97 protein-coding genes, 2 tRNA genes and 1 pseudogene (1 of these 100 only partly in view) are annotated in these 115,343 nt (G+C 51.6%); 16 read left to right on the forward strand and 84 right to left on the reverse strand.

Annotated elements, in window-relative coordinates:
• The 4 genes in view from I2H39_RS18275 to I2H39_RS18290 are tightly spaced (at most 57 nt apart) and all read left to right on the forward strand, a layout consistent with a single transcriptional unit that may run on beyond the window.
• Positions 1–480: the final stretch of an extracellular solute-binding protein gene (locus tag I2H39_RS18275; protein ID WP_195627232.1), read on the forward strand. The gene continues 852 nt to the left of window position 1, outside the view; the window shows 480 of its 1,332 coding nt (coding positions 853–1,332); its start codon lies off the left edge, out of view; it ends in the stop codon at positions 478–480.
• A gap of 15 nt (positions 481–495) precedes the next feature.
• Entirely contained in the window at positions 496–1,386 is an 891-nt protein-coding gene (locus I2H39_RS18280; RefSeq protein ID WP_138309598.1) for a sugar ABC transporter permease, read from the forward strand.
• Positions 1,386–2,231: a carbohydrate ABC transporter permease gene (locus I2H39_RS18285; RefSeq protein ID WP_138309599.1), complete on the forward strand. Its 846-nt coding sequence runs from the start codon at positions 1,386–1,388 to the stop codon at positions 2,229–2,231. Before I2H39_RS18280 ends, I2H39_RS18285 begins: the two co-directional genes overlap by 1 nt.
• A gap of 57 nt (positions 2,232–2,288) precedes the next feature.
• Positions 2,289–3,350, forward strand: a complete 1,062-nt coding sequence (locus I2H39_RS18290; RefSeq protein WP_195627294.1) for an alcohol dehydrogenase catalytic domain-containing protein — start codon at positions 2,289–2,291, stop codon at positions 3,348–3,350.
• Positions 3,351–3,611: 261 nt separating this feature from the next.
• Here I2H39_RS18290 and I2H39_RS18295 read toward each other — a convergent pair whose 3' ends face one another.
• Entirely contained in the window at positions 3,612–4,019 is a 408-nt protein-coding gene (locus I2H39_RS18295; protein ID WP_024725878.1) for a HEPN domain-containing protein, read from the reverse strand.
• Positions 4,009–4,311: a nucleotidyltransferase domain-containing protein gene (locus I2H39_RS18300; RefSeq protein WP_330640747.1), complete on the reverse strand. Its 303-nt coding sequence runs from the start codon at positions 4,309–4,311 to the stop codon at positions 4,009–4,011. The genes I2H39_RS18295 and I2H39_RS18300 overlap by 11 nt, the downstream gene beginning before the upstream one ends.
• A gap of 1,004 nt (positions 4,312–5,315) precedes the next feature.
• Between I2H39_RS18300 and I2H39_RS18305 the strand changes: the two genes are divergently transcribed.
• Entirely contained in the window at positions 5,316–5,489 is a 174-nt protein-coding gene (locus I2H39_RS18305) for a helix-turn-helix domain-containing protein (protein ID WP_024725899.1), read from the forward strand.
• A 277-nt stretch (positions 5,490–5,766) separates the two neighbouring features.
• On the opposite strand, the gene I2H39_RS18310 is transcribed toward I2H39_RS18305, so the two are convergent.
• The 6 genes from I2H39_RS18310 to speB all read right to left on the reverse strand — a co-directional run bounded on the left by I2H39_RS18310 (position 5,767) and on the right by speB (position 12,600).
• Complete coding sequence (locus I2H39_RS18310; protein ID WP_002567924.1) at positions 5,767–6,219, reverse strand: NUDIX domain-containing protein; 453 nt, start codon at positions 6,217–6,219, stop codon at positions 5,767–5,769.
• 175 nt (positions 6,220–6,394) lie between these two features.
• Positions 6,395–8,812: a molybdopterin cofactor-binding domain-containing protein gene (locus I2H39_RS18315; RefSeq protein WP_195627234.1), complete on the reverse strand. Its 2,418-nt coding sequence runs from the start codon at positions 8,810–8,812 to the stop codon at positions 6,395–6,397.
• A 4-nt stretch (positions 8,813–8,816) separates the two neighbouring features.
• Positions 8,817–9,275, reverse strand: coding sequence for a (2Fe-2S)-binding protein (locus I2H39_RS18320; RefSeq protein WP_138309601.1), 459 nt, complete (start codon positions 9,273–9,275; stop codon positions 8,817–8,819).
• The gene (locus I2H39_RS18325) at positions 9,272–10,066 is read right to left on the reverse strand and encodes an FAD binding domain-containing protein (protein WP_195627235.1); all 795 of its coding nucleotides are present in this window, start codon (positions 10,064–10,066) and stop codon (positions 9,272–9,274) included. The genes I2H39_RS18320 and I2H39_RS18325 overlap by 4 nt, the downstream gene beginning before the upstream one ends.
• Before the next feature lie 106 nt (positions 10,067–10,172).
• Positions 10,173–11,609 (reverse strand): YjiH family protein, encoded by a 1,437-nt coding sequence (locus I2H39_RS18330; protein WP_195627236.1) that lies wholly within the window; start codon positions 11,607–11,609, stop codon positions 10,173–10,175.
• A 25-nt stretch (positions 11,610–11,634) separates the two neighbouring features.
• Positions 11,635–12,600, reverse strand: coding sequence for an agmatinase (gene speB / locus I2H39_RS18335; protein WP_347563846.1), 966 nt, complete (start codon positions 12,598–12,600; stop codon positions 11,635–11,637).
• Between the two features lie 196 nt (positions 12,601–12,796).
• Between speB and I2H39_RS18340 the strand changes: the two genes are divergently transcribed.
• Positions 12,797–13,711 (forward strand): LysR family transcriptional regulator, encoded by a 915-nt coding sequence (locus I2H39_RS18340; protein ID WP_195627237.1) that lies wholly within the window; start codon positions 12,797–12,799, stop codon positions 13,709–13,711.
• On the opposite strand, the gene I2H39_RS18345 is transcribed toward I2H39_RS18340, so the two are convergent.
• From I2H39_RS18345 to ruvA, 6 genes are all read right to left on the reverse strand, one after another.
• A complete protein-coding gene (locus tag I2H39_RS18345) occupies positions 13,696–15,153 on the reverse strand; it encodes a penicillin-binding transpeptidase domain-containing protein (RefSeq protein WP_195627238.1) in 1,458 nt (485 codons plus the stop codon). The genes I2H39_RS18340 and I2H39_RS18345 overlap by 16 nt on opposite strands.
• The gene (locus I2H39_RS18350; RefSeq protein ID WP_138309607.1) at positions 15,150–16,505 is read right to left on the reverse strand and encodes an FtsW/RodA/SpoVE family cell cycle protein; all 1,356 of its coding nucleotides are present in this window, start codon (positions 16,503–16,505) and stop codon (positions 15,150–15,152) included. Before I2H39_RS18350 ends, I2H39_RS18345 begins: the two co-directional genes overlap by 4 nt.
• 5 nt (positions 16,506–16,510) lie before the next feature.
• Positions 16,511–19,003 (reverse strand): DUF3656 domain-containing protein, encoded by a 2,493-nt coding sequence (locus I2H39_RS18355; RefSeq protein ID WP_195627239.1) that lies wholly within the window; start codon positions 19,001–19,003, stop codon positions 16,511–16,513.
• Between the two features lie 69 nt (positions 19,004–19,072).
• Positions 19,073–19,930 carry a cell division protein ZapA gene (gene zapA, locus I2H39_RS18360; RefSeq protein WP_195627240.1) on the reverse strand — a complete coding sequence of 286 codons (858 nt, stop codon included), beginning with the start codon at positions 19,928–19,930 and terminating at the stop codon, positions 19,073–19,075.
• A 294-nt stretch (positions 19,931–20,224) separates the two neighbouring features.
• Complete coding sequence (gene ruvB, locus I2H39_RS18365) at positions 20,225–21,232, reverse strand: Holliday junction branch migration DNA helicase RuvB (protein ID WP_138309610.1); 1,008 nt, start codon at positions 21,230–21,232, stop codon at positions 20,225–20,227.
• A gap of 77 nt (positions 21,233–21,309) precedes the next feature.
• Positions 21,310–21,939 (reverse strand): Holliday junction branch migration protein RuvA, encoded by a 630-nt coding sequence (gene ruvA, locus I2H39_RS18370; protein WP_195627241.1) that lies wholly within the window; start codon positions 21,937–21,939, stop codon positions 21,310–21,312.
• 217 nt (positions 21,940–22,156) lie between these two features.
• Between ruvA and I2H39_RS18375 the strand changes: the two genes are divergently transcribed.
• Positions 22,157–23,263: a ribonuclease H-like domain-containing protein gene (locus I2H39_RS18375; protein ID WP_195627242.1), complete on the forward strand. Its 1,107-nt coding sequence runs from the start codon at positions 22,157–22,159 to the stop codon at positions 23,261–23,263.
• 130 nt (positions 23,264–23,393) lie between these two features.
• Here the strand turns inward: I2H39_RS18375 and I2H39_RS18380 are convergent, their stop codons facing one another.
• The 11 genes from I2H39_RS18380 to I2H39_RS18430 form a co-directional block, all read right to left on the reverse strand.
• Entirely contained in the window at positions 23,394–24,959 is a 1,566-nt protein-coding gene (locus I2H39_RS18380; protein WP_195627243.1) for a M56 family metallopeptidase, read from the reverse strand.
• Positions 24,956–25,327 (reverse strand): BlaI/MecI/CopY family transcriptional regulator, encoded by a 372-nt coding sequence (locus I2H39_RS18385; RefSeq protein ID WP_138309614.1) that lies wholly within the window; start codon positions 25,325–25,327, stop codon positions 24,956–24,958. The genes I2H39_RS18380 and I2H39_RS18385 overlap by 4 nt, the downstream gene beginning before the upstream one ends.
• 191 nt (positions 25,328–25,518) lie before the next feature.
• Entirely contained in the window at positions 25,519–26,403 is an 885-nt protein-coding gene (locus I2H39_RS18390; RefSeq protein ID WP_195627244.1) for a site-specific tyrosine recombinase, read from the reverse strand.
• Between the two features lie 229 nt (positions 26,404–26,632).
• Positions 26,633–28,030: a triacylglycerol lipase gene (locus tag I2H39_RS18395; protein ID WP_138309616.1), complete on the reverse strand. Its 1,398-nt coding sequence runs from the start codon at positions 28,028–28,030 to the stop codon at positions 26,633–26,635.
• A gap of 118 nt (positions 28,031–28,148) precedes the next feature.
• Positions 28,149–28,691 (reverse strand): hypothetical protein, encoded by a 543-nt coding sequence (locus I2H39_RS18400; protein WP_195627245.1) that lies wholly within the window; start codon positions 28,689–28,691, stop codon positions 28,149–28,151.
• 92 nt (positions 28,692–28,783) lie between these two features.
• Positions 28,784–29,374 (reverse strand): NUDIX hydrolase, encoded by a 591-nt coding sequence (locus I2H39_RS18405; protein ID WP_138309618.1) that lies wholly within the window; start codon positions 29,372–29,374, stop codon positions 28,784–28,786.
• A gap of 39 nt (positions 29,375–29,413) precedes the next feature.
• Positions 29,414–30,211: a pyrroline-5-carboxylate reductase gene (gene proC, locus I2H39_RS18410; RefSeq protein ID WP_195627246.1), complete on the reverse strand. Its 798-nt coding sequence runs from the start codon at positions 30,209–30,211 to the stop codon at positions 29,414–29,416.
• A 106-nt stretch (positions 30,212–30,317) separates the two neighbouring features.
• Positions 30,318–31,586 carry a diaminopimelate decarboxylase gene (locus I2H39_RS18415; RefSeq protein WP_138309620.1) on the reverse strand — a complete coding sequence of 423 codons (1,269 nt, stop codon included), beginning with the start codon at positions 31,584–31,586 and terminating at the stop codon, positions 30,318–30,320.
• A 96-nt stretch (positions 31,587–31,682) separates the two neighbouring features.
• Positions 31,683–33,119, reverse strand: coding sequence for a pyruvate kinase (gene pyk, locus I2H39_RS18420; protein ID WP_138309621.1), 1,437 nt, complete (start codon positions 33,117–33,119; stop codon positions 31,683–31,685).
• 66 nt (positions 33,120–33,185) lie between these two features.
• Positions 33,186–34,016, reverse strand: coding sequence for a hypothetical protein (locus I2H39_RS18425; RefSeq protein WP_138309622.1), 831 nt, complete (start codon positions 34,014–34,016; stop codon positions 33,186–33,188).
• Between the two features lie 35 nt (positions 34,017–34,051).
• Positions 34,052–34,993, reverse strand: a complete 942-nt coding sequence (locus tag I2H39_RS18430) for a magnesium transporter CorA family protein (RefSeq protein WP_138309623.1) — start codon at positions 34,991–34,993, stop codon at positions 34,052–34,054.
• 423 nt (positions 34,994–35,416) lie between these two features.
• On the opposite strand from I2H39_RS18430, the pseudogene I2H39_RS18435 reads away from it, so the two are divergent.
• Positions 35,417–39,748: pseudogene (locus I2H39_RS18435) on the forward strand (acyl-CoA dehydratase activase-related protein); the annotation flags it as partial.
• 117 nt (positions 39,749–39,865) lie between these two features.
• Here I2H39_RS18435 and ade read toward each other — a convergent pair.
• The 3 genes from ade to I2H39_RS18450 are packed head-to-tail and all read right to left on the reverse strand — an operon-like array spanning position 39,866 to position 44,263.
• On the reverse strand, positions 39,866–41,644 hold the full coding sequence (gene ade / locus I2H39_RS18440; RefSeq protein WP_138309628.1) for an adenine deaminase: 1,779 nt from the start codon (positions 41,642–41,644) through the stop codon (positions 39,866–39,868).
• 34 nt (positions 41,645–41,678) lie between these two features.
• On the reverse strand, positions 41,679–43,010 hold the full coding sequence (locus I2H39_RS18445; protein WP_138309629.1) for an NCS2 family permease: 1,332 nt from the start codon (positions 43,008–43,010) through the stop codon (positions 41,679–41,681).
• Between the two features lie 14 nt (positions 43,011–43,024).
• The gene (locus tag I2H39_RS18450) at positions 43,025–44,263 is read right to left on the reverse strand and encodes a Zn-dependent hydrolase (RefSeq protein WP_195627248.1); all 1,239 of its coding nucleotides are present in this window, start codon (positions 44,261–44,263) and stop codon (positions 43,025–43,027) included.
• 215 nt (positions 44,264–44,478) lie between these two features.
• Here I2H39_RS18450 and I2H39_RS18455 point away from each other — a divergent pair, with 215 nt between their 5' ends.
• Positions 44,479–45,807 (forward strand): glycoside hydrolase family 3 N-terminal domain-containing protein, encoded by a 1,329-nt coding sequence (locus tag I2H39_RS18455; protein WP_195627249.1) that lies wholly within the window; start codon positions 44,479–44,481, stop codon positions 45,805–45,807.
• 116 nt (positions 45,808–45,923) lie between these two features.
• Here I2H39_RS18455 and I2H39_RS18460 read toward each other — a convergent pair whose 3' ends face one another.
• The 14 genes from I2H39_RS18460 to I2H39_RS18525 form a co-directional block, all read right to left on the reverse strand.
• Positions 45,924–46,565, reverse strand: a complete 642-nt coding sequence (locus I2H39_RS18460; RefSeq protein ID WP_138309632.1) for an RpiB/LacA/LacB family sugar-phosphate isomerase — start codon at positions 46,563–46,565, stop codon at positions 45,924–45,926.
• A gap of 94 nt (positions 46,566–46,659) precedes the next feature.
• Complete coding sequence (locus I2H39_RS18465) at positions 46,660–48,561, reverse strand: sigma 54-interacting transcriptional regulator (protein WP_195627250.1); 1,902 nt, start codon at positions 48,559–48,561, stop codon at positions 46,660–46,662.
• Positions 48,562–48,702: 141 nt separating this feature from the next.
• Positions 48,703–49,662 (reverse strand): D-2-hydroxyacid dehydrogenase, encoded by a 960-nt coding sequence (locus I2H39_RS18470; protein WP_138309634.1) that lies wholly within the window; start codon positions 49,660–49,662, stop codon positions 48,703–48,705.
• Positions 49,663–49,754: 92 nt separating this feature from the next.
• Positions 49,755–50,657 carry a TIM barrel protein gene (locus tag I2H39_RS18475; protein ID WP_195627251.1) on the reverse strand — a complete coding sequence of 301 codons (903 nt, stop codon included), beginning with the start codon at positions 50,655–50,657 and terminating at the stop codon, positions 49,755–49,757.
• Positions 50,658–50,766: 109 nt separating this feature from the next.
• Positions 50,767–51,678: a TIM barrel protein gene (locus tag I2H39_RS18480; protein WP_138309636.1), complete on the reverse strand. Its 912-nt coding sequence runs from the start codon at positions 51,676–51,678 to the stop codon at positions 50,767–50,769.
• 31 nt (positions 51,679–51,709) lie between these two features.
• Positions 51,710–52,645, reverse strand: a complete 936-nt coding sequence (locus tag I2H39_RS18485) for a transketolase C-terminal domain-containing protein (protein WP_138309637.1) — start codon at positions 52,643–52,645, stop codon at positions 51,710–51,712.
• Positions 52,645–53,472 (reverse strand): transketolase, encoded by an 828-nt coding sequence (locus I2H39_RS18490; protein WP_138309638.1) that lies wholly within the window; start codon positions 53,470–53,472, stop codon positions 52,645–52,647. Before I2H39_RS18490 ends, I2H39_RS18485 begins: the two co-directional genes overlap by 1 nt.
• A 2-nt stretch (positions 53,473–53,474) precedes the next feature.
• Complete coding sequence (locus I2H39_RS18495) at positions 53,475–54,134, reverse strand: aspartate/glutamate racemase family protein (protein WP_138309639.1); 660 nt, start codon at positions 54,132–54,134, stop codon at positions 53,475–53,477.
• 66 nt (positions 54,135–54,200) lie between these two features.
• A complete protein-coding gene (locus I2H39_RS18500) occupies positions 54,201–55,037 on the reverse strand; it encodes a sugar phosphate isomerase/epimerase family protein (protein ID WP_195627252.1) in 837 nt (278 codons plus the stop codon).
• 192 nt (positions 55,038–55,229) lie between these two features.
• Positions 55,230–55,955: a FadR/GntR family transcriptional regulator gene (locus I2H39_RS18505; RefSeq protein WP_195627253.1), complete on the reverse strand. Its 726-nt coding sequence runs from the start codon at positions 55,953–55,955 to the stop codon at positions 55,230–55,232.
• A gap of 74 nt (positions 55,956–56,029) precedes the next feature.
• Complete coding sequence (locus I2H39_RS18510; RefSeq protein ID WP_195627254.1) at positions 56,030–56,989, reverse strand: NAD(P)-dependent oxidoreductase; 960 nt, start codon at positions 56,987–56,989, stop codon at positions 56,030–56,032.
• 4 nt (positions 56,990–56,993) lie between these two features.
• Positions 56,994–58,478 (reverse strand): tripartite tricarboxylate transporter permease, encoded by a 1,485-nt coding sequence (locus tag I2H39_RS18515; protein WP_195627255.1) that lies wholly within the window; start codon positions 58,476–58,478, stop codon positions 56,994–56,996.
• Between the two features lie 16 nt (positions 58,479–58,494).
• On the reverse strand, positions 58,495–58,947 hold the full coding sequence (locus I2H39_RS18520) for a tripartite tricarboxylate transporter TctB family protein (RefSeq protein ID WP_195627256.1): 453 nt from the start codon (positions 58,945–58,947) through the stop codon (positions 58,495–58,497).
• Positions 58,948–59,001: 54 nt separating this feature from the next.
• Positions 59,002–60,117, reverse strand: a complete 1,116-nt coding sequence (locus tag I2H39_RS18525) for a tripartite tricarboxylate transporter substrate binding protein (RefSeq protein WP_195627257.1) — start codon at positions 60,115–60,117, stop codon at positions 59,002–59,004.
• Between the two features lie 334 nt (positions 60,118–60,451).
• Between I2H39_RS18525 and I2H39_RS18530 the strand changes: the two genes are divergently transcribed.
• Entirely contained in the window at positions 60,452–61,396 is a 945-nt protein-coding gene (locus I2H39_RS18530; protein ID WP_195627258.1) for a TIM barrel protein, read from the forward strand.
• Positions 61,397–62,158: 762 nt separating this feature from the next.
• Here the strand turns inward: I2H39_RS18530 and I2H39_RS18535 are convergent.
• The 5 genes from I2H39_RS18535 to I2H39_RS18555 form a co-directional block, all read right to left on the reverse strand.
• Positions 62,159–63,151 (reverse strand): tripartite tricarboxylate transporter substrate-binding protein, encoded by a 993-nt coding sequence (locus tag I2H39_RS18535; RefSeq protein ID WP_138309641.1) that lies wholly within the window; start codon positions 63,149–63,151, stop codon positions 62,159–62,161.
• Between the two features lie 187 nt (positions 63,152–63,338).
• The gene (locus I2H39_RS18540; protein WP_138309642.1) at positions 63,339–64,844 is read right to left on the reverse strand and encodes a tripartite tricarboxylate transporter permease; all 1,506 of its coding nucleotides are present in this window, start codon (positions 64,842–64,844) and stop codon (positions 63,339–63,341) included.
• Between the two features lie 15 nt (positions 64,845–64,859).
• Positions 64,860–65,309 carry a tripartite tricarboxylate transporter TctB family protein gene (locus I2H39_RS18545; protein ID WP_138309643.1) on the reverse strand — a complete coding sequence of 150 codons (450 nt, stop codon included), beginning with the start codon at positions 65,307–65,309 and terminating at the stop codon, positions 64,860–64,862.
• Positions 65,310–65,327: 18 nt separating this feature from the next.
• A complete protein-coding gene (locus I2H39_RS18550) occupies positions 65,328–66,332 on the reverse strand; it encodes a 4-hydroxythreonine-4-phosphate dehydrogenase PdxA (RefSeq protein ID WP_195627259.1) in 1,005 nt (334 codons plus the stop codon).
• Positions 66,333–66,621: 289 nt separating this feature from the next.
• Positions 66,622–68,613, reverse strand: coding sequence for a sigma 54-interacting transcriptional regulator (locus tag I2H39_RS18555; protein ID WP_195627260.1), 1,992 nt, complete (start codon positions 68,611–68,613; stop codon positions 66,622–66,624).
• A gap of 339 nt (positions 68,614–68,952) precedes the next feature.
• Between I2H39_RS18555 and I2H39_RS18560 the strand changes: the two genes are divergently transcribed.
• Together I2H39_RS18560 and I2H39_RS18565 are read left to right on the forward strand one after the other, a co-directional pair.
• Positions 68,953–69,975 (forward strand): 2-keto-3-deoxygluconate permease, encoded by a 1,023-nt coding sequence (locus I2H39_RS18560; protein ID WP_195627261.1) that lies wholly within the window; start codon positions 68,953–68,955, stop codon positions 69,973–69,975.
• Positions 69,976–70,014: 39 nt separating this feature from the next.
• Positions 70,015–71,196 (forward strand): amidohydrolase family protein, encoded by a 1,182-nt coding sequence (locus I2H39_RS18565; RefSeq protein ID WP_195627262.1) that lies wholly within the window; start codon positions 70,015–70,017, stop codon positions 71,194–71,196.
• 138 nt (positions 71,197–71,334) lie between these two features.
• On the opposite strand, the gene I2H39_RS18570 is transcribed toward I2H39_RS18565, so the two are convergent.
• The 4 genes from I2H39_RS18570 to glyA form a co-directional block, all read right to left on the reverse strand.
• On the reverse strand, positions 71,335–72,225 hold the full coding sequence (locus tag I2H39_RS18570; protein WP_195627263.1) for an Rpn family recombination-promoting nuclease/putative transposase: 891 nt from the start codon (positions 72,223–72,225) through the stop codon (positions 71,335–71,337).
• Positions 72,226–72,565: 340 nt separating this feature from the next.
• A complete protein-coding gene (locus tag I2H39_RS18575; protein WP_138309649.1) occupies positions 72,566–73,711 on the reverse strand; it encodes a glycerate kinase in 1,146 nt (381 codons plus the stop codon).
• Positions 73,712–73,874: 163 nt separating this feature from the next.
• Positions 73,875–75,080, reverse strand: a complete 1,206-nt coding sequence (locus I2H39_RS18580; protein WP_330640742.1) for a sugar diacid recognition domain-containing protein — start codon at positions 75,078–75,080, stop codon at positions 73,875–73,877.
• Between the two features lie 96 nt (positions 75,081–75,176).
• A complete protein-coding gene (gene glyA, locus I2H39_RS18585; RefSeq protein ID WP_138309651.1) occupies positions 75,177–76,424 on the reverse strand; it encodes a serine hydroxymethyltransferase in 1,248 nt (415 codons plus the stop codon).
• Between the two features lie 270 nt (positions 76,425–76,694).
• Between glyA and I2H39_RS18590 the strand changes: the two genes are divergently transcribed.
• On the forward strand, positions 76,695–77,045 hold the full coding sequence (locus I2H39_RS18590) for a hypothetical protein (RefSeq protein ID WP_138309652.1): 351 nt from the start codon (positions 76,695–76,697) through the stop codon (positions 77,043–77,045).
• 71 nt (positions 77,046–77,116) lie between these two features.
• Here the strand turns inward: I2H39_RS18590 and recJ are convergent, their stop codons facing one another.
• Together recJ and brnQ are read right to left on the reverse strand one after the other, a co-directional pair.
• Positions 77,117–78,865 carry a single-stranded-DNA-specific exonuclease RecJ gene (gene recJ / locus I2H39_RS18595; protein WP_195627264.1) on the reverse strand — a complete coding sequence of 583 codons (1,749 nt, stop codon included), beginning with the start codon at positions 78,863–78,865 and terminating at the stop codon, positions 77,117–77,119.
• A 48-nt stretch (positions 78,866–78,913) separates the two neighbouring features.
• Positions 78,914–80,272 (reverse strand): branched-chain amino acid transport system II carrier protein, encoded by a 1,359-nt coding sequence (gene brnQ / locus I2H39_RS18600; RefSeq protein WP_138309654.1) that lies wholly within the window; start codon positions 80,270–80,272, stop codon positions 78,914–78,916.
• Between the two features lie 225 nt (positions 80,273–80,497).
• Here brnQ and I2H39_RS18605 point away from each other — a divergent pair.
• Positions 80,498–80,571, forward strand: a tRNA-Arg gene (locus I2H39_RS18605).
• 294 nt (positions 80,572–80,865) lie between these two features.
• Complete coding sequence (locus I2H39_RS18610; RefSeq protein WP_195627265.1) at positions 80,866–81,207, forward strand: sporulation initiation factor Spo0A C-terminal domain-containing protein; 342 nt, start codon at positions 80,866–80,868, stop codon at positions 81,205–81,207.
• Between the two features lie 123 nt (positions 81,208–81,330).
• Here the strand turns inward: I2H39_RS18610 and I2H39_RS18615 are convergent, their stop codons facing one another.
• The 13 genes from I2H39_RS18615 to I2H39_RS18675 form a co-directional block, all read right to left on the reverse strand.
• The gene (locus tag I2H39_RS18615) at positions 81,331–81,642 is read right to left on the reverse strand and encodes a hypothetical protein (RefSeq protein WP_138309655.1); all 312 of its coding nucleotides are present in this window, start codon (positions 81,640–81,642) and stop codon (positions 81,331–81,333) included.
• Positions 81,643–81,803: 161 nt separating this feature from the next.
• Entirely contained in the window at positions 81,804–83,075 is a 1,272-nt protein-coding gene (locus I2H39_RS18620) for a dicarboxylate/amino acid:cation symporter (RefSeq protein ID WP_138309656.1), read from the reverse strand.
• A complete protein-coding gene (gene rfbD / locus I2H39_RS18625) occupies positions 83,065–83,955 on the reverse strand; it encodes a dTDP-4-dehydrorhamnose reductase (protein WP_195627266.1) in 891 nt (296 codons plus the stop codon). Before rfbD ends, I2H39_RS18620 begins: the two co-directional genes overlap by 11 nt.
• 178 nt (positions 83,956–84,133) lie before the next feature.
• The gene (locus tag I2H39_RS18630) at positions 84,134–85,036 is read right to left on the reverse strand and encodes an acetamidase/formamidase family protein (protein WP_227146459.1); all 903 of its coding nucleotides are present in this window, start codon (positions 85,034–85,036) and stop codon (positions 84,134–84,136) included.
• Positions 85,026–85,637 (reverse strand): (p)ppGpp synthetase, encoded by a 612-nt coding sequence (locus tag I2H39_RS18635; RefSeq protein ID WP_195627267.1) that lies wholly within the window; start codon positions 85,635–85,637, stop codon positions 85,026–85,028. Before I2H39_RS18635 ends, I2H39_RS18630 begins: the two co-directional genes overlap by 11 nt.
• 144 nt (positions 85,638–85,781) lie before the next feature.
• A complete protein-coding gene (locus I2H39_RS18640; RefSeq protein WP_227146456.1) occupies positions 85,782–86,540 on the reverse strand; it encodes a gamma-glutamyl-gamma-aminobutyrate hydrolase family protein in 759 nt (252 codons plus the stop codon).
• Position 86,541: 1 nt separating this feature from the next.
• Positions 86,542–87,630 carry a M20/M25/M40 family metallo-hydrolase gene (locus tag I2H39_RS18645; protein WP_195627268.1) on the reverse strand — a complete coding sequence of 363 codons (1,089 nt, stop codon included), beginning with the start codon at positions 87,628–87,630 and terminating at the stop codon, positions 86,542–86,544.
• 29 nt (positions 87,631–87,659) lie between these two features.
• Positions 87,660–88,460, reverse strand: coding sequence for a M55 family metallopeptidase (locus I2H39_RS18650; RefSeq protein WP_138309660.1), 801 nt, complete (start codon positions 88,458–88,460; stop codon positions 87,660–87,662).
• Positions 88,457–89,449, reverse strand: a complete 993-nt coding sequence (locus I2H39_RS18655) for a dipeptide ABC transporter ATP-binding protein (RefSeq protein WP_138309722.1) — start codon at positions 89,447–89,449, stop codon at positions 88,457–88,459. The genes I2H39_RS18650 and I2H39_RS18655 overlap by 4 nt, the downstream gene beginning before the upstream one ends.
• Complete coding sequence (locus tag I2H39_RS18660) at positions 89,449–90,444, reverse strand: ABC transporter ATP-binding protein (RefSeq protein ID WP_138309661.1); 996 nt, start codon at positions 90,442–90,444, stop codon at positions 89,449–89,451. The genes I2H39_RS18655 and I2H39_RS18660 overlap by 1 nt, the downstream gene beginning before the upstream one ends.
• Positions 90,445–90,455: 11 nt before the next feature.
• Positions 90,456–91,334 (reverse strand): ABC transporter permease subunit, encoded by an 879-nt coding sequence (locus I2H39_RS18665; protein WP_195627269.1) that lies wholly within the window; start codon positions 91,332–91,334, stop codon positions 90,456–90,458.
• Between the two features lie 16 nt (positions 91,335–91,350).
• Positions 91,351–92,271, reverse strand: a complete 921-nt coding sequence (locus tag I2H39_RS18670; protein ID WP_138309663.1) for an ABC transporter permease subunit — start codon at positions 92,269–92,271, stop codon at positions 91,351–91,353.
• A gap of 133 nt (positions 92,272–92,404) precedes the next feature.
• The gene (locus I2H39_RS18675; RefSeq protein ID WP_138309664.1) at positions 92,405–94,087 is read right to left on the reverse strand and encodes a glutathione ABC transporter substrate-binding protein; all 1,683 of its coding nucleotides are present in this window, start codon (positions 94,085–94,087) and stop codon (positions 92,405–92,407) included.
• Between the two features lie 237 nt (positions 94,088–94,324).
• Between I2H39_RS18675 and I2H39_RS18680 the strand changes: the two genes are divergently transcribed.
• Positions 94,325–96,382 (forward strand): sigma 54-interacting transcriptional regulator, encoded by a 2,058-nt coding sequence (locus I2H39_RS18680; RefSeq protein ID WP_195627270.1) that lies wholly within the window; start codon positions 94,325–94,327, stop codon positions 96,380–96,382.
• Here the strand turns inward: I2H39_RS18680 and I2H39_RS18685 are convergent.
• The 18 genes from I2H39_RS18685 to I2H39_RS18770 all read right to left on the reverse strand — a co-directional run bounded on the left by I2H39_RS18685 (position 96,379) and on the right by I2H39_RS18770 (position 115,182).
• A complete protein-coding gene (locus I2H39_RS18685; protein ID WP_195627271.1) occupies positions 96,379–97,446 on the reverse strand; it encodes a P1 family peptidase in 1,068 nt (355 codons plus the stop codon). The two genes, I2H39_RS18680 and I2H39_RS18685, sit on opposite strands and share 4 nt — an antisense overlap.
• Positions 97,447–97,573: 127 nt before the next feature.
• Positions 97,574–97,645: transfer RNA gene (locus I2H39_RS18690), tRNA-Gln, on the reverse strand.
• A 127-nt stretch (positions 97,646–97,772) separates the two neighbouring features.
• Positions 97,773–99,146, reverse strand: a complete 1,374-nt coding sequence (locus tag I2H39_RS18695) for an MATE family efflux transporter (protein WP_195627272.1) — start codon at positions 99,144–99,146, stop codon at positions 97,773–97,775.
• An 11-nt stretch (positions 99,147–99,157) separates the two neighbouring features.
• A complete protein-coding gene (gene pduL, locus I2H39_RS18700) occupies positions 99,158–99,796 on the reverse strand; it encodes a phosphate propanoyltransferase (protein WP_138309668.1) in 639 nt (212 codons plus the stop codon).
• 20 nt (positions 99,797–99,816) lie between these two features.
• The gene (locus I2H39_RS18705) at positions 99,817–100,578 is read right to left on the reverse strand and encodes an MBL fold metallo-hydrolase (protein WP_138309669.1); all 762 of its coding nucleotides are present in this window, start codon (positions 100,576–100,578) and stop codon (positions 99,817–99,819) included.
• Positions 100,578–100,925, reverse strand: coding sequence for a hypothetical protein (locus I2H39_RS18710; protein ID WP_138309670.1), 348 nt, complete (start codon positions 100,923–100,925; stop codon positions 100,578–100,580). The genes I2H39_RS18705 and I2H39_RS18710 overlap by 1 nt, the downstream gene beginning before the upstream one ends.
• A gap of 21 nt (positions 100,926–100,946) precedes the next feature.
• The gene (gene lpdA, locus I2H39_RS18715; RefSeq protein WP_227146453.1) at positions 100,947–102,353 is read right to left on the reverse strand and encodes a dihydrolipoyl dehydrogenase; all 1,407 of its coding nucleotides are present in this window, start codon (positions 102,351–102,353) and stop codon (positions 100,947–100,949) included.
• A gap of 30 nt (positions 102,354–102,383) precedes the next feature.
• The gene (locus I2H39_RS18720) at positions 102,384–103,391 is read right to left on the reverse strand and encodes a dihydrofolate reductase family protein (RefSeq protein WP_195627273.1); all 1,008 of its coding nucleotides are present in this window, start codon (positions 103,389–103,391) and stop codon (positions 102,384–102,386) included.
• Between the two features lie 10 nt (positions 103,392–103,401).
• Positions 103,402–104,802, reverse strand: a complete 1,401-nt coding sequence (locus I2H39_RS18725) for an amidohydrolase (RefSeq protein ID WP_138309673.1) — start codon at positions 104,800–104,802, stop codon at positions 103,402–103,404.
• Between the two features lie 53 nt (positions 104,803–104,855).
• Entirely contained in the window at positions 104,856–106,190 is a 1,335-nt protein-coding gene (locus I2H39_RS18730; protein ID WP_195627274.1) for a dihydrolipoamide acetyltransferase family protein, read from the reverse strand.
• Between the two features lie 34 nt (positions 106,191–106,224).
• Positions 106,225–107,202, reverse strand: a complete 978-nt coding sequence (locus tag I2H39_RS18735) for an alpha-ketoacid dehydrogenase subunit beta (protein WP_138309675.1) — start codon at positions 107,200–107,202, stop codon at positions 106,225–106,227.
• Positions 107,202–108,185, reverse strand: coding sequence for a thiamine pyrophosphate-dependent dehydrogenase E1 component subunit alpha (locus tag I2H39_RS18740; protein ID WP_138309676.1), 984 nt, complete (start codon positions 108,183–108,185; stop codon positions 107,202–107,204). Before I2H39_RS18740 ends, I2H39_RS18735 begins: the two co-directional genes overlap by 1 nt.
• 43 nt (positions 108,186–108,228) lie before the next feature.
• The gene (gene mch / locus I2H39_RS18745; RefSeq protein WP_195627275.1) at positions 108,229–109,188 is read right to left on the reverse strand and encodes a methenyltetrahydromethanopterin cyclohydrolase; all 960 of its coding nucleotides are present in this window, start codon (positions 109,186–109,188) and stop codon (positions 108,229–108,231) included.
• 29 nt (positions 109,189–109,217) lie between these two features.
• On the reverse strand, positions 109,218–109,946 hold the full coding sequence (locus tag I2H39_RS18750) for an SDR family NAD(P)-dependent oxidoreductase (RefSeq protein ID WP_195627276.1): 729 nt from the start codon (positions 109,944–109,946) through the stop codon (positions 109,218–109,220).
• Entirely contained in the window at positions 109,943–112,225 is a 2,283-nt protein-coding gene (locus tag I2H39_RS18755; protein WP_195627277.1) for a molybdopterin cofactor-binding domain-containing protein, read from the reverse strand. Before I2H39_RS18755 ends, I2H39_RS18750 begins: the two co-directional genes overlap by 4 nt.
• A complete protein-coding gene (locus tag I2H39_RS18760) occupies positions 112,226–112,726 on the reverse strand; it encodes a (2Fe-2S)-binding protein (protein WP_138309680.1) in 501 nt (166 codons plus the stop codon). It abuts the gene before it with no gap.
• A gap of 18 nt (positions 112,727–112,744) precedes the next feature.
• Complete coding sequence (locus I2H39_RS18765) at positions 112,745–113,743, reverse strand: lipoate--protein ligase (protein ID WP_195627278.1); 999 nt, start codon at positions 113,741–113,743, stop codon at positions 112,745–112,747.
• Between the two features lie 107 nt (positions 113,744–113,850).
• Positions 113,851–115,182, reverse strand: a complete 1,332-nt coding sequence (locus I2H39_RS18770; protein WP_138309682.1) for a solute carrier family 23 protein — start codon at positions 115,180–115,182, stop codon at positions 113,851–113,853.
• Positions 115,183–115,343: the final 161 nt, after the last annotated feature.

A 115,343-nucleotide genomic window follows, 5' to 3' on the forward strand; every position in this document is an offset into this window, starting at 1 on the left:
TTTTCCTGGTCAAATGCCTTTTCTTCCCTGCAGAATGCAGCCGGGGACAATCTGGAAGTGGGGATTACCACCTGGCCCGCAGACAATCCTCAGGCAGCGAATTACTTAAAGCCAGGCATGTTCTTCTCCATTACCGTTGATGGAAAGAATCCTGATGAGGCTGCCAAATTCTTAAATTACTGGAACAATGACATAGAAGCCAATAAAATTCTTCTGGGAGAGCGTGGAATTCCTGTGTCTTCCGTTGTATCCGAACAAATTTCAGGCTTGATGGACAAGTCCAGCCAGCAGGTAATTGATTTTGTATACAATGTAGTGGAGCCCAACTCCTCCCTGATTGACCCTCCATCTCCGGAAGGTTCCGCAGAGGTGATTCAGGCAGTGAACCAACTGGTGGAAAAGGTGGGGTATCAGGAACTGACCGCAGCCGACGCTGCGAAGGAGCTCTACAACATTGGAAATGGGGCGCTGTCAAAGTAATAGAAAGGAGCGGCCATGAAATTAAAGGCGCATTTAAATAAAGAGAGTACGGCAGGGGTGATTTTCACCCTGCCGTTCATCCTGGGGTTTCTATTGTTCATGGTGGTTCCCATGGGAATCTCCCTGTACTATTCCTTCTGTGATTACAATATCCTGTCACCGCCTAAGTTTGTGGGATTAAAAAACCATCTGGCGGTCTTAACCGATGAGACATTTTACAAGGCCATTGGAGTTACCTTCTATTATGCACTGGTTTCCGTTCCTTTGAGGCTGATTTTTGCGCTTTTGGTTGCCATGATTTTGTTAAAGAGCACAAAAGCTACCGGGTTCTACCGGGCGGCTTACTATCTGCCCTCCATCATCGGCGGTTCCGTAGCGGTATCCATCCTGTGGAAGCGGATGTTTGCCATGGACGGCGTCGTAAACAGCCTGCTTTCCCTTTTTGGAATCCACTCAGAACTCTCCTGGCTGGGAGATACGAGAACCGCCATATGGGTGCTGATTCTCCTGGCTGTGTGGCAGTTTGGTTCCTCCATGCTGATTTTCCTGTCCTCTCTAAAGCAGATTCCGGTCACTCTTTATGAGGCGGCCAGAGTGGACGGCGCCGGAAAGCTCAGGCAGTTTAAGGATATTACCCTGCCCTTGCTGACACCTACCATCTTTTTTAATCTTGTGATGCAGATGATTAACGGTTTTCTGGCATTTACCCAGTCCTACATCATTACGCAGGGACGGCCCATGAATTCCACCCTGTTTTATACGGTTTACATGTACCAGCAGTCCTTTGAGTTTTATAACACGGGTTACGGAGCCATGCTGGCCTGGATTATGCTTGCCATTGTGGGTATGATTACCCTGGTCCTGTTTGCCACAAAGAAGTTCTGGGTATATGAGGGAGGCTTTTGATGAAAACAACACGAAAAATAAGCACTGTAATATATCATGTTCTTGTATTAGGCTTTGGGCTTATGATGATTTACCCCCTGATTTGGATGGTCATGAGTTCCTTTAAGGAGACAAACACCATTTTCGCCACAGCTGGGTCCCTGATTCCGGAGAAATTCACATTGCAGAATTACATCAATGGCTGGAAGGGCTTTGCCAAGATTAGTTTCGGGGTGTTCTTCAAAAATTCTTTGTTTATCTCCATCGTTGCAACCATAGGCACCGTCATTTCCTCGGCTCTCGTGGCCTACGGCTTTGCCCGCTGTGAATTCAAGGGGAAAAAGCTCCTGTTCAGCGCCATGCTGATATCCATGATGCTGCCGGCCCAGGTACTCATGATTCCCCAGTATCTGTGGTATCAGAAGCTGGGCTGGGTGGGAAGCTACCTTCCTCTCATTGTTCCGTATTTTTTCGCCATCCAGGGATTTTTTGTGTACCTGATGATTAATTTTATTGATGGAATCCCCAGAGAACTGGACGAGGCAGCCAAAATCGACGGATGCTCCTATTACACGATATTTTCAAAGATAATCCTTCCTCTCATATCACCGGCTCTGATTACCGCGGGCATTTTCTCCTTTATGTGGAGATGGGATGACTTTTTATCCGCCCTGCTCTATGTAAATGAGTCGGCAAAATATCCGGTGTCGCTGGCTCTTAAGCTCTTCTGCGACCCAGGCTCATCCTCGGACTACGGAGCCATGTTTGCAATGGCATTCCTGTCAGTGCTTCCGGCGGTAATCATGTTCATTTTCTTCCAGAAATACTTAGTGGAGGGAATAGCAACCTCCGGCTTGAAGGGATAAATGGAACCGTGATAATAAACTAATTCATAGAAAGGTCAGAAAATAAAAATGGAAAAGATGAAGAAAATGTCAGCAGTAGTGACTTATGCACCTGGCGATAACCGTTATGAGGAGTATCCGGTCCCGGAGCTTTCCGACGGCGAGATTCTCCTGAAGGTCAGGGGATGCGGTATCTGTGCCGGGGATTTGAAGGCATATCACGGCGGAATCCGGGTATGGGGCACCTCAGAGGCAGACCGTTATATTGAAACCCCCTGCATTCCGGGACATGAGTTCTACGGTGAGGTGGTGGAAACAAAGGGAGATGTGGGAGACTTTCAGGCAGGTGACATCATTTGCGCAGAACAGGTGGTTCCCTGCAATGAATGCTATTTCTGCAAAAACGGAACCTACTGGATGTGTACAAGATCGGCTGTATTTGGTTTTAAGGAATACGCAAACGGCGGATTTGCAGAATATGTAAAGCTTCCAAAAACCAGCCTGAAACATAAGCTCCCGAAGACCTTTACAAAGGAACAGTCCGTGTTGGTGGAGCCCATTGCCTGCGGTATGCATGCACTGGAGCAGGCCGACATCAAAAATGATGACGTTGTGGTGATTTCCGGCTTAGGCGCCATCGGCGTATCCATGTGCAACCTGGCGAACTTAAAGCTTCCGAAGCTGGTCATTGGCCTGGAAATCAGGGATGAGCGTGCCGAGATGGCAAAGGCTTACGGGGCGGATATTGTGCTGAATCCCACGGCATGCAACATGGCCGAGGAAATCATGAAGCTGACCGACGGGCTGGGCTGCAGTGTCTATGTGGAAGCCTCCGGCAGCCCTAGGAGCGCTGCCCAGGGATTAGCCGTGCTCTGCAATCACGGCCGCTATGTCCAGATGGGTGTGCTTTCTGATTTGGTAAGCGCTGACTGGAATACCATCGGAGACGGCAAGGAGTTAACCATCATCGGTTCCCATCTGTCCGCCAACGTATATCCGGCTGTCATCCGCGGAATCGAAAAGGGGTTGATTAAGACGGACGGCCTGATATCACACTGCTATAAGCTGGCCGACTGGAAGAAGGCTTATGAGACCGCGGAACGTAATCCCCAGGCAGTTAAGGTTATGCTGGAACCATAATAGGCTTATTCTTTTGGAAAAGGACATTGTCAAAAGGGCGTCCTGCCCTCGCAGAACGCCCTCGTATACGTACATATTTACTTAAAAACACTTCTTGCTTTACCTTATATTAAAGGTATTTTATACTGTCCCGCTATGTTTTACTACTTACTAAGAACCGCATAATTACGTTGTTTACAGCTTATAGCATATTACATTTTATTACCCTTTCCTCCACAATTGGAGTCAAATTGGAGTCAAATTGGAGTCAGAAAGAATCCGCTATTTTCCAAAGGAAGACACATACTGCTCCACTGCGTTCAATAATAACTCGGCAGTGTCAATTTGTTCCTGGGCTTCTTCAACGGAAGCGATATAGAACTCGTCATAATCACTGGCGTGACGAATCTCCTGGGCCCTGCCAATCCTGCGGCCGAGTTGTCTGGAAAATTTTTCTGTCTTGACATATTCTTTATTAAAATATGCAATTGTGTCCTTATGCCTCTTAAAAGCAATCTGCTCCAAAGCTAATACTGCTGTAATCGAATGATAGATTGAATAATATGCTCTGTTATTAGCTGCTCTGAAATGCTTACCGATAAAATCATCTTTTGCAGTTGCCAAATCCTCTTTTGCAACTGTAAGACGGTGAAGAGCAAGGTCCCTGGGATTACCACTATTAGGCAACATACAATTCGACCCCCTCATTTTTCACATTCTTATAAAAAGGGTCAGCCGGAAGCCAGTACTGGAAATGATTTATATTTTTTACAATCGGCATAATCATAATGTCATGGTCCAGATTAAAATCAAAGGTTATATCAGAAACCATACGCCCTTTCTGTTTTATGGTATCCTCCGTTGAATCCACCAGAATCATAATATCTATATCTGAGGATTCGGTATAATCTCCCCTTGCATAGGAACCATACAAAATAACAGCCTTTAATTCACTCCCATATATCTCATGTATTCTATTCACATACTGAATAAGCACATCTTGGGTCTGGCTTTGCAAAATACCACCTCTTCTCTGTTTTTTAGGGATATATCACAACTGTATCTCTTTTCATTATATCCGATTGATGGATACCTTACAACATTTTCCGGAATCTAAACAGAAAAATATCAACTGATTCTCAATCTTCCTTCAAGAGCCTCCATTGTAACCTCTATATCCTTCCTTGAATAATGGTTATATACACTGTTGCGATTGCTATGGCATACATCGGCGTTTTACTATCCCCCAAGGCGCGCCGAATATTTGACCGGTCAGAGTCATATATAGTATAGCCGCACAGATGGATTCCTTCCACTATGCACGCTTCTATATCCTGTTCCTCAGGCAGTACCTGATTAAAAAGCCGAATTCCCTGACCTGCAGATGTATAAAATAGTTCACTAAGACAGCCTCTGATACTGATTTCTTTTCCCACCAATTTAAGCCCATAATGAGGCCTGCGTTTCAGACTCAAATCATATACTCAACAGTAACAAATTTATCCTCATGCAGGTAACTAAGCATCTGCTCCATTTGATAGTCCAGTCTCATCCATTTCCTCCTTTCACCTTAAATCATCAATCCAACATTGCTGCAGCCTGTTTTGTTGATAAGGCCAGTATAGCATTCCCTTGATTCCAGTTCAATTTCTGGTTTTTCCTATTTAGATTTGGAAAAAAGTTCACGGAACTCACTCACCACTACCCACAAAAAATTATAGAGTAACTTAGAAAATAAAATACAGAACCAATTCTAGACATCACAAATCTCCGTGGCCATCTCTTAAGTCAGCTATAGAGAGATTTTACTACTATCAAGTACGTATTATTTTGTCGAATATAACACCAAATCAGCTCCCCTGAATGTCAATACCATGGATTCCATCATCCAAAGTGTATAACATTTTCAGTGTTAGTTGACACGTAAAATCGTTAATAGATAATTAAAAACCTATAACATATTAATAAAAAATTCAGGAGGTTTTCATGGAAATACAAGAAGAATATTATTCGATTAATGAGATTTGCAGAAATTTTAAAATCAGCCAATCTACCGTATATAAGATGATTAAGGATAAAAAAATTCATGCCATTAAATTAGGCCGGTGTTGGAAAATTCCTAAAAAAGAATTTCTCCAAATGTTATATGAGCACTTCTAATTACATTTTTCTAAATACGTTTCAGCAGTAATCCCTTATCTGTCTGAACGAATTAAAACTACTAATGCTATAAAACTACTAGCTAACTTTTCATATATCTGCCTGGAAATAAAAAGCTATCCCAGAGATACCAGCTGATGCTTCAACCTCTCAGACACGATAACATGGATATTGACTCATAAATAAAATTATCACCTTTTCATGTCAATTGGAGTCAAATTGGAGTCAAAAGGGCGTCCTGCCCTCGCAGAACGCCCTCGTATACGTACATATTTACTTAAAAATACTTCTTGCTTCCCCAAAGATTACTTTTCTTCAAATCCAGATACTCATTATAGGCCTTTTCCAGTATCTGCTTTTCATTGGAAAACTTCAGCAGATGGTATGCCTCGTAGAATTTATAATACCCGGAATCCAGAAAGTATTCTTCCCGCTGTGGTTTGCTGTAATAGCTGTCGGCCATCATCAGATACCAGTGTACATCCTTTTCCACCACATCCTGCGGGGTATTAAAGGAGTATTGGCTCTTGCCGATATACTTGATAATGGATGCACTGACACCAGTCTCCTCCTTCACTTCACGGAGGGCCGTCTCTTTATACTCTTCGCCAGCTTCTACTGTTCCCTTAGGCAAAACCCATCCCTCATACTTGTTCTTGTAATTCTTATAAAGGACGAGGATTTTCCCTCGAAATATAACCACACCGCCGCAGCTCGTTGCCTCAATCATTGCAATTCCTCCTGGTGTTGGTGTGAACCTGACGCGCCTGTACCGGATGCGTCCTGCATGTGCAGCACGGCATTTATTGTCCCGGTTACGCAATCATAACTGGTCTTAGTATACAACTTTTGGAAAGGATATGCAAGGCTTATCTGCTATTTCAGGGCTGGCAGGTATTGGATTGTTACAGTCCGTTCATTCCCTTAAACACTTTCTCCGCAGTTATGGGCAGTTCCCGTATCCTCACGCCCACTGCATTGTAAACCGCATTGGCAATGGCCGGGGACGGCGTGTTGATAACCACCTCGCCGATGGATTTTGCGCCAAAGGGACCTGTGGGCTCAAAACTGCTCTCAAACTCCACCTGGACCCTGCCCACATCCAGACGGCTGGGCACCTTGTACTGCATGAAGGAATTCTCATGGACCTTTCCGTTCTTTGAATAGCTTACATCCTCGTACAGGGCCATGCCGATTCCCTGGACCAGTCCACCCTCTGTCTGAACCCTTGCCAGGTTCTCATTGAGAGGGGTTCCGCAGTCCACTGCGGCAGCAAATCTGATTAACTCCACCTGGCCGGTTTCCAAATCCACCTCCACCTCGGCAGCTCCTGCCATAAAGGGCGGCGGGGATATGGGGGAGGAATGGGACTGGGTCACCTGAAGGGCATCCTCGTTGGCGCACTGCACCCTGTTTGCCAGGTCCTTTATGGTGATTTCCTTTGCAGCGCCGTCTTCCCCGCAGGACAGCTTATATACCCGCCTTCCGTCAAACTCCAGCTCCTCCTCATCTGCCTCCAGGTATTTGGCTGCCTTGCGGATAATCTTTTCCTTCAGAGCTTCACATGCCTTGACCACCGCTGTTCCGGTGAGGTAGGCGGTGCTGGAGGCATAGGAACCGGAATCATAAGGAGAAATGTCCGTATCAGCCCCAAATACCACAATATCATCCAGTTTACAGCCCAGACACTCGGCTGCCACCTGGGCCAGGGTGGTATCACAGCCTGTTCCCATATCGGCCGCACCGATAATCAGGCTGTAAAAACCGTCGTCATTTATCTTGATGGTAGCGCCCGCCACATCCACTCCGGATATGGAGGAACCCTGCATGGCCATGGCCAGTCCCACGCCCCGTACCTTTGAACCGCTCACCTGGCGTCTGGGGTATTTCTCATCCCAGCCTATCATGTTCCTGACCCTGGCAACGCACCGGTCCAGGGCACAGCTGGCCGCTGTCTCGCCGTAATAGGCCGGCATAACATCGCCCTCCCTGACCATGTTAAGCTCCCTGAATTTCACCGGGTCCATACCCAGCTCAGCTGCCAGCTCGCTGACCGCTGATTCCACGGCAAAAATTCCCTGGGTAGCCCCGTACCCGCGGTAAGCACCGGCCGACATCCGGTTGGTGTAGACCACGTCATAGCTGAACCGGAATGCCTCAGGCGTGTGATACAGCGGAATGGACTTGTGGCCGGACAGGCCAACGGTGGTTGGTCCGTGTTCCCCATAGGCCCCTGTGTTGGACAATGTATAGACATCCATGGCCTTCAGGATGCCGCTGCTGTCACATCCCAGCTTTACCCGTACCTCCATCTCATGGCGGGGCGAGGATGCAATCTGGGACTCATAACGGCTGTAAATGATTTTGGCTGGCTTTCCTGTTATCCAGGTCACAATGGCCGGATATACCTCTGCCACAACGGTCTGTTTTGCCCCGAAACCGCCTCCGATTCTGGGCTTGATAACGCGAATCCTGGATTTGGGTATATCCAGGGCATGGGCCAGGATTCTTCTTGTATGAAACGGAATCTGGGTGGAAGCCACCACGTTCAGCCTTCCGTACACATCCAGGTGGGTGTACGCCCGGAAGGTCTCCATCATGGCCTGCTGGTTGGCCTTGGTGTGGTACACCCGCTCTATTACATGGCTGCAGCCTGCAAACGCCTGTTCCAGGTCCCCGTGTCCCTCTGCGCCGGATGCACAGAGATTGCGTTTGTTGTCCGCGCCCACATCACAGAGGCATTTCCAGTCCTCCTCCGGATGCACCAGTATCGTTGCGTCCTTGGCGTCATGCATATCCAGTACCGGCTCCAGCACTTCATATTTTACACGTATGAGACGCATGGCATGGTCCACCGCAGCCTCATCCCTGCCTGCCACAATTGCCACTGCATCTCCTGCAAAACGCAGCCTGCGGTCCAGTATGAGCCGGTCATAGGGACTGGGCTCCGGATAGGTCTGCCCCGCCATGGTAAAACGGTTCCGGGGCACGTCCTTCCATGTAAGGATACACTCGATGCCCGGTGTCTTGGCGGCCACGCCGCAGTCTATCTCCTTAACCAGTGCATGGGCATGGGGGCTTCTCAGTACCTTCACCACCAGACAGTCCTTTAAAGCCAAATCGTCCGTGAACACCGGCTTGCCTGTCACCAGAGCCCTGGCATCCTTCTTGATGAAGGGGGCGCCTACCACACGGTAATTCCTTCCGGCATATGTACCGTCCGTGCTGCCGCAAGTATTGCCTGCACTGCTGCATGTGCTGCCCCATGCACCGCATGTATGGCCCCATGTCCTGTCGGATGTCTTATCGTCTGTATATCCCATCTGCTCACACCTCCTGTTTTGATTCCAGATATTTCTTAACAGCCCGCAGCTGGGACATATATCCGCTGCAGCGGCACAGGTTACCGGCCAGATACTCCTTGATGGCCTCTTCATCCGGGTTTTTAAGCTCCCGCTCCATGGCCAGCACATTCATGATAAAGCCAGGGCTGCAGAATCCGCACTGCTCCCCGCCTTCCGCTGCCAGGAACATGCCGAACTCCTCCGCCTCTTTCTGGAGTCCTTCCAAGGTGGTGACATGGCGGCCGTCCGCCCTCACAGCCAGGGTGGAACATGACAGCACCGGCTTTCCGTCCATCCATACGGTGCACAGGCCGCAGTTGGCTGTCTCGCAGCCCCGCTTCACGCTGTAGCAGCCCAGATTTCTCAGCAGGTCCAGTAAAATATCGTCCGGCTCTGCCTCTGCCTGTACATTTTTACCATTTAACCGAAACTCTATATTCATGCTCTGCTTACACTCCTTCCCGTCAGTCTCTCCATAAGGCGTCTTGTATACACAGCAGCCAGCTGGCGGCGGTATTGCCCGCTTGCCCTTGTATTGCTGCCGTAGGTAAAGGAATCGGCCGCCTCCCCGGCAAGCTGCGCCAGGCTGTCGTATCCGTCATCCTTGATTTTCACTACCCGTGCCCTTCCGGGTCTGGCACCCACTGCCACATACCAGTCATTGCCCCACCGCGATACACAGCAGGCAATCACCGGAAAATCCGTTTCCGAATTCCTCTGGGTGGTGTAGGCTGCCTTTCTTCCGTCTTTCTTTATGATAATACGCACCAGGATATCCCTGTCATCCCGGCGCACAGGCCGCTGGGCAAACTCTTCCAGGGGAACCACTCCCCCGTGATAAAGCTCCACATATGTATCCAGTGCCATCAGGCAGGTCAGAATGTCGGAAAAGCCAAAACGGCTGTATATGCTGCCTCCCACCGTGGCCAGGTTGCGCATCTGGACACCCACGATATGGCGTGTGCATTCCTTGAAAATGCCCCCGAAATACTGGCCAAGCCCCTGGTCTGTCTCCAGCTGGCGCAGGGTGCACATGGCTCCAATCCTGAATTCTTCCTTGGTTTCCTCGATTTTATCAAGTCCCAGGCCGGACAGGTCCACGATGGTACGCTTGGTCACATTGGTCATTTTAAGCCACACCATGCCTCCCACAACCAGGCTGCTGCGCTTCTGGCATAATTCATATGCCTCGGACAGACTGTCCACTTTTACATAATCCTCTGCTCGGAACACGTAGATTCTCCTCTCTTCTCAAACGCGCGAATACACGCCTTAAAATAAAACAAACAGGGAGATTATAACATGAAATCTCCCTGTTTTCTACAAATAGCGTTATTCTTTAAAATAATAGGTGCATGAACAGTGCACTGATTGGTATTGCCACGATGGTCCGCTCAAAGAAACAGATAATCAGTTCCTTCAGTGATACGGGTATCTTGGTAGAAAGCATGACCACAATGGTTTCAGAGAAGAAGATAATCTGTACCATGGATACGGTGACCACCATGTATCTGGCTCCCACGGCCAGGGTACCGACCTTATCGGCAATCATCAGCACAGGCAGAAACATTTCCGCGATTCCGACCGGAAGGGACGGTGCAATCTCAGCCGCGTTCGGTACCTGTAAAAGGACCAGAAGAGGTTCAAATAATTTGCCAATCCAGTTAAATACCGGTGTGTAGGTGGCGATAAGCATTGCTATGATTCCAACGGCTGTCAGCAGTGAAATCACCTTTGGCAGCACATAACAGCTGTCCAGAAGACTGGACCGTATTTCCTTAAAAAGATTGGGTGCAGTGGCTGCTTTCTTGACTGCCCTGGATGCGCCTGTCTTAAGCACAGCCCTGGCCGGCACACGTTCCGCCTCAATCTCCTCCTTTGTCTGCTGATGACCGTCTGTAAACACAGAGGCTTTGCGGGACAGGGGAGGAATCCTGGCCATGAAAAAGCTGACCAGAAGTGTTATCAGAAGCGCTATGAAATATATGGGCAGAAAATATTCCGAAAGGTCCGCTGTCTCAATTACCTTATAGGCAAATCCCACGCTGACCGCACTGAATCCCGTGGCGATAAGAGCTGCTTCCTTTTTCGTATAAATTCCCCTCTGGTAAAGCTTGCTGGTAATCAGCACCCCTACCGAGGCAGAGCTGACAAAGGACGCAATGGCGTTGACAGCGCTCCGGCCGGGAATCTTAAACACAGGCCGCATCAACGGCTCCATCAGGCTGCCGATAAAATCCACGATTCCGTAATTCAGCAGAAAGGGCATGAATACGGCGCTGACCGGAATAATCCAGGCCACGTCCATGGCAATGGAGTATACGGTTTCCCCTATGCCGGGACTGACGATGGCCTCCGGGCCCCCAAAGGACGGAAACGTGTAGTGCAGTACCAGAATCAGGGCAAATATACTTCCCAGCATATAAAACAGCGGATGCAGCACCGAATCCTCCTGATAATACCGGTAAACAGCTGAATTCCTGTTTTTACAGAAATACTTCCCGTATACGCTGGCCAGGCCGTTGCCCATGATGATAAGTCCGCCCATCCACATCCCTGCAAGGCCCAGGCCAGCCTTGATGTTCTTATATATGATGCCGAATGTGACATCTGTACTTCCCTTTACCGTAACCGGGACAAAAAAGATGATGACTGCAATCAAGGTGAAAATAACTGCTTTTACTATCCCGCTCTTCCACTGATTCCGGGTAAGCACCAGTGCGTCTAATACCGAGTTGTCATTCAGGTTCCCGTTCACATTATTGTCATTTTCCATGCCTTATCCTCCATTGCAGCTGCCGCTATTTCTCTTTTTTCTTCACTGCCAGGATAGACAGGTATTCAAATACAATGTTGGCTGCCAGATAAGCGGTTATCTCACCGTGGTCATATGCGGGCAGCACCTCCACAAGGTCAAATCCCACAAAGTTCAGGTCCTTGATTTTGCGTACCAGCTCCAGGGCTTCCAGGGAAGTAAAGCCTCCCACCTCCGGCGTGCCGGTTCCCGGCGCATAGGCGGGGTCCACAAAATCAATGTCAAAGGTCAGGAAGCAGGGCTTATCTCCCACCCGCTCCAGTATGGTCTTAATCAGTGTCTCCAGTCCCATCTCCCTTACCTTGTGGGCAGGAATTAGTTTCATTCCAAGCTCCGCCGCCATCTTATGCTCATCCGGGTCATACAGGGAGCCGCGCATTCCCACCTGGATGGAATGGGACGCATCAATGAGATTTTCTTCCAAAGCCCTGCGGAACGGTGTGCCGTGGTTATATTTCTGTCCAAATACCTCGTCGCATAAATCGGAATGGGAGTCAAAATGTACCAGGGCAACGGGACCGTACTTTTTTGCAACCGCACGAAGCTCTGCCAGTGTGATGGAGTGGTCGCCTCCCAGTACGATGGGACATGCATTTTCCTTCAGAATGTTGGCAACCCCTTCCTCAATTGCCTGGTAGGTGGGATGGATATAACCGGGAGTAACATTGAAATCGCCTATGTCTCCGCCCTTTAATCCGTCCATGATGTTTACCTGCATGATTACATTGTTGGGCTTCATCATGGCTGAAATATTTCTGATTGCATTTGGACCAAAGCGTGAACCGGAACGGAAGGAGCTGGCCGTGTCAAAGGGCGCGCCTGCAATGGCGAAATCAAGGCCCTCTGCGGAGTCCACTTTCTGCATTCTCATAAATGTTCCCATATTACAAAATCTTGGTGAAGATAAGGCACTTGCTGGCTGTTTAATTTCTGACATTATGTAATCCTCCATATTATTTAACTGTATTCAATTTGATTCGTGCGCACTTTTGGTTCTACTGGACTTATTGTCGGCAATTTTTCCGTTAACAACAGCATACCATCCGCAAGGCCATCTGTGTTATATTAATACTTGATATGTTATATGGAAAATCATATAATTAGATAGGGACTATATAAGACTGGCAAGTACGACAGAGGGGTTATCTATGGATATCAAATACTTTGAATATGTAATTCAAATTGTGGAATGCGGTTCTATTAATAAGGCTGCCCAGAACCTGCAGATGCTGCAGCCAAACTTAAGCGTATGCATCAAGAACCTGGAGCAGGAGCTGGGATTTCCCATCTTCTGCCGGCAGCACAGCGGCATACGCCTCACCAATGAGGGGGAGCTGTTCCTTAAATCAGCCAAAAAGATTGCCACTGAACTGGAGACTATCCACAATATTCCGTCCATGTTCAGCCACAAGGACAACCTTTCCATTTCCTGCACCTATTCATTTGACTTCATGAATCATTTTCTTAAATTCAAGAAAAAGAAACCGCCCACTGCCTGCGAGGATTCATTTAAGGAAACAGGCCTTATCCAGACCATACGGGACGTGGTGGAGCAGCGGTACCGCATGTCCTTGTTCTACTGCTTTGACACGGTCAGCGACACCTACTATGCCCTTGCCAAAAAGCATAATCTGAAGCTGATTCCCATTGCCCGCAACCGTCCCCTGATTCTTCTGGCATCAAAAAAGAATCCCCTTTCACGAAAGAAGGAGATTCCTTTTGACAGCATAACTGATTATAAATTCATCATGTATGAAAATTTCAAATTTGATGAATGGCTGAAGATACTGAATTTTAAAAATGACAATACTATCCTATATGTGTTTGACCGGGGCGGCCTCATCGATGCCATCCGCCAGAGCCGGTATGTCACCGTGATGATGAAACGCTTTACCGATACATACAGCGAGGACTGTGTGGAGATTCCCATTGTGGACGCTCCCTTTGGCATGAACGCCTACTGCCTGCATCACGCCTCCTACACCATGAATCCCCGGGAAAAACAGTTCATCCGGGAGCTAAAGGAGCTGTTTGCTGAAAACCCGGCTCACCGGCCCATATAAATATCAAAGAGCTGTCTGGCTATGGGGGCAGCCGCCTTTCCGCCGCTGCCTCCCTCCTCCACCAGAACCGTCACCACAAGGCGGGGAGCTTCCGCCGGCGCAAAACCGGTGAACCATGCGTGGGTTTCTTTTCCTGTCTCAAACTCCGCGGACCCTGTCTTGGCCGCCACTGTATAGGCATCTGTGCGCACAGCCGAACCAGTTCCCCCGGTAACAACGGCCCGCATAAGCTCTGCAAGCCCTGCTGCTTCCTCTGCGCTCATAAGGTTTCCGTATGCAGCAGGCATGAACTTCTTTATGGTTTCATCCCCTGCGCTGACAACAGAGTCCAGGAAATAAGGCTTCATCAGTGTGCCGCCGTTGGCAATGGCAGCTGTGAGCATTGCATTGTGCAGAGGCGTCATCTGGGTGGTGCCCTGCCCGATGGAGGTCTGCAGGATTTCCCATGTGCCGGCTCCTGGTTTCATGTTATAGGCGCTCTCCTTATAGGGAATCCCGCTTAAGGGCAGGGAACCGTTAAAGAGAAGCTCCCCTGCCGTGGTGTTCCATTTTCCCAGGTCCATCTCAAGGCCCAGGCTGGCAAATGCACCATTGCAGGAATTGGCAAAGGCCTGGGTGAAATCCTGATGGCCATGGGCCGTGCCGTGATAGCATTTAATCCTGTATTCCCCGTTCTCATACACGCCGCCGCAGTCAAACTGGTAATTCTTATAATCCGCGGGGTGTTCCCGCATATATTCCAGTGCAGTCACTATCTTAAAGGTGGAGCCAGGGGGGTAGAGCCCCTGGGTGGCCCGGTTTAAGAGCTGGCCCTCCTTATTATCCTCCGCAGTCAGAGCATCCCAGTCCCCCTGCAGGCTGTTGGGGTCATAGCCGGGTTTGGACACCATGGCCAGTATCTTGCCGGTATCCGGCTCCATGGCAATGACCACGCCCTTCCTGGCCCCCAGCGCGGCATAGGCCGCCTGCTGGAGTTCCGTATCCAGGGTGGTGTATACATCGTCTCCCGGATTTTTATTGCCGGTCAGTTCGTTTCCCACCTGCTCCGCCAGATTTACATGGGAAGTCAGCAGGTAGAAATTAGCCAGGGCCTCGATGCCTGTCTTGCCTTTGGTGGAATAGCCCACCGCATGGTCGAACATATCTCCGAAGGGATATATCCTTGTCTCGTTTCCCTCCCCGTCTGTCTGGGTCAGGGCCAGCACCGTGCCGTCCGAGGCCAGAATCCGGCCCCGCACAATACGGTCTGAAAAGCTGTCCAGCCTTGCATTGTAGGAGTTGTTGATTACCTCCTCGCTCTTCACCTGGAGGAAATACCCCAGATAGGCTGCCAGCCCCAGGAACAGGGCCACCACCACATAGGTGATGCCCAGGATGTTCCGGTTGGATTTCGGGTTGGCCTTTGAGGACGGCTTTGGGCCGGTATCTTCCTTCCGAATCATGGCATTACCTCCTCTCCGGTTTCTTCCTCATCGTTGCGCTTCAGGATATAGAGTCCCTGGATAATACCGAACAAAAGGAAGGTTCCCAGAATGGAGCTTCCGCCGTAGCTCACAAAGGGCAGGGTTACTCCTGTGGATGGTATGAACTTGGTCACGCCGCCAACTGTCAGGAATACCTGCACAATATACTCCACTCCCAGGCCAAATGCAATCAGCTTATAGAACACAGCCTGCATCCTGGCTGCAATCATCATGAACTGGATAAAACAGCCCAGGCAGATAAGAAGCACGCAGATGGCAAAAATGGCTCCCATTTCCTCTGACACTGCTGAAAATATGAAATCCTTCTCCACCACCGGTATCTTTCCAGGCATACCCTGGCAGAGCCCCATTCCAAACCATCCCCCTGTGCCTATGGCAAACAGGGACTGGGTAATCTGGTATCCTTTGTTCTCTATATCGGCCCAGGGATTGCTCCAGGCAGCCACCCTGCGGCGTACATGGTCAAACAGCTGGTAGGCTGCCAGGGCTGCCCCTGTCCCCAGTGCGCTTCCTGTTATCAGGTAAATCCAGCTGCCCGTGGCAACGAACAGCATCAGCAGGTATGTGACAAAGAAAATCAGGGCGCTTCCCAAATCCTTTGACAGCACCAGTACCAGCACATGGGCTCCTGCCACAGCCGTTGTCTTGATTATGGTCTTAAAATCCGTGGACTGATAGAACATGGACGCGACGAAAAATACAAAGGTCAGCTTCACAAATTCCGAAGGCTGGATGGAAACACCTGCTATGGTAAGGGACAGCTGGGCCCCGAAGCTCTCATTGCCTGCAGCCCAAACCACCAGAAGAATGAGCAGCCCTGCCCCTGCATAGACCCACTGAAGTTTGTAAAGCTGCCACACACGTTCCATAATATAGGGCACCAGCCAGGCCAGGGCCGCGGATATGACCACAATAGCGAACTGGCGCAGGGCCTTGTCCAGGCCCTTTGCCATGGACAGACGGGTAAGCATGATGAAGCCCACGCACAGCAGCATGCAGGCATTGTTCACCAGAAGCCTGGAAACATTCCGGTACAAAAGGCGGTACAGGTAAATATAGCACAGGAAGAAGACTGCCTGGGCCCCGTAAAATGCCAGGAGCATGGCCTGCATACCCTCATCCTCTGTTTTCAGGAACATGACCAGGTACGCCAGAAAATGGATGGCAAACATGGCCCGGTTCTGCCTGGCGCACACCCTGCGCTTACGCTCCATGTCCGGGAAGGAAAAAAAGCGGAAATTCGCATAAGTGTACACCGCCATCAGCAGTATCATCAGATATTTGGATATTTCTACAATCAGATTGGTCATAAGCCTCACTCCACTCCGCGTTTAAAATGTCCCCTGGTGAAGTCTTTGAAGGGGGCTGTTACGGCCCTGTCATATACAAAGGAACCAATAAATGCATCCAGTACCTTTTCGGTCTGCTCTGCTCCTTCCACTGTAAACTGAAGACGCAGGCGGTCTGCCATGAGCCGGCGCACCTGCTTTTCGCTGCCCAGCAGGGATACAGGCGCAGGATTGTAAATGGTATTGTAACAGAAGGAGCAGTGATTCTTTACAGGTAATAGGGCGCCTGTTCTGTCCTTCATCATGAGGGTTCCCCGTTTACGGGTACACCCCTTCACCGTATTGGTGATGCACTGGGCCGATACCATCATGGGGGCATTGCCATAGATGATAAGCTCGCTGGCCAGCCCATGGCGGCGGCACGCGCCGAGAACAGGCTCCATCTCCCGGCTGTTCAGCTCCCATGGAATGGTGAGTACAGACGCCCCCATGGAGGCCAGCACTTCTGCAGAACGGCTGTTCCAGCCATAGACTGAGGCGTCCATTCCCACAAGCAGGGGATTTGGAAGGTGTTCCTGTTCCATGATATCTTTCAGCCATACAGTCTCCTCCAGTGCCCGGATTAACACGCCGTCAAATCCGGCCTTCAGAAGCAGACGGCGGCTGTCTCCCAGGTACCTCTGCGCATGGGTCCGGAATATCTGTGGAAGGGCCAGCCAGCACTGCTTCCCCTGGCAGTGGCATTGCTTTGCAATATCCTTCCACTGGTCCGGACTGAAACCGTCAGCATCCAGATAGACCGCCCATATCTCACTGCGGGACAGCACAGGCAAAAGCTGGGCCGGTTCCTCCAGGAAGGCCGTGAGGACGGGGTGGAATTCAGGGACAGGGGACTGTGCAGATTCAGACCGGGATTCGGGGGGCCAGACAGCGGACCAATGGCCGGAGGCCAATTTGGTGTCTTCTGCCCTATTTTCCTTCTGTATACCGGATTCCGCCTCCGTGGCATCTTCACCGGCCAGGGTCCTGACAGGAATCAGCTTTTTTTCCAGCTCCTGAAAGCCGGCGCGGCGCAGCTCGTTAAGCGCCTGGACCGGAAGGAACAAATCCCCCCTAATCCGGGCTGTCAGTGTTTCAAAACGGAAGGGACTGCCTCCTGTTTTATTTAACTGTTTTAATACTTTCTCCTGGGTCATGGGCTGTTTTTCGGCTGCCTGGGGCGCCTGCCCCAGGACCTGGACCTTCGCTCCCCGGCACTCCAGCGTCAGACAGCTGGGGACTCCCTCTGCCAGCTCCACATGTCCCTGCACATCCTCCTTCAGCTCAGCCTCCACATAGGTCTTGTCCAGATAATCAAAGAGTTTCTGGTTTCCCTCCCTGAACTCCGGTTTTTCCCTCAGGGCAACCATACCGCGTCCATTGTGCTGCCCGTAGTAACCTTCTGTGAAGCCGCCCCTGTCAAAGAGGTCCAGAAGTGTCCTCCTGTCCTCCTGCTCCACGTAATACCCGTCCCGTCCGCATTCTAAATACCGGTCCACGTATTTACGGTAAATACTCACCACGCCTGCCGTATATCTGGGGCTCTTCATTCTTCCCTCTATCTTAAGGGAGTACACGCCTGCCTCAATGATATCGGGCAGGATGTCAAGGGTACACAGGTCTTTCAGGCTCAGCACGTATCTCTCGCTGCTTTTATTGAGCGGGGACGGTCCTGGCTGTCCGGATGAGGCCGTGCGGCCGGAGGCGCCCAAATGGCCGGAGGCGCCTGAATAGCCGGAACCCCCTGCCCTTTTGTTCCGGGTCTTTTTCCCGGGCTGTTCATTGATTCGGGTCCGGGCACCGGTCTGTCCCGCCTGCTCCGGCATGGAACGGCTCTCTTTCAGACGGCTTATATCCCCTGGCTCATACACCGCGTATGGAAGACGGCAGGGCTGGGCGCAGCGTCCCCTGTTCCCGCTTCTGCCTCCAATGAGGCTGCTCATAAGGCATTGGCCTGAATAGCAGTAACAGAGGGCTCCGTGCACAAAGCTCTCTATTTCAATATCAACTTCTTCATGGATACGGCGTATTTCCTCCAGGGACATTTCCCTGGCAGTAACCACCCGGCAGCATCCCATTTCCTTCATCATCCTGGCTCCGTATACACTGGTGACCGTCATCTGTGTACTGGAATGCAGCTCCAGTCCGGGGAAATGCCGCCGCATAAAGTCCAGGGCGCCCAAATCCTGGACTATGACCCCGTCCAGCCCTCTCTCCCAGTATGGACGCATATAGCTCTCCAGTTCCTCCAGCTCGTCCTCTTTGAACAGGGTATTGACGGTCATATACAGGCGGCGTCCGTGCAGATGGACATAGTCGATGGCCTCCAGAAGCCCTTTTTCATCCGGGTTATCCGCATAGGCCCTGGCTCCGAACCGGCTGCCTCCCATATAGACCGCATCAGCTCCTGCCGCCACGGCTGCCTTCATGCTGTCAAATGACCCTGCCGGCGCCAGTATCTCTACCTGTCTCTTCTCCATTTCGTCCAACCTTTCCTGAAAGAAAAGATGCCTCACGTATCCCCATGAGACATCCCCCTCGTAATCTTCTTATCTTCTTCCGCCTTTGTGGGAACCGGCTTTCCTGGCTGCCTGCAGCGCCTTTCTGGCAAGCTCCTCATCTGTCATACCGCCTGCAGCAGGCGCCGCCTGCGCAGCGGACGGTGTCACGGCTGCCGCTGTCTGCGCGGAGGCTGCCGTCATTCCCCTGTCTGCTTCTGATGCAGGGTTTAAAACCCGTAGGGCCGGGGCCTGCTGCTCCGGCTGGCCGGATGGTGCGCCGGACATCTGTGCGGAGGCGTCTGAATCCAATGTCTGGCCTGCCTTCTCCGGCCGGGCCGGTTCCTGGACTCCGGAACCGGAAACAGGTTCCGGCTGGGATGGTTTCAATGTGATACCAGCCTCCACTTCCACTGTTTCCTTTATCTCCTCCACTGCCTCTACCTGCAGCCTGGCTGTATTCTCATTCTCAGAAGATGCACTGTTCCTGATACTCTGAAGGTTTTCCCTGGCTTCCTTTAATTCGCCTTCCAGCTGGGCGGTCCGGCGGTTCAGACGGTCCAGCTCCCTCTGTCGCTCTTCCAAATCCTTAAGCACTGCCTCCAGCTTCATCTGTGTGCTGACCAGCTCATGCTTTAAGCTGTAGGTTTCCTTCTCCATGTCATTCTTCTGGCGCTCCATCCCTTCGGCCCATTCCACAGCCTTGAAATAGTCGTCTGCTATATTTAACTCCGTCATGACCATCTGGTAATCCGCACTCTGTTTGGTGAATCCCGGTACCTTTCTCATGGCGCTGTTTTTCTCATTTACGTAGCTGGCAGCTTTCTGGAGATAGCTCTCGTCCTCGCTGCCGCCCAGTGTGTATACTTTTCCGTCTATTAATACTTGGGTGTAATTTTTTGTATCCATGCTTGCTCCCTGCTTTCTTGCTTTGCTGGTTTACGGCTTGCCGCCGCGAATGCCTGGTCCGGCAGATTTCCTTTTGTGCCAGCACAACGGCGGCTGGTTTACGGCTCGCCGCCGCGAATGCCTGGTCCGCAGTGCGCGTTCGATTCCGCTCCGCTCCATCTCACTCACGGGCTTCGCCCTATGAAAAAAGGCATAGGCAGATTTCCTTTTGTGCCAGCACAACGGCAATCTGCCTATGCCTTTTTTCGCACTGCTCATTGCCTACGTGGACATTATACCACAGCCCCCGTGGTCTTAACAAGGCGGTTTCTGCATTTCTGCGCCTAGATGGCGGTAGGCTGTTTCGGTGGCGGTGCGGCCTCTTGGGGTGCGGTTAATCAGGCCGTTCATCAGGAGGTAGGGCTCGTATACTTCTTCCAGGGTTCCGGAATCTTCTCCCAGGGCCGCTGCCAGGGTGTCCAGTCCTACGGGGCCGCCGGAAAATTTCTCTATAATCATTAACAGAATGTTCCTGTCGTTCTGGTCCAGTCCCAGCTTGTCTACGTCCATAATATCCAGGGCAAAATCAGTTACCTCCCTGGTAATGACCCCGTCATATTTCACCTGGGCAAAGTCCCTGACACGCTTTAACAGCCGGTTGGCAAGCCTGGGAGTTCCCCTGGAACGCCTGGCCAGCTCCATGGCTCCCCCTGCTTCGATTTCCACCCCCAGCACCTTGGCGGAGTGGAGAATGATGATTTTTAACTCCTCCGGCGTGTAAAATTCCAGTCTCTGAATCACGCCGAACCGGTCCCTTAAGGGAGCTGTGAGAAGTCCGGCCCTGGTGGTGGCTCCCACCAGGGTAAAATGGGGCAGGTCCAGACGTATGGACCTGGCAGTGGAATCCTTTCCCAGCATAATATCAATGGCAAAATCTTCCATGGCCGGGTACAGCACCTCCTCCACCTGACGGTTCAGACGGTGTATCTCGTCCACAAACAGCACATCCCCCTCCTGGAGATTGTTCAGAATGGCTGCCATCTCCCCAGGCTTCTCAATGGCAGGGCCGCTGGTTACCTTCATATTGGTGCCCATTTCATTGGCAATAATGCCCGCCAATGTGGTCTTGCCCAGTCCCGGAGGGCCGTAAAACAGCACATGGTCCAGGGGCTCCCCCCTGGTCTTGGCTGCTTCTATATAGATGTTCAGTGTGGACTTAATCTTCTCCTGGCCCACATAATCCCTGAGGCATTGGGGACGGAGCGTTGTCTCTATGCGCTCGTCCTCCGCCGTCACTTCCGTTGTTATAATCCTGCGTTCCATTTACACCTCTATATATCCCAATCTCACGTTTCCAAAACAGTACCGCAGCGTGGCAAAAAGCAATTTTCTGACACGCCCTACAGGAAGGACAGATGCTTAAGGGACGCCTTCAGCACATCCTCCGACGTCATACCGTCCGTCACCTCCACCTGCTTCACTGCCCTGGACGCCTCCGTGTTGGTGTAGCCAAGGGCTACCAGCGCCTGGACAGCCTCCCTGGCCGCTTCCGCCAGACCGGATGCGAAAACGCCTGTATCCGCAGCATCCAGGCCGGCTGAACCAGCCATATTGCCCAGCACATCGTCCATGGATATCTTGTCCTTCAAATCCAGTATCAGGCGCTGGGCCGTCTTATTGCCGATGCCCGGCGCTTTGGCCAGGGCCTTCACATCCTCGCTGACAATAGCCAGACGCAGGTCGTCCGGACGGAGCACGGAGAGAATTCCAAGTGCACCCTTTGGTCCAATCCCGTTCACGCCGAGAAGCTGCCTGAACATGTCCCTGTCCTGGCTGTGGAGGAAGCCGTACAGCGTCATGGCATCCTCCCTTACCTGAAAATATGTATAAACCGTCACCTCTTTCCCCATTCCCGGAAGCTCCGGAAGAAGGGATACCGGCACATGGATGGCCAGGCCCACATGACCTGCCTCCACCACGATAACGTCTTCCTCAATGGCCATGAGAGGCCCTTTTACGTAAGAAATCATATATTATTCCTGTTCTTTCTCTCTCTGATGTCCTGCCCTTCATCATATCATACCCATGAATCCAATGCAAGTCTGCCGAACAAATATTCTGTTTTGCGCCAAAGTGAGTCATCAAACACTTGCACTCCCGGATTTTTTAGTATAAACTAACCCATGGAGGATGTCCGGAATATATATGATTTCTATTTGTCCTCTGTCAAAAAAGGAGTGATTACCCATGATAACCATCAAACATCCTGTTGATTTACCAGATACATATCCGCTGGAACGCATAGGGGCGCTGAGGGACCTGCTGTTTTTCGATATAGAAACCACTGGTTTTTCCGGTGACACCTCCCAGCTGTACCTTATCGGCTGCACATACCATGACGGCTTTGGATGGAGGCTCATACAGTGGTTTGCCGACACCCGCGAATCCGAGCGGGAGCTTCTGACGGCCTTCTTCACCTTTATGGAGCGTTTTAAGATACTGGTCCACTTTAACGGCGACGGCTTTGATATCCCCTATCTTTTAAAATGCTGCCGCCGGCTGGGCCTGCCCTATGATTTTGACCGCATAAAAAGCGTGGATATCTACAAAAAAATAAAGCCCTACCGCAAACTGCTGGGCCTTGAAAACATGAAACAGAAATCCATAGAGCAGTTCCTCGGCATTGCCAGGGAGGACAAATACAACGGCGGACAGCTCATAGAGGTTTACCGTGAATACCTGGCCACCCGTGAATCCTTCCTGTACGACCTGCTGGTTCTCCACAATGAGGACGACCTGAAGGGCATGCCCTCCATCCTGCCCATCCTGGGCTATGCGGATATGATGGAGGCCCCGTTTACGCTGGAAGGCCAGCAGCTCTTTTCCTGCGACAGCTTGACCGGCAGTGCCTGCCCCTTCCTCAACCTGACCTGGAAAAGCCCCTGCAGTATCCCGGTGCCCCTGGAATATGACAGCGCCCCGGTAAGCCTGGAGCTGAACCAGGATACCCTGGTATGCAATATTGCCCTTTACCAGGGAGAACTCAAGTACTTTTACGCCAATTATAAGGACTATTACTACCTGCCCATGGAAGACACGGCCATCCATAAAAGCGTGGGAGAGTATGTGGACAGGAACGCCCGCACAAAGGCCACAGCCAGGACCTGTTACACGAAAAAACAGGGACTCTTTCTCCCCCAGTTCGGCTCCCTCTGGTCCCCTGCCCTTATGCCGGAATACAAGGCTCCTCTCACCTATGCTGAATATGAACCGGAAATGCTGTCCGGCTGCGGCATGGCTGACGCCTACGCCAGACAGATTCTCACTTATGTGAGTCAGGCAAAGGAGACTTGATATCCTGCCTGTCCGCCGCCGGCCGCGAAACAGCCTCACCACATCCGGCATACCGCAGACAGCCTTACCACATCTGCACCTCCGGGCAGCCTTACCATGTAAAGCTGCCCGCCTCAGGTCTGCATTTTACTTACATCTCACTTTTCCCCTTCCATCCATCGCTGTCCCTGTATACCCCCATGGACTGTTCCAACACCTCTGACATCTGTTTGGAATCCATTTCCCTTATCTGTTCCAGACTTCCGTCCTCCCCTCTCACCATAAGCAGGCAGGTGGTATCCTCTCCTGCGGTAAAGGCGCTGTTTACATAAGTTCCGCATCCTCCGGTATCCCGGATGGCCTCCACCAGTTTTCCGTTATAGGAGAGGTATCCTGTATCCTGGTCCAGGCTCAGTCCGTACTGGCCGTATTCCTTTATGAATCCCCTTCCCTGCGCCCTTCGGCGGTCGGCGTCCGATGCCTGTTTCAGATAATCCGTCCTTTCCACCTCCCGGAAACCGGTCAGTTTCCCGGCGCTGTCCCGTTCCGCTTTCAGACAAATGCTTCCGGCCAAATCATTCATCTGGTTAAATACACCCGGTGCATACTCATCTATGAAATACCCCACCCCGGTGCTGTTGTATGTAATCACATCCGTACCGGCGATATAATACAGCCCCAGTTCCTGATACTCCCCGAACTGCGGAGTCTCATAAAGCATCCGGGCAGGACTTTCCTCCCCTGTTTCTCCGGACCGGCCCTGTATCCCTTCCTTTGGGGATGCAAACACGGTCATGGACAAAGTCATCACCAATATACTGCAAACAATTCCGATTTTATTTCGTTTTCTGCCTCTCATAAGTACCATTATCCTTTCTTTAACCGGGCTCTTTCCAAAGCCGTTGTACAGTAATGAAACCCTGCGTCCCTTCTCTGCAAACCGCAGCAGGGTCATGGCATAGGCAATCCGCCCCTTCCGGTCCATTCCCCTGACCGCCCTCTCATCACAGGACAGCTCCATATCACGGTTAAAGCAATACCACATCACCCAGGCCATGGGATTAAACCAATGGATGCACACAGCAGCAAACACCAGGATTTTCCACAGGTTATCAAAACGTCTTATATGCACATACTCATGCCGTAAAACATGCTCCAGCGATTTCCTGTCATCCAGGTCCATCTCTTTTGGAAACACAATTCCGGGATTTATTATCCCGCAGGTCACAGGTGAGGCAATCCGGTCAAAATACAGAAACCGGACGTTTCTCCCGACCGGATGGGATGCTTTCCACTCTTCCAGAAATTGATTTCCCTCCAAAGGCATGGACTCATTGATTCTAAGCAGCTGCCTGATATAAGCAACGGCCCCTGAAAACAACAGTGCCAAAGCCACATCAGCCCATATCAGGGTGCACCACCATGAAATCCGGTCATATGCTCCCGCTGCCATTTCTTCCCTGGATTCTGCATCATCCCTTCCGGTCTCCTGAAAATCCAGGTGCGCCCCCATATTACCGCCATTTTCCAGAGCTGATTCCAGTGAAAATACGGGCAGCTGTATCGGCAGGCTCACAGGCAGCAGCATTCTGACAGCAGCCACAAACCAGAGGGCAAACAAAAAACCTGCGGGGAACAGCCTTCTTCCCACACGGCGCAGCAGCCATATGACGGCAATCAGCATACCTGCTGATATGCTCATCTGTAATAGATTCATCCTTCCTCCTGTTCCATGGATATCAGCATCTGCTTAAGCTCGTCCAGTTCTTTCCCGGACAAATCCTGTCCCGATAAAAAGGCTGCAAAAAACTCAGCTTTAGAGCCGTCAAACATCCTGTCAATCAGTTCCTCTGTCTCCGCTGCCTGAATCTCCTGCCTGGTCACGGCTGCCCTGCACAGAAAGTTGGGCTCCAGACGTACCACTGCTCCCTTATCAATACATTTCTTAATGACCGTATAGGTTGTATTGCGGTTCCAGCCAATCTCATCCTTCAGCATTTTAGCCATCTGCCCGGCCGTACAGTCACCGTGCTTCCACAGTGTTTCCATGATTTTAAGTTCAGAGTCAAATAACTTCAGTTTCATACTAACTCCTTTCAATGACTATTGCAATAGTTATCACACCTTCAGACTATCACAATAGTCACTCCTTGTCAATGACTATTTTAATAGTCACGCAAATCTGCCGCACCCAGCCTGCCCCCAATCAAAAGAAGCCCTGTCAAAAAGACAGGACTCCTAAAACGGCATCACCGCATTATTCTATTAGTACCGCCCTACTTTCTGGGCAGGGCCGCCCGGTACGTCTCTCCCACCGTATTGCCGGAATAGGCAGCATACATATGGGTGGTGGTGGAATCTGAATGTCCCAGCATGGCCTGGACCGCATGGATGTCCGCACCACCCCGAATCAGATGGGCAGCAAAGGAATGGCGCAGGGTATGGGGGGTTATGTCCGCCTGGATGCCGGCCTTTTCCCCGTAGTACTTGATGATTTTCCAGAACCCCTGACGGCTCATGGCCTTTCCGCTGCAATTGGTGAACAGCCACTGGGACTCCTTCCCCTTAAGCAGCTCATCGCGGCCCTTTTCCAGATACACGCCCAAAGCCTGCTTGGCCGGTTTGCCAAAGGGAACCATACGCACCTTCTGGCCGTCCCTGCATGTGATGTATCCCACCTGCATGTTCAGGTCCGAAAGCTCCAGCCCGATTAGCTCCGACACACGTATGCCTGTGGCATACAACAGCTCCAGCATGGCCTTGTCCCGTATCTCCTTGGATGTTGTCATACCGGGCTGGTCCAACAGGGCGTTGACCTCGTTGACGCTCAGTATAACGGGAGCCTTCTTTTCAATCTTGGGCGCTTTCAGGAGCTCCGCCGGGTCCTTGCGGATTCGTCCTTCTTTGAACATGAAATTGAAAAATGCCTTCATGGAGGCCAGTTCCCTGGATATGGTGGTAGTGGCCTTTCCCTCCTTTTCCAAAAAAAGGATATATGAATTCAGACTTGTCTTAGTCACTTTTTCAACTTCCGTTATTCCTTTATCCTCCAGAAAGGATGCCAGCTGCATCAGGTCCCTCTGGTAGGAAATTTCCGTGTTCCTGGAGGTCTTTTTCACATCCCTCAGGTAGCTCACAAAGCTTTTTATATCGGACGTCATATCGCTATTTTCCCCTAACCCGTTTCTCACAAAAAGTAGCCCAAAATCGTATGCTGACTATCATTATATCTGCATTTTTCCATAAAATCAAACACATTTTTCCCACTTTAGGTCCTATTTTTAAGTGATTAACATAATACATACAACATGTTGGAAGGGGGTATTTTTGCATGTCAATATGTTGTAAAGCAATGGTAAAATTTTTTTCTCCCCCAATCCCCAAAAAGCCCTAAAATCCCTTTTCCTTCAATGCTTTTACCAGCTCCACATAAAACTCCACCACATCAAATCCCCTGTAATCCTCGCGCTTTAAATCTATCATGTCGCCATGGGAAATACCTCTGTGCTTCCTGTTGGCAAGAGTGCCTTTAAACTCTCCCCACATGGCGGACTCAGGCGTCACCAAACCGTCGTTTTTGCCGTCCACGGCCCGGATAATGAGATAGGGAAACCATAAAAGGGGGTCGCTGAGGAAATCCCGCATCACCGATGCATAGCTCTGGTAATACACCCCCGGCGCATCCGCCACCTCTTCATTGAAACACAGGCTGTCCCGTGTGCTGAACTGATGGGTGGCCGTATAGAAATCCGGATGGGAATCACCAAACCGGCTGAACCACCTATCAAATATTCCTGCAATGCCGCGGTACAGTCCATCCGGCAGCCTGCATGCGTAATCCACAAACCGGCAGCCCCGGTGGGGCGTATTGATGGTGGTCAGGGACGCTACCATTGGGGCTGCCCCCAGCCTGGATATGGCATACCGGGAATCCAGGCCGCCCTTGGAGTGGGCAATGATATTCACCTTCTCACATCCTGTCTCCCTGCATATGTCCTGTATCTTTCTGCAGATATCATTTGCATTGAACGCAACCGTTGCAAAAGCCTCCTGGTTGCCATAGTAGATATCCGCCCCATACCGGGCCAGCTCCCTTGGAATCCGTCCCCAGTAGTTAAAAAACCGCAGGTCCCTGAAGCCTACCCCGTGTACCAGAAGCAGCGGATACCTGGTACTGCATATCTGTGACTGGGCCCGTACCTGACGCACGGATTCCTTGTAACAGGCAAAATCATATTCCCCATGTACAATCCTCATTGCATAGAGCAGGACCGCCAGGTTAAGCCCGGGAATCCACATGGCCAGAAGCATCAGAATACGGTATTTAAGCCTGAGCCGGACCGAGGTGAAAAATATGCGCAGGATGCCGTTCCACAAGAGGATGAACAGCATAATAATCCCGTAGATGCCGTTCAGCCACAATATCCTCCGGTCATGTACGGCCGGTGCAGCCTTGGGATAAAGACGCCAGAAAACAGCCGCCTGGACCGCAAAACCATACAGGGCAGTGTAGCACAGACTCCTGCCGCCTTCCATGATGGTCACCCGCCACGAGGCATAGAAATCCTTTTTTTCCGGCATAATGTTGTAAGCCATCCAGACCAGCCAGGTACAGGCCAGTCCCGCCGCCAGAAGAACGGTCCGCACTGCGGGTGCAAGGGCGCCTTCAGGCGGCCATATTCCCCCTGCCCACACATAGGCCGCCAGAGGGATATTCACTGCATATGGTATGTAAAAAGCCAGGAACAGCCGTTTCAGGCAGCTGCTGCCTGTTCTCCTCTTCTTCACGTATATCTCTCCTTTTGACCGCCTGTCATAACAGCCGGGCTCCTATAATAACAGCAGAAGGATGCCTGCTGTCAGAAGGAACAGCCCTGCCAATGATTTGCGGTTCAGTTTCTCCCCGTCATCCAAAAATCCCCCATAAGAAGGGAGACACGAAAACCTCCAGAAAGGCCCCTGCCCCGGTAATAACCAGCAGAAGAAGGCCCGGCAGGATATGGAGCTTTTTCTGCACCTGCCCCGACCACCCTGACAGCACGTACCACACCAGGAGATAGACCAGACCATGGGGCAGGACCGTACACAGAAATGCGGCGATTCCCAAAAGCCCCTTGCGTATGGTCAGAACGGACAGGACCACAGCCAGGCTCATTCCGGCATAAAAAGTCAGGAATCCGAAAAGCATCTGGCTGCACACTGTAATTCCGGCCAGCCAGCCTCCGCAGGTCTCAAGGGCCCGCTGTCTGAATACGGTCATGAATTCCTTCACGCCCCGGGTTCCTCCCCCAAAGGTACCCGCCGCCCCAAGGATACATCCCTGCACCGTAGGACCTCCAAATGCCAGCGCGGCCGCCGTACCGCAAAAAATCCCTGCCGCAAAGCAGAACAACAGCCAGTCCTCATAGGTGAGCGTCCCCAGACGCAGCCTGAACCACCTCATTCCCATGCACCATCCTCCTGTCCCAGTTTACAGGTAAGAAACATAACCGCTGCAGCTTCTCCCCCTCTACTGTATGACAGGAATCCATGGTTTATGACTTAGAGCATACTGTCCTTTTTATCCACGGAACGGTATTTCCTGGCATAAGCCATTATGGCGGCAATGGTCTTGCCGTCCGTAATCTTTCCGGTATATATCATTTCCTCCAGTTCCTCCAGGGTGCAGGGAACCACATTAATTACCTCGTCCTCGTCCAGATGCTGGTGGGAGGGAATCAGGTTGTGGGCCACAAATATGTCAATGGCTTCGTCGCAGAATGCCACGGTTGTGGTAAGACTCATAAGGTATTCAAGCTTCTCCGGTGATTCCACCTTAAAACCGGTCTCCTCCTCCAGCTCCCGGAACGCACACTCCACCTTGGGCTCTCCCGGCTCATCCAGCTTGCCCGCAGGAATCTCCAGGGTGTAGCGGTCCAGGGCATTGCGGTACTGGCGCACCATAAGGATTTTACCATCACCGGCAACCGGCAGAACAGCTGCCGCCCCATCGTGATGGATGAAATCCCATTTTGCCTCATGGCCGTTCGCCAGGACTGTATCCTCATATATCTTAAGGATATTTCCCTTATATTTAAGCTGGCGGTCCAGCCGCACAACCGGTATCTCCGTGTTCTTTTCCTTGTCTTCCATGTCTGTTCCTTCCTCTCTCTGATAATTCGTATATATTTTCTATTTCATACGCTGTGTCTTTTCATAGCAGGCATCAGCCGCCTTGATGACCGCGTTTCTCAGGCCATGCTCTTCCAGGGCCGACACGCCTGCAATGGTAGTTCCCCCAGGGGAGCACACCTCGTCCTTCAGCTGTCCCGGATGTTTTCCCGTCTCCAGTATCATTTTAGCGCTTCCCAAAACAGTCTGGGCAGCCATGGCATAGGCTGTCTTTCTGGGAAGGCCGTATTTGACCCCGCCGTCAGCCAGGGCCTCAATGAACATGTACACAAAGGCCGGCGAACTTCCGCTGACGCAGCCAACCGCATCCATGAGCCGTTCCTCCACCAGCTCCACTCTTCCGCAGTGGGAAAATATGGCCTGGATTGTTTCCATTTCCTCCTGGGTGTAAACTAAATCCCCATAAGCCACGCCTGTCATTCCCTCTCCCAGCATGGCAGGCGTGTTGGGCATGGCCCTTACCACCCGCACATTTCCTCCCAGACGCTCCGCGATATTGGCGATGGTAACGCCGGGGGCCAGGGAAATCACCACCTGCTCCGGTGTCACCGCCCCCCTGATTTCTGAGAACACTGCCTCAAAATACTGGGGCTTTACTGCCAGAATCAGGTATTTCACTGCCTCTGCGCATTCCCTGTTGGAATCAGCGTGTTTTACCTTTGTCCTGGCTGTCACTGCCTCCATCTTTTCCCGGCGGGCCGACGAAAATATCATATTCTCAGGGCTGTATACCTTTAGAAGCCCGTTTAAAATGGCGCTTCCCATATTTCCCATTCCTATGAATCCTATCTCTGCCATCCTGCATACCTCCTTATCATGAACTTTCAAACCGCAGCAAAGCCCCGGCAGACTGCCTTCTGCAGTGCGCCAGGGCTTCCGGGCATACCTGATGCCTCTTCACTCATCAGTCAATATCTTTGAGTATATCACAAAAATCAAATGTAGCAAAGTAATCCTCAGGAGTTTCTGCCCTGCGTATCATTTCCACAGTGCCGTCCTCCTTTAACAGAAGCTCCGCTGATTTAAGCTTGCCGTTATAATTATACCCCATGGCAAATCCGTGGGCCCCTGCATCGTGGATAAACAGAAGGTCCCCCTTCCTGATTTCCGGAAGCATACGGTCAATGGCAAACTTATCATTGTTCTCGCACAGGGAGCCTGCCACGTCATACATATGGGTACAGGGCTCATCCTCCCGGCCCATGACAGTGATGTGATGGTAAGCGCCGTACATGGCCGGCCGCATCAGATTCACGGCGCAGGCATCCACGCCCACATACTCCTTGTACGTGTGTTTCTCATGGATGGCCTTTGTCACCAGGGCGCCGTAAGGTCCCATCATGAAACGTCCCAGCTCCGTGCACAGGGCCACATCATCCATGCCCGCAGGAACCAGAATCTCCTCATAGACCTTTCTTACCCCGTCGCCAATGGCCAGGATATCATTGGGCTCCTGGTCCGGGCGGTAGGGAATGCCGATGCCCCCGGATAAATTGATGAACGCGATATGGACGCCTGTCTCCTCTTTCAGCTTAACCGCCAGCTCAAACAGGATTTTCGCCAGCATAGGGTAATACTCGTTGGTCACGGTATTGCTGGCCAGGAACGCATGAATGCCGAAATGCTTTGCGCCCTTTTCCTTCAGAATCCGGAAAGCCTGCCCAATCTGCTCTGTGGTCATGCCGTATTTGGAATCCCCCGGATTATCCATGATGTCATTGCTTATTTTAAACAGGCCGCCCGGATTAAAACGGCAGCTGATGGTTTCCGGAATATACCCCAGGGTGTCCTCCAGACACTGTATATGCGTGATGTCGTCCAGGTTAATGATGGCACCCAGCTTCTCTGCATAGGCAAACTCCTCAAGGGGCGTATCATTGGAGGAAAACATGATGTCCGGCCCGGAAAAACCGCAGGCCTTTGACATCATTAACTCTGTCATGGACGAGCAGTCCGTGCCGCACCCCATGTCCTTCAGTATGTTTAGCAGAAATGGGTTAGGCGTTGCCTTGACTGCAAAATATTCCTTATATCCCCTGTTCCAGGAAAATGCCTGCTTAAGCCTTGCGGCGTTCTCCCTGATTCCCTTCTCATCGTACAGATAAAAAGGCGTGGGGTATGTCTTCTCAATCTCCCTTAATTGTTCCAGTGTCACGAATGGCTTCTTATCCATTATCTATCTGTCTCCTTTCCCTTTTTTCGCAAAAAGCCTGTCAGGAAGTACAATATGTACAATTGTACTCCCGGGCAGACTTCCTTGTCCAGTGTTTTATTCGATATTGATGACTCTCATAATATTGGTCTGGGTGGCGGCCTCATGGCGTCTTGCGTAGGTCACGACCCCGGCTGTAATGACTGCCAGCTCGCCCTCATCCACAAGACCTCTGTCCTTAAGCTCTTCCACGGAGTTCTCAATCAGTTCGTCTGTGGACTCTGCGCGGCGTGACCATACCGGTACAACGCCCCACTGAAGCTGCATCTGGCGTACGGTAGCCATGCTGGGGGACATGCCGATGATTCTTGCGCCCGGCCTCCATTTGGAGAGCATCTGTGTGGTAAAGCCTGTGATGCTGGGAGCAATGATTACATCTGCATTCAGGTCATGGGCGGTTGACACAGAGGCAAAGCACACGGCGTTGGAAACATTCTTCATGTTCTGCTCTGTTACCTTCCTCTGGCGGTACCCTGCATAATCCAGATGCGACTCTGTTTCCAGGGCAATGGATACCATCATCCGCAGTGCTTCCACAGGATACTTGCCCATGGCTGTCTCGCCGGAAAGCATCACTGCGTCCGTGCCGTCATACACTGCATTGGCAACGTCCGTCACCTCAGCTCTGGTAGGTCTTGGGTTGCGAATCATGGAATCCAACATCTGGGTGGCTGTAATAACAATCTTACATGCCTCGTTGCACTTGCGGATAATCTTCTTCTGGATGTGGGGAACCTTCTCAGCCGGTATCTCCACGCCCATGTCGCCTCTGGCTACCATGATGCCGTCCGCCGCCTCAATGATGGCGTCCAGGTTCTCAATGCCCTCAGCGTTCTCAATCTTTGCAATGACCTTCATGCTGGAACCCTGCTCATCCAGCATTGTCTTGATTTCCCTGATGCAGTCAGCCGTACGCACAAAGGAGGCCGCGATAAAGTCAAAGCCCTGTCTGATTCCGAAACGGATATCCTCTTTGTCCTTATCTGTCAGGGCAGGAAGCTTAATCTTCACATTGGGAACATTGACGCCCTTTTTCTCTCCCAGCTCGCCGCCGTTGATAACCTCACAGACAATATCCGTGTCCTTCACCTCACGCACTTCCAGCTCAATCAGTCCGTCGTCAATGAGAATCCGGTTGCCCGCTGTCACATCTGCATTCAGCCCGCTGTAATTGATATAGCCGATGGTATCGTCTCCCACCAGCTCCCTGGTGGTCAGGGTATAGGTCTGGCCTTCCTTCAGCGTCACCTTTTTACCGTCCTTCAGCTGTCCGGTGCGAATCTCCGGTCCCTTTGTATCCAAAAGCGCCGCAACCGGGATATCCAGCTCCTTGCGCACTTCCTTTAACAGCTCCAGGCGTCCCAGATGCTCGTCGTAATCTCCGTGGGAAAAGTTAAAACGGGCCACATCCATACCATTTCTGGCAAGCTCCATCATAACGTTTTTGTCGCTGGTATTGGGGCCCATCGTACAGATAATCTTGGTTTTTTTCATGTTTCTTCCTCCATAAAATTGTGAGAGTTTATAGTGTAACGGTTGGTTCAGACGTGAAAATCGGAATTATGATTGGGGGGAATCCGATTTTTTCACGTGCTGGTGTGTATATAAATGATCCATGCAGTACTCATAGCTGCCTTCACATTTGGAACAGTAACGGAACTCCATGCCGGGACTTTCCTCGTCCGTCCTGCCGCAGACCGCGCACTTGTGGTGGGTGCGGTTTACCGGCCGCATGGTCTTTACCTTGAAATCCTGCCTGCGCTTCACTTCCTTGGGACTGTACTTTTTAAAGTCCTTTGTCATCAGGAAGAAAATAATGAAGTTGGCCAGGGACAGGAAAATGGCGATTCTCTGTGGGAAACTGCCGTATACAAATCCGAATACCAGGAAAAAGGCGTCAAACAGCGCCAGCCATTTGGCCTTAATGGCAAGTACGAAATAAATATAAAAGTATTCCTCCGGGAAAATCACCGCATAAGCCAGGAATATGGACATACTCAGGTACGTGGTGTCCAGGTGCATATCCCAGCCCCATATAAAATACACGATGAACTCGGCAAGTATGATACCGATGGCTCCCATAAAAAAGAACACATTAAAGCGGAATGCGCCCCACACCGCCTCCAGGGAACGTCCCAGGGAATAGTACATGAGCGCTGCAAATATAATCCAGAATGGACTCAATGTGGGCGGGTACAGCAAAAATGTCACCAGCCTCCAGACCTGCCCGTGAAGAATGGCCTCCGCGTCCAGGCTCAGGTACCGGGTAAAAAACATGGGGTCCATGTACATCATGACAAATCCCATGATATACATAATAATGATGTAATACATCAGGTTGTGGATGGCATATTTGCCAAACCTTCTCTCAAGCTTATAAAAAAATCTCATCCTATCATCCTTTTCATCTGCCTGTATGGTTTTAATCAGAACAGGTCTTTCTTATTAAATATATACGCAACAAACAGTGACAGCAGCAGGGTCAGGCCCAGTACAATGGCAAAACCATAGGGACTGTCTGCAAAAGGCATGCCGTGGGAGTTTACGTTCATGCCGTAGAAGCTGGCTATCATGGTTGGTATGGAAAGCACGATGGTAACCGTAGCCAGAAACTTCATGACAATATTCAGGTTGTTGGAAATGACCGACGCAAATGCATCCATGGTGCCGCTCAGGATGCCGCTGTATATGTTGGCCATCTCAATGGCCTGCTTGTTCTCCACAATTACATCCTCCAGCAGGTCCGTGTCCTCCGGATACTTCTTTATCTTCTCAATGCGGAGCAGCTTCTCCAGCACCACCTCGTTGGAACGAAGGGATGTGGTAAAGTATACCAGGGACTTCTCCAGCTCCAAAAGCTCAATCAGCTCCTCATTCTTCTGGGACTGGTGGAGCTTGCGCTCAATGACTTCGCTTTTTTTGTCTATAATCCGGAGGTACTGCAGGAACTGGGTAGCGTTTTTATAGAGAATCTGCAGGATGAACCTGGTTTTCATGAAGGTATGGAAATCCCTTACCCTCCCGTCCATAAAGGAAGTGAGCACTGGCGTTTCCTCCAGGCAGACCGTAATCAGCACATCCTTGGTGGTGATGATGGCCAGAGGTATGGTGACAAACCAGTCCTTGCCGTTGCGCTCCTCAATGGATGGAATGTCCACCAGAATCAGGGTGTAATCATCCTCCACCTCTATACGGGACCGCTCCTCCTCATCCAGAGGCGCCCGCAAATGGTCCGGGTCTATCTGATAGGCATCTGCAATGTCAATGATTTCTGAGGCTGTAGGGTTTGTTAACGCAATCCAGCAGCCAGGCTGCATCTCTTCCTTTTCGTGCATAGCACCGTCTTCGGTCTTAAAAATCCGTATCATGCGAACTCTCCCCCATTTTGAAATTATACGTTCTCATTATAGTGACTGCCCCCGCTTTTGTCAAATGAAATAGCCTTCCATTTTCTATTATACCGAATATTTTTCAGATAGAATACATAAATTTTACCTGGACAGGAAAAAGGAGTCCATAGAAACATGCACAATTTTCGCCATTTCTTCACGATTTTTTAACGCCTGTCCCCAATTGTATTTATACTTGTTTTATGTTAAACTCTACTATGAATGTCCAGCATTTCAATGCCGGAATTTGTTGCATAAGTCACAGTATTCCCCATAAAACTGTATTATGATACATGTAAAACAGCTTTACGGTCTCCCAGTACTGCAGGGCATGGTTTTTACCCCATGCATGGCAGAACAGCCGTCAAGTTACAAAGGAGGTCAGGGTAAAACCCCGCATATATGAACTTACATACAAATACCCTTACGCTTGGAATCGATATCGGTTCCACAACCGTCAAAGTTGCACTGTTAAATCAGGCTTCCCATATAGTATTCTCCGATTATGAACGCCATTATGCCAATATACAGGAAACTCTGGCGGGACTTTTAAAAAAAGCCCGTGAGATAACCGGTCCTGTCCAGGTAATCCCTGTCATAACCGGTTCCGGAGGACTTACGCTTTCCTCCCACCTGGATGTTCCCTTTGTCCAGGAGGTGGTGGCTGTTGCCTCTGCGCTTCAGGACTATGCGCCTCAGACCGATGTTGCCATTGAGCTGGGCGGTGAGGACGCCAAAATCATCTATTTCACCGGAGGCATCGACCAGAGAATGAACGGAATCTGTGCGGGAGGCACCGGTTCTTTTATTGACCAGATGGCCGCCCTGCTTCAGACAGACGCATCCGGCCTTAACGATTACGCAGAACATTACAAGGCCATTTATCCCATCGCGGCCCGCTGCGGCGTGTTTGCGAAATCCGATATACAGCCTTTGATTAACGAGGGCGCCACCAGAGAGGACCTGGCTGCATCCATTTTCCAGGCCGTGGTCAACCAGACCATCAGCGGCCTGGCCTGCGGCAAACCCATACGCGGAAATGTGGCGTTTTTAGGCGGTCCCCTCCACTTCCTGCCCCAGCTTCGGGAAAGCTTTATCCGCACGCTGCGCTTAACACCGGAGCAGGTCATTGCGCCGGACCACTCCCACCTCTTCGCGGCCGTGGGAGCAGCCATGAATCCCCAGGAACACCAGGAGGCCGTTGCCCTGGAAACCCTGATTCAGCGGCTGTCCTCAGGTATTAAGATGGATTTTGAGGTAAAGCGCATGGCCCCCCTCTTTAAGGACCAGGAAGACTACAGCCAGTTCTGTGCCCGCCATGCCAGCAATCATGTAAAGAGCGCCGGCCTTTCCTCCTACCAGGGGTGCTGCTACCTGGGCATTGACGCCGGCTCCACCACCACCAAGGCGGCGCTGGTAGGCGAGGACGGCACCCTGCTGTACCGCTTCTATGACAATAACAACGGAAGCCCCCTGGCCACTGCCATCCGGGCCATCCGGGAGATAAAGGACCAGCTGCCTGAAAGCGCCCGCATTGCCTACTCCTGCTCCACGGGTTACGGCGAAGCCCTGTTAAAGGCAGCGCTGATGCTGGATGAGGGCGAGGTTGAAACCATCTCCCACTACTATGCCGCCGCCTTCTTTGAGCCGGATGTGGACTGTATCCTGGACATCGGCGGACAGGACATGAAATGCATCAAGATTAAGGACGGCACGGTTGACAGCGTACAGCTCAACGAGGCCTGCTCCTCCGGCTGCGGCTCCTTCATCGAGACATTTGCCAGGAGTCTGAACTACAGTGTGGAGGATTTTGCCAGGGAAGCCCTGTTTGCTGAAAATCCCACGGACCTGGGCACCCGCTGCACGGTGTTTATGAATTCCAATGTAAAGCAGGCCCAGAAGGAAGGGGCCACCGTGGCAGACATCTCCGCGGGTCTGGCCTACTCCGTTATCAAGAACGCATTATTTAAGGTAATTAAGATTACAAACGCTTCCGACCTTGGGAACCACGTGGTGGTTCAGGGCGGCACCTTCTACAACGACGCCGTGCTCAGAAGCTTTGAAAAAATATCAGGATGCCAGGCAGTGCGCCCGGACATCGCAGGCATCATGGGCGCCTTTGGCGCAGCCCTTATTGCCAGGGAGCGGTATCACATGGCCAATGAACCGGAGACTTCCATGCTCTCCCTTGAAAAAATCATCGCTCTTAAGTACAGCACCTCCATGACACGCTGCAGGGGCTGCAACAACCACTGTGTGCTGACCATCAACCAGTTCGGAAGCGGACGCCGCTTTATCTCAGGCAACCGCTGCGAACGAGGACTCGGCCTTGAAAAAGCCAAAAAGGAGATACCCAACCTCTTCGATTACAAGTATCACAGGATGTTTGACTACGAATCCCTGCCCCTGGACCAGGCGGACCGCGGTTCTGTGGGCATTCCGAGGGTGCTTAACATGTACGAGAACTTCCCCTTCTGGGCTGTGTTCTTTAAAAAGCTGCGCTACCATGTAGTGCTGTCCCCCCAGTCCACCAGGCAGCTCTATGAGCTGGGAATCGAATCCATTCCCAGTGAATCCGAGTGTTATCCTGCCAAGCTGGTGCACGGACACGTAACCTGGCTCATCAAGCAGGGCGTGAAGTTCATCTTCTACCCCTGTATCCCTTATGAGCGCAATGAAAGCCCGGACGCCGGCAACCACTACAACTGCCCCATGGTCACCTCCTATGCGGAGAACATTAAGAATAACGTGGAGGCCCTGGCCGAGGAAAACGTGCATTTCATGAACCCCTTCATGGCATTTACCAATGAGGATATTCTCACCGATGCCCTTGTAAAGGAATTTTCCGGAACATTCCAGATTCCGGCTGCCGAGGTCAGGATGGCATCCCATGCAGCCTGGCAGGAGCTGACCGCCTCCCGTGACGACCTGATGAAAAAGGGGGAGGAAACCCTGGCCTGGATGAAGGAACATGGAAAAAGGGGGATTGTCCTGGCCGGCAGGCCCTACCATGTGGACCCTGAGATTCACCACGGCATACCGGAGCTGATTACCTCCTATGGATTCGCTGTACTCACCGAGGACTCCGTATCCCACCTGGGAAGGGTGGAACGGCCTCTGGTGGTGACGGACCAGTGGATGTACCACTCCCGTCTCTACGCGGCAGCCAGCTTTGTGAAGACCCAGGATAACCTGGATTTGATTCAGCTTAACTCCTTTGGATGCGGACTGGACGCAGTGACCACCGACCAGGTGGCTGATATCCTGACCCATTCCGGCAAGATTTATACGGTACTGAAGATTGACGAGGTCAATAACCTGGGGGCAGCCAGGATACGAATCCGTTCCCTGATTGCAGCCTTAAAGGTCCGGGACCAGAGACATTTTGAGCGTAAGGTGGTGTCCAGCGCTTACCACCGGGTAATGTTCACCAAGGAGATGAAAAAGGATTATACCCTTCTCTGCCCCCAGATGTCTCCCATCCATTTTGACCTTCTGGAGCCGGCCATCCGCTCCTTTGGTTATAAGATTGAAGTACTGCAGAACCACAACCGCAACGCCGTGGATGTGGGACTCCAATATGTAAATAACGACGCCTGCTATCCGTCCCTCATTGTCATCGGACAAATCATGGACGCCCTGCTTTCAGGCAGGTACGACCTGGACCACACAGCTGTCCTCATGAGCCAGACCGGCGGCGGCTGCCGTGCTTCCAACTACATCGGCTTCATCCGCAGGGCCCTGGAAAAGGCGGGAATGCCCCAGATACCGGTTATCTCCGTCAATGCCAACGGCATGGAAACCAACCCCGGCTTCACCTTCACCGTGCCCCTGCTGACAAAGGCCATGCAGGCCATTGTGTACGGCGATATCTTCATGCGGGTGCTCTATGCCACCCGGCCCTATGAGGCGGAACAAGGCAGCGCCAATGCACTGCATGAAAAATGGAAGGCCCGCTGCATTGCCTCCCTGTCCAAGAGGAATGCCGCCATGGTGGAATTCGGACGCAATATAAAGGGAATCATCCGGGACTTTGACGCCCTTCCAAGGCTGGATGTAAAGAAGCCGAAGGTGGGCATTGTAGGGGAAATCCTGGTGAAATTCTCACCTCTGGCCAACAACCACATTGTGGAGCTGCTGGAATCCGAGGGCGCCGAGGCAGTGATGCCCGACTTGATGGATTTCCTGCTGTACTCCTTCTATAACAGCAATTTCAAGGCCGAACACCTGGGCTCAAAGAAATCCACAGCCAGGCTGTGCAACGCCGGAATTGCCCTGTTAGAGTACTTCCGCAGGACAGCCCGAAAGGAGCTGACAGCCAGCGTGCATTTCACGCCTCCGTCAGCCATCAATGAACTGGCCCAGATGGCCAAGGGCTTTGTATCCCTGGGCAACCAGACCGGCGAGGGATGGTTCCTGACCGGCGAGATGCTGGAGCTGATTCACAGCGGCGTAAACAACATTATCTGTACCCAGCCCTTTGGATGCCTGCCCAATCACATTGTAGGAAAAGGCGTTATCAAGGAACTGCGCCGGAATTATCCCCAGTCCAATATCATTGCCGTGGACTATGACCCCGGGGCCAGCGAAGTGAACCAGCTGAACCGAATCAAGCTGATGCTGGCAACCGCCCAGAAGAACCTGAAAACAGAGATATCCAGGGAGGACCGTGGAAACGGAAGGCGGCCGGTGGCCACCTTAAGCCCCTGCCTGGGAACCATGTCGCATACATAGGCCCATAGTAAAATAAATCACCAAAAACAGGCATTAAAAAATCCCTGCCGTCCAATGAAGATATCAGCTCATCGATACTTCTGGAGGCGGGGATTTATTTGTTTTTATACTCCCGTTTTATTCCGGAAACAGCGGCACAATCCGTTTTGCAGTCACCTGCACCAATCCCATATCCGACATCTTTGCATCGGGTATAACCGGAAGGGCCAGGGTCACAATGCGCAGCAGGGGATTTTCCATGTTGGTCAGGCCCAGGGCCCGGTTGGCATCCTTCATCGCAGCGCTGTCCTCTGCCAGCTCCTCTGCCGGTTTAAGGGACATAAGGCCTGCCAGCGGAAGGGCCAGGGTATGAAGGACCTTCTTCTCCTTCACTGCGCACATGCCGCCTCCTGTCCTGGCCAGCTCCTCTGCTGCCATAAGCGCCTCCTCCGGGTCATCATACACAATGGTCAGGTTATGGCTGTCATGGGATACCGTGGACGCCAGGGCGCCTGTCTTTGTGCCAAAGCCCCTGACCAGGCCCAGGGCTATGTTGTCATTGCCCTTATACCGGTTGACCACGGCCACAAATTTCAGGTCCTCATCACCGTTTATATCAATTCTGCCGTCCTTTACCGGAACTTCCTCACACACAATATCCGTTGTGGATAGGTTCATGTCATAGTATTTCATCAGATTGACCCTGACCGCTCCCTGGGATACCGGAGGATGGATGGTGAAATCCTCCGCAGTCAGCGGCCTTATGTGGACAGAGTTGGCTGACTCCAGCGGATAGGATTTGTCCTCAATATCAGCCAGCAGCCTTCCATCCTGTGCCACCAGCCTTCCTCCATAGAACACATGGCTGGGCGTCAGTTCCCTCAAATCATCTGCCAGCAGCATGTCGGCCGCATATCCCGGCGCAATGGCGCCCAGGTTCTGCAGTCCGGCTTCCCTGGCTGAATTCAGGGTGGCGCTCTTGATGGCCGCCACCGGCTCCATGCCGTATCTTATGGCCGCCCTGACCACATCATTGATATGGCCGTTGCGGAGGATATCATCCGCCTCCCTGTCATCGGTGCACAGGCAGAAATTGTCAAAGAAACGGAAATCCTTAACCCCGCTCCATATGGCCTCCACATTCTTGGTGATGGAGCTGTCCCTGGCATCCACCCTCATGCCGCTTCTCATCTTTTCCCTTGCTTCCTCCGCTGTCCTGGATTCATGGCAGGTATCCGGGCCGCCGCACAGATAAGCGGACAGCATCCTGCCCTCCACAAAGGGGGCGTGGCCCTGAAGGTACAATCCGTGGTCCTCTGCCGTTCTGATAATATCCATCATGCGGTCTCCGCCATGAATCACGTCCAGGTAATCCATAACCTCCGCCAGTCCCACCACGCGCTCAAGCTCTGCCAGCTCCTCAATCTCCGCCGGCCCGAACTCAGCGCCTGCGTGCTCCAGCCCGGGCACGGCAGGCACACAGCTGGGTATATCTATGAGCTGGCGCATGGGAAGTCCCTCTGAAGCTTCGTGCATATAGCGCACGCCCGCAACACCCCACACATTTCCAATCTCATGGGGGTCCGTGATAACAGTGGTGGTTCCCTTTGGAATCACTGCCTTTGCGAAATTCCTGGGCGTCATCATGGAGCTCTCAATGTGCTCATGAGCGTCTATCAGGCCCGGAATCAGGTACTTACCCTGGCCGTCCACCACCTCTTTCGCGAACTGTTCTTCCCCGCCCGGCGCCTTATATTCCACATGGGCAATGAAGCCGTCATATACATATACGCTGGCCGGATAAATTTCCCCTGTAATGACATTGACCAACTGCACATTTTTGATGGCCAAATCACTTTTTATCTCTCCCAGAGCCGCCCTGAGCAGGGCCCTCTTATCTCTTGGCTGTATTTTCATCTCTGTCTTTCCCTTCTTTTATTTGTAAATCCTGTTATTTGAACACAAAATACATAACCAGCGGAATGGCCAGCACATACATGACCGGATGCAGCTCCTTAAACTTACCCGTAGCAGTCTTGATAATGATATACGCCAGGATGCCTGCCGCGATTCCGGCTGCAATGCTTCCGCAGAAAATAACAAACATAATCATGACAAACGGCCCGAAGGCTTCCGTGAAGTCGCTGAAATCAATGTTTCTGATGCCTGATACCATCAGAAAGCCCACAAAGATAAGGGCCGGGCCCGTGGCTGCATCCGGAATCATCAGAATCAGGGGCGAGAAAAATACCATGACCGCAAAAAGAATGGCCACCACAATGCTGGTCAGGCCGGTTCTTCCGCCTGCCTCCACGCCCGAAGTGGATTCCACAAAGGTGGTGATGGTGGTATTTCCGGTACAGGCGCCCACACAGGTACCGATGGCGTCCACCAGGAATGGTTTCTGGATACCCGGCATGTTGCCGTCCTCATCCAGCATACCCGCCTTTCCGGCCACGCCCAGCACGGTTCCCAGTGTGGAGAAAAAGTCCCCGCAAAAGGCAATGAACACATAGATGATGGCCTGGAAGGACAACAGTCCCTTAAAATCAAAGCAGAACACAATATTGCCCCAGGAGGAAAAATCCGGCATCTTGGCAAAGGTGTCCGGCAGGGTGGTCACGCCCAGGGGAATACCCATGACAGTGACGGCAATGATACCCATAAGGATGGCCCCGTTTACCCTGTAGGCTGTCAGAATAGCAATGATAATCAGTCCCAGCAGGGCAATGAATACAGCCGGCTCCTTAAAATTTCCCATACCGATTCCATTGGTAAAGGTGCCGATGCCTGAATTCTTAAAGCCCAGATAGGCAATGTAAAAACCAATGGCCGATCCGATGGCCACCTTGATGTTCTTAGGTATGGCCTTGACAATCAAATCCCTTACTCCGAAGATAGTGAGCACCACAAAAATCAGGCCGGATATCAGTGTTATGGCCATAATAGAGCCAAAGGACAGGGTGTTGGACTGAAGCAGGGCCCCGAACATAAAGTTGGTTCCCATCCCCGTTGCCAGCGCAAAGGGCAGGTTGGCATAAAAACCCATGAGCAGGGTAATGAGCGCACTGATAACAGCACATGTAACTGCAATGGCCTCTTTGGTGATGACCAGCCCGTTGACGTCCGTAAAGGATACGGCATCCCCGAAGCCGATGATGGCGCTGGGCTGGACCACCAGCACGTAGGCCATGGTCATGAATGTGGTAAGACCTGCCAGGACTTCTATCTTGACACTGGTTCCCCTTTCTTTTAACTTAAAAAATTCCTCTAATTTTTCCATAGTAATCTCCTTTGTCAGTCAATGGTATCGTCAATGCCTGCCGTCTCAAGCAAAAGTCCCAGCAGCACCCTGGCCCCGCAGGCGCAGTCCTCCCTGGAAGTAAACTCCTCCTTCCGGTGGGACAAACCGCCCCTGGACGGCACAAAAATCATGGCAGTGGGACACGTATTCTTAAAATTCATACAATCGTGTCCCGCCCCGCTCATCAGTTCTATAAAGGAATAGCCTTCCGTCCGGCAGATATGCCGGATGGCTTCCCGGTATGGTTCATGGCAGCGGCATGGCGGAATCTCCAGGTCCTGATGCAGGCTGATTCTGATTCCGCGCAGGCCGGACAGCTCTGCCCCGTACCGTTCCATCTCGTCCATGATATCCCTCAGGTCTTCCTCGTGAATGGAACGCAAATCCAGGGAAAATACCACCCGCCCGCAGATTACGTTTCTGGCTCCGGGCCAGGCGGCAATGGAGCCCACGGTGGCCACACACGAATCCCGCTGCTCCGCCAGCTCCGTCACCCTGCCAATCCATTGGCACATGGCCGGAACCGGGTCCTTCCTGGCTTTCATGGGAGTGGCGCCGGCATGTCCGCTTTCACCCCTTATCTCCACGGTATACCGCACCAGCCCGGCTATGCCGCTTACAATGCCGATGGATGCCCCATGGTCCTCCAGTACCTTACCCTGCTCAATGTGAAGCTCCAGATAAGCCCCTGCATCCTCCATCCTGCAGGAAGACAGCTCACCGGGCCTGCATCCGTAGTCTGTCATAGCCTGTTCCAGGGTAATTCCATCCTTGTCCCGGGAGGAAAGGCCTGCGGGGTCCACCATGCCGCAGACGGCTTTGCTGCCCACCATCCCATATCCAAAGCGGCTTCCCTCCTCGTCCTTAAAAGCGGCCAGACGTATGGTCCGTTTTGTGGTGATTCCCTGTTCCCGTATTCTCCGGACCGCTTCCAGGGCTGAAAGGATGCCAAGGGTCCCGTCAAACCGTCCGCCTCCTGGAACCGTATCGTAATGTGAGCCGCAAATAATGCAGGATTTTTCAGGACAGCTGCCGGAAAGCTCCCCTATCAGATTGCCGGCAGCATCCTCCCTCACCAAAAGTCCTGCATCCTCCATCCTGGCTTCCAGCCAATCCCGGGCCTGACGGTCCTGGGGTGTAAAGGACAGGCGCGTAATGCTGCCGTCCGGATTGCACCCAATCCTCCCCAACTCCTGGATATCCGACCACAACCGGTCCCCGTTAATATCCACACTTCCACCTCCTCTGTGCGCGGTGCAGGATGTACCAGAATCTGTTTAAAAAATCTTTTTCTAGTATTCCACGATTTCTGCATACAATGCTATAATATCACTATTACTCATATCGTTATCTTTGTCAATACAGTTTTTCAATATACCCGGACACGGAAAGCCAAAAGACCTAAATCCCGGCAAACCTGACACCCAACATCGAAAGGAGGACCAACTTGACAACCAGAAAACATTCCAGGAAAAAAAGAAAGCAAAAAGGCATTCAATGGTTTTATATTACTGCGGCAGGTCTGGTGTTTGCCGTAATCATTGCTGCCGTTCTATTTAAAATCAGGGCTGATAATACGGATTCCCAGCGTCTGGCCGGGACAAGGGCCTCACAGGAAATTGACGGGGCCGGACAGCAAGACAGCGCCGGGCAGACAGACAGTTTAACGCCGGCGGAAGAAACCGGCAGCACCGGACCATACGATGAACCGGACAGCACGGACACTGCAAAAATCCAGGCTATAATCAGCCGGATGACCCTGGAGCAAAAGACAGCCCAGCTTTTCATCATTACCCCGGAAGCCCTCACCGGCTATCCGGCCGTGACCCAGGCCGGCGATGCCACCTGCAAGGCGTTACAGGAATACCCGGTAGGCGGCCTCATTTATTTTCCCCAAAACCTGCAAAGCCCGGAACAGCTGAAAACCATGACAGCCAGAACCCAGGAATATGCATCCGGCCTGGACCAGCTCCCTCTTTTCCTCTCCATTGACGAGGAAGGCGGTAAGGTGGCCCGCATCGCCAACCATGAAGGGTTCCGGCTGCCCAGGGCGGAAACCATGGCCGAAATAGGAAAGAGCAGGGATACGTCCAGGGCATACGAAGCCGGTTCTGTCATCGGAAGCTATCTGGAAGAATTCGGGATTAATTTAGACTTTGCGCCGGATGCAGATGTGCTGACCAACCCGGACAATACCGTTGTGCTGGACCGCTCCTTTGGTTCTGACCCAAATATGGTAACACAGATGGTGAAGGCTTACATGAGGGGACTTGAAGAACATCATGTCTATGGGACTCCCAAGCACTTTCCGGGCCATGGGGCCACAGAGGGGGACAGCCATAAGGGCTTTGCCTACACCTATAAGACATGGGATGAACTGGAGCAGGCGGAGCTGGTCCCCTTTGCCAGCCTGGTTGAGGACGGCACGCCCTTCATCATGGCAGGCCATATCTCCCTGCCCCGGATAACAGGGGACGATACTCCATCCTCCCTGTCTCCCCGGATTCTCACCGAATATCTGCGCAATACCATGGGATACAAAGGAATCATTGTCACCGACGCCCTGAACATGGGAGCCATCCAGAACAATTATACCTCTGGCCGGGCAGCTGTCATGGCCCTGGAAGCCGGCGCTGACCTTTTGCTTATGCCCGCTGATTTTAAAGAAGCTTACACCGGGGTGCTGGATGCAGTCAAAACAGGTGAATTGACAGAGCAGCGCCTAGACCAGTCCCTGGAGCGTATCCTGAGAGTGAAGCTTGAGCTCTCCCGGTAGGATTACCGCCCGCAAACCCAAACATCCTTTGTAAACATTTCCTGGAAACATACAATGACAAAACCGCCCTGCACATCAATTTCGCAGAACGGCTTTTGTCATTTTTTATGCGGTTTTTACCCGATTAATTCCTTAATATAAGCTGCCAGCTTCTCATCCTTGCATTTTCCAAAGAAAAGTTCTCCGAACCTCTCCCCTGCAAATGCGCCCTTAACCAGCTCCTGGTCCAGGCCCTTGAAGATTTCTACCAGGTCCTCCTTGAAGGCAGCCTTTCTCACGTCATCCAGAATCCGCTTGTTCCTCTGCTCTGGAACAGCCCTCTCCCTTGGATATCCCTGGCCGGAAGGCTCACAGAACAGTTTCTCGAATATATACTCCAGATTCAAATCACCGCCCCAGCCAAATCCCTTGGCAAAAGGAATGGCAATGGCGTTTCCATCGTTAATCTGGGCAAATGTATAGGCGTCCAGTGCATCCTCCACATGGCCGCAAATCACGCCCGGGAATGAGTTGCAGGCCAGCATGGCTCCCTCGCCCGTGCCGCAGCCCGTAATCACATAATCCGCTGCCCTGCCGTTCAGTATGGCTGCAGCCAGGATACCTGCCTGCACATATGTCAGCTGCGCTTCATCCTCTGCTGTGTACATGCCGTAGTTGTCCACCTCAAAGCCGTACTGGTCAGCCACCTTCTTTAAGGAATTGTAAATCATGGTATTTTTGGCGCCCTGGCTGTTCTCATTAATCAGTGCTATCCTCATGTCTCCACCTCTCAACTTTATTCGTTTGGTTTTTCCTGATATTGTAAGCATATATCCCAAAGGATTTTCTGTCAATAGAGATACGAAACAGATATCACTGTTTCTTCTGTTCCCGCGCCATTTTTTCCATGCGCCACAGGGTGGTCCGGCTGACCCCCAGTTCCTTGGCTATATCCTGTTTCTTCTTCCTTGGCTTCAGATTGGCGTACACAATCCCGGTTTCCGGCAGAACCTGTTCTTGTACCGATGTCTCTGCACCGGGCAGGGCGCTTTCTTTTTTCCGGAATATCTTAAGCATCTGTATCTCCCTGAGACCGATTTCCGGAGTGTCGCTCAGCACAATCAGGCGCTCGCAGATATTGCGCAGCTCCCGCACATTGCCGGGCCAGGCGTAATGGGTCATCAGGTCCACTGCCTCCCTTGACAGCCTGGGGATAGGCTTTCCCATCTCGCAGGCAAAGCGGGTCAGGTAGAAATCCACCATTTCCTGGATATCGTCCCCCCGTTCCCTGAGCGGCGGTATGGTGATGTCCAGCAGGTTCAGGCGGTAATACAGGTCCGCACGGAACTGGCCTGCACGGATTTTTTCCTCAATATTTATATTGGTCGCCGATATGACACGCACATCCACCGGCTGCACCCGGTTGCTGCCGATGCGGCGTATTTCCTTTTCCTGGAGCACCCGCAGCAGCTTGGCCTGGAGCGATATGGGGATTTCCCCGATTTCATCCAGGAAAATGGTCCCTTTATGGGCCAGCTCAAACAGCCCGGTCTTACCGTTCTTGGATGCTCCGGAAAATGCTCCCGGCTCGTATCCAAACAGCTCGCTCTCCAATAAATTTTCAGGCAGGGCCGCACAGTTTAACGCCACAAATGGTTCCGCACTGCGCCGGCTCTCCCGGTGGATGCTGTGGGCAAACAGCTCTTTTCCGGTTCCCGTCTCACCCACAATCAGCACATTGGAATCCACACGGCTGTAGCGCTTTGCCATAAGAATATTTTCCCGGATAGCAGGACTGCTTCCAATGATGTCGTCAAAGGAATACTTGGCCGTAAGCCCCTGCTTTGCAAGGCTCTGGCGGATTTTTGTCTCTGCCTCCATAATCTGCTCTGTGTAGCGGGCAACAATGATGGCGCCCTTTCCCATCTTATCCACCAGCACGGGACGGTATTCCGTGTACAGCTTCCGGTCCTTCCACTGGATGACCTCCTCCCGTTCCCGCCCTGTCTCCACCACGTCCTTCCACTTAAGGGCAGGGCAGACCTCCTCCACGGGGTGTCCTGTGAAGTCGGACTGGGACGAGAGCTGGAAGGTACGGTACGCCTGATTGTTCAGCGCCTGAATCTGCCCGCTGCCGCTGACGGCAATCAGGGCATCCGCACTGGTATTGAGGATGGTGCTGGTCATCTTGGACCTGGCCCGCTCCATATTGATGGTCCTGGCCGCGTCCATGGCCTGCTTCAGAGCCTGCTCTATGGCTATATCCTTTGTGTGGATATGGACACGGTTCAGCGATTCCTTATCGCACAGTCCGCACATGGTGCCGGCTCCCACAAACACATCCGCGCCATTGGCCCTGGCCCTGTGGATGGCCTCCAAGGTGGATGCTTCGTCATGGACCGTGTAATACGCAATCTCTGCCTGGCACAATTTCTCCAGCTCCGCCACAGCGCTCTCATCCATATACCGGACACAGAGGGCAATCTTCCTGGGGCTAAACTCCTGCCTGGCGCAAATCAGGGCCTTCAGTATATCAAAGCTGGAAAGCTGTATCTCCACCACATGCTTTTCCGGGAACAGGTACCTGAGCCTGTCATAGGTCATGCCCCTGGCCACTAAAATGTCCGCATCCCCATACCGGGACAGGGATTCCGGGGTGCCGAATACGTGGAGCAGCTCCACCCTGACATCATCCTGAGGCTCCAGACGGCTCACCGCCGCCTCGAACCTGCTCTTCATATTCATATAAGGAATAAACATCCGCACTGTTACCATGAATTCACACCCTCTCTCAATCTGTATCCGCCCTGCATCTGCCAATACGGAAATACGCCGGGAGGAATCAAAGCGCTCTCATACCCGCTTCTGCCGCCCGGCGTCTGTCCGAGCCTGCAGCGCAGACCCGTGACCTTCCTTCTATTTATTTACCACATTCTGCGGTGCTCCGTCTACAAAATGTTTCAGATTATCCACTGCAATGTCCATAAGTCTCTGTCTGGATTCCTTGGGAGCCCAGGCAATGTGGGGGGTAATAATCATATTCCTGGCGCCCAGAAGCGGATTGTCCTCCCGGATAGGCTCTGTGGAAACCACGTCCACGGCTGCTCCGCTGACTTTTCCGCTGTCCAGCGCTTCCCTCAGGTCTTTTTCCACAATCAGAGGACCTCTGGAGGTATTGATGATTTTCACTCCGTCCTTCATCTTTGCAATGGAATCCTTGTTGATGATTCCCTCTGTGGACGGGAACAGCGGACAGTGAAGGCTGATAACGTCAGACTGGGCCAGAAGCTCATCCAGTGACGCGTATCTGCAGTTGTCTGTTTCCAGTGCTTTATTTGGATATTCGTCATATGCCAGCACCTTCATCCCCAGAGCCTCTGCAATCTTAGCGGTTCCCTGTCCAATCCGTCCAAAGCCAATGACGCCGAAGGTTTTTCCTGCCAGCTCCACCAGGGGATGTTTCCAGAAGCACCAGTCGTCATTGTGGGTCCACTCCCCTGCCTTCACACAGTCAGAGTGCTCACCTATGTGGTGGCACATCTCCAGCAGAAGAGCAATGGCGTACTGCGCCACGGCATCCGTGCCATAGGTGGGGATGTTGGAAACCACCACGCCTGCCGCCTTGGCTGCTGCTGTATCAATCACATTGTAACCAGTGGCCAGTACCCCGATGAACTTCATGTTGGGGCACTGTCTGATGGTCTCTGCGCTGATTGGGGTCTTATTGGTATAAACCGCCTCTGCATCCCCAATCCGCTCTGCAATCTTGTCAGCGGGAGTTCTGTCATATACGGTCAGCTCCCCTAATCTTTCAAGTCCCTCCCAGCTCAAATCACCGGGATTTTCTGTATATCCGTCTAAAACTACGATTTTCATGCTGCATTCCTCCGTTATCTGATTTTTTATTCTGTCCGCGCATCCGGGCCTCCGGGGGCCTGCGCTCCGGCGCAATGATTTTCAGAAGCGCCCTAATCCTCTACCAGCGCCCATGCCCTGTTGATGACTCTCTTGGTGTTAGCCAGTATGATATCTCCGTCCTCAGACCCCCATGGCTTTACCTCCAGGGACAATACATACGGGTTTTCCTTATTGAAGAAGCCTTCCTCCTTCAGTACGGTAAAGAAGTCCGCAAGCTGCTCTGTGTCGTTGGCGCTGTCAGGGAAGCCAAACCTTGGATGCTGGTCGCCGTATGCCTCAAAGCCTTCCTTCACCACGGCATTGCCGATGTGCAGGTGGGTGATGTAAGGACGCAGGGTCTGAATCACAAACCTGGAAGTCTCGTAGGTAGTTGGGAAATGGGACAAATCCACCAGCAGGCCGAAATTGTTGTGGGTGGTGCGCATGTCCGCTGCAAACCTGGCTGCATAGGGAGCTGGTCCCATAAGGGCTGCCTTGTCCATGTCAAAGTCAAAAACCTCCAGCTCCACCATCATTCCCTTGGATGTGGCATGGTCGCACACAGCCCTGGTTGTCTTAAGAAGCTGGGCATATGCCTGGTCCTTTGTCCCGGGTTCCCATTTTCCTGCCAAGAACGCAATTCCCTTTGCTCCCATGTACTGTGCCTCGTCTATGGAATCCAGGAGAACCGCCTCCGCCTTTTTTCTGCCTTCCTCATCCAGGTCATTGGGGTTAAGCTTTGGTCCCAGAAGACGGGGCTGTGCGCCGTAGCACACCTTCATATGTCCCTGGGCCAGCATATCCCTTACCTTGTCCTTTGTCTCCTGGTCCTCAATGTGGGTAATCTCCAGGGCGGTAAAGTATTCGTCGCAGCAGATGGTCTTAACGGAATCCAGGATTGGATAATTTACCGGCGGATGGGTCATCCACTGTATGGTTCCTACCTGAAAATATTTTTGGATTGGGTCTTTCATAATTATATACCTCCTTATTTCTGTTTGCAAATCTTGTTTTATACAGCTCCAATTACTTCCTGCTATATATCTCTATATCAAATGCAGGTACTGCCGCGCCAGGTCCTTGTCACACCAGCTCCCAGGCCCGGTTCAGGGTACGTTTTGCATTTGCTATCACCACTTGCGGAGGTTCGTCCTTCCAGGGCTTCACCTCAAAGCTTACAACAGGCCGGTCCTTCTCATTGAGAAAGCCAATTTCCTTAAGGGTCCTCAGATAATGAGCCAGCTCCTCCACGTCATTTTCACTGTTTGGGAATCCGAATCTGGGATGATTATCCCCATAAGCCTCGCATGCAGGGCTCTTGATTACCGTGTTCCCCATATGGGCGTGGATGATGTAGTCCTTCACCGGAATAATGCTCTCCTCAATGGTCTCATGAATCATGGGAATATGGCTTAAATCCACCAGCAGGCCGAAGTTCCCATACTCCCTGCGGATTTCCCCTGCGTAGCGGGCAGCCAGAACAGCCGGGCCAATGAGGGCCTTCTTGTCAATGTCGTAGTCAAACACCTCGCAGCAGACGGGCATCTTCCCCTTCTTTTCTGCATGGCTGCACAGTTCCCTGGTGGACTTTAACAGCTGTTCAAAGGCCTCCTCCTTCCGGTCCTCTTCATAGCGGCCGGACAGGAAGGAAAAGCCTGCGCAGCCCATCTCATAGGCCTCGTCGATTCCTTCCTTCAAGGTGTCCACGGCCATGGCCCTTCTGGTTTCATCCAGGTCATTGATGTTCAGCCCCGCCGACAATGTCCTGGACTGGCCGCCGTAGGCAGATACCATATGGGCCATGGCAATCATCTCCGCTGCCTTTTTCCGGACCTCCCGGTCCTTCATCCTGGCCACTTCCACTGCCTCAAAATAATCATCCCCGCAAATCTTCTCCAGGCATTCCAGGATAGGCCCCTCGCCCCCTCCCAGCTGCGGGTAGGACACGTGGAGAATGATTCCCACCTTCATGAACCTTCGCATGGATTGTTCCATAAGCGCGCCTTCCTTCCTGTTTTCTCTGTCTCTACTTGCGCTTCATAACTTCCGCGCATTTATCTGCAATGGATTCCGGGCCATAGCCGTATTTCACCAAAAGCTGTTCGTAATCTCCTGACTCAGCGAAATCAGTTGCACCAATGCGGGTCATTGGCACAGGCGCATTTTCTGCCAGGACTTCCGCCACAGCGCTTCCCAGTCCTCCGTAAACGGAGTGTTCCTCCACCGTTACAATGGCGCCCGTTTCCTCAGCGCATGCAACAATCAGGTCCCTGTCAATGGGTTTGATGGTATGCATATCCACCACCCTTGCCTGGATACCCTTTGCTTCCAGAAGCTCTGCCGCTGCCAGGGCCTTGTGAAGCACGGTTCCCGTGGTGATGATGGTTACATCCCCGCCTTCCCTGACCGTAATGCCCCTGCCAATCTCAAATTCCATATCCTCAGGATAATACACAGGAGCCGCCGCGCGGCTCAGCCTTAAATATACAGGGCCCGGATGGTCCGCAGCGGCAAATACCGCCTTTTTTGTCTCCACTGCGTCCGCCACCGTAATTACCGTCATATTGGGAATCGCCCTTACAAATGCCAGGTCTGTAATGGCCTGGTGGCTGGCCCCGTCATAGGAGTCGGAAAGCCCGCAGTAGGTACCGCAGAGCTTCACATTCAGGTTGTCATAGGCAATCAGGCTCTGTATAGGGTCTGCCCCTCTGGTGGTCAGGAACACTGCAAATGTATTTACATAAGGAATCAATCCCTCCCTGGCAAAACCGGCTGACATGGATACCATATCCAGCTCGCTGATGCCCACATTAAAGTAACGTTCCGGAAATGCCTTTCCAAAAATGCCGCTCTTTGTGGAGGAAGCCACATCCGCCTCCAGGCCCACGATTTTCTTATTCTGTTCTCCCAGCTCCTTAAGCGCTTCGCCGTAAGCGTCGCGGATTGCTATGTTCTCTCCCATTATCTGGCACCTCCTAATTCTGCTTTCGCCTGTGCGTATTCATTGTCATTGATGGCCTTGCCGTGCCAGGTGTTCCTGCCTTCCATAAAGGAAACGCCCTTGCCCTTTACAGTGCTGGCCTGAATCAGGACAGGCTGGCCCTTTGTCTTCTTTGCCTCTTCAACAGCCCGGCAGAAATCCTCCACATCATGGCCGTCACATGTTATGACTTTCCAGCCAAATGCCCTCCATTTTGCCCCGATATCTCCCATGGGCATGATTTCCTCCAGGGTGCCGTCCAACTGTACTCCGTTGTTGTCCAGTATTCCAATCAGATGGTCAGCGCCGAACTTGGAGGCGGACATGGCGGCCTCCCATATACAGCCTTCCTCAATCTCTCCGTCGCCCATAACCACATAGGTATAGGAATCCAGCCCCTTAATCCTGTCCGCCATGGCCATGCCCAGTCCCGCTGAAAGCCCCAGTCCCAGAGGACCTGTGGACAGCTCCACGCCCGGTGTCTTATGTACGCAGGGATGTCCCTGAAGCATGCTGTCCATCTGGCGCAGTGTCTTTAACTCTTCCTTGGGGAAAAAGCCTTTCTCCGCCAGCACCAGGTACAGCATGGGGGCCGCATGGCCCTTGGACAGAATCAGGTGGTCCCTTCCCTCCATCTCAGGATTACCGGGATTCACATGCATGATTTCAAAATAAAGAGACGTCAGTATCTCCGTACATGACAGGGAACCGCCGGGATGGCCTGTCTGGATACTGTGAAGCAGGTCAATCAGGTCGTTCCGGAATTTGCTGCATTGTCTCTGTAATTCCTCTTTTCTCTCATTCGTCATCTCTATATCTCCTCCAATTTATTCTTGATTTCTTCCATGCACAGCTTTGGACTGGTAAGGACAGGGCAGCCTGTGATGGAAGCTATCTCGTCCTCCAGATGGGCCATGGATGCCTGGGCAAGGACAATACAGTCATAGCCGCCAAGCTCCCCTGCCTTTTCCTTAAGAATCATGTCGTGCTTCTTCATGTCCATGGCTTTCATGGCATGGAATGCATCCATACACACGCAGGTGGATATATCTGCTTCCCTTCCCGCCTTATCCGCCTCGCCCTTAATCTTGGACACGGTTGGGGCCACTGTGCTGTCCGCCGTGGCCATCACCATGATGCGTTTTCCGTAGACAACGCTTCTTCTGGCCATGGCGTCGTCAATGGCAATGACAGGAACCCGGATAAAAGGCCGAATCATCTCCACCACAGGGGTCAGTGTGGAGCAGGTGGTGACAATGATATCCGCCCCTGTCAGCTCCTGGGCCTTTATGTCGCAGAGCAGGCGGTTCCGGTTCTGAATGGTGAACTCCCCAATCTCATTTGGATTATTTGCCAGGAAATCATCCCACAGGTTATGTATCTTCACTTCGTATCCCAGGTAATTCCTCAGGCTGTCGTCAAAGCCTGCTGCCACGCTCTTTACTGTGTGAATTAATGCTATACTTTTCATGTAATCCTCCGACTTCAACCGGCAGATGATGCAGCCGGTTATCCGTTATCAGTTATTGTACAAGTTTTACGATATTTTTCCGTATACCCTGTCTGCAATGGGCCTCAAGTGGGCGATTGCCCCTTTTGCAGCCTCTTCCATTGAAGGAATCTGAAATATCTCGGTACAGTAATTCCCATCATAACCGCATTCCTTAAAAGTGCTCAATATCTTCTCAAAGTCCAGCCCGCAGTGGCCGGGGTACCGCCGGTTGTTGTCCGCCAGATGTACGTGAATATTATATGGACTATAACGGCGGATGGCTTCATATATATCCTTCTCTTCAAGATTCAGATGGAAGATGTCCATCATCAGGCGGAAATTAGGCCGGTCCACCCGGTCTACCATATCCGCTCCCTCTGCCAGGGTATTGATAAAATTTGTCTGCATGATTGTCACTGTCTCAAGGGCAATATCCACTCCCTTTGGCGCCCCGTAATCTGCCAGCTCCCGGAAGGCTTTCACTGCCAGTTCCTGTGTTTCATTCCTGGTCAGCTCCCCGCAGTATTGTCCCCGAACCCGGCCAATGTTGATATTCGCCCCAAGATAACTGGCAAAGTCAATGATTTCCTTGCTCCTGCGGATGGCCTCCGCACGGATTGTTTCATCCGGATTCGTATAGCTTAAGCCCAATTGTCCGAAAATCTCCCCGGTACACACCAGGACCACGGACAAGCCATTCTTCTCTGCAGTATCCTTAACTTCCTTCCAGTCTAATTCACCGGGATTCAATGTCATAAGCTCCACCCCGTCATATCCCAGCCTTCCCAAATCCCCGAAGCTTTTATCCAGGCTTCCCTGGTATGCTGTTACGGAATCAGCAACCGCTACATCCGGTGTAGCCACCTGATAACATAGTTTCACCTTACACGCCTCCTTGTTCCCTGCTTACCCTTGTGCACGGAGAGCAGCAGCTTCTGTATACTTATATAATAAGCAAAAAACATGCCAACTCCATTTTCCCAAATATACATCCTTTTTGCAATGGAACGCCATGTTTTATGCCTGCTTGTTTTGTTTCATTTTGTTTTAATTGTTTCAGCCGTTTAAATACGTTTAAATTTGTTTCATCAGACTGTCAACTTTTGTTTCAGACGGACCATCCATCGCCAGTGCCGGATGGTCGATTATATGATGCCGCATAGCTTCTCTGGCCGCCTGGGAATCATGACTCTGAACTGCATTCAGAATCAGACCGTGGTCCTTCCTGCCATGCTCGAACCCAATCATCTCCGTACCTTCCCTGATGGACATTACCAGCGCATCCTCCATGGTTTTATACATCTGGCACACTAACGTATTATGGGTACATTCTCCCAAAAGACAATGGAACTCAAAATCAATCTCTATGTATTTTTCCAGATTCCCCAGGTTCTGCAGCATCTTCTTATAATTTTTCTCCAGCTTCCTAATCTGAACCTCAGTGGCATTTTCCGCAGCCATTTCAGCTACCCCGCATTCAAACAGCATCCTGAACTCAAACACTTCTTTCAATTCATCTTCACTTAAGAAAGCAGCCGGCACAGCACTCTGAAAGTAGTTGGCCAGCCCCAGCTGACCCACATATGACCCTTCCCCCCTCCTGGTTTCCAGAAGTCCCACTGCTGACAATTTCTGAATCGCCTGGCGCACTGTCCCCCGGCTGACTCCAAACACTTCCATAAGCTGATTTTCCGAAGGTATCTTCTCTCCCGGAACCCAAACACCTGACATAATCTGGTCTTTCATCTGATTGTATACCTGGTCTCCTATATTAACTTTCTTGACAGCTTTTAAGTTCATGACAAATACCGCCTTTTTTCTTTTCCTTAAAGTATACCACCTTTTATACCAGATTCAAAGATGTCTTCTGTCCGTCAGCAGACAATATTATGGGCATTTTTTCCCTCTGACAGCTGCCTGACTCCCTCCAGCAGCTCATGCAGCATGCCGACTCTGACCTCCGCTATATTGGTACAGCAATGAGGCGTAATTACAATATTGGGAAGCTCAGCGATATCAGCCGAGATATTTGGCTCAAACTCATGTACATCCAGAGCCGCCCCCTTAATCCTATGGTTCTTAAGGACATCCGCCAGGGCGCGTTCATCTACGATGGCGCCTCTGGACGCATTAATCAGATAGGCCGTCTCCTTCATATGTTCAAGCTTCTCCTTGTCAATGTAGTGACGGGTTTCTTCTGTATATGGAATGTGGATTGTGACAACATCCGATGTCTCCAGCAGCTCATCCAGGCTCACAGCCTTGGCACCGCAGGCCCTGACCGCCTCATCCGGCGCAGGCACCGGCTGATGGAATACAATTTTCATTCCCAGTCCATAGGCTTTGCGGGCCACTTCCTGACCAATCCTCCCAAAACCAATAACCCCCAGCGTCTTGCCGTTTAGGACCATATCCCTGTGGAAAAACAGCTGTCTTTTGCAGACCCGTTCTTTTCTCAGTTCCCGGTCATACTGTACGATTCCCCGGCATACGCTCATCATAAGTCCTATCGTCATCTCTGCCGTGGAATCCACCACAGAACGCGGCGCATTCAGCACCCGTATGCCCTTTTTCTTTGCATAGGCCACATCCACATTATCGTAGCCCGACCCCATATTTCCAATTATCCTGAGGCTGCTTCCCTTATCTATAAGTGCCTGGTCACAGATATAATCCCCAATACAGATAAAGATATCTGCGTCTTCCATGGCTCTCTCAGCCTCTTCCCTGGAAAAACTCTCCATAAGATTTTCTGGTGCAACTACACAAAGTCCCTGTGTATATTCCTGGTAATACTCTGTTGGTATGTTGTGACTAAATACTATTTTTTTCATCTGCTTATCCTTTCTGCGCCATCCGCCATTTTCCCCGCATATGTGAAATAATTGGCCATAACAGAGACAGGATGCCTATGATTATGAACGCTGCTGAGAAGGGCCTTTGGAAAAATATAGAATAGCTTCCCTGGGACATAACCAGACTTCTTCGGAAATTGCCCTCTGCCATAGGTCCCAAAATCAGTGCCAGAACAATAGGTGAAAGAGGATATCCTCCCTTTGACATAAAGTATCCAACAATTCCTGCAATCAGCATAATTATGATATCGTAGTAATTGTTATTGATGGCAAAGGAACCCACCGTACACATTACAATAATCACAGGAACCAGAATCCGCTTGGGAATCGATACAATCTTCACAAACAGGGGCTGTCCCAAAAAACCCAGAATAAGCATAAATACATTAGCTAACATAAAGCCTGCAAATAATGTATTCACTGTCTCAGCTTTCGTCAGAAACAGCTGCGGACCCGGAGTCAGGTTGTGCATCATCAGCGCCCCCAGCATAACAGCAGTGTTGGCGTCTCCCGGTATCCCCAGGGTCAGCAGCGGAATCAGAGCCCCGCCTGTTGTACCGTTATTGGACGCCTCAGGCGCAGCAATCCCTTCCGGGATACCGGTTCCGAATTTTTCCGGATGCTTTGACAGCCTGCGCTCCATATCATAGGATACAAAGGCACTGATATCCCCGCCTGCCCCCGGAATAATCCCAATAAAGGTTCCCGTCAGTCCGGCCCTCAGTATGGTGGGAGCAATTGTCTTTAAATCCTTCAGGGTAGGAAGGGGATTCCTGGTCCTGGCGGCCTTTGTTCGCTCCACATAGATTTCCTCCACTGTGAGGAAACACTGGCTCAGGGCAAAGAGACCTACCAGCACAGGTATGAAAGACAGCCCGCCCATAAGATAGGTGGAGCCAAAGGAAAAGCGTGTATAGGCCGTCACATTATCCATACCAATCAAGGACAGAAGCAGGCCTAAGGTGCCGGACATAAGGCCCTTCACCATGTCTTTGCCCGAGATGCTGGCTATAATGCTCAGTCCGAAAAATGCCAGGGCAAAGGACTCCGGAGCATTGAACTTAAGTGCAATCTGGGCCAGCTGAGGAGCTACCAGAATCAGAATAACTCCGCTTATAATCCCGCCTCCAAAAGAAGCCACCGTGGATATGCCCAGTGCCCTGCCCGCTTCCCCGCGTTCTGTGAACTTATAACCGTCCAGCACTGTGGCTGCGGCAGAAGGAGTGCCTGGGGTATTGATTAAAATAGCTGTGATGGAGCCGCCATAGATGGCTCCGCAGAATATGCCTATAAGCAGCAGCATTCCAATATGAGGTGCCATAGAAAAGGTGATTGGCATCAGGAGGGCCACGCCCATTGTGGAGGTAAGACCGGGCATTGCCCCGAAAGATATTCCCATAGCCACACCGCCCAGTATGGACAGCAGACATACGGGATTTAAAACATTAGATAGAACGGTCATAAACATTTACTCTGCCCCCTTTCTAAAATACCCCCCGCGGCAGCTGCACATGCAGCAGCACGGAGAACACATAATACAACAGTATGGTGATTCCCAAGGGAACACCTGCCAGTACCAGCTTATTCCTTACCTTGAAAAAGAACAGCATGGAAAAGAGATAGATGGGCGTCATAATCCTGAACCCTATATATTTGAGGGCCCATATGTAAGCAATCACGGCTGCCGCAGACAGCCATACCTTCAGGTTTTCTTTCCTAAACAGCGTGACCTCTCTCCGGTCTTCAGGAATCACGGCATGGCGGGAACCGATGAGCTCCAGGACCGATAGAAACATAACCAGTACTGCCAGGACCTGGGGAAAGAATCCCGGCCCCAGAGCTCCGTTGGAGCCCGGCGGAAATGTTCTTGCTGTAAAAAACGCATACAGGCTGACCGCAATAAAAATACATGCAATCACATTTGCAATCTTCTTCATAAAATACCTCCATCTGTACAGAAAGGGCTGCCTGTGGCAGCCCTTGGGGTTTAATTACTTGACAGCAATGCCCAATGCCTTGGACTGTTCAGCATAAACCGCATTTTCTCTGTCCATCATTTCCTTTAATTCCTCTGCGTTCATATAATTATTCGTGTAATTCTGGGTTTTCATGAATTCCTGGACTGTTTCGTCTGCCAAAGCATATCTGGTAGCTGCATCAATCATATCCTTTACATCCTCAGACATGCCCTTAGGTGCCAAAAAGCCCCTGAACACCGTCATCTGCGCCGGATATCCACACTCTGTTCCCGTAGGAACATCCGGAAGTTCAGGCAGACGCTCCGGAGAGAAGGAACACAGAATTTTTACCATTCCGCCCTCCACATATGTCTGCACTTCCTGGGCGCTTACCGGAACCGCCTCCACATTATTGCCTGCCACGGCTACCGCTGCAGGTCCGCCGCCATCGAAGGGAACATGCACCACCTCGATACCTGCTTCCTGTGCAAAGGATGCCGCCAGTATATGCCACACGCCGCCGATTCCGGAATTTCCGATTCTCACTGTATTGGGGTTCGCCTTGCAGTACTCTACAAACTCCTCCACCGTATCATAGGGTGCGCCGGAATTGACAGAAAGAGCGCCGAAGGTAGAATTAAAATTACAGATAGGCTCAAAATCTGTATAGTCAAAGCTGACATCAGCTACATACGGCAGGCCCAGAAGTTCTGAGAGTGCTACCGAAATACTGCTGCCGTCATTGGAATCCTGTAATGCAGCAGCATAGCCGATGGCAAAACCGCCGCCCGGCTTGTTCACAACCATAACCGGTACCCCCAGGTACTCTTCCATAGCAGGCGCCATAGCCCTTAAGAGAAGGTCTGTTCCGCCGCCGGCCCCTGCGGGACAGGTGATGGTAAGAGATGAGGCCGGATAGTTATCAATAGGTGTCAAATCTGCAGCAGCTACGTCTCCTGAGCTCTTGCTTTCCCCCATGGTTTCAGCATCTGCTTCGCCTGCTTCCTCTGTCTGGATATCGTTTTCCTGCGCTGATGTGGCCGCTGCCGTTGCTGCGGACTGTCCTCCTGAGCATCCTGCCATGACAGAAGAAGCCATAACTGCCGCTAGTGCACCTGCAGCCAGGGTTTTCCATGTTTTTTTTCTCATATCCTCTCTCCTTTTCATTTTTTCATGTATGACCGCAAACCCGTATCTGTATTTTGTCAGCTGTTATATATTGTCGGTTATGGGTTAACGGTTGTCCTACATGTATTAGCTGGTAAAGCCATTTTAGCAATACTGTTCTGGTTTGTCAACCAACACATCTTCCTAATTTCCCCAATATTTTTGTGCATATTATACATATTATTAAAATAAATTATTTTCTTATCTGCCATATTGACTTTATTTTTTAGAGTGTGTTATGATTGTAACTGTATTTTTATACACCTCCATTTCTCTCCTTCCATTAGCTGGGAACAAACCGAGAGAGGAGTTTTTTATGACATTTTTTAACGATTATATTTGCTTTGGCATCAGTCCTTCCATGTTGTATCCATTGTCCTTTGAGGATGAGCTGGAACATTTCAGTGCAGTCGACCAGTGCTGCCAGCTTCCTGAATATGAATGCTTCGAGACCTTTCTCCCCTCCGATGCAGGACTGAGAAAGGCAGAAATCAAGCGGATGAAAGAACACAACAAAGTACTCAACTATAATACTCCGGGATATTTCCAACTGGATGGGATGTATAATGCATCCAGCGATGACCCCGCTTTCAGACAACATGCACTGGCAGCCATGAAGGAACAGATTGATTATGCTTCTGAGGCAGGCTGTTCCCTCATGGTTCTGACCGGAACACCGGACCAGGGAGACAGCAGGCGCCCAGTTCTTCTGGAACGGTACAGCGAATTTTTCCTGAAGTGCGCTGCACACGCCACACAGTATAAAATGACGGTAGCCATCGAGCCGATTGAACGCGGACGCTTTAAGAATCTGATTCTGGGCCCCACCCTGGAATGTGCGGCTTTCATTAGGGATATGCAGAAAAAAGGCGCTTCCAACGCCAAACTCATACTGGATATTGCCCATCTTCCACTGATGGGCGAGGACATTGACGGCGCAGTAAAGTCCTGTATGGAAGCCGGTCTGGCTCATGTTCACATGGGCAATGCCGTACTGGAACCAGCCAGCCAATTCTACGGCCACACCCACCCGCCAATCGGGGTCCAGCATGGCTGTTATGACTGTCAGGAACTAATACTCCAATTCAAAGCGCTCTTGACATCCGGTTATATTCCGGCTGTTCCCGGTCCAATCCGTCCCACTGTCTCCCTGGAAGTCCGGCCCTACCCCGGTGTATCCGGACGCACCTCGGCCAGGGTTATGTACGAAAAGGTATCCTCCGCATTTATGGCCGCTCTGGAGCAGTACTGTAATCACTGATGTATATCAAAGGGGCTGCTGCCCCAGATTACTGAACCGCTGCGCTGATAAGCGCCGCCCTATCCCTACGGATAGCAAAAATCATGGAAGAAACCTATAAGACGGGATTTCTTCCATGATATTTGTTTTACAATACCATCATACTGTCTCCAGCGCTGCTTTTAATGCTGATTCCGCGTTCTTGATGAATACCTCTGTTTTGCTTTCATAGACCTTTCTGCCCTCAAACCGCTCCGGTTCTCCTGAAACGGTGTGTTTAGCACCACTTCCACAGCCGCCACATTTTGATATAGCCGTTTAGACACCTGGGCAATATTAAGGGAGCTGCCTGACGCAAGGAAAATGACTTTCTGAAATTGCGCAGGACTGCATTTTTTTGCCCACTCCTGCACCTGTCCGCTTTTAAGAAGGCGTTCCAAGACTTCCTTTTCCTCTTCAATATAAGTCCACATAATACTTCTATTCATAAGAATATATCCTTTCCACCACACTTTAAAAGGATTCGACAACACAGCAACATTTCTTTAGCTAAAGGATATCTGGTTTCTTTCCTTGATTCCCATTATAGTTGAAAGCCTGTCATATGTAAAATCCATTGAGGACGGTTTTTACGGCATGGATGTGGTAATTCATTGAAAAAAGCTTGGAACTATCGGAGTATTCATTTCCCAATAAAAAAAGAAACAACGATGTGGAATACCATACCGTTGTTTCTAATCTCCAGCCGGTTATCGGAGCGTTTCTTCTAATCATTTTTCAAGCTTACTGGATTCCGCTGGCAGCCATAAAGTCTTTTTCATAGGTTGTCACGTATTCCGTCGCAGCGGCAGCATCCATGTAGTTGCCAATCAGTTTGTTCTTTTCCAGATAATCATTCTTCCAGGCATCGGTCTCAGCCACCTTGCCCAGCTGCTCGCTCCAGTAAGCTACAGCAGCATCGCTCATGGCCGCAGGAGCTGCCACGCCGCGCCATACAGGAACTTCCACGTCTTCATAGTCTCCGATTTCGCTCAGTGTAGGGGCGTCTGCCAGATTGCCGGTGTACCGCTCCGTGGACAGGGCCAGTACAGGAATCAGGGAACCGGCTGTCACATACTCAGAAGCAGCTGCAGGCTTTGAAATAACAAATTCCACATGACCTCCCAGAGCTGCCGTGATGGCGTCGCCGGTGGAATCATAGGTGATATAGGACATCACATCCTTGCTGATGCCGATTTCCTCAAGCATGGCATCATAGGTAGCAATATCATCTCCCTTGGACCCGCCGATGACAATCTTTGTACCATTTTTAGCTGCCTCAATGGCCTCCTTGAAATCAGCATACTTGGTCTGCTCCCCTTTGAAAATCAGCTGTTTATCCACTGCCATAACAGCCAGGATACGGAAATTGGATGAACGGTTCTTTGTATTCTGCACCATGGGCATCAAATCGCCGCTGTTAAATGTGAGAAGGGTATAGTCAGCCTTGCTCCCTTTGGTGGTAGCCACTTCGTTCCGGCCGATTTCGCCGCTTCCGTCCGTCTTATTGGTTACAATGATAGGCTGTCCATTAACCAGCTGGTCCTTTGTCATGATATCAGATATCATTCTTGTATAGATATCGCTGCCGCCGCCCGGACTGGATGTAACGGTCCAGTTAATGGTTTCCTTTGGTGTAAATGTGCCGTCGCTGCTGACAGCCTTGCTTGAACACCCTGTTACTGTTGTAATTGCCATAAGAGCCGCCATTGTCATTACAATACTTTTTTTCTTCATTAATAAATACCTCCTCAATCCATGTTCATAAACAGATGAACAAATTAGCATACCGCCTTCTTTATTTTACTGTTATCCAGTTACTGTTATCATATTGCTATTATCATGTTGTTTTTGTCTTACCGCCCCACCACGCTGCCCTTATCATGCCGCCCCCATTATGCCGGCTGCGAAAAATGTTCCTGCCTTATTTGGAAGCCCTTGCCCTTTTAAGGACAGCCTTTATCATAGGCGTACAGATAAATGCCAGGAAAATCAGCATCAGAACACAGGTAATGGGTCTTGTAAAGAAAATGTTCAGGCTTCCCCCCGATATGATAAATGCCTTGCGCATATTGGACTCCAGCAGTTTTGCCAGTACAAAGGACAAAAGCATAGGAGCCGTGGGATAATCATTTTTGACCAGCAGGTAGCCCAGGATGCCTGACAGGAACATAATCAGAACACCATACATGGAATAGCTGGAACTGTAGGACCCTACCACACATACAATGGTGATAATGGGAATCATGTACTTCACGGGAACGGATAATATCTGAATCAGGAACGGAATTACCCCGATTGCAACTGCCAGTGCAAATATGTTGGACAGGAACAGGGATGCAATAAGGCCCCATGTAAATTCAGGTTCATTGGTAAACAGGAGAGGGCCCGGGTTGAGTCCCCACATCATCAGGCCTCCCAAAAGCACTGCCCCGGTACCGCTTCCCGGAATCCCCAGGGCCAGCAGCGGTGCAAACGCACCGGCGGCAGCCGCATTGTTTGCAGCCTCGCTGGCTGCAATGCCTTCGATGGCGCCGGTTCCCAGCTCTTCCTCATTCTTAAACTTCTTCTGGGCTGCATATCCCATAAAAGCACCCGTGGTTGCCCCGGCCCCCGGAAGCACGCCCACAAAAGTTCCCATGACGCCGGAACGCAGGGCAGGGGGCAGCAGACGTTTAAAATCATGCTTTGTCAAAAGGCTTCCTCGGATGGTGAGTTTCATATGAGGTTCCGACTTTACTTCATTATTGCGCTCCATAACCAGTTTGATAACCTGGGAAAATCCTACCGTACCGATAATGAACGGCGTAAAGGGAATACCGCCCAGCAGGTACATGCTGCCAAAATCATATCTGGGCGAACCCGACAGCGTGTCCATGCCCATGCTTGCCAAAAGGATACCCAGCATGGTAATCACCACGCCCTTGATGGGATTCTCCCCAACCAGCCAGCTGATGGACGTCATGGCTATCAGAAGCAGGGCCGTCATCTCAGAGGGTCCGAATTTAAGACCCACATCAGCCAGAGCCGGTCCCGTAAAGGTCAGAATCACGATGCCAATGGTTCCTCCGATAAAGGAAGCCATATTGGCCGTAAACAGCGCCTGCCCCGGACGTTTCTTTTTGGATGCCATGGGATAGCCGTCCATCGCCGTACAGATAGCAGGCGAATCTCCCGGTATATTTAACAGGATAGCGCTGAATGCACCGCCGTACATGTTGGAGTAATACAGGGCGCCCAGCATGATGATGGCAGTGGTGGGATTAAACTTGTATGTCAGCGGAAGCAGCAGAGCCACACCGGCCAGGCTTCCGATTCCGGGCATTGCCCCCACAATCAAACCCAGAACCGCTCCCAAAAGGGCTGCTCCCACGTTGCTGAAGGTAAACAACGTGGAGAAACCATGCATTAACAGTTGAATATTTTCCATTTTGTCTGCCTCCTTCTACAAAAATGCTTCCAAAAGCCCCATCGGAAAATGGACTCCCAGCCACACCCGGAACACACCGATGGAAATAGCCATACAGACAGCAAGGACAATGAGCGTCTCCTTCCACCCGGTCTTCTCAAATACCTTCAGCCACAGTATCACAAACAGATAGCAGCTGGGAAGCAGACCGATAACAAAGGAACCCGCTATGATTCCCGCTCCCCCGGCTATGACCATCATCTCATCCCGTTCATACTTAGCCGCCTTTTCTTCCTTAAGGGACTGAAAGAAAGACGCAATACTTGCCAGGAACATGACAATAGCCATAATGGCAGGGAAAAAACCGGGCTGGGGCCCGTCCACGTCCTTCCAGAACCCCAGCTGTGTAAAACCAATTACTGCAAATACCACAGCAACTGCTGCCAATACCAAGGGCACAATCTGCTTTGTCCCTATTTTTTTCATGTAAACCCCTCCCTTTTATCAGCGGCCCTTCAGATGGGCAGCCATCTTGGCAGCCATCCTGACCGCATTCTCAAATGCCGAAGTCTTGACGATACCCTTTCCTGCAATGTCGTAGGCCGTGCCATGGGCGCATGTGACGATTGGCGCCGGAAGACCTCCTGCAATGGTAATGCCCTGGTCAAAGCCCTTCAGCTTAAGCGCAATCTGCCCCTGGTCATGATACATGGTCACCACTCCGTCAAAATCCCCGTTAAAAGCCTTGATGAACAATATGTCGGACGGGAACGGCCCATTGGCGTCAATGCCCATCTCCCTTGCTTTCTCTATGGCCGGTGCGATTACATCAATTTCCTCCCTGCCGCATTTTCCGCCCTCTCCGCAGTGGGGATTCAGGGCAGCCAGGGCAAGCCTTGGCTTTTCAATGCCGGAGTTCTTAAGTGATACGTTTGCCAGCCTTATGGCTCTCATGATGGTATCCACTGTCAGGCTTGCGCTGACCTTGCTAATCGGGATATGGCTGGTGGTTCTGGTGGTCCACAAATCTCCCAGTACATTGATTTCCCCAAACGGCTCCGTATGTCCGAAGAGGTGTGCCATGTAGTGGTGCTCGCTCTCAAAAGGACACCCGGCCTGAATCATTGCCTGCTTATTCAGGGGAGCAAAACAGAACCCGTCAATCCTGCCGGCCTGGTAAAGCTCAATGGCTGTCTTCAGCATATTCAGGCAGGCCCGGCCGCTGTCAATGCTGATGTCTGCAAAGGGAACCTGCTCCGGATCCACGTCCCTTTGGTCCAGTACAGGTATTCCCTTGGACCAGTCTGCGTCCTCTGTCTTGTCAATGACCTGTACCGGAATTTCCAGACCGCATATCCTGGCCCCTCTCTCAAACACCCTGACATCTCCGATTACCACCGGACGGCAGTACTCATCGTAAAATCTGGAAGCTGCCAGCTTGGCAATGATTTCCGGCCCCACACCGGCTGCATCTCCTAATAAGATTCCTAAAATTGGTTTACCGTTCATAAAAAAATCATCCTTCCTTCTATTTTGGTTTTTATTTCTGCTCTTGACCTATGCCTATATTAAAAGCAAAAACTGTGCCAAACTTTTCAGGAAGAACGATTTTTTATATTTTAATTACAGGAATCCTTTATTTCCGTTATGCATATTGCATATATTATCATCATTTAACCCTGCATGTGTTCATACTTTTCACAGCAAAAATGTTTCATTCTCTTAATCACGTTTTATCTTTGTTTCAAAATGTATTTTCGTTTCATTATGTTTCTCTTCTCAAAGCCGGCCCGTCCGTCTATCCCTCAATGCCGTACTTTCTCATTTTCCTCCAAAGAGTGCTCTTGTCAATTCCCAGATATTCTGCCGTCCTCCCCCGGTGATAGCCGCACAGCTCAAGGGCGTCCTCCACTGCCTGTTTCTGGGCCGCTTCCAGGCGGGGACCATGGCAGCCGGTGGACGGCAGCGATATGGGATTCCCGGTTCCAAGGGAACCCGGCCCCCGGGAAGGCTCCGCTGCCTGCCGCCTGTCTGTCCGCCGCCCATCCGTCTGTTTTCCATCCTCCTGCTCTTCGCCGCCCCATTCTCCCGGGAGAGCCTGAAGCACATCCTCTGCGCCTGCCCTTGGCTTTTCGCAGAGAATGCAGATACGCTCGCAGAAGTTGCGCATTTCCCTTACATTGCCAGGCCAGCTATAGCGCAGCAGAAGTTCCTTTCCCTCCTGGGATATGGCCTCCAGCCTGCTTCCCGTTCGTTCATGCTCAAACCGCACCATCCGGTCCGCCAGATAGAGGATGTCCTGTTTCCGTTTTCTCAGAGGCGGCAGATTGAGTTCAAGCACATCCAGCCGGTACAGTAAATCCTCCCTGAAATTTCCCTGTGCCACTTCCTTCTTTAAATCCTTGTTGGTGGCGCAGATAACACGCACATCAATGGGAATCACCGTGTCATTGCCCAGCCGTATGATTTCCCTTTCCTGTATAACCCGCAGGAGACGGCTCTGAAGCTTTGGTGATATATCGCCTATCTCATCCAGAAAAATGGTTCCCTTATGGGCAATCTCAAAAAAACCCATCTTGCCGCCCTTGGCTGCACCGGTAAACGCTCCCTCCACATAACCAAAGAGTTCGCTCTCCAACAGGTTTTCCGGCAGCGCAGCACAGTTAATCGCCACAAAGGGTCCCTTTCTTCTCCTGCTGGAGTTGTGGATGCTCTGGGCAAATAATTCCTTTCCCGTGCCTGTCTCCCCGTGAATCAGTATGTTGGAGTCCGCATAGCTGAATTTCACGGCCTGATTAATGACCGCCTCCATGCAGCTGTCCCTGTAAAGTATATGGGAAAAGTCATACCTGGCCGTAAAACCGTCGGAATGCATCTGCTTACGCAGCTTTCCTTCCTCTGCCTGTATCTGTTCCGTGCCCTGGAAGGTAAGCACACAGCCGAATTCCTCCGAATCACCCTCCACCGGCACGCAGTTCACCAGCACCTGTTTACCCCCGAATTTGCACACCTCCGACAGAATCTTCTGTTTGTCATGTATAACGCCGCCGAAATCAATATCCGGAAAAAATTTGCTTACAGGCTCTCCTGCCAGCGAAGTCTTCCTGTCCTTCATATAGGTGTGGCAGCAGGTATTTGCAAGGGTTATGATTCCCTTCCTGTTTACGGAAATAATTCCCTGGAAGGAGTAGTTCATGATATTTGCTATCTCATCCCTTTTCTGCCTCTCATAGCGGGTGAGATGGGCCACCGCAATGGCTTCTGAGATGGCGTGGTTTACTGCTTCGATTCCCGAATGAATCATGGCAGCCGGCACCCCCAGCCGCTCTGCAATCTGTACCGTGGAATATCCCCCCACAACAGCCTGGTTCCCGTCCTTCAGCGCCTGATGCACCGCCATATCCAGCTTGGTTTCATCGTCCTCCGCATAGCATCCCAGCCCCAGCTGCGGATACAGGTGGCTCATCTGCTCCGCCCCATACACCATATTGAAGGCGCCCACCACGGCTATCCTCTCAATATTTCCCTTCTGCATACATTCATTGACAGCCTTCATTACATCGTATCCCGTGGATTTAAGCTCTGCACAGGGAATGTTTTTGCGCTTCAGGGTGTGGGCTGTAAATCCCCTGGCTATGACCACGTCTGCATCCACCTGTTCCAGTCTGTTATTATAGAAATCCTGGATTACCTCATACCGGATTGCCTCTGATTCAGGCCGTTCCCGGAATACCTGCTCAATGACTGGAAGAATGTCCGGATATGGTGCAAAAAATACAATTTTAATCATGCTTTCCCTCCTCCCATTGTCCATATTATCCCATATATTGTATTTTTGCAATCATATAATTGCATTAAATTGCTAAAATACAATTAATGTGCAATTCTATAGATTCCAACTTATTCTCTGTTTCCTCCAATTCTTTGTGCAATTACTACATATATTTCCCTTTGTTTTTAGATGATTTAGATAAAATTCGTTGCTGTTTTCTCTGCAAATCTTTTTTGGCACGACAATTGCTGTTTTAATCAGTCAGCAACATTGCAATGGTATGTAAAAAACAACCAGAGGCTGATGCGGCTCACATGGCCAGTGAGCATGGCAGCCCGCGTAAAGGAGAAGAGATTTATGAGGATATTAGCGACAATGAAGCGTTTTCCGGCAGGAGTGATGGTAATTCCCCTGCTCCTTGGATGTGCAATGAATACCTTTTTCCCAAATGCCCTCACCATAGGCGGTTTTACTTCAGGCCTGTTCAAGAACGGGGTCCCCACCCTGATTGGCCTGTTCCTGTTCTGCAGCGGCGCCACCATTGATGTAAAAATGGCAGGCAGCACTGTATGGAAAGGCGTTGTCCTCACTGCCCTGAAGTTCTTTATTGGTTTTGGCCTGGGACTTCTGCTCAATGCATTATTCGGCGAAGCAGGGTTTCTGGGACTGGCGCCCCTGGCTGTCATCGGTGCCGTGACCAATTCCAACGGCGTTATCTATGCCACCCTGGCAGGCGAGTTCGGAGATGAGACAGATGTTGGCGCAACCTCCATCCTGGCCCTCAACGACGGGCCCTTTTTTACCATGATTGCATTGGGCGCTTCCGGCATGGGCAACTTCCCGGTCACAGACATTATTGCCAGCATCATTCCCATGGTCATTGGATTCATCATAGGCAATCTGGACCACGAGTGGAGAAAAATCCTGGCCACCGGTATGATTCTTCTGCCTCCATTCAATGGTTTTGCCCTGGGTGCAGGCATGAACTTCAGCAATATCCTTAATGCAGGTATTTCCGGTATTATACTGGGCCTCCTTACCGTATTGGCCACCGGACTTCTTACCTTCTTCCTCTACAGCGCCCTGCGCAGGAAGGCTGACCCCATGGGCGCTGCCATCGGCACCACAGCCGGAGTGGCCACCACCACGCCCACGGCCGTTGCCATGGCTGACCCATCCTTCCAGCCCCAGGTGGAAACCGCCACAGCCCAGACAGCTGCCGCTGTTGTAATCACAGCCGTGCTTTGCCCGCTGCTGGTATCCTGGCTGGCCAAGGTATCCCACAAGTGGAATGAAGCCCACGGCATCATCACGGATTCACCGGCCCCAGGACAGGAAGATGGTGAAATCCAGCCGGCTGCAACGGCTGATTTTGATTAGAGAATGAATGATTTTGACAGACGGAGGAAACGTACAGACATGAAACGAACCATATTGAATGCCGGAATGATTTTATGCGGGGAACAGCTCACTCCCATGGGCAAGGGCTCCCTTATCATTGAGGGCGGAATCATCCGGGAAATTCTGCCCCAGGACGCCAGACAGTCCTTATCCATAGACGATTCGGAGGAAATCAGCCTTCCTGACATGACCCTGATGCCGGGCATGATAGAATGCCACAACCACCTGTGCATAGACGCCACTCTGCCGGAACACCTGGAGCTGCTGGCCTGGAGCAATGAATGCCAGCTGACGCTGCTGGCCTTAAAGGGTCTTAAGGACGACCTGATGAGCGGAGTCACCACAGCCCGGTGCATGGGGGATAAGTATTACATAGATGTGACCATGAAGAAACTGATTGAGGAGGGCAGGGTTCACGGCCCCCGCCTTCTGGCGGCAGGCATCGGCATGAAGGGAAGCCACGGAGCGGGCCATATAGGAATGCCTCACTGCGGGCCTGAAGAAATCCGGCATACCTGCCGTGAGAACCTGAAAAAAGGGGCGGACCTGCTGAAGCTTTTCATAACCCCCGGTGTTCCGGACCCAGTCAGCACCTTTGTGCCCAGCTTTCTCAGCCCGGAGGAAATCTCCGCCGCTGTCAGCGAAGGCGCGCGCCTGGGCATCCCCACTGCAGCCCATTGTATCGGCGGCCAGGGCCTGAAGGACTGCATTGACGGCGGTGTGGATGTGATTGAGCACATGTATATGGCTACGGAACAGGACGTGGAACGGCTGGCTGCATCCCGCTGCGTGGTAGACCTGACCTCCGGTATTTTCCTGGACCCCACCCGCGAGGAATTCCTCTCCCCTGCCAATGCCCTGAAGGTAAGGCTGAACCGAAGCCGGGTCCGTGAAAATGTGGCCCGCATCATCAGGGCCCGCCTTCCCTTTGTCCTGGGAACAGACGCGTATCACGGCCTTCTGTACCGTGAGGTAGGATATGCGGTGGAGCTGGGAGCCGACCCCTTAACCGCTATTCAGGGCGTCACCTCCCACGCGGCTAAGGTCTGCCGCATGGAAGACAGAATCGGAAAGCTGGAAACCGGCCTGGAAGCAGATATCATTGCCGTAAAGGGAAATCCCCTGGAGGATGTATCCCGTCTCTCACAGGTGGGGCTGGTAATGAAGGGCGGCGTGATTTTCAGACAGCCTCAGGCGTAACACCGCACAGATAGGTATTGTTTAAAAGCGCAGTTTCAAGGCACATCCAGTGCCGTTGGAGCTGCGCTTTCAGCCATAAAACACTTACTGCAGGCCAGAACATAAAAAGGACCGCTGCCCGGGTGTGAAATGTGCAGCTCAGACAGTCCCCTTATACCGTTCCAGATATTCTCCGGACTTCTCCCGGCTTAAGGAGAACATCCGCATCAGTTTATCCATTATCTGCTCTTCTGTTCTCCCTTCCTCCAGATTATCCAAAACAAAGACCCTTATGCCCTCTTCAAGGCCGGCCTCCATTCCCACTTCTATTCCCTCCGCTTTTGCATCCTGAAGCTGATACATCCGTTCTTCCCATTCCTGCATATATCTCACTCCAATCTCTTCACTGACTTTGACCTGGCTGACCCGCCTGTGCAGTTCCTTAATCCGCGGACTGCTGCTTCCGGCTGCCTCCGTTTCAGAGGTGTGTTCTATGTAATGAAGCAGGTCTATCAGCTCACTACTCACTCCCTCCGGCACAGTGCCATGGGTATTGAGAAATATTCTGGTCGCCCCGTCTTCCAGAAACAGGCCTCTTTTCTCCTGGCATTCCATCCGGAAGGTATATCTGTACCTTCCATACCCCCATAAATCAAAGGGCATAATGGTGATAAGGCAGGAAGGCTGCATCCGGTTAAAATCAATCTCACCGGGGGCCAGCAGGGAACTGTCAATCAATGCCTGATAAAACCGGCTTCTCTTAATCAGGTTCCCGGTATTCTTTTTCTGAACTTCTGCATTGTAGATACGGCTTTCCTCATCCACTGAATATACATCCAGGCGTATGGAACGCAACCAGGGAACTGTCCGCATTTCCCTTTCTGCCTGTGGTTGTTCCGTCAGATGAATTTCCCCGCCAAGTATGATGGAAAGGACCAGTTCCATTGTCTCACGGTCCTCCATGACACATGCAAATAAAAAACGGTCCAGCAGGGTCAGGTCTGCCAGGGGTTTCATGACAGCTCTGTCCGGGTCATTCATTTTTTTCATCCTGTTCTCCTTTTATTATACAAAACCTTTACCGGCGTTGCAAGAAAATACACCCATCACATCAAACCTAAATCACATATACATAAAACCACCGCCTGACATTGCAAAAAAACATTCAACCGCATAACCCGGGGATACAAGGGAGAAACTCCCAGCAGAACATCTTGGACAGAACGTCCTTAAGATTTATATATATTAAATAGCACTTACTGCCGTTTAAGTCAATTATGTGAAAATAAATCATGTAAAAATAACACAACGCAAAAACTGCTGCCTGAAATGAATCCCCGCAATAACGAATCCATCCCAGACAGCAGCACACGGTCACCCTTGCCTGAATTTATTTCTTCCCCAGGCTCATGCCGGCCTTCAGCATTCTGAATGTACGGTCCGCAGCACTGATGTACAGCTCCTCTGCCCGCTCCAAGGCTTCCTCAATATCCATGGCGCCGTTTATCGTGGTTATGATACTGTCAATGCCGTAATCAAAAATTGTCTCAGCCTTGTCGCCCATGCCGCCCACAATGGCCGCTACCGGGATACCTCTCTCCCTGCAGCGCCTGCCGATTCCGCTGGGCACCTTTCCAAAGGCAGACTGCCAGTCCATCCTTCCTTCGCCGGTAATCACCAGGTCCACGCCCTCCAGGAGACTGTCAAAATGCACCAAATCCAGCACTGTATCAATACCGGATTTCAGATTGGCCTTCAGAAATACACAGAACGCCGCCCCTAATCCACCGGCCGCGCCCGCGCCGGGAATCTTATCCACATCCACGCCCAGCTTTTCCTTAAGCAGCGCTGCATAGCGCACCATTCCGCCCTCTAACACATCCAGAATTTCCGGGGTCCCTCCCTTCTGCTTTCCAAATGTATAGGTAGCTCCATCCGGTCCTGTAAGGGGGTTGGTCACATCACACATGACGGTAAACCTGGCCTGGGCCACTGCCGGATGAATCCGGCTCACATCGATGTCAGCCACCCTGGTCAAATCCCGGCCCCTGCCCTCCAGCTCATTTCCCTGGTCATCCAGAAATCTTACGCCCAGGGCGCGCATGGCTCCCATGCCGCCGTCATTGGTAGCGCTGCCCCCAATGGCAATGGAAATCTTCCTGTATCCACGGTCCAGGGCATCCTTAATCAATTCTCCCGTGCCGTATGTGGTGGTGTTCAGGGGATTGCGCTTGTCCGCAGGCACCATGGGAAGGCCGGAAGCAGCTGCCATCTCAATAATGGCAGAGTCCCCTTCAAACTCCCCGTAAAAGGACTGCTGGTCCTCCATCAGAGGACCATGGACCGTCAGCCTGCGGTATGTACCGTTTAATGCAGAAATCACGGCGTCAATGGTCCCCTCCCCGCCGTCAGCCACAGGAACTCCGGCTGTCTCACAGCCGGGAAATATGCGTCCTGCCGCCTCTTCCAGCAGCTGTGTAATACGTTCTGATGACAAGGTCCCCTTAAATGAATCTGATGCAAATAAAAACTTCATGGTTCCGCCTCCCAATCGCAATTGATTTTCTTACATCTATTGTACTGTTTCGGGACCTCCGCGTCAATGTTCTGCAAAACACATATTTACTACTTTAATTATTCCACAGCACAATCCCATTTTACCATGGACTGCCGCCCATTCCGTCTCCTGATTCCCCATCCTAATCCTGCATCATTTCCTTCACATCACGAAAAAATACCAGCGCCATATAAAACACCGCTGCCTGACTCAGTACGCGCACATCATAGCCTGTCAGCTCCTCCAGTTTTCTGAGCTTATAGGTCAGTGTATTCTTGTGGATGTGCATGGCATCCGAGGCAGCCTTCAGGGAACCCTCGGCGCCAAAATACGCCTCCAGAAGTCCCATCCACTGGCACAGCTCTTCATAACCGCAGTTCTTAAATACCTTGCGCAGGTACTCTGCCTTCACGCTGTCGGCCACATCCTCCGTAAACAGCTCCAGGGTAACGCTGTCATAGGTCATAATGTCCCGTTTGGACATACCGGCCGAGCGCCATGCCTTGTTGGCCTGGCCGTAGGCCACATGAATATCCCTGGCCCTGCCGTCGATTCCCATAACCAGCCCTATGCCGAATTTCTTCTGCACGCAGGAACGTATGCGGCCGGCCAGCTGTTCCATATGGCGGTCGGAAGCCCCCTGAACCAGAAATATCTGCCGGCCCGCATTCCGGAACACCAGACACCCTGCCCCTGCCAGGGAAACAGCTTCCCCCTCCGCCTGCTCCAGCAGCTTCTGGCCTGAAGCAGTGGATGCATACTCCTGGAAGTTCCTGACGCCTGCCACCATGACCCTTCTGGGAACCGAAATGTCGATTCCCAGGGCAAATCCTCTCTCCTCCAGTATCCTTGGCTGAAGCAGCCCGCTTCCGAGAACCCAGTCTTCCAGGAACCGGTTCAGCACACGCTGTCCCATACGGCGCTCATCCTGCTCCGCATTTTCCCGAATCAGGATTTCCACCATCTTCTTCACAATCTGGCCATAGCCAGCCACTTCCTCATACCGGCCTGTGATGCCGATAACGCCTGCAATGCTTCCGGCCTGGTACACCGGCAGGTTCAGTCCCGGACGGGAGGTAAAGGTAGCCTCCTCCTCCCTTACATACAGCTCATCCAGATGTTCCCTGATGATTCTCCTGGCCCCCTCATGCAGGGTGCCGATGCGTTCCGGGTCCGTACTTGCTATGACACAGCCTTCCGGGTCCATCATATTGATATGCTGTCCCACAATGGCCCCCACTTCCTCCACAATGGCCTGGGCGCCCTGCTGCGAGAGCCTCAGCATCCGCTCTGTCTGTTCCATACATTCCACCTGCCTTAGCCGTCCGGCCCGCACTGCTGCCGGCATATTTCAAAAAGGGGCTGCGGTACGCCAACCCGGCGCCGCAGCTCCCCTTATTAGCCTTGTCTCCCCGAGACTCTGTTCAGCGTATTCTCCCAGGCCTTACCGGTAAATGGGGTATCTGTCACAGAGCTTTGTCACTTCATCCCTGATGTAATCCGCTTTATTCTCAAAATCCGTGGCTGCCAGCCAGATGCATTCGGCAATCTTCGGCATGTCCTCCTCCTTAAGTCCCCTGGTGGTGATGGCCGGTGTTCCGATGCGCACGCCTGAGGTAACAAAGGGGCTTCTGGGGTCATTGGGAACCGTGTTTTTATTCAGGGTAATATACACCTCATCGCAGCGGTTCTGCAGCTCCTTGCCCGACACCTCCATGCCCCGCAGGTCAACCAGCATCAGATGGTTGTCCGTGCCGTCCGTAAGGAGTTTGAAGCCCTGCTTTTTAAGGGCCGCGGCAAGCGCCTTTGCATTGGCCGTCACCTGATGCTGGTACGCCTTAAACGAAGGCTTTAATGCCTCTCCGAAACACACTGCTTTTCCTGCAATCACATGTTCCAGCGGCCCGCCCTGGGTTCCCGGGAAAATGGCCTTGTTGAAATTAAATTTCTCGGCTGCTTCTTTATTTGCCAGAATCATGCCGCCCCTTGGTCCTCTCAATGTCTTGTGGGTGGTGGTGGTCACCACGTCCGCATAGGGAATGGGGCTGGGATGTTCGCCTGCTGCCACCAGGCCTGCGATATGGGCCATATCAACCATGAGATACGCTCCAACTTCGTCAGCGATTTCACGAAACCGTTTGAAATCAATGGTCCGGGCATAGGCGCTGGCGCCTGCTATTATAAGCTTTGGCCTGGCTTCCTTTGCAATCCGCTCCAGCTCATCATAGTCGATGAAGCCCTGGTCATTAACCCCATAAGGTACGATATTAAAGTAAAGGCCGGAAAAGTTCACCGGGCTTCCGTGGGTCAGATGGCCGCCATGGTCCAGATTCATACCCATGACCGTGTCCCCTGCCTTCAGCATGGCCACAAACACCGCCATATTAGCCTGGGCGCCTGAATGAGGCTGGACATTGGCGTAATCGCAGCCAAACAGCTTCTTGGCCCGCTCTATGGCCAGGGTTTCCACCACGTCCACGCACTGGCAGCCGCCGTAATAGCGTTTTCCTGAATAACCTTCCGCATACTTATTGGTGAGAACCGTTCCCATAGCCATCATAACGGGCTCCGACACAATATTCTCAGATGCGATTAGTTCCAGGTTACGTCTCTGGCGCGCACATTCGGCCTGGATGGCCTCGCCCACTTCCTTGTCATATCCGGTAATAAAATCCATTACTTCATTAACCATTATCTTACCTCTTCCTTTCGCAATGACAGCCTTTTTCTGCTGATTATAACCTATATAATAGCAAATTGCAAGACATATGGCAGGGCCGTTTCCTCTTTGTCTGTTTATTTTTTATCATTGTTTTTCTTAAGAAATTCATAATAATTGTAGCACTTTCTTTAAACTTTAGACACAATTCGGACACAATTATAGGATATTATCAAACTCGTTCCAAAAAAAATTTGTGTTTGGAAAGTCTCACTGGGAGGCTTTCAGAGGAGGAAAACTATTATGAAGAAGACCATCGCAAAATCCATGACCGCTATTATGGCTGCAGCTATGATTGCAGGAAGCCTGACCGCCTGCGGCGGCAGCGACAACAAGGCTGAGACCACTACTGCTGTAGAAACCACAGTAGAGGCTTCTGAGTCTGCTGAGGAGACCACTGCTGAGGCCGAGGAAACAACTGAGGCCGCTGAGGCTGAGGAGTCCACCGAGGCTGCTGACGCTGAGGAGTCCACCGAAGCTGCTGATGCAGAAGAGTCCAGCGAAGCTGAGGAGACTGAGGCTTCCAAGGAAGAGGCTGCTGACGAGGCCAATGCTGAAGTTGTTGAGGAAACAACCGAGGCTGCTCAGAACTAATCTTCTTTCACCCAAAAGGGTGCTGTCCGCTGTGGCAGCACCCTCTCTTTATTTTCCCTTTTAGTATCGGCTTAATGAAATTTCCAGTTCTTCACCACAATCTGAAGATTCCGGCTGCCGTTATACTCATTCACTCCCGGATAGTAGATAATGTCCATAACACGGCGGTCACCCTTTTCCTCCATGAACAAATCCCCTTCCGTAAATATTACGCCGTCCATGGCTGTTCCCCGTTCATTCACAAGGCTCACCCGCACCACGTTCCGGTTCCGTCCCATGACCCTGGCACTGCGTATGAACAGACCCTTCTGGGCAAATTGTGGTTTCTCATTTCCCTGGCCATACGGTTCCAACAGTTCCAATTCCTCTATAAACGGTTCTGTTATGTATTCAAAAGGCATGGCCACATCTATCCACACCTTTGGTATGAAGTCCTCTTCGGTCAGCCGTTCCCGGGCGTTTTCGTTGAGACGGCGCCGGAATTCGTCCACATCCTTTTCCTCCAGTGAAAATCCGGCCGCCATGGGATGGCCCCCAAACTTCAGCAGCAGGTCCTGTACCTCCACCAGGGACTGGAACATGTGGTATGCTTCTATGGAACGTCCTGACCCCTTGACACAGCCCTCGGCCCGTGTAAGCACGTAGGAGGGCTTATTGTACCGCTCCCTGAGGCGTCCCGCCACAATGCCGGCCAGGGATTCGTGGCAGTCCGGCAGAAACACCACCAGCACCTTATCATCGCTGTATCTTTCATCCACCATAGCAGCAGCCTGTTCAATGCCCTCCTGGGTCATATCCTTGCGCTGGTCATTGAGGGCCTTTAATTCCTCTGCCATCCGGTCCGCCTCAGACTCATCCCCGCACAGAAGAAGCCCCAGGGCTATCTTTGCCGTCTGGAGCCGTCCGCTGGCATTCAGGCAGGGGCCGATGACAAAGCCAATGTGATAGGCCGTGATTGCCCCTGCCTGGAGATTATTTTTCTCAATCAGCTTGCGCAGACCCAGGTTGGACGTATGTCCCAGCCTGGAAAGCCCCTCTTTCACAATGATGCGGTTCTCTCCCTGAAGCTTCATCACATCCCCTACCGTGGCAATGGCTGCAATTTCCAGCAGATTCAGCCACTCTTCCCTGGGAATATGGTGGACCTCATAAAGCACCTGTACCAGCTTATAAGCCACCATGCCGCCGCATATATCCGGAAATGGGTAAAGGCTGTCCCTTCGCTTTGGATTGACAATGGCATCTGCAGGCGGCAGTATCTCCCTGCTCTCCGGCATCTCCCCGGCTGCCGCTGTCTCTCCGGCCTCAGTCAGTATATCGTGATGGTCCGTCACTATCACGGTCATCCCCAGCTCCTTGGCCCTGGCTATCTGGCTGATAGCGGCAATTCCGTTGTCACAGGTAAGGATGGTATCAATTCCATCCTCTGCCGCTGCCTCTATAATCAGTTCATTGATGCCGTATCCGTCCTTAATGCGGTCCGGAATTTCATAATCCACATCGGCCCCAATCCTCTTTAAGGCGCGGTAGAGCAGATAAGTGGAGCACACTCCGTCTATATCATAATCCCCTACAATCCGTATGCGCCTGCCGTCAAGCACCTTCTGTCCAAGCATTTCCACTGCCCGGTCCATGTCCGGCAGCAGGTGCGGATTGTGAAGCTGCTCCACGGAACCGTGAAGATACCGCCCTATGTCTTCCATGTCCTCCAGACCCCGGTTGCGTATAATTCTGGCTGTAACCGGGCTGATGTGGTATTTCTCCGCGATTTTATTAAAATCCGCCTTCTTAGCATATAACATCCATCTGGCTTCTGTCATTCTCTCGTCCTGTCCTTGTCTGTCTTTATCTTCTTTATCTGTCCTTATTTATTCTTCCTGTTCTCCCATAGCTGAGGAATAAATGATACCGGCTGCCATTCCCACAAACGCCGGCACAATCCATCCCAGACCTGCTCCGTATCCAGGCAAGAACGTAGTTGCCTGGGTTAGAAAGGGAATCACGAATTTGCTCTGTTCCAGGGCATATACCACGCTGACCGCCCCTGTAAACAGGATGGCCCAGGGATACATAGCCGGCCACCGCCTTGTCAGCGGTCCCATAAACGCCAGCACAATCAGCACAATGGCAATTGGGTAAATGGCGTCCAGGACCGGCACTGACACGGCCAATATTTTATTAAGTCCTGCGCTGGATATAATCAGGCTAATCAAGGCAAACAGAAATACCCATACTCTATAGCTGATAACCGGTATAATGGAATTAAAATACTGGCTGCAGCAGCTGAGAAGCCCCACGCAGGTATTAAAACAGGCTATGAGGAAAATAAGCCCCAGTATCATCATACCGGCATTTCCAAAGAGGTTTCCCGCAACATAGGTCAGTATCCTTGCCCCATTATCCATGCTGCCCGCCGCTGTCCCCGCAGGAGCGCCGATATGGGCCAGGGCCGCATAAATCAGGGCCAGAAGAATGCCTGCTATGATTCCTGCCTTAATGGTTTCCCTGACAACCGCACCTTCCTGCTCCACTCCCTTTGCCCGGATATTAATGGCAATGATGATTCCAAAATTCAGGGCCGCAATGGTATCCATGGTCTGGTATCCTTCCAGGAATCCCGCCACAACGGGACCCGACTCATAGACAGCTCCCGGTACCCCGTAATGACCCATGGGCCACACCAGGCATCCGATGAAAATGACGCCGATGAGCACCAGAAGTGTGGGACACAGTATCTTTCCCAGCCGGTCCGTCAGCTTATCCGGCCTGAACGCCACTGCCATGGCAGCCGTAAAAAACACCACGGAATATCCGAACTGCGCCATGGTCTGGACCGTGAGCCCGGTAAGCCTTACCGTACTTTTCAGTGAAACTCCCAATTGTTCAAGAACCGGAAACACTGTCATCTCAAAAGAAGTGCTGGAGGTCCTGGGAATAGCCAGGCACGGGCCTATGGAAAGGTAGATAAGAAGGGTAAACAGGAAAGCAAACCCAGGGTGCACTCTGCCCGCCAGCCTGGTCAGGCCGCCGGAAAGAGCAACTGCAGCCACGCCCAAAACAGGCAGTCCCACTGCACTGAGCAGAAACCCCGACATGGCCCTCCAGGTCATGACACCTGCCTGAGCGCCTAGAAAAGGCGGGAAAATTAAATTCCCCGCGCCAAAAAACATGGAAAATAATGTAAATCCCACAAGCAGAAGATTCTGCTTCGACAATTTCTGCTTCATAATTTTATCCCCGCTCAATACAAAATAAGAGATAAGAATCAGACATCCCCGCTCTTTCTTACCTCTGCTTGTAACATAATACCACAAAATGCGACATCTTTCAAGGTAGTTACATACTTGTGAAATGAACTATTTAAAAATATTTTTAAAAACCCATTGACATTTCTTCCAGGACAAGATATAATAGCTCTTGCGCTGTTAGAGATACAAATCAAACAGCAGCATGCGTCAGTAGCTCAGCTGGATAGAGCATACGGCTACGGACCGTAGTGTCGGGAGTTCGAATCTTCTCTGGCGCATGAAGAAAACCTCGCAGGTATAAGCCTTGCGGGGTTTTTTGTTTTTCCAAAGCAGGGGTAAAATCCATCTGTCCTTCTCTCTGTTCACCGGAAAAACAAATCCTCCTTCTGCCCAATTTCTCCGGCTTGATTCCCTGTCTTCTCCAGACCTGTGGCGCAACGCCAGGAGCGCTATCCCCGCCTGATTCCCCGCATTTTACGATACCATGTGTAACCTTTTGTTGTCCGCCTTTTGTTGATAGTCCCCCTCCTAATAGTTACCTTTAAAAGGTAAAAAATTTTAGGAGGGTTGATATGAAATACGAAAGAGAAACCAGTAACCTGCTTCGGCGCCTTGGCGTAAACAATTCCTATGTAGGCTTCCGCTATACCATCTATGGCGTAATCCGCTCCATCCATGACCCGGACCTGCTTGCCTACATATCAAAGGGGCTGTACATAGAAATTGCGGCGCGCTACCACACATCCGTCAACTGCGTTGAGCGCAATATACGTACCATCATTAATATAGTATGGCTTCATGGGGACAGGATTCTTCTGAATCAGATATTCCGCATTGAATTAAAGCAAAAGCCCCGCAATGGGGCCTTTATAGATGCACTGGCTCATTATGTTGTAGAACATTACTATGATTGAGTAAGTCAGGGCGCTGTTGCAGCGCCCTTCTTAACATCTGCCACCCCAATTAATGCGCATAAATAATACCTGGAAAGAGGTTCTTCCTAACTTCAAAGGTTTCACAAGACAAAAGGACAACCGTCACTGATTGTCCTCCATCACCTCTCTCACCTTCTCCAGCATCACCGGCGTCAGCTTGAGAATCCGCTGCTTCTTAGACACCTTCTCCACAGCATCCTCAAAGCTCATGCCGTTCCCGGCCGTCATGGCATCCTTCACCAGGATATAGTAAAGCATGACCGCCTTTTTATCCTCCTTTGGAAGCTTCTCCTTAAGCTGCTGCTCCACAGCCGCCTTCTGCGCTGTTCCTCCCGGAAAAATGCGGTGCATATATTCCCGTTCCTCCTGCTCCCGCTCCTCCTTGCTCTTAATCTCAAATCCGAATATATTCATATTCCCCTCCTGCACGCTCACACCAATATCTGGATATAGTACAAGTATAAAATCCAGAGGGTGGTACGTCAAGAAGTTTCTCATCATCCCTGTCACATCTGCCCCATCGCAGCGCCCTGCAACAGCGCTCCGTCACATCTGTCCAATCACAGCCTGCCCGTTCATCCAGTCTCCATATCATCAAACACAGCCCTGTCCACGCCTCCATCCTGGAATGCAACCACTGTGGTGCACACTGCGTCCCCGGTAATATTGACGGCCGTCCTGCTCATATCCAATATGCGGTCAATTCCCATAATCAGGGCTATGGCTTCCACCGGCAGGCCCACGGAGGCAAATACCATGGAAAGGGTAATCAATCCCACTCCCGGCACGCCGGCTGTTCCCACGGAAGCCAGGGTAGCGGTCAGTATGACCGTCAGATAATCCGCCACAGACAGCTGAATACCAAAGGCCTGGGATGCGAACACCACGGCCACTCCCTGCATAATGGCCGTCCCGTCCATGTTGATGGTGGCTCCCAGCGGTATGGTAAAGGAAGAAATGCGCCGTGACACCCCCATCTTTCTGTGGAGGGTATCAATGGACATGGGAATGGTTGCATTGGAGGTTGCCGTGGAAAAGGCAAAGCCCATGACAGGCAGGAATTTCCTGAGGAACTTAACAGGGCTGAGTCCTGTAAATCCCTTTAGAATTGCCATGTAGACCACCAGCCCCTGTATGGCCAGGGCTGTCATCACTCCTGCCATGTATTTAAGCAGGGGCAGGAAGGCGTCAAATCCAATACCGGAAAATGTCCTGGCAGTCAGACAGAACACACCATAGGGAGCCAGCTTCATGACCATGACCGTCATCTGCATCATCACATCATTAAACTGGCTGAACAGGTTTCCCACTGTCTCTGCTGCTTCACCTAAGCCGGCCAGAATGATTCCCACAACCAGCGCAAAGAGGATAATGGACAGCATGTCCCCATCCGCCAGCGCCCTTACCGGATTCACCGGAATAACGGCCAAAAGGGTGTCCGCCAGCCCCTCCTTCTCACCGATTGCCACCTGGGCTGTTTCTATGGAGGAAAGGTCCAATCCGGCTCCCGGATTGATGACATTGGCAGTCAGTATGGCTGCGGTAATGGCCAGCGCAGTGGTTGCCAGATAAAATCCCAGGGTCTTTATTCCGATTTTTCCCAGTTTCTTTGTGTCTCCCATGGACATGCTGCCGCATACAAGGGAACAGAATACCAGGGGAACTACCAGCATCTGCATCAGCCGCAGGAACCCGTTTCCCACAAGGTAGAAGATGCCGTCTATGAGCAGGCCGTCCCGGACAGGCCCCTGGGATACTGCATAGTGGAGCAGTATGCCTGTGGCTGCTCCCAGTGCAAGCCCAATGAAAATAGCGGTGGTAAGGCCCGGCCTTTTCCTACCTTCCATAGCCGATACCGTCCTTTCCCGCCTTTGCGTTCCTGCCCTTTTGCAGTCCCTCCATGTAGGCCTCCAGCATATCCTTCCAGTGGGGCAGAAGGCTCATGCCGGATATGCGCAGCATCATATTGTCCAGTACGCTGTAAGAGGGCCTCATGGAGCTCAGGGTATCCTCATCGGCATTCACCGGCTCCACAGGAACCTGGAAGCCCGCAAGCCTGACAGCCTCCTTTGCCAGTTCATAGCGGCTGCACCATCCCTGGCCCGTCACATGGTACAATCCGTCCTCCCCGTGCTCCATCAGCTCTATGACCTTGGCCGCCAGACTGTCGGCACCTGTAGGGGACGCCATCTGGTCCCTGGCAGCCCTGATGGTCCTGCCCTGTCTGGCCATATCGAGAATCCGTTCCAGGTAGGGGCTTCCGTCTCCAAATATCCAGGAACTCCGAACAATGATATGACGGCTGCTGAACTCCCTTACAAAATTCTCCCCTGCCATCTTTGACTTGCCGTACACGGTCCGCGGGGAGACCGGGTCAAACTCTGTATAAGGAACCTGGCTCTCCCCGTCAAACACATCATCCGTGGACATCTGGACCAGCCTGGCCTTACCCATTCTGGCGGCAACACTCAGATTCCTGGCCCCCAGGGCATTTACCCGGTACGCCTCCTCCGGACACTCCTGGCAGACAGCCACATCGGTCAGTCCGGCGCAGTTTACAATATAATGGGGCCTGTTGATGTGGGCATATTCCATCACAGCCTCTGAATCCGTGATATCCACCGAGTCCGCGTCCGTCAAAAGCAGCTCCACGGGCCTGGATGCCAGAATATCCGTCATCTTCCTGCCGACCCGTCCGCCGGCTCCGCATATCCATATTTTCTGCATCCTGTACCATCCTTCCATGCATATAAATGATTACACTTTTTCCATAAATACACATGTAGTATCTGCAAATACACGTTGTTCATACGTCCGCAGGCACAGATGCCGGCAATTCACCGCACCAAAAAAGCCCGGGCATAAAATACCCGGACCATTCTGTATTCCGCATGACAGGCCAAGCTTAAAACAGCTTCTTAAGCACCGTTTTCTTCATCTCCATACGCACCGTGCGTTTGGGGTCCACCACCTGGCAGAACTGGAGATTGCCCATGGCGCTGAGAAGCATCCCGGCATCCTCCAGGCCCATGCCCAGTTCCCTCATAAGAATTTCCGTCATGGCCTTAACCGCCGTATGGATGGCAGTCTCCACGTTCTCATGGGAGGCAATGGTGTAGCAGGCCTGGCTGTCCTCCAGCATGGGATTTACGATGGAAACGCCTTTCAGGACCTCCAGGGTCACAGTCACCTCTGCCGGAATCTCCAGCCCGGTTACCATGATTTCCCCATCTCCCATACAGGCATGGACATCCCCCATGGACAGAAGGGCTCCCTCATGAAACACCGGCAGGTACAGGGTGGCTCCTGCCTTGATTTTGGTGTTGTCCATGTTTCCGCCGTGGCTTCCCGGCTCTCCGCAGGGAATCTCCCCATGGGCAGGGGCCACGCCAATCACGCCAATCATGGGAGCGCAGGGTATCCCTATGTCCTGGTTAAACCAGGCCACTCCGTCCCTGACAGGAATCCGCTTTACCTTTCCGCCGGATATGCAGTCCCCCAGTACCCCGTTGTCCGGTATGGCAGCCATGGTTCCCCAGGATGCCACCCGGATGTCCTCAATCTTAACCTTCAGCACATCCCCCGGCATGGCTCCTTCCACATAGACAGGTCCGGTGGCCGGATTGATGCAGTCCCAGTTCAGGCTGTCCAGGCCGGCCCCCTCCTCCATAAACTGGTTGTCAAAACAATCCTTTGTGACAAATATGACTGTTTCATGATTGTCCACCCTGCAAACCGGGACGGCTGACGATGACATGGCGAATACGGTCTTCCCCTCCACCTTCCTAACCGCCTTCTTAACCTCCATCTTCCCTTCTCCTTTCATTGTGTGTCTCAAACTCCCCTTCTATCTCCTCCAGTATCCGGGCATAGCGGCAGAAATCCTGTTCCAGCTGCTCCTTGTTCCTGGGCTGCTTTTTATAGCATACCCGGTGCTCCATACTGGCCCAGAAATCCATGGCCATGGTCCGCAGCTGCACCTCCACAGGAAAATATTCCATGGTGTCCAGGAAATACACCGGTATTCCCAGCACAATGTGATAACTCCTGTACCCGTTGGGCTTGGCATTCCGGATGTAATCTTTTTCCTTGATGACCACCAGGTCCGACTGTTTCTTAAGCGCTGCCGCCAGGTTATAGATGTCCTCCACAAAATAGCAGATAATCCGCAGTCCTGCTATATCCTGAAGCTGGTTCCTGGCATTGGAAACCCCTGACGTAAATCCCAGACGGGCCAGTTTTGATTCCATGCTCTTTTTTTCTTTTATACGGCCCTGGATATTGTGTATGGGACCGGCGGCAGACCTGTCCCCGTAAAGACTGTGATTGAGGATTTCCAGCCGGGTATTAAGTACCCGGCCGGCATCCTCGTAGGGCTTTATCAAATCATAATACTGCTCATTTGTCATCACACGGACCCCCGCATTTTATCTCAGGCAGACTGCCGCAGCCGGCAGCTTCCATTTCTATTCAGCATACAGATAAATTGTGAGCATTCTGTGATTGTTTTCTATAGAAATTCTAAAGTCCCCAAAATTTTAACTCCTGGGCCATTATGCATTCTTAGCCTTTCTCTCCATAGCCCTGTCACACAAATCCAAAAACAGGCGGTTCATATCAGGGGCGGACACAAGGAGGCTTTCGGGGTGCCACTGTACGCCTACAATCATCCCCTCCTCATCCTCTATGGCCTCAATAACCCCGTCATTTGCATATGCGGAAGCCCTGAGCCCCTTTCCCAGCTCCTTCACCGACTGATGGTGCATGGAATTGGTCATGCAGATACCGCTTCCCAGAAGCCTTGACAGCCTGGTTCCCTCTTCCACCCGTATCTGGTGGGTCAGGTAATCCCGCCTGCCAAGCTGCAGGTGCCTGATGCAGTCAGGTCCCTTAAGGGAAAGGTCCTGATACAGGGAACCTCCCATAAGCACGTTAAGCAGCTGGTTTCCCTTGCAGATTCCCAGCATGGGCTTATTGTGCTCCAGGGCGTAACGTCCCGCCCTCATAAGAGCCTCGTCAATCTCAGGCTTATATACCTGGATAGCCGGATGAGGGTCCTCCCCATAATAGGAAGGTGTCATGTCCTCCCCTCCCGGAAACAGGACTGCGTCGCAGATTCCCATGATTTCCTCTGTCTGCTCCATAACGGCAGACGCCGGCAGAATCACAGGGATACCCCCGTTCTTCATGACGGCATCCACATAATAGCTGTTCTGATAGGCCCTCTCCATGCTGTCAAACAAGCCTGGCTGGGTCATGTATGTATTTCCCATAATACCGATAACCGGACGCTCCATTTTCTGCACCTCCATCCTACAGTATATCCTGGCGCAGGATATGGCGGATGCGTTCTGCATCCAGACCCTTGATTACCTGGGCCGCCAGCTCGGTGGCTGCCTCCAGGTCATCCTTTGCACAGAAATTATAATGGGAATGCACATATCTGGACGGCACGCCCAGCACAAGAACCGGAACCGCCTTTCCGATAAGGCTGATTCTGCCCGCATTGGTGCTGCCTCCCCGCCTTACCGCCTCCTGGTACCGGATACCGAATTTATCAGCCAGCTCCATGGCATATTCCATGAACACAGGATTGGATATGTAGCTCTTGTCCATACGGCGGATCTGAACGCCGCTCTTCATCCTTCCCTGGGCCTGGGTAGCGGAAAAGAAAAAGTCGTCTGAGGGAGAACCCTCGAACAGAATGGCCAAATCCGGCTTCACCACCTGGGTGGTGACGGTGGCGCCTCTCATACCCACTTCCTCCTGGGATGCAAATGCGCCCACCACATCCACGGCCAGCTCATTCCTGCTGTCATAAACCTTATTCATGGTATCTACGATGCAGGCGCATCCGGCCCTGTTGTCAAACGCCTTTCCAAAGCAGAGCCCGTGTTCCTCATCATAGGAAAAGGACACCTCCGGCACCATGGGGTCTCCGATGGATACCCCAAAATCCTCCTCCGCTTCCCTGCGGCTGGTTGCCCCAATGTCCACATACAGGTTTTCAATGCACAGCTCCAGGGAATTCCGTTCTTTGTCAGTCATGAAATGCACCGGCTTTGACATGATAATGCCCCTGACTTTCCTTCCGCCCCTTGTCCTTATAATGACCGTGTGGGCAGGAAGGTTGGTCAGATGAAATCCTCCCAGCATGAGAATACCCAGGCAGCCATTGTCATGGATGCACTGCACCATGAAGCCGCACTCGTCCAGATGGGCGTCCAGCTGCACCACGGGCTTGTCCCCGTTTTTGCCCGGCATGCGCACATACAGGTTGTTCATGGCGTCATTTTCCACCTGGTAGTTACCGCAGTAGCCAGCCACGGTGCGCACCACCTCCTCCTCAAACCCGCTGGGACCAAAGGCGTCTGATATCTTTCCAAACATTTCTATATCCATTGCTGTTATCTCCTTATCCGTTTAACATTCTAATACACCACAAAACAATGGGCGGTCACCACATCCATCCATCTGGATGTCTCCAGCCTGTTGGTGAATGTGTCCACTGCCCTCATTCCCGGATAAAAGGACATCTGGTACGCCTTTTTCCAGTCTTTGTAGGTCACTTCATATGTAAATGTCTCCGGAAGCTCCACCATGCACCTGGAGGGATTGCCGGATAAAGCCGTCTTCACTCCCCGGCGGATGGACGCCTCCACCTGCCCCGGCGCCTTACAGTAAGTGGACGCCCCCAGGCCGGTCTTTGTCACGGCCGTTGTGATGCACGGCACCATTTCCTCAGCCATGCTGCAGATGGTACTGTCCCCGGAAACAAACAGCACCGGGACCTTGTGGGAAGCAGCCGTGTAGCTGTTCAGCATGAATTCACTCATATAATTGCCGTTTAAACGGATGTACAGGCTGTTGCCTGTGGAAGTGTGGCTGATGGCAAAGCCGGGATTGCCTGCCGGGGCATGGTATCCTATATACATGACCCCGTCAAAGGAATCATCCAGGCCGGACATCATGTTATAGGGATGGCCGCTCTTGCCCCGAATCAGGGTTACGTAATCCGGCATGCAAAGCGGGTCGATGTTGGTGGCGTCCCCGTGACCATCCTTTACCACAATCTCGTCAGCTCCCGCCTCATGGGCAGCCTCGCAGGCAGCCACCACTTCCTTTGTCATCTGCTCTGCAAATTCCCTGTATGCAGCTTCATTCTTATGGGTTTCATATGCCAGGGCCACCCCTGCGCATCCTTCTATATCTGCACTGATAAAGAGTTTCATCCCTTATTCTCCTTGATTTTGTCATCATAGAGATGGCAGTATACATAATGGTCGTCCGATACCTGGTAACGCTCCGGAGCCTTTTCCTTACAGATATCCATGCACCGGGGGCACCGGGTGTGGAATTTGCAGCCGCTGGGCGGATTTAACGCCGACGGGATGCTTCCTTCCAGGATAATGCGGTCCTTCTTTGCCGTTGGGTCCGGAACCGGTACGGCTGACAGCAGGGCCTGGGTATAGGGATGGAGAGGATTGGTGTAGAGCTTGCGCTTATCGCCCACCTCCACAAAGTTGCCCAGATACATGACGCCCACCCGGTCGCTGATGTGCTCCACCACGCTCAGGTCATGGGCCACGAATATATAGGTCAGGTTAAGCTCCTTCTTAAGCTGGTGCAGCAGGTTTAACACCTGTGCCTGGATGGACACGTCCAGGGCCGACACAGGCTCGTCCGCAATAATCAGCTCCGGCTCAACCGCCAGGGCCCTGGCGATACCGATACGCTGGCGCTGGCCGCCTGAAAATTCATGGGGATACCGGTTGGCATGGTAATCATCCAGTCCAACCTTCCTCAGAAGCTCCATGACACGGTCTTCCAGCTCCTTTTTGCTCTTTGTCAGGCTGTGTATGATTAAGGGCTCAGCGATAATGTCAAATACGGACATCCTGGGGTTCAGGGATGCATAAGGGTCCTGGAATACCATCTGGACCTTTTTGCGCACCGCGCGCATCTGCTTACGGCCATAGGATGAGATATCCTCCCCGGCCAGGATGATTTTCCCTGCCGTGGGAGTCTCCAGCTTGCAGATTCCCCTTCCCAAAGTGGATTTGCCGCAGCCCGACTCGCCCACGATGCCGAACACCTCGCCCTTACGCACCTCAAAGGAGACGCCGTCCACTGCCTTGACGAATTCACGTCCGCTGCCAAAATCTCCCTTCACAGGGTAATACACCTTCATACCTTCAACATTCAGCAGGATATCTCCCATCATGCGTCACCGCCTTTCTTTTCACAGAGCCAGCAGCGGCTCATGTGGCCTCCTCCCACGTCGTAGAACCCAGGTTCTTCCTCTCTGCACTTGTCAAAGGCACAGGAGCATCTGGGAGCGAACTTACAACCCTGGGGCATGTATTTAGGATTCGGGACATTGCCCGGTATGGATTCCAGCTCTTCCGCGCACGCTCCCAGCTTGGGGATGGATGCCAGAAGGCCCTTTGTATACGGATGGGACGGATTGGCGAAAATGGACTTCACATCCCCCTTTTCCACCACCCGGCCGCTGTACATGACCACCACGTCGTCGCATATCTCCGCCACCACCCCAAGGTCATGGGTGATAAACAGGATGGAGGTTCCGATTTTCTGCTTCAGGTTCTCCATCAAATCCAGTATCTGGGCCTGTATAGTAACGTCCAGCGCCGTGGTAGGCTCGTCCGCTATGAGGATTTTGGGCTTGCACACCAGTGCCATGGCTATCATAACCCTCTGGCGCTGGCCTCCGGAAAGCTGGAAGGGATATTCCTTCATCATTCGCTCCACCCTGGGAACGCCTGTCAGCTTCAGCATCTCCACTGCCCTGTCCCAGGCTTCCTGCTTGCTTATGCTGTTGTGCATCAGGATACATTCCGTAATCTGGTCGCCAATTTTCATGACAGGGTTCAGGCTGGTCATCGGCTCCTGGAAAATCATGGAGATTTTCTCTCCGCGCATCTTTCTGCGCTCCTCGTCGTTCAGCTTTGTCAGGTCGCGCCCCTCAAACAGGATTTCCCCGTCAGCCACCTTTCCCGTGGTTCCCATCAGAAGGCCCATGACGGACAGGGCGGTCACGCTCTTGCCGCTGCCTGACTCTCCCACGATTCCAAGGGTGCTTCCCTCTCTCAGTTCAATATCCACACCGTCTACTGATTTAATCACACCGCTGTCCGTGTAGAAGTAGGTGTGCAGATTCTTAATCTCTAAAATATTATTATTCGTATTTTCCATAAGTCCCACTCCTAATCAGTCAGTTTTGGGTCCAGAGCATCTCTCAGACCATCGCCCAGCAGGTTGAAGCAGAGCACGGTAAAGAAGATTGCAAGGCCCGGAAACAGGGTGATATGCCAGCTTGTCAGCATGTAGTTACGTCCATTGCTAAGGAGCAGCCCCCACTCAGGCGTGGGCGGCTGGGCGCCCATGCCCAGGAAGCTAAGGCTGGAAGCAGTGATGATGGAGGTACCGATGGACATGGTGTACTGTACGATAATATTGGGAATCGCGCTGGGCAGGATATGCCTCCACAGGATGCGCATGTCGCCGGCTCCGATGTTGCGGGCAGCCTGCACAAACACGCTGTTCTTTGTCTCCAGCGTATTGCCGCGCACCAGGCGGGCAAACTTGGGGATATTGAATACCGCAACCGCGATTACCACGTTATAAAGTCCGTTTCCCAGGATAGCCACAATGGCAATCGCCAGTATAAGGCCGGGAAAGGCCAGCAGAACGTCGCAGATACGCATGATAATGGAATCCACAATTCCGCCGTAATATCCGGCCAGAAGTCCCAAAACCGTTCCCACCAGCATACCCACGGTAACGGCGAACAGTCCCACGCTGAGGGATATCCTGGTTCCGCAGATTACCCTTGAGAACAAATCCCTGCCGAACTCATCGGTGCCAAAGAGATGGGCGGCCGTGGGCGGCTGCATAATGGCGGAGTAATCATATTCATTGATGCCGTAGGGAGCAATCTTATAGCTGATGAATGCCAGCAGCACAAGGAACACAAGGAATACCATGGCAACCATGGCTGTCTTCTGTTTCTTAAACTTTCTCACAAACTCTGAAAACGGGGTATTGATGTCCGTCTTTTCATTTAATACTTTATTCTTAGCCATCTTTTGTCGCCCCCTTTTAGCTCAATTGGATTTCAGGATTCAGCACTGCATACAGCACGTCCACAACCAGGTTAATCAGTACAAAATGCAGGGAAAATATAAGAATCAGCGACTGGATTGCAGGATAATCCCTGTAGTTCACGGATTCAATCAAAAGGGACCCCAGTCCCGGGAAGGCGAAAACCGTTTCCGTCACAACGGAACCTCCCAGAAGGAAACCGAACTGAAGACCCACAACCGTTACAACGGATATCATACAGTTGCGGAATACATGCTTCCAGATAACCGTCTTCTCCCGCAGGCCCTTTGCCCTGGCCGTACGGACATAATCCTCCTTCAGTACCTCGATAATGGAGGAACGGGTAAAACGGGCAATAATGGCCGCAATGCTGACCCCCAGCGTAATGGACGGCAGAATCAGGTTTTTGAAGGAGCCGGCTCCCGTGGTGGGCAGCAGCCTGTATTTGACCGCAAAAACCATAATAAGCATGAACCCAATCCAGAAGGAGGGCATGGATATACCCGAGACAGCCACTGTCATTCCTGTATAGTCCTGCCACTTGCTCCTGTTCCTGCCTGACCAGATGCCGATAAGAACGCCTGCAATCACGCTCCATGTCAGGCTTAACAGGGTAAGCTGCACCGTATTCATGTAGCGTCCCTGGACCTCTGTCAGCACCGGACGCTTGGTCCTCAGGGACGTGCCCAAATCCCCCTTCACAAGTCCTGTCACGTAGCTGACATACTGCTGGGGAAGGGGCTTGTTAAGACCCAGCTGTTCCCTTACCAGCTCCACATCCTCTTTGGTTGCCTGCGGACCGGCGACCTGACGGGCCGGATCTCCGGGAATCAGGCGGACAAAGAAGAATACAAATGTAACTACGATAATCAGGGTTGGTATAACTCCAACAATTCTTTTACATATGTATCTCAGCATATAAACTCTCACCTCTCATATCATTATTGGGTATACACCCTGTATGTTTACACGGCCTGGCCGTATGCCGTCTGCTGCCTTATTCTCAAAAAGGTCTGGCAGAGAATCCCCCTCCGCCAGACCCTTAAGCCTTTTATTTCGTCATCTTACCATTTCTGATATTAAGGCAGTTATCTGGGAACATCTTTACATTTACCATCTTATTGGAAGTTGCCCAGGAGTTGAAGTCAGTTGCCAGACATACAAGCGGGCTCTCTTCCCAAATCAGGTCCTGAGCCTTGGCATATGCTTCTGCTCTCTTATCGCGGTCAGCTGTGTTCAGGCCGTCCTTCAGATATCCGTCTAATTCATCATTCTCGAAATAGCAGATATTGTAGCTCATAGGAGGCTCAGACTCTTTTGCCAGCAGAGGACGGATGCCCCAGTCAGCATCACCGGTAGAGGATGACCAGCCGATGATATACATATCAACCTCTGCCTCAGCGCCGGGAGCGTCCGTATCCTGGACCTTCTCGTTTACAATAGCGCTCTCTAAGCTGATAAGCTCAACATCGATACCCACCTCGGCAAGCTGCTGCTTTAAGAACTCGCCCTGCTTCATGTTTGCGGATGTGTTGGCAAATATCAGGGTTGTCTTAAAGCCATCGGGATAACCTGCTTCTGCCAGCAGTGATTTTGCCTTCTCAGTGTCGTACGGATAAGGATCATTTCCCTTGTAGTACTGAAGTTTCGGAGCAATAACAGAGGTTCCCGGCTCGGAGTTGCCATTCTTAACAACCGCCACATAGGCTTCCTTGTTGATGGCATAGTTGATGGCCTGGCGGACTCTCTTGTCATTGAATGGTTTCTTCTGGTTATTCATCATCAGATAACGCACTACCAGGCCCTGGTCCTGTCCCACAATAACGTTGGGGTCGGATTTAAGTCCTGCCAGGTTCTCATCCGGTACAGGCCAGATAAGCTGGGCGTCGCCGGACTGAATCATGGCAACCCTGGTTGCTGACTCAGGTACAGGCTTTAAGGTAATGGTCTTGAAACCGGCATCCTTGTCGGCCAGAGGCGTGCCGCCGCAGATATCCGCGTCATAGCCCCACCAGTCCTTGTTCAGTTCAACCGTAAGGTGGTCGCCCTGAATCCACTCCTTAAATGTATACTGTCCGGTACCCACAGGCGCCTCCGCACATGCCTGGGAGCCCTGCTCGATTACCTTGGGGCTCATGACAACGCAGGCCGGATGGGCCAGTGTCTCAATGAACGCACCAAATGGGGAGGACAGCTTTACTACGATTGTATAATCATCCTGCACCGTAGTGGTGTCCAGTATATTACATAACAATGTGGTTCTCTTAAGTCCCAGGGACTTGTCCGCCCAACGGTCAAAGTTGGCCTTGGCTGCCTCTGCGTTCCATGGAGTGCCGTCAGAGAATGTGATGCCCTCCCTCAGCTTGATGGTGAACTCAGTGGCGCCTTCATTGGCCGTATACTCAGTTGCCAGCATAGGGATGATTTTCATGTCGTCGTCAAATCCGAACAAACCATCCATGATAAGGCGCTGAACACCTCCCGAAAGGGTGTCGCTGGTATCCAGCGGGTCCAGTGTGGTAAAGTCCACATTAACTGCTCCTATAATATCCGTATCCTGGGAGACAGACTCTCCCTCCGCAACAGCTGCCGCTGCTGTCGTCTCTTCCGTGGCCGGCGCCCCGCCTGCAGCTGCCGTGGTATCAGTTGTGCCTGATGATGAACCACATGCCGTCAATCCCAGCATGGCAGCAGCCAGTGCCAGTGCACACAGCTTCATTCCGCTTTTCTTCATAGAATATCCTCCTTTTTTGTGATGATACAAAAAAAGCCTGGAAACCTACAGCTCTCACGCTCATTTCGTAAGCATCCTTGCTTATCAATAATTTTACACGTTTTTGTACTTCCTTGTCAAATAAATCATTCTTTTTTCCGTAAGGCATTCGTTACAAATTAAAATTTAAACCTATTAGGTTGTTATATCCCAATCTTTTTGTTATAATTAACCTAATAATACCCAGGAGGAAGGACCATGGACAGAAGCCAGCCAAAATACCATGTGCTAATAGTCAGCATCAATTCCAACATACGCCTTGAATTCCAGAGTTATCTCCACAAGATACTGGGCGCCCATATTGCCTTTGACACAATTGGACTGGACCAGGTCCAGCGGCCGGAGCAGATTAAGGGATACCAGTGCATCCTGTTTTCCAGCCCCCTGGTCCAGTCTGAATTTCCCATTCCCATCCCAAAGGAAGTCATGCAGATTGTCTGCACCAGGACCTTCAACCACGCCTGTCTGGACCAGATTATCCGCATACCGCCAGGGGAACGGGTTTACATAGTAAACGACACCTATGACTCCATTGTCACCATCATGGAGCAGCTCAAGGAAGCCGGCGTGGTGCAGTACCGGTTTGAACCCTTTTATCCGGGCTGCATCCTTGCCGACGAATCCATCCACTATGCCATCACCGTGGGCGAGCCCCAGCTGGTGCCCGGCCATATCACCAATGTCATTGATATCGGCAACCGCATCATTGATATTTCCACGGTCAACGAGCTGTGCGAGTATTTTCATCTTCCCGCCAGCCTGTCCAACCAGATTACCAAGTCCTATGTAAACAGCATCATGCAGATTGCCAAGCTGACCAGCGCCTATTACCAGGATTACATCTATTCCCGGCAGCTTCTCCAGACCGTTATCAGCAATCTTCCCATCGGCCTGTGCCTTTTGTCGGTCCGCGGGGAAATCAATATGGTAAACCGCAGATTCTCCATGGACCTGGAGCTTCCTGAAACAGGCACCACAGGCAGGAACCTGTCCCAGTTCCTGCCGCAGCCCTGCAAAGGCATGGATTTCTGCCACAGCGCGGATTACAAGGTGATGAACCGCAGCGGAAAACATCTGCTCCTCAGCTCCCTTGAGCTGCTGCTGCCCAACCATGAGCCCCTGTACCTGCTGACCAGCACGCCCTGCCCTGTGCTGGCTGACGGGACCACGGAATATCCCGCTGCACCGGAACCCGTATTCTCTGACTCCCGGTATACGGACAGCATGTTCACCAGCTTCACCACTGCATCGGAGCCCATGAAACATATCCTGGAATATGCCCGCAGGCTTTCCCTCTATGACTTCCCTGTACTGATTCAGGGCGAGAGCGGAACCCAGAAAAAGCTTCTGGCCAGGGCCATACACAGGACTTCCTCCAGGAGGCAGCAGCCCTTTGTCTGTCTGAATATGCCCATGGGACTGAACGTGGCTGCAAGGGTAAACGGAATTCCCGGCGTGCATGAAGCATCCGGCGCGGCCGGCGCGGCCCTGATTGTCTCCGACCCCCTTTCCCAGATGCTGGAACTGTTTAAGGAGGCCAACCACGGAACCCTGCTCATTGACAGTGCCGAATATCTGTCCCCTGAGATTCAGGGACTTCTGATTCACATTCTTCAGGACAACCGGACCGGCAATGTTTTCGGCACCCGCTTTTCCCCCTTTGACGTGCGCATTATCGCCACGGCCGGGCAGGACCTGTATGAGATGGTCCGGCAGGGACTTTTCCGGGAGGAGCTGTTTTTTCTGCTGAATGCAGCCTCCATCGACACCCTGCCCCTCAGGAAGCGCAGGGAGGACATCCCCCTGCTCATGGACCAGTTCTTCCGGGAGCTGTTCCACAACAAGAGTCTTATGGCCAGGGACATCCTGTCCTCCAGTCTCTTTGACTTCCTGATGAATTACGATTATCCCGGCAATGTCCAGGAGCTCTACAACCTGACCCGCTATTTCTTCTCCCACTATGCCGCCCATCCCCTGATACTGGCGCAGCTTCCCTCCTATATCAGAAACCAGATGCGCAAGCCCGGCCAGGACCACAGCCCGGTCCGCCTCAGGGTGCTGGCCGCCATAGCAGCCTCTCCCCGTATCGGCCGCGGCGCCATAAAAAATGCCCTGGCAGAGGCCGGCGCGGAACTGAGCGACGGCCGCCTGCGGGGGCTGCTGAAAGAATTATCGGAAGAAGGCCTTATCCGCATCAACCGCACCAGGGGAGGCTGCGAGATAACGGAGCAGGGACTTATGTCCCTGCGCCATTAAGCTTTAAGAATCCGGGGGAGGAACTCTGACAGGCTGTAATACACCTCTCCTGCCAGGCCCGCGGTATGCCCGGCTGCTGTCATGGAATTCAGGATTGCTTCATTGACAGCCTCTGCGGCTGCCTTGAAGGCCACATTAATCAGGTCTTCCCTGATACTGGCGCTGGTCATGATTTCCGGCGTATCCTTTCCCTGAAGACGGCCTGCCGTGGTGAACCCAATCATCACCTCACCGCTGCCATGGCCGGTGTAAGCGCCGGTCCTGGCGATTCCCACCCCCGCCCTGCGGATGATGCGCTTCAGCTGACGGTCACTGACAGGCAGATCCGTGGCAATGACGGTCATGATGGACCCCTGGTCCTGTTCTGCTGCGGCCATGTTCCTGCGCCTTTCCTTTTCAGCCAGAATCCGTTGGCCGGCCCGGACACCGTCTATAACCAGGTCCTCTGTGGCTCCGAAATTAGACTGTACCAGGACTCCCAGCGTATAATCCCTTCCGCCGATTCGCATGATTCTGGACGCAGAGCCGATTCCGCCCTTCAGGCCATAGCACACGGTCCCTGTGCCTGCCCCCACGTCCCCCTCCTCAAAATCCCCTCCGGCAGCGGAAAATGCATCCATCACATCTTCCATGGACACAGCCCTGTGCTGTATGCGGTTAATCCTGCAGTCATTGCACTCCCCCACCACCGGGCTTACGCTCATGACTTCCACCTGGTCCTGAGCGCACTGCCTGATGGTATACTCCACCAGGGCGTCGGCCACCAGCCCCACATTCAGGGTATTGGTCAGGGCAATGGGCGTCTCCAGGGTCCCCAGCTCCTCCACCTGGACCAGACCGCAGGTCTTGCCGAATCCGTTGTGCACATATCCGGCCGCTATGAACTTCCGGTCAAATGCATTTCCCGGTCCCGGTACAATGACCGTGACACCGGTTCTGCTGTCCCCATTCCTCACGGTCTTATGGCCCACCAGCACCCCGGGCACATCTGTAATCTTATTTTTAGGTCCGGTCTTCATAACGCCCGGAACAATGCCGAAATCCCTGATTCGCTTTCTCTCCATATCCTTCCTCCTCCCCGTCCTTTCAACAATATGGGGTTATATGATTATGTGTAATCTATTTATTTATAGAAGGAAAGCCCGCAGAAACGCCCTGAAACAGACGTCCCTGCGGACTTTCCCAATTGTACTGGGCCGGCGGGATTCGAACCCTCGAGTGCAGGAGTCAAAGTCCTGTGCCTTACCGCTTGGCGACGGCCCAACAGACCAGATGATTAATCCGGCATGCCAAATTATAATACCATAGAATTTAGCGGTTTGCAAGATTTTGAAACCCACTTTTACAGAATTGTTGTCCGGCAGAGTTGGTTCGGCCGGCGCAGGAGCCGTCACACCTGCCCGGCCATCTGCCGGCGGATATGTTTCCACCAAATCCACGCCAGCAGCGCAGCCATTGCCTCTGAAACCGGAAACGACCACCACAGAGCATCCAGCCCCAGAAGCGCCGCCAGCACCCAGGCAGCCGGCAGCAGTATAATCAGCTGGCGGAAAAAAGAGATAACCAGGCTTTCCATGCCTCTTCCAAGCGCCTGGAATACAGCGCTGTAGATAACGGAGACAGAGGCAAACAGATACCCGAAACTGATTGTCCTAAGGGCTGTGACGCCAATGGCCATCATGTGTTCTGATGCATTGAACATTGCCATTATCTCCACTGCGAATACCTGGGATACGGCAAACCCGGCCAGCATGATGGCGGTGGCATACCCCAGGCTGTAATGTATGGCCTTGCGTATCCGTTCAGGTCTTCCCGCCCCCAAATTATATCCGATAATGGGAATCATGCCGTTATTGAGGCCGAATACAGGCATAAAGATAAAACTCTGGATTTTAAAATAGACTCCCATCACTGCGGCAGCTGTTGCGGTGTAGGAAATCAGTATCTGATTCAGCCCGAAGGTCATGACCGATGCAATGGACTGCATTACAATGGCCGGTATGCCCACCTTATATATCTGCCTGATAATTCCTCTATCCGGCCTGAACCCCCGGAATACAAACTGCACCTCATGGTTGATCCGCTTATTAAAATAAACGTTCATCCACATGCCGGCCAGCTGCCCTGTCACGGTTGCAATGGCTGCCCCGCTGATACCCATTCTGGGGAAGCCGAACCACCCGAATATCAGAATAGGGTCGAGAATCATATTAATAACAGCTCCCGCCCCCTGTGTAATCATGGTATAAAGTGTCTTTCCCGTGCCCTGCAGTATCCGTTCCAGCACCACCTGTTCCAGCACGCCCACAGAAAAAACCAGGCAGATGGACAGATACTGCACGCCCAGCTCTATGATTTCTTCTGAATCTGTCTGCAAACAAAAAAACGTCCTGGTGAAAAACAGGCCAAACACCAGAAAGAACAGATAGGTCACCAGCATGATAAAAATACCGTTTACAGCTGTCTTGTTAACACCTTCCTGGTTTCGTTCCCCCAGATACCTGGACAGCAGGGAATTGACGCCCACTCCGGTCCCCACCGCCACTCCAATCAGCAGATTCTGCACCGAATATGCCAGGGAGACAGCGGTAAGGGCCTGTTCGCTGATTCTGGCAACGAACAGGCTGTCAACAATATTGTACATGGCCTGGATAATCATGGATACCATGATTGGAAGCGCCATGGTCACCAGCAGACGGTTGACCGGCATGACTCCCATCTTATTCTCCCCATCTGTCCGGGGCATTCTTTCTATTTGCTTCATGTTTTCCTCATTTAAGCGATGGATGAATCCGTCAAATCAGCATTTGCCAAACCTGAATCTGCCAAACCATTGCCCCGCAGCTTTACTATGGTCCCATAGACCGTACCTGACATGGCAACCGCGTTTGCCTCATCCGTGTCTATATGGGCTGCCGTGGAATAATGTTCGCTGACCCGGACCACCATGTCCTTGAAAATCAATGAACGGTCATTGATATTTACCTCAAAAGCTACTGTTTCCCGGTCGGTCACGCCCAGCTTTATGGCATCCTCCGGCGTAGTGTGTATGTGACGCTTTGCCGCAATGACTCCTTCCTTCAGAATAACCGTCCCCCTGGGGCCTTCCAGCACGCAGCTGCCGCTTCCCTCCACATCACCGGATTCCCGTATAGGCGCGCTGACCCCTATGGTCCGGGCATCTGTCAGTGATATTTCCACCTGGGTGCGCTCCCTCACAGGTCCCAGCACAGACATGGAGAATTTGCCCTTGGGTCCAATCACGCTCACCCGTTCCTCGCATGCAAATTGTCCCGGCTGGCTTAACATCTTCTTCACTGTCAGTTCATAGCCTTCCCCAAAAAGTATATCTAAATGCTCTTTTGATAAATGAATGTGTCTTGCTGATATTTCAATCAATATATTCTGCCCCACAATTATATCCTCCTGATAAACTAAATGCTCACTTTTTGAAGCGGTACCGTAAGCGCCTTCATGGGTGGCAGTATTTTTTCATATTGTTTCATGTCTTCTGACATCATATTCCGGAAATGAATCCTGTCATCCTCCGCAAAGGGAAGGTGACAAAAAATAATTTTTTTCGTCCGTACAGACTGTGTAAAAACCCTGCGTCCCCTGGGAAGATGGAGAAAAAGCGGATTGGCAATAACAGCATCAAACTCCTGCGCACCTGTCATTCGCCCAAAAAACACGCTGTCATAATCTGAATCTCCCAGGATTAATACCTTTTTCCCATCAGCCTCAAGCACATAACACAGATGGCTGACTCTCTCATACTCGTTTCCTGCATGTCTTGATGGAAATGCAGTCAGGCTTCCCGTCTCCCACAGCCCTATGCTTTTGCACTGGCCCATTGGCAGCTCAATGGACTCTGTCCTGCATACGCCTGTCTCAAGCCTTGATAATACATCGTACTGTGTATCCTCCGGCATCACCAGCATCTCAGGTTCTGCTGCCTGCAGATACCGGTTTACCAGTCCCAAATCAAAATGGTCCTCATGGAAATGGGTAAATGCCATCCATCTGATTCCGTCAAAGGGAGGAACCCGCCTCATGATTTGCTCTCTGATATCAGGAGGCACCGGACTGAACATCCCGTTTTCCGTACAGTGCAGGCCGTCAAGCAGCAGTTTCCCGCCGCTGCACTCCACTAACAAACCTGCGTTGGCCACCAGAGTGATATGTATATCCCCCATCAGCCAAGACTGCGCAGCTGGTATCTGCAGTCTGTTTCATGGCCAGCCCTCACAAAGGTCATGTTTTCCGCCCCAAATACCCGGGCAATCTCGTCTTTTTTCCCGGACAGCCACTCCTGGTCAATGTTCCGGTATGAGCTGCAATCCTTCCAGAAATAAAGAGACGTCACACGGCCGGGATTGGTTTCGCTCACCCAAATCTGCCACCCGGAAAAGCCCTCCAGCACAGCCAGCTCTTTTGCCATGATTTCATATTCTAATTCCACATACCGTTTTACCAGCTCAGGCTTTACTTGAAATACCAGTTCTTCGATAAAAAGGCCTGGTTCATTTACTTTCAGTTCCATATGTACGCCTCCTTTTCCTGATTACCTGCTTTTTACCGGCGGCATATGAATGGCTTTTCCCAGAAGATTGGACACCGCCTCATCAAAGGCCTCGGAGAGGGTGGGATGCCCGTGCATAACATTGGCTGCCTCCTCCGCCGTAAACATTCCGTTCATTGCAATGGCTGCCTCTGCAATCAGGTCGCTTGCATTGGGGCCAATGATATGTACGCCTAACAGCCTGGATTTATCTTTTGAAGCAATCACCTTTACCATCCCCTCGGCGTCGCCCATGGTAAGGGCTTTACCGTTGCCGGAGAACTGGTATTTGCTGGTGATATAGTCGATTCCCTGCTCCTTTGCCTGTTCTTCCGACAGTCCGATGCTGGACACATCGGGAAACGTAAAGATGGAATTGGGAATCAGGCTGTAATCCACCTGGGTCTTCTCACCTGCCATGCGCTCAACTGCAGCCTTGCCTTCTTCCGATGCCACATGGGCCAGCATGACGCGTCCTGTCACATCCCCGATTGCATAGATTCCCGGCACATTGGTTTCATAGTTTTCATCCACCTTGATTCCCTTGCGGTCATACCGCACACCGGCCCCATCCAGATTCAGGCCCTCTGCATCCATCTCACGACCGGTTGACACAAGCACCTGCCGGCAGGAAAGAACCTGCTTTTTGCCGCCTGCATCCACCTGCACAGACAGTCTGCCGCCCTTTTTCTCAATCTTCTCAACCTTGGAGCCTGTCATGATTGCGATACCGCGTTTTTCCAGCAGTCCCTTTAATCTGGTGGTGATTTCCACGTCCACATTGGGAATGATGTGGGGCATAAACTCTACCACAGTTACCTTGGCGCCAAAGGACTGATAAATACCGGCAAACTCAATGCCAATCACTCCGCCGCCGATAATCACGATTTCCTCCGGAACCGTCTTCATATCCAGCGCTTCTTTGCTGGTAATGACCCCCTCCAGGTCCATGCCCTCAATGGGAAGCCTGGATGATTTGGAACCGGATGCAATGAGAATCCGCTTTGTTTCCAGTTTCTTTACAGCGCCGTCCCTGCCTGTCACCTCCACCAGACCGGCTTTTATGATTTTAGCGCAGCCCTTCTCTATGGTGACCTTATTGGATTTCAGCAAAAATTCCACTCCGCCTGTCAGCGTCTTTACAATCTTGTTCTTGCGGGCCTGGACCTGTTCCATATCCAGCCTGTAGCCGTCAATCTCAATTCCGAACTCCCTGCTGCGGTCCATATAGCTGACTACCTGGGCATTTTTGTATAGTGCTTTTGTGGGAATACAGCCATAATTCAGACAGGTTCCGCCGCATGCGTCCTTTTCCACAATCACAACCTTCATTCCCAGCTGCGCAGCCCTGATAGCGGCCACATATCCGCCCGGTCCTGCACCGATTACCACCAAATCCGTACCTGCCATAGTTCCTCCCATCTGACACTCACTCTATAATTAGTACTTATACCCCGACAAATCTGTTTCATTTGTAACTCCGTAACGAATCTTCTGACGGGTAAATATAAAATTGCTTTCATGGATTCCCAGTGTCAGAAAATCTGCATGGGGATGGTCCATATGTCCAAATTCCGTTGCATAGCCCGGTGTTTTTCCGCCCCCTGCAAACACCATGGAATAGTTGATAAAGTATTCATCCAGCATTCCCTGCTGCAGTAAATGGGTGCAGTAGGAAGGCGCCTCGATACAGAGCTTCTCCAGCCCCCATTTCTTAAGGGCATACATGAGCACCTTTGTATCCGGGTTCTCCCCCTCTCCCGTCACTATAACCGGGAACGTGGTAAAGTCTGTGTAAAGCTCACCCAAATCCGCATTATCCACATCCTCAATTGTCTTAAAGGGTCCAATCACCTGATGCTTCAGAGGGGAATTGGCCTTTATGTATTCACTGCCCTTTGGGGACGTGGCAATAACCAGTTTGTATTCCTCCTTTGGGTCCACATTGAAAATGTAATGGTCAAAGGGAATATCCGTGCCGTCCAGGGAAACAATCACACCGCAGGGCTGGTATTTCTTCCCCAGAACCTCACGCCGCTGCCTGGACAGGCGCTCCTCATATACATGACAGGTAATGCCCGGCTCACTGAGCAGTGTGCGGGCCCCTATGATGATTCCGTCCGCATAAGCCCGCAGCACGTTCAGCACCCAGAAATCCCCCAGTGAACCGTCCGGGTCAAGGAAATTATTCTTTGCTATAAGGGGCCCGGACGGATTATCCCCATATGCCATTTTTCCGTCTGAGGAAAGCACGATGGAAGAAAAGGTATAGGGCCGGTCTGCCGGCGCCTTCGGGAAATAGATATCCGTGTAATACTCAGCCACATCCGGCATCACTGCTGTCTCAGCAGACTCTTTCTTTATCTGTTCCAGTATCCCGTCGCTTTTTTTGACGATTTGAATCTTCAAATTCTGTTTTGGTATTTCAAAGAATACTAATTCGTTCATTCATTTCCTCCTATAGCCCCAGATTTCCAATCTTTTTTCCCCACTGCGTGTTGCCCAGTCCCACTTCGGATATCAGCTTTTCAGCTGCCTTCTGCGTTGCGTACAATACTTTTTCTTCGTCAATCATGGTCATGTGTTTCTGCTCCATTACGAACACGCCGTCCACCATAACGGACTCAATATTTGCCTGGCTGGAAGAATATACAATTGCGCTGACCGGGTCATGGACCGGTATGGAACGGCCGTGGTATGGGTCGTAGATTACCAGGTCTGCCTTCATTCCGGGTGCGATTGCCCCCAAATCCCCTTCCCGCATAACCGCCTTCGCTCCTCCCAGGGTTGCCAGCTCCAGCACCTTGGATGCAGGCATTGCGGCTGCATCTTTTAAGTGCACCTTCTGGAGCAGGGCGGTTGTCTTCAGTACCTCCATCATGTCCTGGGTATCGTTGCTGGCTGAGCCATCGCAGGCAAGGCTGACCGTCAGTCCCTCCTTCACCATCCTCTCAACCGGCGCAACGCCGGAGGCAAGAATCATATTGGATACCGGATTGTGGCTGACCTTTACATCGTACTGTTTAAAGATGTCAAAGTCTTCCTCTTCCATGCAGACACAGTGTACCGCTATAAAATCAGGTCCGATGAATCCAAGACGCTCCAGATGGGGTATGGTTCTTCCTCCCCTTACTTCCTTGCAGTATTTATCATCATCCTCTGATTCCAGCACATGCATGGTAAGAGGTATATGCATCTCATTGGCCATTTTGCGCATCTCACGGTAGCCGTCATCCGTATTATCCCAGATAATGCCCGGAGCCAGGGCAACGCTCATCCTGGAGTGTCCCTGATACTTCCTGTACAGGCGTTTCACATCATCAAACATATCCTGTTCCGTGTCATGATGGGCCACCTTAAATTCCGGCGGAAAGTTTGCGGTATTGGTGAAGCCCCTGCCGTATATGCCGCGTATTCCTATATCCTCCATGGCCTGTGTCACATAATCGCTGAGTCCGGGGCTGGTATGGCAGTACATATAATCCAATATGGTGGTGGTGCCGGACTGAATGGCCTCCATGCATCCTGTGAGGGCGGCGTAATAACACATTTCCCCGTCGAACCGGTGCAGGGCCGTGCGCACGGAGCTGTCCAGCCAGTCAAATAAAAGTTTATCCCTGCCCAGGCCCTTTAGCATGGTCTGGAACAGATGGGAATGGGTGCTTATCATGCCCGGAAATACAAACTTCCCTTTTGCATCTACCACCCTGGAGGCTTCGTAACCGGATGCCAGCTCCCCGCCTCCAACTGCTGTAATCTTATCTTTATCAATCACAATGCAACCATTGCTGATGATAGTCCTGTCATTGTCCATTGTTATGATATACGCATTCTTAATCATAACATCTGCTTTTTTCATATGGCTTTCCTCCTGTTGGCGCACAGACGGCGGGATGAATGTTCAACGGTTTCCTATACCCACTTAAAATCCTGCAGGCTGGCAGTCACTTCCTTTAAGAATCTTGCTGCCGGCGCTCCGTTGACAATACGGTGGTCATGGGTAAGGCTGAAGTTCATAACGGATGCGGGATAGAATCCTCCGTCCTTCACCATCAGCTTCTCAATAATGGTTCCAACGCCTAAGATGGCTGATTCCGGAACATTTAACACCGGTGTAAAATAGGTGATTCCAAACATGCCCAGGTTGGTAATGGTAATGGTTGCCCCGCCCAGCTGGTCTGATGTCAGTTTATTATTCTTTGCCCGCTCTGTAAGGTCTGATAATTCCAGACAGATTGTGCGCAGGTCCTTCATATTTGCATCGCGAATCACAGGCACAATCAGTCCGCCCGGAATATCTACGGCAACGCCGATGTGGATGCGGCTGCTGATTTTGATATGGTTCTCATCCGCCATAGTGCTTCTCAGGGCCTTATGGTTCTCCAACGCCATGGCAACTGCTTTTATCAGCATTGCCGTATAGCTTAATTTAACGCCTGCATTGGTATATTTTCCCTTTAACTGTTTGTATACCTTAACCAGCTCCGTTATCTCCGCCTCTGTCGCTATGGTGGCCTGGGCGGTTGTCAGCAGACTGTTCTGCATTGCTTTTGCAATGGTAGTCTCCATGGAGCTCATCTTGACAATGACATCCTCGCCTTCACATGGCCGCGTGTCATAGGCTGCCTTTGGAGCAGCAATCCGGGCGGCTGCGGCGGCTGCGGGTGCAGCAGATGCGGCTGCAGCTACACCTGCATCAGATACGGCTGCGGATGAAGCTGCGGCTGCAGATGAACCGGCCGGGGCAGCACCTGCCAGGTCCTTCCTGGGAATTCCATGCTTCTTCAAATCAGAAATCGTGATTGCCCCCAGCAGTCCGGTTCCCTCGATATGTGAATATTCCAGTCCCTGTTCCTCCGCTACCTTTTTAGCCCTGGGCGTGATTTTAATGTCGGCCGCATTGGCCTTCGCCGGAGCCGGGGCTGTCTCAGCCGCCTGCTCCCCGCTGTCAGCGGATGCCCCGCTATCTCCCTGGCCCCCTTCACACTCTGCCGATATATCCTCGTCAGCCGTGTCGGCCAGAATCGCAATGGTTTCGCCGCAGGCAGCCTCCTCCCCTTCCGGCAGCAGAATCCTGCGGAGGATTCCGTCTTTGGGCGACTCGCATGTATTGGTAATTTTATCTGTTGTTATCTCTGCCAGTGCGCTTCCTTTTGTAACGGAAGCTCCTTCTTCCACCAGCCAGGAACCAAGGACTCCTGTTTCCATGGACAAACCGAACTTAGGCATAATTACTTTTGTAACCATATGTATTCCCTCTCAATCTCCGCTCACGGCATTTTTAATATTCCATCAATTCCCTGCATGTTTTTACCAGGTCATCCAGCTGCGGCAATACGTAATCCTCCAGCACAGGTGCATATGGCACCGGGGAATCCAGGGATGTGACACGCTTAATCGGCGCGCTTAAATACTCAAATACATCCTCGCTTATCATTGCAGAGAACTCCGCTCCCCAGCCACCGCATTTGGGGCCTTCCTGGGCCAGAATGATACGGCCTGTTTTTGCCACTGATTTCTGAATCGTATCCTTGTCGTACGGATAAATGGTTCTCGGGTCTATGATTTCCACGCTGACCCCTTCCTTTGCCATGATGTCAGCCGCCTTGTGGGCCTTGTCAAGCATAATCTGGGTTGCAACGATTGTGATGTCGCTTCCCTCTCTCTCCACCTCAGCCTCATACAGCGGAATCTCATACATATCCACCGGCACTTCGCCCTTCACATTATAAAGGGTTTTGTGCTCTAAAAACAGTACCGGGTTGTCGCTTTTAATTGCGGAAATCAGCATTCCCTTTGCCTCGTAAGGAGTGGTGGGGCATACAACCACCAGTCCGGGGGTGTTCATGAACCAGGATTCCACACATGCAGAGTGATGGTAAGCACACCGGATTCCTCCGCCCTGTACGGCACGCACTGTTATACCGCAGTGTGCCTTTCCCTGATACATGAAATTTAATTTGGCTGCATTATTTGTCAGCTGGTCAAAACAAACGCCCAGGAAATCGGCAAACATAATTTCCGGTACCGGTTTTAACCCGCATACAGCTGCTCCGCAGGACAATCCCAGGATTGCCGACTCGGACAATGCCGTATCCTTGATACGGTTGGGCCACTTTTCCCAGATTCCCTTTGTGATTCCGAAATCTCCGCCCATCTTTGCCACATCTTCGCCTAATATGAATACTCTTTCATCTGCGCCCATCATCTGGTGCAGCGCCTCATTGATTGCCATTCCATAAGAAAGTTTTCTGCCCATTATCTTAATTCCACCTCTCTATCAGCATATGTATATGTTGTTGCAGTCTCAATTCCCGGATACCCGCTCTCCAGGGAGAATTTGAGCATTTCCTGTACGTGTTTTTCTTCTTCCTCTTCAATTGCCTGAATCACGGCCGTATCAACCTGCTCCCTCTCAAGGAGAATTGCTTTTGTCAGTTTCAGCGGGTCTCTGTCATTCACCCAGTAAGATACCTCGTCCTCGGGGCGGTATGCTGCGGGGTCGCCTGCAAAATGTCCCTGCCAGCGGTATGTCATGAACTCCAGCACAGTGGGTCCTTCGCCCTTTCTTGCACGGTTCGCGGCTTCTTCCACTGCTTCGATGACAGCCTCAATGTCGTTTCCGTCCAGGCGGTAGCTTGGAACCTCGTATCCCTCGCCCCATGTCTTTAACTCCTTCTGGGGATGGGCTTCCTCGTAGCGCGTGGATATGGCGTATCCGTTGTTTACCAGACAATAAATGATGGGAAGCTTCCAGGTGGCTGCCATGTTCATGCTCTCATGGCAGGTTCCCTCGCCCAATGTTCCGTCCCCAAGAAATACTGCGGTCACATCATCTGTCCCGTTATACACAGATGCAAAGGCGGTTCCCAGACAGGTTACCATGGTGGAACCCTGGATTCCGTTAAATCCCATGTTCCTGCACTCCAGGTCATTGACATGCATGGAGCCGCCCCGTCCATGGTTGATTCCTGTCTCTTTTGCAAATATCTCAGCCATTACCAGTTTCGGGTCTGTTCCGCAAAGGGCAATGGCCCCATGGCCCCTGTGGTCCGGAAATTTATAATCTGTTTTCTTCAGGGCATCCACCACGCCTGCCTGGCACGCCTCCTGGCCAATGGACAGATGTACGAATCCGGGAATCGTTCCGTTTGCAGCATACTCCTCAATCACCTCTTCAAACCTGCGAATCATTACCATGTCCCGGTATACCTTCAGAAGTCGTTCTTTACTTAGTGCCATTTCATTTCCTCCTAATAATCTTCTTCGCCATAGCGTATTTATATTAATTTAAAAATGACTGTTCCAATACCTTGTAATTAATCTCTCCCCCGCAGAATGCCTTTCCCGTATTAATATTGTGAATCTGCACTCTTCCCAGGGAATGGACATCATGGTCAACATAGAAGAAATCCCTTCCGGCTTTTTCAAACACATCCTCAAATAACTGACCGTAGCAGGGCGACGAGGTCTTTCCCACCAGCCCGGGAATCACCTTTTCAATGTCCTCGTCCGATGCGTCCACCCAGATTTCCACGCTGCTGCCGTAGATAAGGGCATCGTTAATCCGGCCCATGGACTTCATTTCATCTTTTACAATGGGGGCAATGGGGGCTGTTCCCCGAATCATTACAATCTGTCCCGCATTAAATCCCTTTTCAAACATTTTGTGGCAGGTCTGTTCCAGCATCCGGCCCGACACCTGGATGGATGCAACCACACAGGTACTGTCGGAAATAAGGATATAGGTGTCCTCCGGCTTTACATGGCAGGCGTTCGCCACCTCCAGGGCCATCTGGTCCGTGGGATACTTCACATCCTGGAGGCACAGCACCGCCTCGTTATTTTCTTCCTTGTAGTCCGTCATCTCAAAATACCAGTCCGAGTCCACATGGGCAATTGCCCTGGCAGGTCCGGAACCAATGGTGGCAAACTCCCCGTCCCCCAGTTTCCATCCCGCTATCTGGGAGGCCATACAGGCAATCAGAGGCTTGTTGACCAGCACCTCAACCGAAGCAAAGGTATAATCCTCATTCAGCCTGAATTCCCCAAGGGTAACTGTGCTCATGTCTCCCATGGATGCCCTTGTGAACAGTACCCCTGCTTTCCAGCTTCCCTCACAGTTAATTCCCATGTCAATGAGCGTTGCCCCGCAGTCCATTTTAATGACCTTGCATCCAAGGGCGTCTGCATCCTCCATGATTTCACGTACGACTTTCATTGCTTTTGCATTAATGTTCAGCATGTATGCTCCTCCGTCTTATCTTTACTTGCTTATGATTTCTTTCCAAACACATCAATGGCTGCGCCCATAATCGGCGCCGCTGCATCCGATGCCAGGAATGTCACTACCTCCGCCACCTCTTCCACCTGGAGCATGGAATCCAAATCAATGGTAACCGCCTGGTCGCTGTCCATCCGTTCCCTTGTATGCTCCGTATTGGTCATTCCCAGGTAGATGGCATTGACATTCACCCCATATTGTTTGACTTCCTCGGACAGCGTATGGGTAAAGCTTACGATTCCGCCTTTTGACGCAGCGTATGCGCCGAATCCGGGAAAGAAATGCTTGGCTGCCGAAGAACTGATGTTGATGATTTTACCGTACCGGTTCCGTATCATGGCCGGCAGGACTGCCTTTGTACAGAAAAAGGTTCCGTTGAGATTAATGGAAATCTGGCTCAGCCAATCTTCATTGGATGTCTCTGCCACGGGAACGGACTTGTGATAAGCCGCATTGTTCACAAGTACATCCACGGTTCCCGCCTCCTGCTCAATTTCGCGGAAGCATTGCTCCACCTGTTCCGGTACGGCGATATCGCAGGTTTTCACCAGCGCCCTGCCGCCCTCTTTCCTGATTTCCTCCGCAACTGCCTGCAGCTTTCCCCCGGTTCTCCCAATCAGCACCGCCACCGCTCCCTCTCCGGCAAATGCCTTTGCAAACCCTGCGCCCAGGCCCTGTCCTGCGCCTGTAATTGCCACTACTTTATTTTCAAATCTCATACGGTGATTCCATCCCTTCTGTCAACTGTCCCATTTTCCCGGGCCAGGAGTTTCAGCACTGCATCCGGTTTTAACGGCAGGTGGTGTACCTGGACCCCGATTGCATTTGCAACAGCATTTGCAATTGCACCGGCGGACGGCACCACGGAACATTCCCCGATGCTCTTTGCCCCATAGGGCCCTGTGGGCTCTGTCTCCTCCACCAGCCCCACCTTGATGGGCGGCATCTCATTGGCATTCATGATATGGTACTGCTTAAAGGTAGTGTTTTTCACCTTTCCCTTGTCGTCAATTATGATGCCCTCCGACAGCGCGTATCCAAGTCCCATCTGTACCGCGCCTTCAATCTGGCCTTCCACGGACATGGGGTTTAATGCCTTTCCAACATCGTGCACCGCCGTATATTCCAGGACCTTAATCCCGCCTGTCTGGGTATCCACCGATACCTTTACAAAGTGGGCGCCATAGGACATGGCCAGCCCATAGGAGGCAAATGTGTCTGCACAGCAGATATCTCTCTGGTTCACCTTCCTTGCATGTGTGATGACCTCCTCCAGGGTTGCCCTTTTATCAGGATTGGTTTTCACACAGACCCCGTTGTCCTCAAGCTTCAGGTTCTGCTGTTCCTCCTCCAAAAGCTGGGCCGCCTCTTTCAGCAGCTCCTGTTTGATTTGCCTTGCCACCTTCACTGCGGCATTGCAGCTCACATAGGTGCCTCTGCTGGAGTAATTTCCCAAATCATACATGGTGGCGTCGGTATCCGACTGTATACATTCAATCCGGTCCATGGAGATTCCCAGTTCCTCTGATACAGCCTGGACCTGGGTGGTAACGGAACCATTGCCCATATCGCTGACCCCGGTAAACATGACAACGGAACCGTCCTCATTCATCTTAAGTATGACGCCTGTTGTGTCGGGACACACGCCGTATACTCCGTTTCCATGAGTGGCTGCAGCCATTCCCGCTCCAATGCGGTACCTGCCGCCTGCCGCCCTGGATTCCTCCTGCTCCCTTACAGCCTCTTCCCAGCCGAATAATTCCATTCCCTTTTTCACACAGTCAATGGGCCTTGCATTTCCATGCTTCTGCCCGTTCCTCTGGTCAAAACCATCCGGCTCAACCAGGTTTTTCAGCTGCATATCAATGATGCTTATATGTAAGTCCCTTGCTATCTGGTTCATCTGGCACTGCTGTGCAAAAAATTCCTGGGGGGAACCAAATCCCCTCATAGCGCCTGCAATGGGAGTGTTGGTATAGACCGGTGTGGCCCTGAACCGGATATTGGGGGTCTTATGGTTTTTGAAAAACTTACCGCTCATGGCCCACACAATACTCATGGTCCCGCCTGCATATGCTCCCGCATTGATGATGACCTCCATGTCCTGGGATATAATTGTCCCATCCTTTTTTACGCCGGTCTTAATCCTGATTTCCATTCCGTGCCGGGTCCTGGAGGACACGATATCCTCCCGCCTGTTGTAAACCAGCTTCACCGGCCGTCCTGTCTTCATGGCAAGCAGCGCTGTCACAGGCTCTGTCACTGTGTCGATTTTTCCGCCGAATCCGCCGCCCATCCCCGGATTCACCACCCGTACCTTGCTCATGGGGAGTCCGAAAATCCGGCTCAGGTTCTTCCTGTATCCGAACACATCCTGGCTGGGCGTATAGACGGTCAGCTTGCCGCTGCTTTCATAGACAGCAATGGATGCATGTGTCTCAATGGCGCTGTGGTGAATGGCCGGTGTGGTATACGTATCTTCATATATATAATCCGCTGCCTTAAACCCCGCCTCCACATCACCGGCTCCCATATCCACCGGAAAAATAATATTGCTTTCCCCGTGAATGGGATAGGCTCCTTCCTTCAGCGCTTCCCTGGGGTCTGTATAGAAGGGCAGCTCCTCATATTCCACCTGGATTAACTTTAACGCCTGTTCCGCAATCTTCACTGTATCCGCTGCCACAGCCGCCACCTTATCACCCACATAGCGCACCGTATCGTCAAATACCCGTTCTGTCTTGTGCCCGTCAATCTCTTCGCCGCAGCTGTTGTACTTTGTGTCCGGGGAGTTTAAGTAACACACCACCCCATGGACACCTTCTAACGCCTCGGCCCGGCTTGTATCAATCCGCTTTATCCTGGCGTGGGGCACGGGGCTGAACAATATCTTGGCATGGAGCATTCCGGGAAATTCCAGGTCAGCCGTGTATTTCAACTGCCCGGTTACCTTCATGGCCGCGTCACGGACCGGGATATTCTGTCCTATCATTCCCATTCAGTTTTCCTCCTTCTGCACACCGGCCTTTGCCTCCGCCATCCGCTTTGCAGCCAGCTGGATGGCCTCCACAATCTTCACGTACCCCGTGCACCGGCACAGGTTATTGGAAATGCCGTTGTTCCTGATTTCCTCCTCTGTGGGATTGGGGTTCTGGTCCAGAAGAGCCTTGGCGGACATCACCATTCCCGGTGTGCAGTACCCGCATTGTACTGCCCCGGCGTCTATGAATGCCTGCTGAATCGGGTGAAGGGCGGTTCCGTCGGAAAGACCTTCAATGGTTTCAATCTTCTTTCCTTCCATGTTTCTTGCAAGCATCAGACAGGAATTCACCGCCTTCCCGTCAATAATGACTTTACAGGCGCCGCAGTCCCCTGTACTGCATCCGCACTTTGCGCCTGTCAGTCCCAGAACCTCCCGCAGCACGAATAATAAGTTCCAGTTTTTTTCTACGCTTACCTGTATTTTTTTTCCGTTAATATCCAGACACACCTGTTCCATTATCTCACTCCCATGCGTTTATATTCTGTCTTCTCCCATAATGCAGCCGGCCACTTCTTCTTTTGTTATGGTTCCAAAATAGGGTCTTATATCTAAATCTTCAAGAACACGGCTGACAGCATCCCTTTCATAAGCCACACCTGTCAGCAGCTGTTCTATATCTTTCATTTCCATACATCCCAGAAAGTCACCCTCAAACCGAATCTGCTCTATCCGTGCATTCTTTAAAGATGCCCTTACCGTGATGCCGCCTCCTGCAAACCGTTTGCTGTATATAAAATCTGCCGGCGGATTTTTGCCGTAGGTCCAGAGAAATGATTGGTATTTGTCATGGGCCAGGCTCATTATCTCCATGTGCTCTTCCCGGGACAATGCATATTCCTTTCTCTCCGTTCCTTCAAAAAGGGCATCCAGCAGTCTTTCCCTGAATTCCAGAACCTCCATGTCATAAGGAAGATGTTCCGCAATTGTGGTAACTCTTGACCGCACTGACTTGATTCCCTTTGACACCAGCTTATCCTGCTTTACCCGCAGCGCCCTGCTCAATACTTCCAAATCCGAGCTGAATAACAGAGTTCCGTGAAACAGTACCCGGTTCTTATAGATTCTCACCGCGCTTCCGGATATCTTGGCGTCTCCCAGAACCAAATCATTCCTTCCGTTTATCCCTGCCCGGATTCCCATGCCCTGCAGCGCTTTTACGACGGGCTTCAGGAAAATGGAGTAGTCTGTGTTTGTAAAGTCCCCATGTTCCATAATAAAGCTGAAACATAAGTTTCCCAAATCGTGGTACACAGCGCCGCCGCCGCTGGTTCTCCTCACCACATCGATTCCATGGGATTTTACAAATTCCCCGCATATCTCTTCGTGGGTGTTTTGAAATGCACCCACAACAATGGTGGGACGGTTCCTCCACAGCATGAGTACCGGCTCCCTGATATCTTCTTTTTTTAAGAAAAATTCTTCATATGCCAGATTTTCCGAACCGATAATGCTGTTAGTTTCCACGTATATCATAGTAAGGTCCTCTCATTTCCAGCTATTTTTCCCAAAAATATCCACATGGTGCAAGGCGCTCCATGTGGATATCCTCTCAAATTAATAAATATGCTCTTTTCTGTTTCCTACACAGCCGGCACTTCCTCCTCAAGCTTCATTTCAGGAACCTCATCCTCCGTTGTCTTGGGAAGAATAATGTTTAAGATAAGGGCAACCAGAGCCGTTCCGGGAATGCCGGTAAAAATAGTTGTAACGGTTGCCGGTAAAAATGCCAGATTAGCCACTCCGAAATTGCCGCCGATACCAATGGCCAGCGCAATGGCCAATATGGTTGTATTTCTCTCCGTGAAATCACTCATGCTGATAACGCGCAGCCCGGATGCTGATATCTGGCCGCACATGACAAGGACAGCCCCTGCCATAACGCAGTTTGGAATGAGCGCCAGTAACTGTGCCAGTTTTGGAAATACTGCAAATGCAAGGAAGATGATTCCTCCTAAGCCGGTGACAAAACGGCTTCCAACGCCGGTCATTGCCACAATACCCACATTAGCGCTTCCCGTAATAACCGGAGCACCGTTAAAGACCGATGCGAACATGCCTGTGATGCCGCCTCCGCGGATGGTCCTGGATAATTCCTCAGATGACGGAAGACGGTTGGATACCGCAGTAACCAGTCCCGTGGTATCTCCCACCATTTCCATCAGCGTGCCGATGTGGACCGCACAGATTGTCAGGATTGCCCCCACATTGAATTTCACGCCCCATGCAAAGGGTTTAACCATGGAAAACCAGGAAGCCTCTCCGATGCTTGAGAAATCCACCATGCCGAGGGCTGCCGCAACAATGTATCCGATAACCATACCGATTAATATACAACATTGTTTAATTAAGCCTCTTCCGAAAAAGTTTAAGAGAACAATCACCACAATGACCATTACGGCAATTGCCAGTTCAATCATCGCGTTTTCGCTTTCCACATTAAAGTTGCCGAATGCCGTTGCGCCGATACAGACGCCTACGGTCAGAACCACTGCCCCTGTTACGGTAGGGCTGAAATACTTATGTAAGTACTTGATTGCAATGGGACCAAGAATAAACAGCACACCGCTTCCAACCAGGGCCGCCCCAAATGCGCCGCCGATTCCGATATTCGGATTATTGGCCGCCACCACCATTGGTGTTATCAGTGTAAAGCTTCCTCCTGATACAATGGGGAGTCTGGCTCCAATATGCTTACCGATTCCAAAGGACTGGATAATAGTAGCAACACCGGTGATAAATAACGCACATTGAATTAATAAAGCAGTTTCCTTGACACTGAGTCCAAATCCCATGGCAAGCAGCATACCTACTGCAATCTGTCCTGTAAATGCTGATAATACATGCTGGAATGCCAATGGAAATGCAACTGCCAATCGGGGTTTGTCTTCAATACCATAACTCATCATTCTCATAACTAACTCCTGTTTCTGATACTCCCGCCATTTCTGCCTAATGTATGAAGTTCTCCTTTTTATTTTTTATATTCAAAACTTTACCCGACGAATTGGCGCCATACTTGGTCAGGTATTGGCAGGGTTTCCATAATGTACCTTGTCCGCTCATTTGAAAAAGA

Source organism: Clostridium sp. 1001283B150225_161107_B6, from assembly GCF_015556325.1.
GTDB lineage: Bacteria > Bacillota > Clostridia > Lachnospirales > Lachnospiraceae > Enterocloster.

Coding starts and splice junctions, on each gene's coding strand:
- I2H39_RS18280 (WP_138309598.1), top strand. CDS start 496: ATGAAATTAAAGGCGCATTTAAATAAAGAGAGTACGGCAGGGGTGATT.
- I2H39_RS18285 (WP_138309599.1), top strand. CDS start 1,386: ATGAAAACAACACGAAAAATAAGCACTGTAATATATCATGTTCTTGTA.
- I2H39_RS18290 (WP_195627294.1), top strand. CDS start 2,289: ATGAAGAAAATGTCAGCAGTAGTGACTTATGCACCTGGCGATAACCGT.
- I2H39_RS18295 (WP_024725878.1), bottom strand. CDS start 4,019: ATGTTGCCTAATAGTGGTAATCCCAGGGACCTTGCTCTTCACCGTCTT.
- I2H39_RS18305 (WP_024725899.1), top strand. CDS start 5,316: ATGGAAATACAAGAAGAATATTATTCGATTAATGAGATTTGCAGAAAT.
- I2H39_RS18310 (WP_002567924.1), bottom strand. CDS start 6,219: ATGATTGAGGCAACGAGCTGCGGCGGTGTGGTTATATTTCGAGGGAAA.
- I2H39_RS18315 (WP_195627234.1), bottom strand. CDS start 8,812: ATGGGATATACAGACGATAAGACATCCGACAGGACATGGGGCCATACA.
- I2H39_RS18320 (WP_138309601.1), bottom strand. CDS start 9,275: ATGAATATAGAGTTTCGGTTAAATGGTAAAAATGTACAGGCAGAGGCA.
- I2H39_RS18330 (WP_195627236.1), bottom strand. CDS start 11,609: ATGGAAAATGACAATAATGTGAACGGGAACCTGAATGACAACTCGGTA.
- speB (WP_347563846.1), bottom strand. CDS start 12,600: ATGGAGGATTACATAATGTCAGAAATTAAACAGCCAGCAAGTGCCTTA.
- I2H39_RS18340 (WP_195627237.1), top strand. CDS start 12,797: ATGGATATCAAATACTTTGAATATGTAATTCAAATTGTGGAATGCGGT.
- I2H39_RS18345 (WP_195627238.1), bottom strand. CDS start 15,153: ATGATTCGGAAGGAAGATACCGGCCCAAAGCCGTCCTCAAAGGCCAAC.
- I2H39_RS18350 (WP_138309607.1), bottom strand. CDS start 16,505: ATGACCAATCTGATTGTAGAAATATCCAAATATCTGATGATACTGCTG.
- I2H39_RS18355 (WP_195627239.1), bottom strand. CDS start 19,003: ATGGAGAAGAGACAGGTAGAGATACTGGCGCCGGCAGGGTCATTTGAC.
- zapA (WP_195627240.1), bottom strand. CDS start 19,930: ATGGATACAAAAAATTACACCCAAGTATTAATAGACGGAAAAGTATAC.
- ruvB (WP_138309610.1), bottom strand. CDS start 21,232: ATGGAACGCAGGATTATAACAACGGAAGTGACGGCGGAGGACGAGCGC.
- ruvA (WP_195627241.1), bottom strand. CDS start 21,939: ATGATTTCTTACGTAAAAGGGCCTCTCATGGCCATTGAGGAAGACGTT.
- I2H39_RS18375 (WP_195627242.1), top strand. CDS start 22,157: ATGATAACCATCAAACATCCTGTTGATTTACCAGATACATATCCGCTG.
- I2H39_RS18380 (WP_195627243.1), bottom strand. CDS start 24,959: ATGAATCTATTACAGATGAGCATATCAGCAGGTATGCTGATTGCCGTC.
- I2H39_RS18385 (WP_138309614.1), bottom strand. CDS start 25,327: ATGAAACTGAAGTTATTTGACTCTGAACTTAAAATCATGGAAACACTG.
- I2H39_RS18390 (WP_195627244.1), bottom strand. CDS start 26,403: ATGACGTCCGATATAAAAAGCTTTGTGAGCTACCTGAGGGATGTGAAA.
- I2H39_RS18400 (WP_195627245.1), bottom strand. CDS start 28,691: ATGGGAATGAGGTGGTTCAGGCTGCGTCTGGGGACGCTCACCTATGAG.
- I2H39_RS18405 (WP_138309618.1), bottom strand. CDS start 29,374: ATGGAAGACAAGGAAAAGAACACGGAGATACCGGTTGTGCGGCTGGAC.
- proC (WP_195627246.1), bottom strand. CDS start 30,211: ATGGCAGAGATAGGATTCATAGGAATGGGAAATATGGGAAGCGCCATT.
- I2H39_RS18415 (WP_138309620.1), bottom strand. CDS start 31,586: ATGGATAAGAAGCCATTCGTGACACTGGAACAATTAAGGGAGATTGAG.
- pyk (WP_138309621.1), bottom strand. CDS start 33,119: ATGAAAAAAACCAAGATTATCTGTACGATGGGCCCCAATACCAGCGAC.
- I2H39_RS18425 (WP_138309622.1), bottom strand. CDS start 34,016: ATGAGATTTTTTTATAAGCTTGAGAGAAGGTTTGGCAAATATGCCATC.
- I2H39_RS18430 (WP_138309623.1), bottom strand. CDS start 34,993: ATGATACGGATTTTTAAGACCGAAGACGGTGCTATGCACGAAAAGGAA.
- ade (WP_138309628.1), bottom strand. CDS start 41,644: ATGAAAATACAGCCAAGAGATAAGAGGGCCCTGCTCAGGGCGGCTCTG.
- I2H39_RS18445 (WP_138309629.1), bottom strand. CDS start 43,010: ATGGAAAAATTAGAGGAATTTTTTAAGTTAAAAGAAAGGGGAACCAGT.
- I2H39_RS18460 (WP_138309632.1), bottom strand. CDS start 46,565: ATGAGGATAGCACTGATTAATGAGAACAGCCAGGGCGCCAAAAATACC.
- I2H39_RS18465 (WP_195627250.1), bottom strand. CDS start 48,561: ATGGTAACAGTGCGGATGTTTATTCCTTATATGAATATGAAGAGCAGG.
- I2H39_RS18470 (WP_138309634.1), bottom strand. CDS start 49,662: ATGAAAATCGTAGTTTTAGACGGATATACAGAAAATCCCGGTGATTTG.
- I2H39_RS18475 (WP_195627251.1), bottom strand. CDS start 50,657: ATGAAAGACCCAATCCAAAAATATTTTCAGGTAGGAACCATACAGTGG.
- I2H39_RS18480 (WP_138309636.1), bottom strand. CDS start 51,678: ATGGAACAATCCATGCGAAGGTTCATGAAGGTGGGAATCATTCTCCAC.
- I2H39_RS18485 (WP_138309637.1), bottom strand. CDS start 52,645: ATGGGAGAGAACATAGCAATCCGCGACGCTTACGGCGAAGCGCTTAAG.
- I2H39_RS18490 (WP_138309638.1), bottom strand. CDS start 53,472: ATGACGAATGAGAGAAAAGAGGAATTACAGAGACAATGCAGCAAATTC.
- I2H39_RS18495 (WP_138309639.1), bottom strand. CDS start 54,134: ATGAAAAGTATAGCATTAATTCACACAGTAAAGAGCGTGGCAGCAGGC.
- I2H39_RS18505 (WP_195627253.1), bottom strand. CDS start 55,955: ATGAACTTAAAAGCTGTCAAGAAAGTTAATATAGGAGACCAGGTATAC.
- I2H39_RS18510 (WP_195627254.1), bottom strand. CDS start 56,989: ATGAAAAAAATAGTATTTAGTCACAACATACCAACAGAGTATTACCAG.
- I2H39_RS18515 (WP_195627255.1), bottom strand. CDS start 58,478: ATGTTTATGACCGTTCTATCTAATGTTTTAAATCCCGTATGTCTGCTG.
- I2H39_RS18520 (WP_195627256.1), bottom strand. CDS start 58,947: ATGAAGAAGATTGCAAATGTGATTGCATGTATTTTTATTGCGGTCAGC.
- I2H39_RS18525 (WP_195627257.1), bottom strand. CDS start 60,117: ATGAGAAAAAAAACATGGAAAACCCTGGCTGCAGGTGCACTAGCGGCA.
- I2H39_RS18530 (WP_195627258.1), top strand. CDS start 60,452: ATGACATTTTTTAACGATTATATTTGCTTTGGCATCAGTCCTTCCATG.
- I2H39_RS18535 (WP_138309641.1), bottom strand. CDS start 63,151: ATGAAGAAAAAAAGTATTGTAATGACAATGGCGGCTCTTATGGCAATT.
- I2H39_RS18540 (WP_138309642.1), bottom strand. CDS start 64,844: ATGGAAAATATTCAACTGTTAATGCATGGTTTCTCCACGTTGTTTACC.
- I2H39_RS18545 (WP_138309643.1), bottom strand. CDS start 65,309: ATGAAAAAAATAGGGACAAAGCAGATTGTGCCCTTGGTATTGGCAGCA.
- I2H39_RS18550 (WP_195627259.1), bottom strand. CDS start 66,332: ATGAACGGTAAACCAATTTTAGGAATCTTATTAGGAGATGCAGCCGGT.
- I2H39_RS18555 (WP_195627260.1), bottom strand. CDS start 68,613: ATGATTAAAATTGTATTTTTTGCACCATATCCGGACATTCTTCCAGTC.
- I2H39_RS18560 (WP_195627261.1), top strand. CDS start 68,953: ATGAGGATATTAGCGACAATGAAGCGTTTTCCGGCAGGAGTGATGGTA.
- I2H39_RS18565 (WP_195627262.1), top strand. CDS start 70,015: ATGAAACGAACCATATTGAATGCCGGAATGATTTTATGCGGGGAACAG.
- I2H39_RS18570 (WP_195627263.1), bottom strand. CDS start 72,225: ATGAAAAAAATGAATGACCCGGACAGAGCTGTCATGAAACCCCTGGCA.
- I2H39_RS18575 (WP_138309649.1), bottom strand. CDS start 73,711: ATGAAGTTTTTATTTGCATCAGATTCATTTAAGGGGACCTTGTCATCA.
- I2H39_RS18580 (WP_330640742.1), bottom strand. CDS start 75,080: ATGCCGGCAGCAGTGCGGGCCGGACGGCTAAGGCAGGTGGAATGTATG.
- glyA (WP_138309651.1), bottom strand. CDS start 76,424: ATGGTTAATGAAGTAATGGATTTTATTACCGGATATGACAAGGAAGTG.
- I2H39_RS18590 (WP_138309652.1), top strand. CDS start 76,695: ATGAAGAAGACCATCGCAAAATCCATGACCGCTATTATGGCTGCAGCT.
- recJ (WP_195627264.1), bottom strand. CDS start 78,865: ATGACAGAAGCCAGATGGATGTTATATGCTAAGAAGGCGGATTTTAAT.
- brnQ (WP_138309654.1), bottom strand. CDS start 80,272: ATGAAGCAGAAATTGTCGAAGCAGAATCTTCTGCTTGTGGGATTTACA.
- I2H39_RS18610 (WP_195627265.1), top strand. CDS start 80,866: ATGAAATACGAAAGAGAAACCAGTAACCTGCTTCGGCGCCTTGGCGTA.
- I2H39_RS18615 (WP_138309655.1), bottom strand. CDS start 81,642: ATGAATATATTCGGATTTGAGATTAAGAGCAAGGAGGAGCGGGAGCAG.
- I2H39_RS18620 (WP_138309656.1), bottom strand. CDS start 83,075: ATGGAAGGTAGGAAAAGGCCGGGCCTTACCACCGCTATTTTCATTGGG.
- rfbD (WP_195627266.1), bottom strand. CDS start 83,955: ATGCAGAAAATATGGATATGCGGAGCCGGCGGACGGGTCGGCAGGAAG.
- I2H39_RS18630 (WP_227146459.1), bottom strand. CDS start 85,036: ATGGAGGTTAAGAAGGCGGTTAGGAAGGTGGAGGGGAAGACCGTATTC.
- I2H39_RS18635 (WP_195627267.1), bottom strand. CDS start 85,637: ATGACAAATGAGCAGTATTATGATTTGATAAAGCCCTACGAGGATGCC.
- I2H39_RS18640 (WP_227146456.1), bottom strand. CDS start 86,540: ATGGAGGTGCAGAAAATGGAGCGTCCGGTTATCGGTATTATGGGAAAT.
- I2H39_RS18645 (WP_195627268.1), bottom strand. CDS start 87,630: ATGGATATAGAAATGTTTGGAAAGATATCAGACGCCTTTGGTCCCAGC.
- I2H39_RS18650 (WP_138309660.1), bottom strand. CDS start 88,460: ATGAAACTCTTTATCAGTGCAGATATAGAAGGATGCGCAGGGGTGGCC.
- I2H39_RS18655 (WP_138309722.1), bottom strand. CDS start 89,449: ATGGGAGATATCCTGCTGAATGTTGAAGGTATGAAGGTGTATTACCCT.
- I2H39_RS18660 (WP_138309661.1), bottom strand. CDS start 90,444: ATGGAAAATACGAATAATAATATTTTAGAGATTAAGAATCTGCACACC.
- I2H39_RS18665 (WP_195627269.1), bottom strand. CDS start 91,334: ATGGCTAAGAATAAAGTATTAAATGAAAAGACGGACATCAATACCCCG.
- I2H39_RS18670 (WP_138309663.1), bottom strand. CDS start 92,271: ATGCTGAGATACATATGTAAAAGAATTGTTGGAGTTATACCAACCCTG.
- I2H39_RS18675 (WP_138309664.1), bottom strand. CDS start 94,087: ATGAAGAAAAGCGGAATGAAGCTGTGTGCACTGGCACTGGCTGCTGCC.
- I2H39_RS18680 (WP_195627270.1), top strand. CDS start 94,325: ATGGACAGAAGCCAGCCAAAATACCATGTGCTAATAGTCAGCATCAAT.
- I2H39_RS18685 (WP_195627271.1), bottom strand. CDS start 97,446: ATGGAGAGAAAGCGAATCAGGGATTTCGGCATTGTTCCGGGCGTTATG.
- I2H39_RS18695 (WP_195627272.1), bottom strand. CDS start 99,146: ATGAAGCAAATAGAAAGAATGCCCCGGACAGATGGGGAGAATAAGATG.
- I2H39_RS18705 (WP_138309669.1), bottom strand. CDS start 100,578: ATGGGGGATATACATATCACTCTGGTGGCCAACGCAGGTTTGTTAGTG.
- I2H39_RS18710 (WP_138309670.1), bottom strand. CDS start 100,925: ATGGAACTGAAAGTAAATGAACCAGGCCTTTTTATCGAAGAACTGGTA.
- lpdA (WP_227146453.1), bottom strand. CDS start 102,353: ATGGCAGGTACGGATTTGGTGGTAATCGGTGCAGGACCGGGCGGATAT.
- I2H39_RS18720 (WP_195627273.1), bottom strand. CDS start 103,391: ATGAACGAATTAGTATTCTTTGAAATACCAAAACAGAATTTGAAGATT.
- I2H39_RS18725 (WP_138309673.1), bottom strand. CDS start 104,802: ATGAAAAAAGCAGATGTTATGATTAAGAATGCGTATATCATAACAATG.
- I2H39_RS18730 (WP_195627274.1), bottom strand. CDS start 106,190: ATGGTTACAAAAGTAATTATGCCTAAGTTCGGTTTGTCCATGGAAACA.
- I2H39_RS18735 (WP_138309675.1), bottom strand. CDS start 107,202: ATGGGCAGAAAACTTTCTTATGGAATGGCAATCAATGAGGCGCTGCAC.
- I2H39_RS18740 (WP_138309676.1), bottom strand. CDS start 108,185: ATGGCACTAAGTAAAGAACGACTTCTGAAGGTATACCGGGACATGGTA.
- mch (WP_195627275.1), bottom strand. CDS start 109,188: ATGCTGAACATTAATGCAAAAGCAATGAAAGTCGTACGTGAAATCATG.
- I2H39_RS18750 (WP_195627276.1), bottom strand. CDS start 109,946: ATGAGATTTGAAAATAAAGTAGTGGCAATTACAGGCGCAGGACAGGGC.
- I2H39_RS18755 (WP_195627277.1), bottom strand. CDS start 112,225: ATGGGAATGATAGGACAGAATATCCCGGTCCGTGACGCGGCCATGAAG.
- I2H39_RS18760 (WP_138309680.1), bottom strand. CDS start 112,726: ATGGAACAGGTGTGTCTGGATATTAACGGAAAAAAAATACAGGTAAGC.
- I2H39_RS18765 (WP_195627278.1), bottom strand. CDS start 113,743: ATGATATACGTGGAAACTAACAGCATTATCGGTTCGGAAAATCTGGCA.
- I2H39_RS18770 (WP_138309682.1), bottom strand. CDS start 115,182: ATGAGAATGATGAGTTATGGTATTGAAGACAAACCCCGATTGGCAGTT.